Genomic DNA, 112,869 nt, shown 5'->3' on the forward strand with positions numbered 1-112,869 from the left:
GCGTCGCGGGCCGCCGCTCCGCGAGCCCGCCGAAGTAGTGCGAGCTCGCCATGGTCACGGTCCCGCTCGCCTCCCCGTACGTCAGGCTGCGTGCGCGATGGCACCCGCGTGGCCCATGGTCTTGCCCTCGGGGGCGGTGAAGCCCGCGACGTAGCCGACGACCGGCTTCTTGACGTTCTTCGCGATGAAGTCCGCCGCACGCTCCTCGGCGTCGCCGCCGATCTCGCCGATCATGACGATCAGGTCGGTGTCGGGGTCCGCCTCGAACGCCTCCAGGGCGTCGATGTGCGTGGTGCCGATGACCGGGTCGCCACCGATGCCGACGGCCGAGGAGAAGCCGAGGTCACGGAGCTCGTACATCATCTGGTAGGTCAGCGTGCCGGACTTGGACACGAGACCGATGCGGCCGGGCTTGGTGATGTCGCCCGGGATGATGCCGGCGTTGGACTGGCCGGGGGTGATCAGACCCGGGCAGTTCGGGCCGATGATCCGCGTCTTGTTGCCCTTGGAGGTCGCGTACGACCAGAAGGCGGCGGAGTCGTGCACCGCGATGCCCTCGGTGATGACGACGGCCAGCGGGATCTCGGCGTCGATGGCCTCGACGACGGCGGCCTTGGCGAAGGCCGGCGGGACGAAGAGGACGGAGACGTTGGCGCCCGTCTTCTCCATCGCCTCGGCGACGGAGCCGAAGACCGGGACCTCGGTGCCGTCGAAGTCGACGGTGGTGCCGGCCTTGCGCGGGTTCACGCCGCCGACGATGTTGGTGCCGTCAGCCAGCATCAGCTTGGTGTGCTTCATGCCCGTGGCACCGGTCATGCCCTGGACGATGACCTTGCTGTCCTTGTTGAGGAAGATAGCCATGTGAGTCTGTGACCTCTGCCCTTACTTCGCAGCCGCGAGCTCGGCGGCCTTGTCGGCCGCGCCGTCCATGGTGTCCACGCGCTGGACCAGCGGGTGGTTGGCGTCCGAGAGGATCTTGCGACCCAGCTCGGCGTTGTTGCCGTCGAGACGGACGACGAGCGGCTTGGTGACCGCCTCGCCCTTCTCCTCCAGCAGGGCCAGCGCCTGGACGATGCCGTTGGCGACCTCGTCGCACGCGGTGATGCCACCGAAGACGTTGACGAAGACGGACTTGACGTCCGGGTCGCCGAGGATGATCTCGAGACCGTTGGCCATGACAGCGGCGGAGGCGCCACCGCCGATGTCCAGGAAGTTGGCGGGCTTGACGCCGCCGTGGTTCTCGCCGGCGTAGGCGACGACGTCGAGGGTGCTCATGACGAGACCCGCGCCGTTGCCGATGATGCCGACCTCACCGTCGAGCTTGACGTAGTTGAGGTTCTTCGCCTTGGCGGCGGCCTCGAGCGGGTTCGCGGCCGCGTGGTCCACGAACTCCTCGTGGCCCGGCTGGCGGAACTCGGCGTTCTCGTCGAGCGAGACCTTGCCGTCGAGCGCGATGACGTCGCCGGAGGCGACCTTCGCGAGCGGGTTGACCTCGACGAGGAGCGCGTCCTCGGCGATGAAGGTCGCCCACAGGGTCACGAGGACCTCGGCCACCTTCTCGGCGACCTCGGCCGGGAACTGCGCCAGGGCGACGATCTCGCGGGCCTTCTCGATGGTCACGCCCTCGTTGGCGTTCACCGGGACCTTGGCGAGCTTCTCGGGGGTCTCCTCCGCGACCTGCTCGATGTCCATGCCGCCCGCGACCGAGGCCATGGCCAGGAAGGTGCGGTTGGTGCGGTCGAGGAGGTACGAGACGTAGTACTCCTCGAGGATCTCGGGGGCCGTCTCGGCGATCATCACCTTGTGGACCGTGTGGCCCTTGATGTCCATGCCGAGGATGTCCGTCGCCCGGGCGACGGCCTCGTCCGGGGTGGCCGCCAGCTTCACGCCGCCGGCCTTGCCGCGGCCGCCGACCTTCACCTGCGCCTTGACGACCGACTTGCCGCCCAGCCGCTCGGTGGCCTCGCGAGCCGCCTCAGGCGTGTCGATGACTTCACCGGCCAGCACCGGTACACCGTGCTTGGCGAAGAGGTCCCTCGCCTGGTACTCGAACAGGTCCACGCGCGTCCGTCCCTTGTCTTTTTTAAAGATTCGCAGTGATTCGCGGTTGTCTGCTATCTGCGTGGGCGTGCCGCGGAGGGCAACGTGACGGCGCTGTCACAAGGAAGGCGCACACGGTGACCGTGGACGCGGCATGTCCGTCCCGCAGGTTATCCCCGTGGGACGTAGGTCCCTAAATCGCAGATCACACCTGAGCGGTGATACCTGTCACAGATCCCCTCACGGTTGAGCTGGAACTTCGTGTGATCTGCCGATTCCCCCGTGATCCACGCGCGGCCGGTCATGGCACCGGCAGGGGCCGCTTCTCCAGGGCCGCGGCCATCACCTCCGGGAACAGGTCGGGGGTGCAGGCGAAGGCGGGCGCACCCAGCGCCGCGAGGGCGGCGGCGTGCTCGCGGTCATAGGCCGGGGCGCCCTCGTCGGACAGGGCCAGAAGGGTGACGAACTCGACGCCCGCCGCCTTCATCGCGGCGACCCGTCCCTGCATTTCGTTGCGTATGCCGCCCTCGTAGAGATCACTGATCAGGACGACGACGGTGTCGGCGGGACGGGTGACCTTCGACTGGCAGTAGGCGAGGGCGCAGTTGATGTCGGTGCCGCCGCCGAGCTGGGTGCCGAACAGGACGTCGACCGGATCGTCGAGCTGGTCGGTGAGGTCCACGACGGCGGTGTCGAAGACGACGAGCCGGGTCGTGATCGAGCGCATCGAGGCCAGCACCGCCCCGAACACGGAGGCGTAGACGACGGACGCGGCCATCGAACCCGACTGGTCGATGCAGAGGATCACCTCCTTCTTCACCGACTGGGCCGCCCGGCCGTACCCGATCAGCCTTTCGGGGACGACGGTGCGGTACTCGGGCAGGTAGTTCTTGAGGTTGGCCCGGATCGTGCGGTTCCAGTCGATGTCGTGGTGGCGGGGGCGACTGGTCCGGGCGGAGCGGTCGAGGGCGCCGGTGAGCGTCGCCCGCGTCCGCGCCGCGAGCTTCTTCTCCAGCTGCTCGACGACCTTGCGGACCACGGCGCGGGCCGTCTCCTTCGTCGTGTCGGGCATCGCCTTGTTCAGGGAGAGCAAGGTGCCGACCAGGTGCACGTCGGGCTCGACGGCCTCCAGCATCTCCGGTTCCAGCAGCAGGGCGGACAGGCCGAGCCGCTCGATCGCGTCGCGCTGCATGACCTGGACCACCGGGCTGGGGAAGTACGTACGGATGTCCCCGAGCCAGCGGGCCACGTGCGGCGCGGACCCGCCGAGCCCGGCCGACCGCGCCCCAGACGCCTTGCGGGAGGCCCCCGCCCGGCCCTGCCCGTCTCCGTCGTACAGCGCACCGAGCGCGGCATCCATGGCCGCGTCCCGCCCGCCGAGGGCACACCCGGTCCCGTCACCCTCACCCCCACCGAGCACCATCCGCCACCGCCGCAGCCGCTCGCCCCCCTCGGCTCCCACGGTCATGTCCGTAACGCTCATCTCCCTGTCCCCCTCCACTCGTCGTGTCGTCCCTCGTCCAGCCCCGCCGTGCCGTCCCAGCCCCACCGGGCTCAACCCAGCCCCACGGGCTCAACCCACCCCCGCCAACGTTCGAGGCGCGGGGGTCCGGGGGCAGCGCCCCCCGGCAACGGCGCCGCACCCTCAGGCCACCGCCACCCCGTCGGCAGGCACCCCGGCGAGGAGCATCCGGACCAGGTCCACCACCGCGTCGGCCCGGACCGGATCCAGGTCCGGGCCGAAGCCCGCGGGGGCCGAGCCCACCCCCACCGCGCCGCCGACACCGCCGGGACCGCGACGGACCAGCTCGCCCAGGGTCCGCTTGACCCCCGGCTCGTACGCCCCGAACGTCCGCCGCAGCAGCGGCAGTACGTCGGTGAACGCACGCTCCGGCACCCCCGTCAGCCAGGTGTCGATCAGACCCAGCAACTGGTCGTCGTGGACCAGCAGCGTGCCCCCGCCCGAACTCCCGCCGGCGAAGCCCTCGATCCAGCCCGCCGCGTCGGCCGGAGCCGCCGCCGGGGACAGGGCGAGCCCCATCAGCCGGGCCGTCTCCCCGGCCGGGAGCCGTCCGTCGTCGAGCAGCAGCCGGGCCGCGCGGCCGCGGATCAGGCCCGGTACGGTCTCCCGGCCGGCCAGCGTGCGCAGCACCGCGGACCAGCGCTCGCGCAGTCCCTCGTCCGCGTCCGCCAGCAGCCCGACCGCGCCGTGCACCCCGTCCACATGGCCCCGCAGCTCCGCCGCCGCGTCGGCGTCCAGCCCGGCCGTGCAGGCAGGCGGCAGCGCCACGCATATCCGTTCCGCGAGCCCGGCCGCGACCGTGCCGAGGGCCGCCGCGTCGGTGCCCCGGACGTCCCCGTACCGCAGCGAACGGGCCAGCGCGGGCAGGGCCTTGGCCAGGCGCGCCACATCGGTGTCCAGCGCCGCCCGGTCGGCGAGGGCCCGCAGCACGGCGGGCAGGGCCTCGGACAGTCCGGCCAGCAGGCACCGCTCGGCCAGTGCCGTGACCTCGCCCAGCTCCTCGGCCGCGGCCGCATCGGCCTCGGCCTTGGCGGTGGCCGCCGCCGGGACGGTGGTTCCCCAGATCCCGGCCTCGGCCACCCGCACCGACAGCTCTGGCTGCCAGCAGAGCCGCCAGGTCTCCCTGAAGGTGCCGGTCGCGCCCCGGGAGGCGGCGGGTATGCCCCAGTCGATGCCGAGCAGCCGCAGCCGGTGCAGCAGCAGGGACTTCGCCGCGTCGGTGTCCTTGCGCAGGTCGAGCTCCAGCTCGCGGTCCTGCGCCTCGGGTCTGAGCCGCAGGGAGCGCTGGCGCCGCGTCAGGTCGCGCTGCAGAGGTACGACGGGCGCCGTGTCCGGGACCTCGCCGAGCACGTCCCCGACGACGAGGCGGTCCTCGATCAGCGCGAGCGGTATGCCGGAGCCGTCGCACATCACCGCCCGGACCGCTTCCAGTGTCTCGGTCAGCCCCGGCAACGGCCGCCCCCGCATCGCGGCCAGGGTCTGCGCCAGCCGGACCGCCTCGATGACGTGGGCGGAGGACACCTGCCGGTCCTCCTCCCGCAGCAGCCCCGCGACCTTGGTCAGCCACCGTTCCACGGGCCGGTCCCGGGCGGCGAAGAGGTGCGCGTACCAGCCGGGCGAGGCGATGCCCGCTCCGTACCCGCCGGCCCGGGCCAGCCTGCGGTGGGTCCAGGGCACCCAGGTGGTCTCCACCTTCACCTTGGGCAGGCCGGTGAGGAGCGCCTTGTCGGCGGCCGCGGTGGTCTTCGCGCGCAGCGCCGGGACGTGCCAGGCCCCGCACACCACGGCGTACGCGTCGCCGAACTCCCGGCGGGCGGCCCGCATCCGCTGCCGCATGTACGCCTCGCGCACGAGGTCGCGCCCGTGGCCGCCGTCCCCGTACGCCTCGCGCAGGGCGACCATGGCCTCCCCGAGCGCCTCGAACGCGGCCAGCGGATCCCGGACGGCCCCGGACCCCCGGTGCTCGACCACGTCCTCCCACCAGCGCTCGGGGTCGTCGTACCCGGCGGTCTCGGCCAGCACCCCCAAGGGATCCGGCCTGGCGGCGTCCGGCTCCTCGTCCTCCTCACGGGCGGCCAGCGAGTGCGCGGCGGGGAGGTCCATGAACCGCACCGGTACGCCGGCCTCCTGCGCCCAGCGGATCGCGACCCACTCCGGGGAGAACTCGGCGAGCGGCCAGAACGCGGCCCGGCCCGGGTCGTCCGCGGCGTGCGCGAGCAGTGCCACGGGCGGCCGCATCCCGGGGTCGGCGGCGAGGCCGAGCAGCGCGTCCCCCTCGGGCGGCCCCTCGATGAGCACGGCGGGTGGCCCGGCCGCGTCGAGTGCGGCCCGCACGGCGCGGGCCGAGCCGGGTCCGTGGTGCCGCACGCCCAGCAGCAGCGGGCTCATTCCGTCACCTCCCGGCAGGCGCGGTAGAAGTCCTTCCAGCCGTCCCGCTCGCGGACCACGGCCTCCAGGTACTCCTGCCAGACGACCTTGTCGGCGGCCGGGTCCCGGACGACGGCGCCGAGGATCCCGGCGGCCACGTCGGAGGGGCGCAGCACGCCGTCCCCGAAGTGGGCGGCCAGGGCCAGGCCGCCGGTGACGACGGAGATGGCCTCGGCCGTGGACAGGGTGCCGCTGGGCGACTTCACCTTCGTCCGGCCGTCGTCGGTGACTCCGTCGCGCAGCTCGCGGAAGACGGTGACGACGCGGCGGATCTCTTCCAGGCCTTCGGGCGCGGCCGGCAGGTCGAGGGAGCGTCCCATCTGGTCGACGCGGCGGGCGACGATGTCGACCTCGGCGTCGGCGGTGGCGGGCAGCGGCAGGACGACGGTGTTGAAGCGCCGGCGCAGCGCGCTGGAGAGCTCGTTGACCCCGCGGTCTCGGTCGTTGGCGGTGGCGATGAGGTTGAAGCCGCGCACGGCCTGCACCTCTTCGCCGAGTTCCGGTATCGGGAGGGTCTTCTCGGACAGGACGGTGATGAGGGTGTCCTGGACGTCGGCGGGGATGCGGGTGAGTTCCTCGACGCGGGCGGTCATGCCCTCGGCCATGGCCCGCATGACGGGGCTGGGGACGAGGGCCTCGCGGCTGGGGCCGTGGGCGAGGAGGCGGGCGTAGTTCCATCCGTAGCGGATGGCCTCCTCGGGGGTTCCGGCCGTGCCCTGGACGAGGAGGGTGGAGTCTGCGCTGACGGCGGCGGCGAGGTGTTCGGAGACCCAGGTCTTGGCGGTGCCGGGGACGCCGAGGAGGAGCAGGGCGCGGTCGGTGGCCAGGGTGGTGACGGCCACTTCGACGATGCGGCGCGGCCCGACGTATTTGGGCGTGATGACCGTGCCGTCGGCGAGCGTGCCGCCTTGCAGGTACGTGGCCACGGCCCAGGGGGAGAGCTTCCAGCGGGCCGGGCGGGGCCGGTCGTCGGCGGCTGCGAGGGCTTTCAGTTCGTGTGCGAAGGCATCTTCGGCGTGCGGGCGCAGCGCCTCGGCGCGCCGGGTGTCCTCGGGCGTGGTCATGGTCCCCCTCCAATGCTCGGCAGCCGCTCCCGACTGCTGCATCCACGGTGCACCACCCCACTGACAACGAGCCCTGTTCGAGGCGTTGTTGCAGGTCAGAGCAATTGTCAGTGGGGGTCCGTACGGTGGTTCACATGACTGAGCAGGGGGTCCGCTGGACGGCGGAACAGGTACTGGCTCTGGCTCCTGACGATGCCTCACGCAAGGCGGGCGGCAGACTCGGCGGGGCGGGTCCGTGGTCGCAGATCGGAGGTTCCGCTTCCGGTTCGCTGTGGGGGTTGTGCAAGGGCAGCGGCAGTACGCCGTACCGGACGGTCGTGGATCTGGCGGGGCCGGCGTACAAGTGCTCCTGCCCGAGTCGTAAGTTCCCGTGCAAGCACGCGCTGGGCCTGCTCCTGCTCTGGTCGGCGGAGGGGGTGGGCGAGCCGGGCGAGGCGCCGGACTGGGCCGCGGAGTGGCTGGCCGACCGGGCGGCGAAGGCCGCGCGCCCGGCCGCCTCGGCGGGCAGGCCGGCGGATGAGGAGGGTGCCCGGCGGCGGGCCGGGCGACGGGCGGCACGGATCGGGGCGGGCGTCGCCGAGCTGGAACAGCGGCTGACCGATCTGCTGCGCGGCGGTCTCGCCGGGCAGGAACAGTCGGGCTACGCGGGGTGGGAGGAGACGGCAGCCCGGATGGTCGACGCGCAGGCGCCCGGACTGGCGGGACGCGTACGGGAGTTGGGGACGATACCCAGTTGCGGCCCCGGCTGGCCCGCCCGGATGCTTGAGGAGGCGGCGCTGGTGCACCTGCTGGACCGGGCCTGGCTGGGGGTGGCCGCGTTGCCGGAACAGCTGGCGGCAACCGTGCGCAGCCGGGTGGGACTGCCGGCCTCCGGGGAGGGGGAGGCCGTACGGGACCGCTGGCTCGTGCTGGCCCAGTACGACTCGGTGTCGCCGGACGGCCGGCTCACCACCCGCCGGATGTGGCTGCGCGGGCTGGGGAGCGGGCGGCCGGCCCTGGTGCTGGACTTCGGGCCGCCCGGGCGGCCACCGGGGCTGGCACTGCCGGTGGGGCTGGTGCTGGAGGCGGAAGTCCGCTTCCGGCCCGGGTCGGCGGGGCTGCGTGCGGATCTCGGGGAGAGGTCCTCGGCGGCCGTGCCGTGCGCGGAGGTTCCGGCGGGGGTGGACACGGGGGCCGCCCTGGAGGCGTACGGGGCTGCGCTGCGGGAGGACCCGTGGCTGGAGTCCTGGCCGGTGGTGCTGGGCCCGGTGATCCCGATACCGGGAGAGCTCGGCTGGCAGCTGGCGGACACGGAGGGCACCTCCGCCCTGCCGGTGGCCCTCACCGGGGCCGGGAGCCGTTCCCGCCCGGCTCTGTGGCAGCTGGCCGCGTTGTCGGGCGGGGGCCCGGTGACGGTGTTCGGGGAGTGCGGCCACCGCGGCTTCACCCCCCTGACGGCCTGGCAGCCAGGCTCACCCGAGCCGGTGCCGCTCGCCTGAACAAGGGGCGGCAACACAGGGGAAAACGCTGGGGGCCTGGGGGGATTTATGCCGTCGCGGAAGCGACGGGCAGGACACGGCGGCGCGGGGGCGTCGGCGTGAAGTGACGAGAAGCCGGGGGGCTTTGCCATGAACGACAACCACGCCAGCTAGAGCCGAAGCGGATGTGACGGCACACCGACAGCTCCGGTCCCGCGGAGGGGGCGGGACCGGAGCGCATTACTCGCAGAGGGCAGAGGGAGGGGTTCGATGGGCAAGGGCGACGAGGGGTACTGGGACTGGGAGGAGCTGGTCGGCGCCGCGCTGCTGGGCACCGACCGGCGCCGGGGCGGGGGCCCGGCCGGTTCGCCGGAGGCCCTGCTGGACGCGGCGGCCGTGCACACCGTGCGGCGCCGGGCCGGGCTGCGGCCGGCCGAGGCGGGCCCGCGCCCGCAGCCCGCGCCGCGGGACCCGCGCCCGGCACCGCCCGCGGCGGCCCGGCAGCGGCTCGCGCAGCTGCTGGCCGACCGGACCGCCGCGGGCGGTGCCGGGCGGCGCGGTGCGGCCCCGGATCTGACGGAGCTGCTGCCCCAGTGGCTGGCCGCGGCCGGGCGGCACGGCTACCGCTCACCGGCCGCGCTCGTGCCGGCGCTGCTGGATGCGGCCCGGGCCCGTACGGATCTGCGGGCACCGGCGCTGGCGCTGGCCGGGGCGCGGGGGCTGTGGCTGGCACGGCTGAATCCGGACTGGCGGTTCGCCCTGCGCGGCGGGGCCGGAGGGGCCGGGGAGCTGCCGGACGTGACGGACCCGGCCGGGGTGGAACGGCTGTGGCAGGAGGGGCTGTTCGCGGAGCGGGTGGCACTGCTGAGTGCCGTACGGGCCCACGAGGCGGCGGCCGCGCCGAGGCTGCTGGAGACGACCTGGGCCACGGAGCGGGCCGAGGACCGGCTGATGTTCCTCGACTCGCTGCGGGCGGGGCTGTCGCCGCAGGACGAGCCGTTCCTGGAGGCGGCCCTGGGCGACCGCAGCCGCAATGTCCGCGCGACGGCGGCCGAGCTGCTGTCGGCGCTGCCGGGTTCGGCGCTTGCCGGGCGGATGGCGGAGCGCGCCCTGGCCTGCGTGGGTCCGGAGGGGGTGACCCCGCCGGCCGAGTGCGATGCGGGGATGCTGCGGGACGGGGTGGTCAAGCGGCCGCCCGCCGGGCGTGGGGAACGGGCCTGGTGGCTCGGCCAGTTGGTGGAGGCGGCCCCGCTGTCCTGCTGGCGGGAGCGGTTCGGCGGGCTCGGCCCGGCGGAGATCGTGGCGCTGCCGGTGGCCGGGGGCGAGGAGTGGCGGGAGGAGCTGCACGCGGCGTGGTGCCGGGCGGCGGTGCGCCAGCGTGACGCGGGGTGGTCGCGGGCCCTGCTCGGCGCGGCGTCCGCGCCGCCCGCTGCGGGACCGGGGACGGCGTCGCTGGCGGAGCGGGCGAAGTTGCTGGAGACCCTGCCGGATGCGGAACGGGCTGACTGGGTCGCGGAGTTCATACGGGCGCATGGGCTCTCGGAGGCGTTCCAGCTGCTCGGGGTGTGCGTGGTGCCGTGGGCGGGGGCGCTGGGGCGGGCCGTGGTGGACGCGCTGGATTCCGCGCGGGAGGCGGGCAGCTATCCGTGGAGCTTCAGTGGGGTGATGGGGCTGGCGGAGCGCTGCCTCGATCCTGCGGAGGCGGGGCGGCTGGAGGTGCTGATCGCGGCGGCGGCGGTGCCGGAGGACGGCGGATCTGGTGCCGTCGCGTACTGGGCGGAGGCGTTTCAGCGGTTGGTGGCCACCCTTCGGCTGCGCGAAGCCATGCTGTCGGAGCTGGCCCCGGCCTGACCCCTGCCGGGGGGTGCGGGTTGCCGCTGCGCGGAGCTGGTCCCCGCCCCGCCCCTTCTCCGTTTCCCGGGGGCTCCGCCCCGGATCCCCACCCGGCGCTCCGCCCCCGGACCCCGCGCCTCAATCGCCGACAGGGCTCATGGAGCCGGGGCACGCCCCAGGCCCCCAGGGCATCAAGCATCGGCGCGGCCTAAAGACCCTGGGGCTCCGCCCCAGACCCCACGCCTCGATCGTCGGCGAGGCTGAATGGTCCCCGCGCGAGTGGGTTTCGCCGCGCGAGGCTGGACGGTGCCCCGGTGAGGCCGGCGTGCGTTGCGGGCAATCCTGCACGTGCCTGACGGACGGCGTCCGTCACATCGAGCCTCGCCGGCGTCTGAGGTGCGGGGGACCCCGAGGCAGCGCCCCGGCGACGGGGCCGTACCGGCCTCGCTACTGGCGGACGTTGCCGCGGACCCAGTCCACGATGGCTGTCGTCGTCGCGCCCGGGGTGAAGATCTCCGCCACGCCCTTTTCCTTCAGGGGGGCGATGTCGTCCTCCGGGATGATGCCGCCGCCGAAGACCTTGATGTCCTCCGCGTCGCGCTCCTTGAGGAGCTCCAGCACGCGCACGAAGAGCGTGTTGTGGGCGCCGGAGAGGATCGAGAGGCCGATGGCGTCGGCGTCCTCCTGGATGGCGGTGTCCACGATCTGCTCGGGGGTCTGGTGGAGGCCGGTGTAGATGACCTCCATGCCCGCGTCACGCAGCGCACGCGCGATCACCTTCGCGCCGCGGTCGTGGCCGTCGAGACCCGGCTTGGCCACCACCACACGGATCGGACCGGTCACACCCATCGCACTGCCTCCCGAGTGAACGAACGTTAAGTACAGCATCGCGCACGCCGCCGTTTCACGGTCAACCAGGAGGGGGAAATCACACGTGGGACGGCATTGCGCCACCGCGCCGACAGCCGCACGGCACGGTGGCGCGACCGCCGCAGTCCCAGGAGGCTCAGGGGAGGCCGTCGATGGGGCTGTCCATACCCGTGTCCATACCCGTATCCGGCGCCGCGCTGCGGGCCGGAGCGCTCGAGGTGGTCGTGCTGGGCGGGCACCTCCTCCTGTATCCCACCGGAGTGTGCCAGGAGAAGGTCGGCGCCGGGTCACTGACGACACCTTCTTCCGCGACACGCCCGCCCGCGCTCCTCCTCCACGGGTTCACCGACAACCGCTCCGTCTTCGTCCTGCTGCGCCGCGCCCTCGGGGCGGGCGGTCGGCGCCACGTGGAGGCGTACAACTACTCGCCCTTCACCCGCGATCTGCGCGTGACCGCCCGGCACCTGGCCCGGCGCGTCGAGGAGCTGTGCGAGCGCACCGGGCAGGAGCGGGTGGACCTGGTCGGCCACAGCCTGGGCGGGCTGGTCGCCCGGTACTACGTCCAGCGACTCGGCGGCGACGCCCGCGTCCGGACGCTCGTCACGCTCGGCACCCCGCACTCCGGCACGCTGGTCGCCCCCTTCATGGACGCCCACCCGCTGGTGCGGCAGATGCGCCCCCACTCCGAGGTGCTGGCCGAGCTGGCCGCGCCCTCGCCCGGCTGCGCGACCCGATGTGTGGCGTTCTGGAGCGAGTTCGACTCGCTGATGACCCCGGTCGGTACGGCCCGCATCGAGCATCCGGATCTACGCGTGGAGAACGTCCTGGTCACCGGCATCGGGCACCTCGCCCTGCCCGCGCATCCCACCGTGATCGCGGCGGTAAGGCGCGCCCTCGACGGGCCCGGCCTGGCCTTGGCGGAGGGCCCGGAGGCCACGTCCGTCGCATAGACGCGCCACGACGAAGAGTCGAACGAATTTCGAACTCAAGGCCAAGGGTGCGTCTTTGTGCGACCGAAAGACGGCCGAATGCCCGGTTCCCGGGATATGGAAACCCTCCGAAGATTGTCGTTGCGAGTAACCGCCGGGTACAGTCACGCCACTGCTCTCCTCCAAGGAACCCCGCGTTCCCTGGCCACCCAGGCCCCCAATGCCGAGGCGAAAGAGAAGTTGGTGAACGACCGCCCCTCGCCGGGCCAGTACCCGGATCCCGGGTATGACGGCCTTGCCACCACCACTTTCGCTGGTGACTCGACCTACGTTTCCTACGAAACGCAGGGCCAGGGGGTCAACTACGCGGCATACGGCTCTTATGAGACCGGCGCGTACGACACCACCGCGTGGACCTCGCAGGACCCCTACCTGTCCACGATCCCGGCCCAGGGCGTCCCCGCGGACGGCACCGGGCAGTGGGACGCGAACGCCTGGAGCACGCCGACCACGCCGAGCGCGGACTACTCGGGCTACACCGAGTACCAGCAGCCGCAGGCCTCCTTCGGCTACGACACCTCCGCCGAGCAGACCGGCCACTGGGCGATGCCGGGCTACGGCACCCTCACCGGTACCGAGACGGGGGCGTACGACGCCACCGCCTGGAACACCGTCACGGAGACGCAGACCCAGGCCCAGCCGCAGCCCGACTCCGGCTACGCGTACGGCTACGAGTACCAGCAGCCCGCGCAGCAGCCGGAGCAGGGGAACGCGCAGGAGTACACGTACGAAGCGGCCGGGACTCCCGAGGCGCCCTACAACGAGACCGCGGTCTTCGAGGTCGTCACCGGCGAAGCACCCGAGACACCCGAAGCGCCCGAGATGCACGACATCCACGGGACACACGAAGTGCACGGGACACACGAGGCGCACGAGGCGCACGAGGTGCACGAGGTGCACGAGGTGCACGAGGTGCACGACCTCCCCACCCAGGCCGTGCCCGTGACCTCCGTGCCGCGCGCCGCGCGCCGGACCGCCGCCAAGGGCAACGCGAAGAGCGGCGCGAAGGCCGGCAACAGCCGTCGCCGCACCCCGGCGAAGCGTTCCGCCTTGTTGACCGTGGCCGTGCCCTCCGCCTGCGTGATGGGCGTCGCCGGTGTCGCGGCCGCCTCCGTCGGCGGCCTCACCGGCACGGAGAAGCCCGCCGAGGACACCACCACGATGGCCGCGCCCGACCCGGCGTCCGTCAAGCCCGTCGCGGCGAACACCAAGCTCGACACCCAACTGGCGGCGCTCAGCGCCGACGCGGGCGACTTCGCGGACCGCGCGAGCCGCACGCAGGAACGAATCGACCTGCGTCAGCGCCAGGAGGACGAGAAGAAGAAGAAGGCGGAGGAGGCCGCGGCCAAGGAGGCGGCGCGCCCCAAGTTCGCGATCCCCGTCGCGCAGAACGGCCTCAGCGCCAGCTTCGGCCAGGCCGGCGGCATGTGGATGTCCGTGCACACGGGCATCGACTTCCCGGTCTCGTACGGCACCCCGGTCATGGCCGCCACCGACGGCACCGTGCGCACCCAGTGGAACAGCGCCTACGGGAACATGGCCATCGTGACCTCGCCCGACGGCACCGAGACCTGGTACTGCCACCTCAGCAGCACCAAGATCCGGTCCGGCAAGGTCAAGGCGGGCGACGTCATCGCCTACTCGGGCAACTCCGGCAACTCCACCGGACCGCACCTCCACTTCGAGGTACGGCCGGGCGGCGGGTCCGCGATCGACCCCCTGCCGTGGCTCCGCAGCCACGACCTGGACCCGACCTAAGACCCCGAGCTCCGGAGCCCCGACCCCCTGAGCGGGGTCAGAGCTTCTGCACCGGTGCGTAACGCAGCAGCAGCCGCTTCGGCTTGTCGTCCCCGAAGTCGATGGTGGCCTGCGCGTCCGCGCCCGCTCCCTTGACCTCCATGACGGTGCCGAGGCCGAACTGGTCGTGCGTGACGCGGTCCCCGACCACCAGGGCGATGACCGGCTTGTCGGCGGCCCGGCGTGTCGCGAACCCGGACGGGCCCGACTTCGTACGCGACGAGGACAGGAACGACTCCGGCGAGGTACCGAACGAGGCCTTGCCGCCGCCCGATCCCGAAGAGCCGTAGCCCGACCCCGACCGCATCGGTCCGGCCGGCTTCTGGGCCGCTCCCGTCCGCTTCCACTGCAGGTATTCGGCCGGGATCTCCTCCAGGAACCGCGACGGCGGGTTGTACGAGGGAGTTCCCCACGCACTGCGCATCGAGGACCGGGTCAGGTACAGCCGCTCGCGGGCGCGCGTGATGCCGACGTACGCGAGGCGGCGCTCCTCCTCCAGTTCCTTGGTCTGGCCCAGCGACCGCATGTGCGGGAAGACCCCGTCCTCCATGCCGGTCAGGAAGACCACGGGGAACTCCAGGCCCTTGGCGGTGTGCAGGGTCATGAGCGTGATGACGCCGCTGCCGTCGGTGTCCTCGTCCGGGATCTGGTCGGAGTCGGCGACGAGCGCGACCTGCTCCAGGAACTCGGCGAGCGTGCCGGGGCCGGGAGCCGGGGCGCCGGTCTCGGCCGCCTCGGTGGTCGCCGCCTCGCGCGCCTGCTCGAACTCCAGCGCCACCGCCGCCAGTTCCTGGAGGTTCTCGATCCGCGTCTCGTCCTGCGGGTCGGTCGACGCCTGGAGCTCGGCGAGGTAGCCCGTACGCTCCAGCACCGCCTCCAGCACCACCGCCGGGCCCGCGCCCGAGTCGACGATCGTACGGAGCTCCTCCATCAGCACGTTGAACCGCTTCACCGCGTTGGTGGAGCGCGCGGCCATGCCGAAGGCTTCGTCCACGCGCCGCAGCGCCTGCGGGAAGGTGATCTTCTCGCGCATCGCGAGGGCGTCGATCATCGCCTCGGCGCGCTCGCCGATGCCGCGCTTGGGCACGTTCAGGATGCGGCGGAGCGGGACGTTGTCCTCGGGGTTCGCGAGGACGCGCAGGTACGCGAGGACGTCGCGGACCTCTTTGCGCTCGTAGAAGCGGACGCCGCCGACGACCTTGTAGGGCAGCCCGACCCGGATGAAGATCTCCTCGAAGACACGGGACTGCGCGTTGGTCCGGTAGAAGATCGCGACGTCGCCGGCCTTGGCGTCCCCGGCGTCCGTCAGACGGTCGATCTCGTCGGCGATGAACTGCGCCTCGTCGTGCTCGGTGTCCGCGACGTAGCCGGTGATCACGGCGCCGCTGCCGGCCTGGGTCCACAGGTTCTTCGCGCGGCGGTTCTCGTTGCGCTCGATGACCGCGTTGGCGGCGGAGAGGATCGTCTGCGTGGAGCGGTAGTTCTGCTCCAGCAGGATCGTCGTCGCGTCCTTGTAGTCCTCCTCGAACTGGAGGATGTTGCGGATGGTCGCGCCGCGGAAGGCGTAGATCGACTGGTCGGCGTCACCCACCACGCACAGCTCGGCGGGCGACAGGTCCGGGTAGCCGGTGCCGACCAGTTCGCGCACGAGCGTGTACTGGGCGTGGTTGGTGTCCTGGTACTCGTCCACCAGGACGTGCCGGAAGCGGCGCCGGTAGTGCTCGGCGACGTCCGGGAAGGCCTGGAGCAGGTGGACGGTGGTCATGATGATGTCGTCGAAGTCCAGCGCGTTGGCCTCGCGCAGCCGCCCCTGGTACATCGCGTACGCCTGGGCCAGGGTCTTCTCGAATCCGTCCGCAGCCTGGTCGGCGAAGGCTTCCTCGTCGATCAGTTCGTTCTTCAGGTTCGAGATCTTGGCGTTGAAGGCCTTGGGCGGGAACTTCTTCGGGTCCAGGTCCAGGTCGCGGCAGACGAGCGCCATCAGGCGCTTCGAGTCGGCCGCGTCGTAGATCGAGAACGAGGAGGTGAAGCCGAGCCGCTTGGATTCGCGGCGCAGGATGCGGACGCACGCGCTGTGGAAGGTGGAGACCCACATGGCGTTCGCGCGCGGGCCGACCAGGCCCTCGACGCGCTCCTTCATCTCTCCGGCGGCCTTGTTGGTGAAGGTGATCGCCAGGATCTGGCCGGGGTGGACGTTCCGCGCGGACAGCAGGTGCCCGATGCGGTGGGTCAGCACCCGCGTCTTGCCGGAGCCGGCGCCGGCCACGATCAGCAGCGGCGAGCCCGCGTGCACCACGGCCGCGCGCTGCTGCTCATTCAGCCCGTCCAGGAGCGCCGCCGGGTCGATGACGGGCCTGGGGGCCCCGTCCCGGTAGTACGCGTCCCCGCTCATGGGCACGTCGAACCGGCCCCCGAAGAGATCGTCCGCTCCCGCTTCCGGGGCGGCGTGGTCCTCGGGCGGCGGGGGGACCTCGTCGGAGGGGGTGAGGTCCGCCAGGAAACTGTCGTCAAAGAGGCTGCTCATCGCATTCCGAGTCTAGGGGGCGGGACCGACAGCCGGTTCCGCACCCGGAAAATCCGTCCCCAGTACGACGCCCAGCAGGCCGGGGAAGCGGAGTTCCAGGTCCTGGCGACGCAGCGCGAGGTAGAGCTTGCGGCCCTGCGGGCGCTGGCAGATCACGCCGCTCTCGCGCAGCGTCCGCAGATGGTGCGTGACGCTCGACCTGGGCAGGTCCGGCACCACCTCGCCGCAGAACGCCTCCTCGCCGGAGGCGAGCTTGCGGACGATCTCCAGCCGGACCGGATGCCCGAGCGCGGCGAGGACCTCGGCCAGTTCGAGGCGGTCGGCGGCGGGGTGGGTGAGCTCAGCAGCGGCGGCCATGGATCCCACTGTACGCAGATCTCGTACGGACATTGCCAGACCGTACGAAGAACTCGTACAGTCTAGGTCGTACGAGTTCTTCGTACGGTCATCCGGCCGTCTCCACGTGAGGACCCCCATGCCCGCGACCATCACCACCCCGCTCGACGACGCCTCGCTCGCCGCCTCCCTCGACGGCTGCTTCACCAGCCACCACGCCGAGGTCAACGGCACCCGCCTGCACTATGTGGAGGGCGGCAGCGGCGAGCCGCTCGTCCTCCTCGGCGGCTGGCCGCAGACCTGGTGGCAGTGGAACAAGGTGCTGCCCGCCCTGGCCCGCCGCTACCGGGTGATCGCCGTGGACCTGCGCGGCATGGGCGGCTCCGCCAAGCCGGAGGGCGGCTACGACAAGAAGACGATGGCTGCCGACATCCTGGCCCTGCTCACCCACCTCGGTCTGGAGCGGGCCCACATCGCGGGCCACGACATCGGCGCGATGGTGGCCTACGCCCTCGCCGCCAACCACCCCGAGGCCACCGGCCGCATCGCGCTCCTCGACGTCTCGCACCCCGAGCAGTCCTGGACCCGGATGCCCCTGATCCCCCAGCCCGGGACGTACCACCTGTGGTGGTTCGCCTTCAACCAGGTGCACGGCCTCCCCGAGCAGCTCCTCGCCGGCCGCTACCACCTCCTGCTGGACTGGCTGTTCGGCGCCGGGGCCGCCGACCCCGCGTCCGTCGATGCCCGTTCCCGCGCCGTGTACGCCCGCGCCTACGACACCCCGGAGGCGATCCGGGCCGGCAACGGCTGGTACCGCGCCTTCGCCCAGGACATCACGGACCTCGCCGGGTACGCCCCGGTGACCGTCCCCCTGCTCGCCCTCGGCGGCGAGCACAGCAACTACGACGTCCTCGTCGAGGCCGTCCCCGCCCTCGGCACCGACACCCGGGTCGTCCGCGTCGACGACAGCGGGCACTACCTCCCGGAGGAGCAGCCGGAGACCGTCGTCGCCGAACTGGTCGCGTTCTTCGGGTGACCCCTGCCCCTCCGAACGGGAGGGTAGACGGGGAGCGCGGGCCCCTCCCCTTCTACGCTCCGGCCCGCCCGGAGGACGCCGACGGCCGCCCCGTACGCTCGACGCATGACCGTCCTGATCAATGTCTTCGTCGGCCTGCACATCATCGGGATCGCCTCGCTCCTCGGCGGCTTCCTGACCCAGATGAAGGCGATGGGCGCGGGCACCGCCCGCTTCGTGCCCGCCATGCTGCACGGCGCGCTGACCATGCTCGTCACCGGCGTGCTCCTGGTCGGCTTCAACGAGATGGACGGCACCGCCGTCAACAACATCAAGATCGGCGTGAAGCTCGCGATCCTCTTCGTGGTCCTCGCCCTCGTCTACGTCAAGCGTGACGAGGAGCGGGTGGAGAAGGCCCTGTTCGGCGCGGTCGGCGGACTGACCGTGGTCAATATCTTCATCGCCACCCTCTGGCACTGATCCGCTTCGGTCCAAGGCGGCCATCCCCGGTCGCATCAGACCACTTACGGTCATCCCGACATCCGCCCGTTACCTGCGGGTCTAGCGTCCTCCTCCAAGCACCGACCGAGGAAGGACGTGAGGCCCTCGTGGCCAGTCATCGAAAGCCCAGGCAGCGCCCGCTTTCCGGCGGCACCGTACGGACCGCCGCCACCACCCTCGCCCTCGCGGGCGCTGCCACCGCCACCGCCTTCGAAGGCACCTCCCAGGCCGACCCGCAGCTCACCGCCGCGCAGGTCGAGTCGGAGGTGGAACGGCTCTACGAGGAGGCGGAGGCGGCGACCGAGCGGTACAACGGGGCGAAGCAGAAGGCCGACGAGGCCGAGCACGCGCTGGCGGGCCTGCGTGACGAGACCGCCCGCAAGACCGACCAGCTCAACGCCGCCCGCGGCGCGCTCGGTTCGCTCGCGGCCGGTCAGTACCGCAGCGGGGGGACCCTGGGCACCGCGGTGAAACTCGCGACGGCCGACAACCCGCAGGAATACCTCTCCCAGGCCTCCTTCATCACCCGCGCCGGGGACCGCAACGCCGTCGGGATCAGCACCGTGCGCCGCAAGCTCGACGAGGTCGGCAAGCTGCGGGAGCAGGCCGCCGGGCGGCTCGCCGAGCTCCGCGCACAGCGGGACGAGCTCGCCGGCCGCAAGGCCGAGATCGAGGGCAAGCTCGCCACCGCCAAGCAGCTGCTGGCCAGGCTCACCGCCGAGCAGCGGGCCGCGTACGAGGCCCGTACGGTCGGCGCCTCCCCCGTCGCCCGCCCGCAGTCCGCGCCGGCCCCGGCGCCGGTCGACGGCTCGCGCGCGGCCCGCGCCGTGGCCTTCGCGCACGGCGCGATCGGCAAGCCGTACGTGTGGGGCGCGACGGGTCCGGGGTCGTTCGACTGCTCGGGCCTGACCCAGGCGGCCTGGCGCTCGGCCGGGGTCTCCCTGCCCCGCACCACCTACACCCAGATCAACGCCGGACAGCGCGTCTCCCGCGACCAGCTGGCCCCCGGTGACCTGGTGTTCTTCTACTCCGGGGTCACGCACGTCGGCATGTACATCGGCAACGGCCAGATGATCCACGCCCCGCGACCCGGTTCGACGGTCCGGATGGCCCCGATCGACTCGATGCCCTGGGCCGGCGCCTCCCGCCCGGCGTAGCCACTCGCCGAAGCGCTGGAGCAGTTCAGGAGCCAGTGATCGCACTCCTCCGGAGCCGGCGGCGCCGCCGGGGTACAGGCTTTCACCAGCCCGAAGACCAGGATCCCGATGAGCACCAGGATCCCGGCGGAGATCAATCCGCGCCGGCGCCCCGGCAAGGACGGTGTGCGCCCCGGCAAGGAAGGTGTGCGCCTCGGTACGGGGCGTCCGGTCGTTGACGGCTGTGCTCCGGGCCGGGGCGGAATCTGGGTTCCGGTGAGAGCCGATCGCAGGGGGAACGCCCGCCCGGACTGGACCGTGAAGCCCTCCTCGTCACCGAGGAACCGGCCGTAGACACTCAGCGCCGTCGCACGACAGGCGTTCAGATCGCCCTGGTGCGTTTCGGCGATCCCACCGTCCACGCTGACGAATCCGTACATCAACTGGAGAGGGCGGCCGTACTCGTCCCGCGGTGGCGGGTGCACGGGTGCGGCTCCCGGCTCTGCGATGTCGACTGCGGTGACCTGGTGCGTCGCGTGCACGACCGTCAGAGGACGTCCGGCCCGGGTGACCACCTGCATGACCTGTGCCCGGTCCTCCACCCTGCTCGGCACCACCGAATCGTCCAGCACTCCGTAATCGCCATCGGCGACCAGGAAGTCGGGGGCGAGCAGCGTCCGATAGCCGCTGTACCGCCCGCGGGCGACGAGGAACGGCCACGCCTGTGAGCGGCCGTCCATGTCAGGACAACCTGGAGTGCGGCAACTGGTCTTCCAGGACCGCCACTTTCCGGCGCATGTCCTCGAGGACCCGGCGCCGCGCGTCGCGGAACTGTTGATGGCTCTGCTCGGCCTGACTCAGTTCCCGGTCGAGACGCATCTGAGACTCCGTGCGCTCCCCGCCCACGGAGTCGAGGAGCATGCTCAGCACGGCGTTCCCCGACACCACTGCCCCCGAAGGACCGAATGCGGCGAGCATGGCCTTGCCGGCCGCCCGGCCGGCGAAGGTGGCCAGCGAGGCGACCGCCTCCATCGGGGCCATCTGGTTGCGCCGGCGGACCTCGGCGTGGAAAGCCGTACGGGCGTCCTCGTCGAGTCGGCGCTCCACCTGGTCGAACAGGTCGGGAACCACGGCCGACAATGGAACGTCGACGCGCGTGGGATGCACCTTCCCCGCGGGCATTTTGACGACCCTCCCGGTGGAGTCGACGGTCGCGAATCCCGGGCCCACCGCACTGACGGGGATGAGGCGGACGGCCCGGGTGTTGCCGTGGATCTTCACCAACGACCGGAAGTGATCGTTCGAGGTCAACAGGTCCTGCACGAGCTCCAAGCGGACCCTCTCGTCGGGGTGCAGATCAGCGAGCAGGTCCCACTTGGTGATGACGAAGCTGACGGGACACTCCGCCTCGATCATGATCGGCACCAGCGCGTTGAGGGTCTGCTCGAGACGGACCTGTCCCCGGGGGGAACCGTCCAGGTGCTGCCGCACGTTGTTGCCGTCGATGATTCCGATCATCGCGTCGGCCTGCCGGATGTTGTTGTACAGCTCTTCCTGCACCGTCGATCCGGGCGCCTGGGGCTCCGTCAGGAGTTCCCCCGCATATTCCAGGTACTTCAGATGGAGCATGGGCCGTGGCCGAACGCCCTCGGCGATCTGGGTCTTCACCGTGAACGTGAAGTGCCGCGTCTCCCCCTTCGCCGTTCCGGGTGGCCAGCCGGCCTCCACCGCCGTATCCGCCATCTGGCTGTACCACTGATTGAGGTGCAGCACGTCTTCCGGCGAGGCCTTGAGGAAATAGCTCTGGCCTGCCGGCGACTTGAGCCGGTGGTACATGCTGGCCAGCAGCAGCGTCTTGCCCGAGCCCTGCAGTCCCAGGGCCACGACCTGGAACGTCGGAGTGGCCTCCTCGATTTCCAGCTCCGGGCGGGAGTCCCTGGGGTTGTTCCACCCTCTGAACGCCCTGCGGACCAGGACCAGGATGACGATCACAACGATGATCACTATGACGACACCCACTGTGGCTCTCCGTCCCGGCAGCCGGAGTTGTCGGCCGCCGCATCAACGGGAAGTGGGACCGCCGGGCGCACATGAACGGGCCTGGAGCTGGGGGGTGGGAGAGGGGCAGGGACAGCGCCCGAAGGCCTCGTGTTCCCAAGGTTTCACGTCCCCAAGGGACACCGCTCTCACTTCCATCGTCCCCGATCACCGCCGCCCCGGCCAGTCGGGGCGGCGGTCAAAAGCCGGTAGACCTTGACCTACGGGGCCTTGACCACGGAGCTGAGCCAGCCGAAGGTCTGCGGCAGTTGCTTCGACCACGATTCGAGGTTGTGGCCGCCGACCACCTTCTCCGCGTGCACCACCGTCGGGGCCTTCGCCAGTCCCTTGAGGTCCATGCCGGACAGATAGCCGTCCTGCTCCGCCCCCGACATCCACAGCGCGACCGCCGGCGGCGTGGGCGCGGCCTTGAGCACGTTCTTCAGGTTGTGGGTGGTGCGCAGCTGCGGATCCTGGGCGACCAGCGAGGAGGGCTCCTGGCCCGGGTCGTTGTACCCGGACAGGGAGACGGCCGCGCTGTAGCGGTCGGGGTGGGCGATCGCCAGCTTGGCGGCGCAGTACGCGCCGGCCGAGTACCCGGCCACCCCCCACGTGCGGGCCTCGTCCGAGACGCGGAAGTTGTCGGTGACCATCTTGCGGACGTCGACGCTGAACCAGCTGTCGGCGTTGACCTTGCCCGGGAGGTTGGCGCAACCGGTGTCGGCGTTGCCGAGCAGCATGGCGCGCGGCGAGACCAGGATGAACGGCTGTACCTTGCCGCTCTTCATCAGCGGCTCCAGCACCTCGTGCGCCTTGAGCCCCTGGAACCAGGACTTGCCCGTCCCCGGTATGCCCGGGATCAGCTCGACCACCGGGAACTTCTTGTCCTTGAAGGCCGGGTCGTCGTACTGCGGCGGCAGCCACACCATGACGTCGCCCTTGACCCCGGAGACCTTGCCGTCTAGCTCGGTCTTCTGGACGCGGCCGCCGAGACCTTCGACCGGCTGGAAGGCCTGCTTGACCTTCGGCTCGGCCTTGACCTCCGAGGCCTTCTTCCCGCCGAGCCCGTCCGGCCCGAGGTCGGGGGCGGCGGTGACGTACTTCCCGGTGCCGAACAGATCGCCCCAGGAGGCGTAGAAGTTCATGTCCCGGTTGAGTGCGATGAACACCACCGCGATGGCGGTGACCTGGGCGAACACCACCATCAGGGCGCGGGTTGCCACGCGTACGGCGGCAGGCCCGCGCACCTTGCTCCACACGGCCAGCGGCAGGACGACGGCGATCACGGTCAGCACGACCGCCGTCACGAACAGGGGAGTCCCCGTCAAGCTCATCACGGCAACGTAGAGGGCCGCACGGCCCGACCCGGTTGCCCGGGGGGCCTGCGGCATGAATCACACCGCTGCCTGCCGCACGGTCACACCAGGCGGCGTGCGGTGGCCCAGCGGGTCAGTTCGTGCCGGTTCGACAGCTGGAGCTTCCTGAGCACCGCCGAGACGTGCGACTCCACGGTCTTCACCGAGATGAAGAGCTGCTTGGCGATCTCCTTGTACGCGTACCCGCGCGCGATCAGCCGCAGCACCTCGCGCTCGCGCTGGGTCAGGCGGTCCAGGTCCTCGTCCACCGGCGGCGCGTCCGTCGAGGCGAAGGCGTCGAGCACGAAGCCCGCCAGCCGCGGCGAGAACACCGCGTCCCCGTCCTGCACCCGGAAGACCGAGTCCACCAGGTCGGCGCCGGTGATGGTCTTGGTGACGTAGCCGCGCGCGCCGCCCCGGATGACCCCGATGACGTCCTCCGCCGCGTCGGACACCGACAGGGCCAGGAACCGCACCGGGTTCTCGGCCGCCGTCATCAGCGGGGCGCAGCGCCGCAGCACCTCGACCCCGCCGCCGCCGGGCAGGTGCACGTCCAGCAGGACGACCTCGGGCCGGGTGGCCGTGATGACGGTGACGGCCTGGTCGACGTCGGCGGCCTCGCCGACGACCTCGACGCCGGTCCGCGCGGTCTCGCCGATCTCGGCCTGTACGCCGGTGCGGAACATCCGGTGGTCGTCGACGAGCACCACCCGTACGCGCCGGGCCCCGGTCCCGTTCTCAGTCGTCCCAGCTGCCTCGGTCATGCTGTGTTCGCCGCCCTCTCCATCTCCAGCTCGACTTCCGTGCCGCCGTCGGGCGCGGACCGCAACCGTGCGGTCCCGCCGTTGCGCTGCATCCGGCCGATGATCGATTCTCGTACGCCCATGCGGTCGTCCGGTACCGCGTCGATGTCGAAGCCCGGTCCCCGGTCCCGTACGGACACGAAGACCGTCTGTCCCTCCACCTCCGCGTACACCTGCACGGGCCCGCCCTCGCCACCGTACTTGGCGGCGTTGACCATTGCCTCGCGCGCGGCCTGGACCTGCGCCGCCAGCCGCTCGTCGAGGGGGCAGTCGCCGACGAGCACGACCTCGATGGGGACGCCGTGGTGGTCCTCCACCTCGGCGGCGGTCTTCTTCACGGCCTCCGCCAGGGTGGCCGGCTCCTCGGCCTCGTCCTTGCCGGTGCCCTCGGGCTTGTACAGCCAGTTCCGCAGCTCGCGCTCCTGGGCCCGCGCGAGCCGGCGTACCTCTCCGACGTCCTCGGCGTTGCGCTGGATCAGGGTCAGGGTGTGCAGGACGGAGTCGTGCACGTGGGCGGCGACCTCGGCGCGCTCCTGGGCACGGATGCGCATCAGGCGCTCCTCGGAGAGGTCCTGGGTCATCCGGATGAGCCAGGGTCCGGCGAGCAGGGCGACGCCGACGAGGACGGCGAGGGTGGCGGTCAGGACGTTGCCGAGCTGCGCCGCGGAGCCGCGTACGACGATGAAGACGGTGAGGCCCACGCCGACCAGTACGACACCCGCGAGCGCCCGGGCGACGGGGAGGAGACGCCCGTGCCGGGCGGCGGCCTCGTTCCAGTGGGCACGCCGGGAGTTGTCGGCCTGCCGCCATACGAGGACCACCCCGGCCCCGACCAGCAGCGTCGGCCACACGTACCGGCCGGAGGCGCCGCCGACCTGGACCCGGGAGATGAAGATGCCCGCGCCGACGCACAGGGCGATCAGCGCGGTGATCTGTCCCCGGTCGGGTTTGCGCAGGCGGCGGGTGCCGTCGGGCAGGCTCTCGAAGTAGGAGCGGTGTCCGGCGCGGCCGCCGACGCCCAGCGGTACGAACACCCAGAAGGCGGCGTACAGCAGCACGCCGAGGCCGTCCCCCCACATGAACAGGCCGAGGAAGGCCAGCCGGACCCAGATCACCGGAAGCCCGAGGTGCCCGGCGAGACCCCGCGCGACACCGCCGAGCATCCGGCCGTCGGCGCTGCGGTAGAGCTTGCGCTGCGGGACGTCCTGACTCGACGAGGGTTCCGGTGCGTGCGGGGTACGGGGGGCGGCGGCTACGGGCATGTCACCGATGGTCACACGCGCGGGGGCGGCCGGGCATCAGGGCTGCCCCCCAATTCCGGCCGGGGGATATCAGGGTTGTGCCAGGGTCGGGCCGGATGCCACGCGGCGCGGGAGCCCGTCACCATAGACCCATGACCGAAGTACACGACGCCCCGCCCGGGGGTCCCCCCGGACGAAGTCCGGGGGAGGAGCCCGGGGCACCCCAGTCCCCCGACGCCCGGCCTCCCCTGCGCCGCAGCAAGCGCGACAAGGTCCTCGCGGGCGTGTGCGGAGGGCTGGGCCGGTACTTCGACCTGGACCCGGTGGTCTTCCGGATCGTCCTCGGTGTCCTCGCGGTCACCGGCGGCGTCGGACTGATCTTCTACGGCTTCGCGTGGCTGCTGCTGCCCCTGGAGGGCGAGGACGACAGCGAGGCGAAGAAGATGCTGACGGGCCGGGTCGAGGGCGCCACCCTCGCGGCGGTGTTCGCCGCCCTGGTGGGCTGCGCCCTGTTCCTGTCGATGATCGACAACGGCGTCCTCGCGGTCTTCTCGGTGCTGGTCATCCTGGCGCTGGGCGGCGCCTCGTACTGGTCGCAGCGGCGGCGCCTCACCCGGCCCCCGGAGGCGCAGGCCCCCGCCGCGCACTCGCCCGCTCCGCCGGAGACGAAGGCCCCGCCCGCCCCGGGCAGCCCGTCGTGGTGGCGGGACCCGCTGGTCAAGGACGGCACCACCGGCCCGGTCGGCGGCACGGGGTACCTGTGGGGACCGGACGACGCCGCCGACGCGGTGCGGGTCGCCGGTGCGCCGAAGGCGGCCGCGAAGGCGCCGGCCGTCCCGGCCCGTCCGCGCGGCGGGATCGGCGGCCGGGTCTTCGTGCTGGCGCTGCTCGCCGGGACCGTCGGTACCGCGGTCACCTGGCAGGGCCATCCGCTGGCCGAGGCCCTGCAGACCGGGTTCGCCGCCGCGCTGGTCGTCTTCGGCCTGGGGCTGGCGGTCAGCTCCCTGCTCGGGCGCACCGGCTTCGGCACCGTCGTGCTGGCCCTGCTGACCTCGGGGCTGCTCGCGGTGGCGGCCGTACTGCCCCGGGAGATCGGCACGGATTGGCAGGAGGTCGAGTGGCGTCCGGCCGCGGCGGCCGACGTACGGCCCGTGTACGAGGCGGACACCGGGTTCGCCACCCTCGACCTCAGCCGCCTGGACGTGCCGAAGGGCACCACCCTGGCCGTCGCGGCCTCCCTCGACGCGGGGCGGCTCAAGGTGATCGTGCCCCGGGAGGTGACGGCCGAGGCCGACGTGACGATCGAGCTGGGCGACATCCGGATGCCCGGGGACACCAGCGAGGACGTACGCGTCCGCGGCGGCGGCGAGCACCAGCGGGAGACCCTGCCGCCCCCCGCCGGCACCGAGGCCGGCGGGACGATCGAGCTGCACCTGAACGCGGGTGTGGGACAGGTGGAGGTGGCCCGTGCGGCGTCATGAGTTCCAGCCGGGACGGCTGATCGCGGGCCTGGCCATGCTGGTGGCGGGCGTGTTGTACCTGCTCGACAGCGGCGGCGAGGCCGACGTGCCCTGGTTCGTCGTGGTCCCCATCGCACTGGGCGGGCTCTCGCTCGCGTCGCTCGTGGGGATGGTGACCTACGCCGTACGGCGGGACCGGCGCGGCCAGCTCGATCGGACAACGGAGTCCAGGGACAGGTAGGGCGCCCCGGCGAGGATCAGCGGGGTCCAGGCCATCAGGTAGATGAGGTCGTTGCCGTAGTAGTACGGGGTCACCGCCCATGAGACCGTGAGCCACAGGCTGAGCGAGATCAGCGCTCCGCCGACGGCCGCGATCCGGGTCAGCAGGCCGGCCAGCACCCCGAGGCCCACCAGGATCTCCCCGATGGCCAGGGCCACCGCGAAGCCGACGGGCGACTTCAGCGCCAGGTCCACCAGGGCGGGAACGGCGGAGGTGTCGCGCACCCCGCGCATCAGCTCGCCGATGGAGCCCGCGCCGGAGGCGGAGAGGAACGCGGAGTCGGTCAGCTTGTCCAGACCCGCGTAGACGAAGGTCACGCCGAGGAAGATCCGCAGGGGCAGCAGTGCGTGCCGGGCCGCCGATTCCTTCAACGAGGAAGACTTCGGCGGGAGGATGCGAGAGACATCAGTTCGGGTCACGCGTCATGTGTACCCCGATCACTCGGCCACGTCGACGGTGCAGCGGTTGGATTCCACTCCCGCGGCGGTCACCACCTGGATCTCGACGCGCCCCGGTTCCACTTCCGCCGGGACCGGCACGGTCAGCACGGCATCGGAGGGGTTGGTGAACCCACCCGCCACCGGGACCAACGGCACGTGCACGTGGACCGCCCCGATCCGCACCACCAGCCGGGCCAGCATCTCCGGAGTCTGCGCCCCGGGCGGCACGAAGCCCACGCCCCGGATCTCGATGTCGTCCCCGGGGCGGACGGCGGCGTCCAGGTCCCCGGGTTCCCGTCTGCGGACCACGGACAGCACCAGCGGGCGGGTGCCCTCCGCGTACTTGGCCGCCAGGTACACGGCAGCCGACAGGGCCACCAGCAGGGCCAGCGCCCAGGGCAGCTGCGGGAGCCGGTCCGGGAAGCGGGCCAGCGACGCCGCCGCGTAGGCCAGCACCACCGTCGAGACGAGCACGTACTGCGCGTCCGGGAAGCTGCCGCGCCCCGCGTCGTCCGTCACCAGGTCCACGCCGCGCGGCCGGTCGGCGGGCAGCTTCTGCAGCCGCTGGCCCATGATCCGTACGGCGACCACCCGGCGCACCAGCACGGCCACGACCGAGGTCAGTGAGACCACCGCCAGCAACGGCAGGGCACGGTCCAGGGCCAGCCCCGCGTACAGGGCCTGCCGCTCCGGTCCGGGCGAGGAGGCCGCCAGCCGCAGCGCGGGCAGCAGCGCGGCGAACGCCGTCAGCACCACCCAGGCGCTGGGCACGGTCTTGGACGTGGACAGCCGGTTGTCCTCGCCTACGAGCGGGGCGAGGAGTCCGCCGCGCACCGACTGGGCGCGGGCCGCGACGGTGAGCAGCCCGGCCAGCGCGAGGGCCGTCAGCAGTCCGGCGGTGCGGGCCGTGGACCAGCCGGTGCCGAGCGCGGTGCCGACCTGGACGAGGAGCAGGACCCCGGCGGCGATCCACACGGCGAGCACGGCCCGCCGCGAGAGCAGGTACAGCCAGGAGTTCCCGGCCTCCCGGCCGCGGTCGGCGACGGTGCGGGCCGACAGGGTCAGCTCGTCGGAGACCCACTGGCGGGAGGCTCCGAGAGAATGGGCCACGGCGGCCGGCACTCCCTGACCCGCGGCGAACTCGTCGCGCTTCTCCAGGAACGCGGCGACGGCGCGGCGGTGCCCTTCTCGCGCGCAGTCCTCGCAGGTGCAGGCGGCGGTATGGGTACTTCGGGAGATCTCTTGGAGAGCCACGTGCGTGCCGCCTCTCTGAACTACGGTGCAATGCCAGCGAATTGTGCACCACTGCGGCAGTGTTCCGGATTGCGCACGATGTCAGAGCAGGTGATTAACGGTTCATGATGTTGACGCCACCGTCTGCCACAGCGGTTGGTAGCTCACCCAGGCCGCCAGATCGCCGCCGAAACGCTCGCGTGCGGTCACGGCACTGTGGTGATCGATGAGCACCGGCTTTCCGGCCGCCCGTGCGATCAGCTGGACCTGCGCCGCCCGCTCCGCCACGAGGAACCACCAGGCGGCCGCGTCCACCGAAGCGCCGACCGTCAGCAGCCCCTGGTTGCGCAGGATGAGCGCCTTGTACGGGCCGAGCGCGCGGCCGATCCGCGCGCCGTCCTCGGCGCCGGAGTACTCGTCGAGGAGCGCATGGTCCTCGTAGAAGGCGCAGGCCTCGTGGGTCACGGGGGCGAGCAGTTCACCGAGGCAGGCGAGGGCACGGCCGTACGGGGCCGGCGTACGCACGACGGCCACGGCCTCGGGGCGCGCCCGGTGCACGGCGGCGTGCACGGCGAAGGCCAGCTGGTTGACCCGCCGCTCCCCCTGGAGCACCCGCCCGTCCCCGTCGACCAGCAGCAGGTCCTCGGCGCCCAGACCGGCGAAGGCCCGGCCGAAGGGGTTCACCCAGTAGCAGTCCTCGAACTCCGGGTCCCGCGCGGTGACGTGCCCGGCGACCCCGTCCTCGTACCCGAGGCGCGCGAACAGCCGCAGGGCTCCGGCGAGCCGCTCCTTGCGGTAGTCGCGCGCTTCCCGGACGGTGTCGTGCACGGGGGGCAGGTCCAGGTGCAGCCGGTCCACCGGCACCGGGGCGGGCTGCGCGCCCGGCCTCCCCGTCTCGTCGGCCATCGCTCGCTCTCCCTTCGTTCGGCTCCGCCGTCGTCGGCGCAAGGTACTTGCCGCCGCGTGAGGAGAACAGGGCCGCGCACGCGCGAAACGACGGCGCCGCCGCTCAGCCTGGCTGAGCGGCGGCGCCGTCGTGCGGGGCAGGGCCCCTTACTCCCACTCGATGGTGCCCGGGGGCTTGCTCGTGCAGTCCAGGACCACACGGTTCACGTCCGCCACCTCGTTGGTGATGCGGGTGGAGATCTTCGCGAGCACCTCGTAGGGCATGCGCGTCCAGTCCGCGGTCATCGCGTCCTCGGAGGAGACGGGGCGCAGCACGATCGGGTGGCCGTAGGTACGGCCGTCGCCCTGGACGCCGACGCTGCGGACGTCCGCGAGCAGGACGACCGGGCACTGCCAGATCTCGCGGTCCAGGCCGGCCGCGGTGAGCTCGTGGCGGGCGATGGCGTCGGCCTCGCGGAGCAGGTCCAGGCGCTCCTTGGTGACCTCGCCGACGATGCGGATGCCCAGGCCGGGGCCGGGGAAGGGCTGGCGCTGGACGATCTCGTCCGGCAGGCCGAGCTCCTGGCCGACCATCCGGACCTCGTCCTTGAACAGCTGGCGCAGCGGCTCGACGAGCTCGAACTCGATGTCGTCGGGGAGGCCGCCCACGTTGTGGTGGGACTTGATGTTCGCGGTGCCGGTGCCGCCGCCGGACTCGACGACGTCCGGGTACAGGGTGCCCTGGACCAGGAAGGCCACTGCCGGGCCGTCCTCCTGGAGGATCTCCAGCTGGGCCTGCTCGAAGACGCGGATGAACTCGCGGCCGATGATCTTGCGCTTGGTCTCCGGGTCGGACACCCCGGCCAGCGCGGTCAGGAAGCGCTCCTGCGCGTCGACGACCTTCAGCTGCACGCCGGTGGCGGCGACGAAGTCCTTCTCGACCTGCTCGGTCTCGCCCTTGCGCATCAGGCCGTGGTCGACGTACACGCAGGTCAGCTGCGAGCCGATGGCCTTCTGCACGAGCGCCGCGGCCACAGCCGAGTCCACGCCGCCGGAGAGGCCGCAGATGGCGCGCTTGTCGCCGACCTGCTCGCGGATGGCCGCGATCTGCTCCTCGACGATGTTGCCGGTGGTCCAGGTGGGGGCCAGGCCGGCGCCGCGGTAGAGGAAGTGCTCCAGGATCTGCTGGCCGTGCGTGGAGTGCATGACCTCGGGGTGGTACTGGACCCCGTACAGCTTCTTGTCGTCGTTCTCGAAGGCCGCGACCGGGACGACGTTCGTCGACGCGGTGACGGTGAAGCCCTCGGGGGCGGCGGAGCAGGCGTCACCGTGGGACATCCACACCGACTGGTGCTCGGGGGTGCCCTCGAAGAGGGTGGAGCCGGCCTTGGAGACGGCCAGCGGGGTGCGGCCGTACTCACGGGCGCCGGTGTTGTCGACCTGGCCGCCGAGGGTGGTCGCCATCAGCTGGAAGCCGTAGCACATGCCGAAGACGGGGACGCCGGCCTCGAACAGGGAACGGTCGAGCTGCGGGGCGCCCTCCTCGTAGACGGAGGACGGGCCGCCGGAGAGGATGATCGCCTTGGGGTTCTTGGCCAGCATCTCGTCGACGGGCATCGAGCTCGGCACGATCTCGCTGTAGACCCGTGCCTCGCGGACGCGGCGGGCGATGAGCTGGGCGTACTGGGCGCCGAAGTCGACGACGAGAACCGTGTCCGGGGCGCTGTCGTGGGCGGCGGAGGGTGCTTCTGGCACGGGGCGGCCTTCCGGCGGAAGAGGTGGCTGTTTTGTCGATTCTAACGGGGGACGTCCACCCCTCTTCGTCTCACCATCCGAACCGGCTTTGGCCGGGAGGGGGACGGAAGGCAATAATCCCTTCCATGCGCAAGCAGCTGAGCTTCCTCTTTACCTATGGCACCGGCCGGTCCGGTCGCCATGGGTCCTCGTGATGCTCGCTTGAGCCGCTGACTTCCCAGAGCGCCCCGGTCCGACAGGACCCGGGGCGCTCTGGCGTTTCCGCTCCTGTCGGCACAACCCGCAGGAGACAAGAAATGACCACCATCACCACCACCCCCGAGCAGCTGATCGCCGACTCCCGTGCGCGCATCGACTCCCTCGACGACCGGATCATCGGCCTGATCCAGGAGCGCATGGCCGTCTCGACGGTCATCCAGGAGGCCCGGATCACCTCCGGCGGCCGCAGGGTGCACCTGTCGCGCGAGATGGAGGTGCTCTCACACTGGAGCGACGCCCTCGGAAAGCCCGGCACCGCCTTGGCCATGACCCTGCTGGAGCTGTGCCGGGGCCGCGTCTGACGGGTGTTCGTCACTCGTCCGGACCGTGACCGCCTCAGGAGCCCTTCGTTGGTGAGGATGTCCGCGTCAGCCAGGCGCGGGACCGCAACACCACGCGTGGCTCCCCCGGAGCGATGAGACGCACGCCCCGTGGAGCGTGCGTCGTGGGACCTCGCTCCCTCGCGTGACCGGACGGCAGGGGACAGCAGCCCGGTCACCCCGTAAAGGGCGGCCGGCCCAGGGGACGCCCCGGGCCGGCCGTTCCGCGTTCCCGTTCCGCGTTCCCGTTCCGCCCGCACGCCCCTCGGGTCCCTCGCGTAGCACATGCACACTTCGCTGTGTGATCGACACCACAGCCCAGGATGCGGGATTCCGGTACAACCATCCGTACCGACTGCCTGTCACTCATGTACCGCGGTGGGTACCGCGCTCGGAGGGGGAGCGCGGTACCGACCCGGTCGTCAGGCCGGGTCCGCGGCCTTGGGCGGGATCTCCGGGACCGCCAGGAACGGCAGCCGCAGCGCGCCGAAGGCCTCCTCCGGAACCGCCGGACGGACCGGTTCCACCGCCGCGAGGCGCACGTAACCCGCTCCCTGCTCCGGCCGCGTGTCCTGCTCGCCCTTGTTCGGCCAGTAAGACATCGCCCGCTCGGCCTGCGCCGTGATCGTCAGCGACGGGTTGACCCCCAGGTTCGCGGAGACCGCCGAACCGTCCACGACCGAGATCCCCGGGTGCCCGTAGAGCCGGTGGTACGGGTCCAGCACGCCCTCCCCAGCCGACGCGCCGATCGCGCAGCCGCCGAGGAAGTGCGCGGTCAGCGGGGTCCCCATCAGCTCGCCGACGTTGCTGCCGGGAAAGCCGTTGATCTCCTCGGCGAGCAGGGTCGCGGCCCGGGTCGCCTCCGCGATCTGGACCGGGTTCGGGGCGCCGTGTCCCTGGCGGGCGGTCAGCAGGCCCTTGCCGATCCCGCCGGGCTTGCGGTAGGTCGTCAGGGAGTTGTCCAGCGACTGCATGACCAGGCCGATGATGGTCCGCTCTGACCAGCGCCGGTTGGAGAGCGAGCGGACCAGCTGCAGGGGGTGGCGGGCGGTGCGGGCGAACCAGGCGCGGACCCGGTGCTGGGCGTAGGGCACCTGGAGGACGGTCATGAACCCCATGGCGTTGGAGCCCTTGCCGTAGCGGACGGGCTCGATGTGGGTGTCGGCGTTGGGGTGCACCGAGGAGGTGATCGCCACGCCCTTGGTGAAGTCGGCCCGCCGGTCGGCGCCGTGCCGTTTGCGGTAGCGGCGGTCGTCGGTCTGCGCGCCGACCAGGCCCTCCGAGTTGGTCCGGGTCAGATCCCCGAGCCGGTCCGAGACCCTCGGCAGCTCCCCCAGGTCCTTCATCGTGTGCAGCAGGGTCTGGGTGCCGTACGTGCCCGCCGCGACGACCACGTACCGGGCGCGCAGCACCTTGGCGTTGCGGGAGCGCCGGCCGTCGGTGGGGACCGTACGGACGCGGTAGCCGCCCTCGGGGTGTTCGGAGAGCGCGGTGACCGTGGTCAGGGGGTGGATGACGGCGCCCGCGCGCTCGGCGAGGTGCAGGTAGTTCTCGTTCAGGGTGTTCTTCGCGCCGTGCCGGCAGCCGGTCATGCACTCGCCGCACTCGGTGCAGGCCTTGCGGGCGGGCCCGGCGCCGCCGAAGTACGGGTCCGGGACCTCCTGGCCGGGGCGGGCCTCGGGGCCGCCCTCGGCGTCCGCGCCGTCGCCGAAGAAGACGCCGACCGGGGCCATGTGGAAGGAGTCCGCCACGCCCATCTTCTCGGCGGCCGCCTTGAGGTGGACGTCGGAGGGGGTCATGGTCGGGTTGAGGCGCACGCCGAGCATCCGCTTGGCCTGGTCGTAGTACGGCGTGAGCTCCTCGCGCCAGTCGGTGATGGACGCCCACTGCCGGTCCTCGAAGAAGGCGGCGGGCGGCACGTACAGGGTGTTGGCGTAGTTGAGCGAGCCGCCGCCCACGCCGGCGCCCGCGAGCACCATCACGTTGCCGAGCAGGTGGATCCGCTGGATGCCGTACAGCCCGAGGGCCGGGGCCCACAGGTAGTTCCGCAGGTCCCAGCTGTTCTTGGGCAGGCTCTCGCGGGTGAAGCGGCGGCCGGCCTCCAGGACGCCGACCCGGTAGCCCTTCTCGGTCAGGCGCAGGGCCGAGACCGAGCCCCCGAAGCCCGATCCGATGACGATGACGTCGTAGTCGTATGCGGCGTCGGATGCGTCGTCGTGCGACACGGATACCCCTTAGCGCAGTCGGAGGGCCTTCATGATCTTGAGGCTGCGGGTCATGAACGCCGCGTACTTCTCGTCGTCCATGCCCAGCGAAGGCGCCATCGGGAGCAGCCGCTGGTGGGCGACGGTCTGGGCCTCGGTGTACTTGAGGATGCCCTCGGAGCCGTGGCGGCGGCCGAGGCCGGAGTCCTTCATACCGCCCATGGGCGCCCGGGCGCTGCCGTAGGCGGGGGCGTAGCCCTCGTTGATGTTGACGGTGCCGGTGCGAAGGCGGGCGGCGACGGCGTGGCCGCGGCGGGAGTCCTTGGTCCAGACGCTGGAGTTCAGGCCGTAGGCGGTGGCGTTGGCGTCCTCGATCGCCTGGTCCTCGTCGGTGAAGCGGTAGACCGAGACGACCGGGCCGAAGGTCTCCTCGCCGCACACCGCCATGGGCGCCTCGACGCCGTCGAGGATGGTGGGCTCGTAGAAGAGGGGGCCGATGTCGGGGCGGGCGGTGCCGCCGGCGACGAGGGTGGCGCCCTTGGCGACGGCCTCGTCCACGTGCCGCTGTACGGTCTCCAGCTGGCGCTCGCCGACCAACGAGCCCATGTCGGCGCCGTAGGCGAGGGAACTGCCGAGGCGCATCGCCTTGGTGCGGGCGGCGAAGCGGGCCACGAACTCGTCGGCGATCGAGGCGTGCACGTAGAGCCGCTCGATGGAGATGCACAGCTGGCCCGCGGAGGAGAAGCAGGCGCGGACGGCGCCCGCGGCGGCCTTCTCGACGTCGGCGTCGTGCAGCACCAGCATGGCGTTCTTGCCGCCGAGTTCGAGGGAGACGCCGACGAGGCGGGCGGCCGCCCCCTGGGCGACCTCCCGGCCGGTACGGGTGGAGCCGGTGAAGGAGACGTAGTCGGCGTGCCGGACCACCTCGGGGCCGACGACCGGCCCCTCGCCGAGGACGATCTGGAAGACCTCGGCGGGCAGGCCCGCCTCGATCAGCAGGTCGCGGGCCCACAGGGCCGTCAGCGCGGTCTCGGTGTCGGGCTTCATGACGAGGGCGTTGCCCGCCACGAAGGCGGGCAGGGCGTCGCCGACCGACAGTTCGAGCGGGTAGTTCCAGGGCGCTATCTGGCCGACGACCCCGCGCGGCTGGCGCAGCTCGGTGACCTTGGTGAGGGTGGGCATGGCGCCCGTGTGGCCCTTGGGGCGCAGGTACGAGGGGGCCTTGCGGCCGTAGTGGCGGGCCGCGATGGCGACGGCCTGGACCTCCTCGTGGGCGTGCAGGCGAGCCTTGCCGGTCTCCAGCTGTATGAGGTCGAGGACCTCGGCCTGCCGGGCCAGGACCAGGTCGTGGAAGCGCAGCAGGACCGCGGCCCGCTTGCGTACGGGGACGGCCGCCCAGGCGGGCTGGGCGGCGCGGGCCCGGTCGAAGGCCTCGGCGACGTCCTCGGGGGTGGCTTCGGGGAGTTCGGCCAGCCGGTCCCCGGTGAAGGGGGTGTGGTTGGCGGTGCGGCCGGAGCCGATCACTCCGCGGGTGAGGCGGGCGACCAGGTCGGGCGTCACCACGTCGGCGGCGGTGCGGGCGCCGGCCGGGGCCGGGGCGACCGGGTTGGTGGGTTCCGGTGCGGTGCGGAGGGGGGCCGGGGCCTGCGAGTCCGTCATGGCGGTGAGCGTATTGCGCCCGGAAGGCTTTGGATACCCGTCGGTAACCGGATTTTGCCATTTCCGCCAGTGATCGCTGGCAGGATGACGGAATCAGGGCTTCGCGGCAGGCGGCTCCCAGCCGCTGAGCACGATGTCGAAGTGCTGCTGGGTCGTGGCCCAGTCGGCGGCCGGGCTCGACATGTAGACGGCGTACTCCGTGCCGTCCGGGGCGATGTACATCTGCTCCTTGGCCCGGCGCGGACCGGGGTGGTTCTGCTTCTCCGTCCAGCTGAAGTCCCAGAGCGCGGCCCGGGTGCTGTCCCGGAAGGTGTTCTGGTTCAGCCACTGCTTCTTGTAGTCCGTCCGCTTCTGCACCTGCTTCTCAAGGTCGAGCAGGTGCGCGAGCGGGTTCACGTAGTCCGGGGTGGAGTCGACGGCGATCCGGATGAAGTGGTTCCCGTTGTCCGGGGTGTAGTCGATCTGGTCGCCGTTCATCTGGCGCGTCCAGCCGTCCGGGACGAAGAGGGTGAAGCCGGTGGGGTCGACGACCTCGGTGTACCCGGCCGGCGGCCGCTGGTCGGGGGCGCTCGCGGTCTTGTCCGCGTCGTCGCCCTTTTCGCCGGTGTACTTCAGCACCGCGAAGACACCGCCCCCGCCCAGCAGCGCCGCCACCAGGGCGACGGCCGCGGCGCGCTTGACCCAGCCCGACGACGGAGCCTCGGCGGGAGCGGGGACCGGCCCGGCGGGCCCGCCAGGCCCTCCCTGTCCGCCCGAGTCCGGCAGTGGGGCCGTCGCCGCGAGGTCCACGACCGGGGCCGGGTGGGCCGGCGCCTCGGGCCGCTCCTGCGCGGGGGCGAGTTCCTCCGAGGTCACCGCGCGCGTCGGCACGTACGCCTGCGCGGCCTTCGGCGCCCGGCCCTCCATCGCCTCCAGCAGCATCCGCTCGGCCTCCGGGGCCGTGGGCCGCTCCTGCGGATCCTTGCGCAGCAATGCCGTGATGACCGGCCCCAGCGCCCCGGCCTGGCGCAGCGCCGGCGGTTCGTCGTTCACCACGGCCTGGAGGCTGGAGATGGGCGAGGTGCGGCGGAAGGGCGAACGGGCCTCCACCGCCGTGTACAGGGTGGCGCCCAGCGACCACAGGTCGGAGGCCGTGCCCGGCGTCCCGCCGGTGACCCGCTCGGGGGCCAGGTAGTCGATGGAGCCGACGATCTCACCGGTGCGCGTGATGGAGGAATCCCCCTCGATCGCGGCGATCCCGAAGTCCGTGAGCAGCACCCGGCCGTCCTTGGCCAGCAGCACGTTGCCCGGCTTCACGTCCCGGTGCAGTACGCCGACCGCGTGCGCGGCCCGCAGCGCGCCCAGCACGTGCAACCCGATCCTGGCCGCCTCGCGGGGCTCGATCCGCCCGGCCGCCTTAGCCGCGTCCGCGAGGGAGGGGCCGTCGATGTACTCCATGACGATCCAAGGCCGGTCGTCGTGCTCCAGCACGTCGTGGACGACGACGACCGCCGGGTGCTGGATCCGGGCCGCGGCCCGGGCCTCCTTCTGCGTCCGGGCGTGCATGACGTCCCGGTCGGCCTGGGCCACGTACAGACCCGCCGTCAGTTCCTTGACGGCGACGGTCCTGTGGAGCAGCTCGTCATGCGCGCGCCACACCTTGCCCATGCCGCCGCGGCCGATCGGCTCGACGAGCCGATACCGGCCCGCCAGCACGGCGCCCCCACCTGTCTGCTGTTCCACGAAACCCCGCCGCTCTCTGCACTTCAGGCCAGATTACGGAGCCCACGGGGGCTGCCGGAACCGCCCGGCCGCCGAAAGGCGGCACTGTGACGCAATCGCCGCACTGACCGTCCGTCAGGCTGCCTTCAGCCGCCCGACTTGTAACTCGCCGTGGCCTTGTCGAAGACTTCGGTGACCTTGCCCTGCTCGTCCTCCGGACCGGTCACCATGACGACGTGGTAGCTGCCGCCGAGCGCGACGACGAAGTTGCGGGCGAAGACGTTGCGGCCGGTTCCGTCGATCCACGTGTAGCGGCCGGTGGCGCGCAGTTGCTGCCCGACCTTGGTGGACTTGACGTCGCCGACGGTGGACCAGGTGGAGGTGCGGTACGGGGTCAGCTCCTGCTCCTTGTCCTTCTGGTACGCCGCCGGGTCCGGGTTGCCCTCGACCTTGTCCCGGCCGGGGACGACGGTCAGGGTGAACTGCCCCCCGGTGTAGCGCACCTGACCCGCCTCGTTGATGCCGCGGCGCTCCCAGCCGTCGGGGACCGCGATCTCGAAGTGCTCCGGGTCCTGCTGCGTGGTGTAGCCGGCCGGGGCGGGAACCGGCGCGGCCGTCGGGGCGGTCGGGGGCGGCGTGGTGGTCTGGGGCGCGGGCTTGGACTCGGGGGTGCCGCTGGGCACGTGGGACGGGCTCTGCTTGGGCGGTGTCTGCGCGCCGGTGCCCGGTTCCCGGGGATCGGCGGACCGGGGCATGAACAGCATCGCGTACGCCACGGCTCCGGCGAGCAGGACCAGGATGCCGACGAGCAGGGTCCGGCCCAGGGAACGGGGCTTGCGGGGGGCCGCGGGGTTGCGGTGCCGCCCGTGGAGCTCGCCGCGGCGGCGGACGACGGGCAGCCTCGCGGGATCGGGCTCCGGCATCGGGAGCATGGCGAAGCCGGCCTCGGGCTCGGGGGCGGACCGTACGAGCGAGCGCAGCCAGCCGCGGAGCTCCTCGAAGTCGGGGCGCTCGGTCGGGTCCTGACGCAGCAGCGACTCCACGACCGGGCGGAGCGCGCCGCACTCCTCCGCGAAGGCGGGGGGCTCGGCACAGACCATTTCGACGAGCTCGACGACGCTGTCCTCGGGATACGGGGCGTGCCCCTGCACGGCCCGGTACAGCAGCGCGCCGAGCGCCCAGAGGTCGGTGGCGGGGCCGACGGGGGGTGCCAGCTGCCAGTGCCCGTGCACGGGGCCGGCCTGTTCGGGAGCCCACCGCTCGGTGACGGCTCCGACGACGGCCATCCGCGTCTGGCGCGCCCGCTCGGCGTCCAGCCCGCTCCGGGGGCCTGCCCAGCCGGTGCCCGCCCCGGTGCCGACGCCGGCACCGGTGCCCGCCCCGGTGCCCGTGCCGGTGCCGGAGCCCGTGCCGGTGCCGGAACCCGGCTGCGGCTGCGGCTGCGGCTGCGGTCGGGCCGGTGCGGTGTCGGCCTGGCGGTAGCCCCGCGGCAGCGCGAGCTGGGCGGGCAGCGCGGGGTGCTGCGGCCCCGGCTCCGGCTCCGGCTCGGGCTCCCGGTCGGGCACGGCCTCCGGCGTGGGCTCGGCCCGGTCGGGTGGGGAAAGGGCCGGGCGGCGGGGGGTGGCGCCGTGCCAGGCGGTGACACCGGTCTCCGGGCCGCCGTACGGGTACGAGTACCCCTGCGGGAGGGTAGACCCCTGCGGCCTCGGCTCCGGCACGACCACGGGCTCGGCCTTGCGCTGCTCGCCGACCTCGGCGGCGGCGGCCCGCGCCCCTGCCCGGTACGCGGCGATGGCCCCGGCCCGCGCGGCGGCATTGAGCTCGGGCCGCTCCTGCGGACGTGCGGGGGTGATGTGGTCGTTGTACCGCGGCCCGGTGTCGTACCCGGGAGCCACGAGCGGCGCGTAACCGGCCTCGGGCACGGGCTGCGGCCCGGGCTCGTGGCCCGCCGGGGCGTCCGGACGGCCCCATCCCGCGTCCATGCGGGAGCCGACGGACCCCGCACCCGGGACGGCCGCACGGACGGACCCGTCGCCCCTTCCGGTCTCCCGGCCCGCCGGGCGGCCCGGGCCTCCCCACCCCGCGTCACCGCCGGAGACCCCGGTGTCGGCGGTGCCCGGGACGGGGTCGTACCCGCAGAGGGCCTCCTCCGCCGCTCCGGCCGCGAGGCCGGTCAGCACGACCCGCCCGTCGTCGCAGACCAGCACCGTCCGCACGGTGATGTTCCGGTGGGTCCAGCCGTGCGCGTGCAGCACCCGCAGCGCGGTCAGCACGTCCGAGGCCACCTCGGCCGCCCGGTAGGGGCTCAGCGGTTCATCGGCTATCAACGCCGCCAGCGGCCTGGCAGGGACCAGTTCGCTCACTATCCACAGCGACCCGTCCTCGGCGAACACGTCGAAGACCTGGTCCAGCCGGGGGTGGTCGGGGATGGAGGCCGCGGCCTGCGCCGCCTCGATCGCGCGGCGCACTGCCGGCAGATCGCCCGCGGCGCGGCGCCCCGCCGCCGGGACGGCCCGCTGCCCGTCCAGCAGTTCGGCGTCCACGACCTCCGGCAACGGCACCTGCCGCACCAGGACTTCCTGCCCGCTGCGGGTGTCGAAGGCCCGGGTCTCGACCAGTTCGTACTCGTCCGTCGGCGGGAGCGGCAGACGGTAACGGTGAGCCAGGATCCGGCCCGCGTAGTCCTCCACATCGCCTCCCCCGAGTGCGGCGGGGTCCCCGTGGCCCCGCTGCCACGATACGTCGCGCGGGCCGCCCGCGTCCCGAGGTCAGCCGAGCATCTGGAAGGTCTCGAACGCGGTGCTGCGCATCTGCGTGCACTCGGGGCCGTCCCACTGGTCCGCAGGGCAGCTGATCATGATGGCGTAGCCGTGCGTCGCGTCCGCCCTGAAGCCGCGGTTGAGAACCCGGACCTTCATGCCGCCCTGCTCTCGCTCGAACTCCCAGTCCGCGACGGTCGGGTAGTTCCGGTACGTCGTCGTGTTGATGCCGATCAGTCGGTAGTTCTTGCTGCTGTTCGCGGTGGACGGAGCCAGGCTCAGCCAGGCGGAACGCGCGTCGTCACCGGGTTTGGCGTTGTAGTCGACCTGGATCCGCGGGAAGCCGCCGTCGCGGCTGTATATCCCGCCGGAGTTCTCGCCCGCCGTGCCCGTACGGTGGAAGCCCGCGGGCATGGCCATGGAGAAGTGGAAGCCCAGATCCGTCAGCACGGCGTATCCCTCGGGGAGTGCGCCGCCCGCTCCCCCGGGCTGTGCGCCTTGGCCCTGGACCTGGCCGGCGGACGGGGTCTGCTGTCCCTGTCCCTGCCCCTGACCCTGGCCGCCGGGGGTGGCGTTGCCGTTGGCCCCGCCCTGCTCGCCGGGCTTCGCCGAGGGCTGGGGAGCCGACGGGGTGGCGCCCGGGGACTGGTCGGCCGACGCGGAGGGGGTGGTCTTGCCGCCCTTGCCCTCGTCCTTGTGGCCGTCCGTGTCGTCGCCGCTGACGGCGTAGGCGATGAGCGAGCCGACCGCCGCGATGACGACCAGCACTGCGGCTATCGCGAGCGCGATGGTGCGGCGCGGCATGACGTCGGTGAGCGGGGCCGCCACCGGGCCGGTCCTGGCCGTGGGCCTGGGCTCGGACGCCGGCGCCTCCGCGGCCGTGGCCGCCGTGGTGGCGGAGGCGACCGCCGCCGCCTTGCGGGCCGACTTCAGCGCGGCGCGGGCGCGTTCGCGCTGCTCGCGCTCCCGCCGCTCGCGTTCCTTCTTCGCCGCCTTCTCGGCGGCCTTCTCGGCGGCGACCTTGTCCGCGGCCGCCTTGGCGTCCGCCAGCGAGATCTGCCGGGTCTCTTCGGCAGCCGGGGCCGCCACGGGAGCCGGAGCGGGCTCGGGGGCGTTGACGACGGCGGTGAGCATCGCCCGCGCCCGGACGTCGTCGAGGCGGTGGGCCGGGTCCTTGGCGAGCAGGCCGTAGATGACCTCGGTCAGCGGGCCGGCGTTCTTGGGCGGCTCGACCGGCTCGGTCATCACCGCGGTGAGGGTGGCGAGGGCGGAGCCCTTGTCGTACGGCGGCACGCCCTCGACGGCGGCGTACAGCAGGCCTCCGAGCGACCACATGTCGGCGGGCGGCCCGGGCTTGTAACCGCGGGCGCGCTCCGGGGAGATGTAGGAGGGTGCGCCGACGAGCATGCCGGTGGAGGTGACGGAGGGGTCGCCCTCGACCTGCGCGATGCCGAAGTCGGTGAGGACGACGCGGCCGGTGGCGGCGATGAGCACGTTGGACGGCTTGACGTCCCGGTGCAGGATGCCCTGGCCGTGCGCGGCGCGCAGGACGTCGAGCACCGCGAGGCCGACCTCGGCGGCGCGGTGCGGGGTGAGGGGGCCGTTCTCCCGGATGAACTCGGCGAGCGAGGGGCCCTCGATGAGCTCCATGACGATCCAGGGGCGGGCGTCCTCGTCGACGACGTCGAAGACGGTGACCGCGCCTCCGCTCCGGATCCGGGCGATGGCCTTGGCCTCGCGGAGGGTGCGGGTGATGAGGCGGCGCTTCTCGTCCTCGTCGACCCCGCTGCCGAAGCGGAGTTCCTTGACGGCGACGATCCGGCCGAGGGTCTCGTCCTCCGCCCGCCAGACGGTACCCATGCCGCCCTTGCCGAGCACGGCGCCCAGCCGGTACCTGCCCGCGAGCAGCCGGCCCTTGTCCTGGCCGTCCCCCGCCGACTTGGCGGCCTCGGCCCTGGCCTTGACCTCGGCGGCGACGGCATCGGCCTTCTCCACCACGGGATTGACGGGCTTCGCCGGGTCGGCCCCGGCCGCCGCGGGCTTCGCATCCGCCGGCTCCGCCACAGGAGCGGGCACGGCCTCGTCGGCCTTGGGCTTCGCAGTGGGCGCGGCCCCGGCCTTGATGCCCTCAGCCTTGATGCCCCCGGCCTTGGCCCCCTCGGCCTTCGCCGCGGGCTTCGCGTCCTCGGCCTTCGCCGCGGGCTTCGCGTCCTCGGCCTTGGGCTTCGCAGCGGGCTTCGCGCCCTTGGTCCCGGCCTTGGACGCACCGGCGTCAGTCACCGGCTTCGCGTCCTCGGGCTCCGCCGCGGGAGCAGGTTCGGCCTGGCCGGCCTCGGACTCCGCCGCAGACGCAGCCCCAGCCCCAGCCGCAGCCGCAGCCCCAGCCGCAGGCTTGGCATCCTCCGGCTTCGCCGCAGGCGTGGCGGCGGCCACCGGCTTCGCGTCCTCGGGCTCACCCTTCGTCAACCCCGGCTTCGCAGCCTCAGGCTTCGCGCCCTCAACAGGCGCGGCCTCGGCCGACTCAGCCGGAGCCGCAACCCCCACATCGTCGGGCTTCGCCGCAGGCGTCCCGTGCTCCGGCTTCGACATGCGTCCCCTCTGCGATCGTGCCGCCCGCTCCGGCGGCCCCGGCAGCTGCCGGGGTCCGCGGTAACCCGCCCCGGCAGATCCCTCATTGTTCCTCACTCCGCAACGGACGGGCGCCCCGGGTCCGCGGTTCCCCCTTCCGCATCCCGGAGTTACAACGGAACGATGTCGGGTGCCCCCAGCCGCGCCGCGTCCGCCGTCTGGTCGTCGGGCTGGCGCTGCGACTCCCGCTCCGCCTGGACCCTCTTCTCGTAGTGCTCCACTTCCTTCTCGATCTGCTGCTTGTCCCACCCCAGCACCGGCGCCATCAACTCCGCGCACTCGCGCGCCGACCGCGTCCCCCGGTCGAAGGTCTCGATCGAGATCCGCGTCCGCCGCGTCAGCACGTCGTCCAGGTGCCGCGCCCCCTCGTGCGAGGCGGCGTACACGATCTCGGCCCGCAGGTAGTCTTCCGCCCCGGCCACCGGCTCCCCCAGCCCCGGGTCGGCGGCGATCAGGTCCAGCAACTCCTCCGTCAGCGATCCGTACCGGTTCAACAGGTGCTCCACCCGCACCACATGAAGACCCGTCCGGGCCGCGGTCCTCGCCCGCGCGTTCCACAGCGCCCGGTACCCCTCCGCGCCCACCAGCGGCACGTCCTCCGTCACGCACTCGGCGACCCGCTGGTCCAGCCCGTGCACCGCCTCGTCGACCGCGTCCTTCGCCATGACCCGGTACGTCGTGTACTTGCCGCCCGCGACCACCACCAGCCCCGGCACCGGGTGCGCCACCGTGTGCTCGCGCGACAGCTTGCTCGTCGCGTCCGACTCCCCGGCCAGCAACGGCCGCAGTCCCGCGTACACGCCTTGTACGTCGTCACGCGTCAGGGGTACCGACAGCACCGAGTTCACGTGCTCCAGCAGGTAGTCGATGTCCGCGCTCGACGCCGCCGGGTGCGCCTTGTCCAGGTCCCAGTCGGTGTCCGTGGTCCCCACGATCCAGTGCCGGCCCCAGGGGATGACGAACAGCACCGACTTCTCCGTCCGCAGGATCAGCCCGGTGCTCGAATGGATCCGGTCCTTCGGTACGACCAGGTGGATGCCCTTCGACGCCCGCACGTGGAACTGCCCGCGCTCCCCGATCAGCGCCTGGGTGTCGTCCGTCCATACCCCCGTCGCGTTCACGACCTGCTTCGCGCGGATCTCGTACTCCCCGCCGCCCTCGACGTCACGCACCCGCGCTCCGACCACCCGTTCGCCCTCGCGCAGGAAGCCGATCACCCTCGCCCGGTTGGCGCAGTGCGCCCCGTACGCCGCGGCCGTCCGCACCAGCGTGGCCACGTACCGCGCGTCGTCCATCTGGGCGTCGTAGTACTGCAGGGCTCCCACCAGCGCGTCCTTGCGCAACGCCGGCGCCACCCGCAGGGCTCGCTTGCGCGACAGGTGCCGGTGCACCGGCAGCCCCCGCCCGTGCCCGCTGGAGACCGACATCGCGTCGTAGAGCGCGACGCCCGAGCCCGCGTACAGCCGCTCCCAGCCCTTGTGCTGCAAGGGGTAGAGGAACGGCACCGGTTTCACGAGGTGCGGCGCGAGGCGCTCCAGCAGCAGGCCGCGCTCCTTCAGCGCCTCCCGTACGAGGGCGAAGTCGAGCATCTCCAGATACCGCAGGCCGCCGTGGATGAGCTTGCTCGACCTGCTCGACGTGCCGGACGCCCAGTCGCGCGCCTCGACCAGCCCGGTCGACAGACCTCTGGTCGCCGCGTCGAGCGCGGTGCCGGCGCCGACCACGCCCGCGCCCACGACCAGTACGTCCAGCTCCCGCTCGGCCATCCGGGCGAGGGCCTCGGCCCGCTGCGCCGGTCCCAGTGTCGCTGTCCTCACGGCTGCCTCCCGTTGGTGCGGGTGTTCCCCGCGTCGTGCGGGTGATCCCGCTCACATGCCCCGTTTCATGATTCTGACCGCCCGCACCCACATCAGCCACCGCCTGTGGACAACACAACGGCGACCTCCACCCCAGAATGCGACATATCTTTCATATATACGCCTAGTCTGACATTGCGCCAGCTCCCTCCGGGCTTTGCCCGTCCACAGGACTTGCGCGCGCATCCCCCTTATGTCAGGGAAGGGACGGCACCCCCATGCCCGCAGACCTCGCCGTCATCGGACTCGGCCATCTCGGCCTCCCCCTCGCCCAGGCGGCCGTCGCCGCCGGGATCGAGACGGTCGGCTACGACAGCGGTCCGGTCACGGACTCCACCCTCACCGCCGCCGAGATCCGCCGCATGTCGGCGGCCGGCTTCCGGGTCACCACCAACCCCGCCGAGCTCGGCCGGGTCCGCACCGCCGTCATCTGCGCGCCCACCCAGCTCGGCGCCGATCGCGCACTGGACCTGTCCGCCGTCGGCGAGGCCGGGCACGCCCTCGCCGCCCGGCTGCGCCCCCACACCACCGTGATCCTCGAATCCGCCGTCCACCCGGGCGTCACCGAGGACTACCTCCGCCCGATCCTCGAAGAGGGCTCCGGACTCCGGGCGGGCCGCGACTTCCATCTGGCCTACTCCCCCAGCCGCCTCGACCCGGGCAACCGCACGCACTGCATCGCCAACACCCCTAAGGTGATCGGCGGCCTCACCCCCGCCTGCACGGAGTCCGCGCACGCCTTCTACGCGCGTCTCGCCGAGAAGGTCGTCCGCGCCCGCGGCCTGCGCGAGGCCGAGACCGTACAGCTCCTGGAGACCAACTACCGGCACGTGAACATCGCCCTCATGAACGAGATGGCGGTGCTCTGCCACGACCTCGGCGTCGACCTGTGGGACGTCATCCGCTGCGCCGAGACCAAGCCGTACGGCTTCCAGGCGTTCCGCCCCGGCCCCGGGGTCGGCGGCCACGGAGTTCCCCTCGACCCGAACTACCTCCCCCACACCACCCGCACCCCCGGCCACCCCCTGCGCATGATCGGCCTGGCACAGGAGATCAACAACCGGATGCCGCAGTACGTCATCCAGCGGTCCGCCACCCTGCTGAACGAACACGGCAAATCCGCCCGCGGCGCCCGCGTCCTCCTCCTGGGCGTCACCTACAAACCGGACCTCGCCGACCAGGAGGGCTCCCCGGCCCGCGAGATCGCCAGCCGTCTCCTCGACCTGGGGGCGCTCGTCAGCTACCACGACCCGTTCATCGCGGGCTGGCGGGTCCGGGACCAGCCGGTTCCCCGTGCCGAATCGTTGTACGAGGCCGCCGCCAACGCGGACCTGACGATCCTGCTCCAGCACCACCGCACGTACGACCTGCAAGGCCTCGCGGTGAAGGCCCAGTTGCTCCTGGACACCCGTGGCGCCAGCCCCGCGGGCGCCGCCCACCGCCTCTGACCGCCCGGGAAATCCCCCTCACGGATGTCATGGCCGCCTGCTAGCCTGCGGCGTCACTTATCTCGCACATACGTCCCCCTGGACACGTGTGCCCCACGCATCCCTTGGGGGGGATCACCCATGAGCCAGAACATCCAGCCGCCCGCGCCCGACTCCTTCACCGCGGCGCCGGCCGCTCCGGCCCCGGCCCGCACCGGCAACATCGGTCTCGGCATCGTCGCCGCCGTCGTCGCGGCCCTGGTCGCGGCCGGTGCCTACGGCGCCATCATGAACGCCATCGACCGCGAGATCGGCTACGCCGCGGCCGGCGTCGGCCTCCTCGTCGGCCTCGCCGCCGGCAAGCTCGGCGGCCGCAACCCGGTCCTGCCGGTGGTCGCCGCGGCGCTCTCGCTCGGCGCCGTCTACCTCGGCCAGCTCTTCTTCATCGCCCTCGTGCTCGCCGACTACGGCAACGTCGGCGTGTTCGAGGTCCTCGACAAGGCCGGCGTCGGCGGCCTCGCCGACATCTGGAAGGAAGGCGCGGACTTCAAGACCTATCTCTTCATCGCGCTCGGCGGCTTCGTCGCCTTCGGCGCGGCCAAGAAGGTCAGCGACTGACCCGGCCCCACCTCGCACACGCCGGAGGGCCGGCACCCCTAGCGGGGTGCCGGCCCTCCGGCGTACGTACGGGAAAGAGCCGGTCAGCGGCTGTGCTGCGAGTCCGCGACCGTGACCTCGACCCGCTGGAACTCCTTGAGCTCGCTGTAGCCGGTGGTGGCCATCGAGCGGCGCAGCGCGCCGAAGATGTTCATCGAGCCGTCCGGGGTGTGCGAAGGACCGGTGAGGATCTCCTCGGTGGTGCCGACGGTGCCCAGGTCGACCTTCTTGCCGCGGGGCACGTCCTCGTGGACGGCCTCCATGCCCCAGTGGTTGCCCTTGCCGGGCGCGTCCGTGGCACGGGCGAGCGGGGAGCCCATCATCACGGCGTCCGCGCCGCAGGCGACGGCCTTCGGGATGTCGCCGGACCAGCCCACGCCGCCGTCGGCGATCACGTGCACGTAGCGGCCGCCGGACTCGTCCATGTAGTCGCGGCGGGCCGCGGCCACGTCCGCGACGGCGGTCGCCATCGGGACCTGGATGCCGAGCACGTTGCGCGTGGTGTGCGCGGCGCCGCCGCCGAAGCCGACCAGGACACCCGCGGCGCCGGTGCGCATCAGGTGCAGGGCCGCGGTGTAGGTGGCGCAGCCGCCCACGATGACCGGGACGTCGAGCTCGTAGATGAACTGCTTGAGGTTCAGCGGCTCGGCGGCGCCGGAGACGTGCTCCGCCGACACGGTGGTGCCGCGGATCACGAAGATGTCCACGCCCGCGTCCACGACGGCCTTGGAGAACTCGGCGGTGCGCTGCGGGGAGAGCGCGGCGGCGGTGACGACGCCCGAGTCGCGCACCTCCTTGATGCGCTGCCGGATCAGGTCCGCCTGGATCGGCGCGGAGTAGATCTCCTGGAGACGGCGGGTCGCGGACTCCTCGTCCAGCTCCGTGATCTCGTCGAGCAGCGGCTGCGGGTCCTCGTAGCGGGTCCACAGGCCTTCGAGGTTCAGCACGCCGAGGCCGCCGAGCTCGCCGATGCGGATCGCGGTCTGCGGGGAGACGACCGAGTCCATGGGGGCGGCCAGGAAGGGGAGCTCGAAGCGGTACGCGTCGATCTGCCAGGCGATCGAGACCTCCTTCGGGTCCCGGGTACGCCGGCTCGGGACGATGGCGATGTCGTCGAACGCGTACGCCCTGCGGCCGCGCTTGCCGCGCCCGATCTCGATCTCAGTCACGTGTGGTGGCCTTTCCTCTGGGTCTGCCCGTCCAGTATCCCCGAACGCCGGAGAGTCGCGTTCCCATGACCGCTGTACGGACGGCACGGCGGGCACGGCGAAGGGGCGGGCCCGACGGGCCCGCCCCTTCCACGGTCACTCTGTTCAGCCCTTGCGGCTGTAGTTCGGTGCTTCGACCGTCATCTGGATGTCGTGCGGGTGGCTCTCCTTGAGGCCCGCCGAGGTGATCCGGACGAAACGGCCCCGGTCCTGCAGCTCGGGGACCGTGCGGCCGCCGACGTAGAACATCGACTGACGCAGGCCGCCGACGAGCTGGTGCACGACCGCGGAGAGCGGGCCGCGGTAGGGAACCTGGCCCTCGATGCCCTCGGGGATGAGCTTGTCGTCGCCGCCCACGCCCTCCTGGAAGTAGCGGTCCTTGGAGAAGGAGCGCTGGTCGCCGCGGGACTGCATCGCGCCGAGCGAGCCCATGCCGCGGTACGACTTGAACTGCTTGCCGTTGATGAAGAGCAGCTCGCCCGGGGACTCCTCGCAGCCCGCGAGCAGCGAGCCGAGCATCACCGTGTCGGCGCCCGCGACCAGGGCCTTCGCGATGTCGCCGGAGTACTGGAGGCCGCCGTCGCCGATGACGGGGACGCCCGCGGCCTTGGCGGCCAGCGAGGCCTCGTAGATCGCGGTGACCTGCGGGACGCCGATGCCGGCGACCACGCGGGTGGTGCAGATGGAGCCCGGGCCGACACCGACCTTGATGCCGTCGCAGCCGGCGTCGATCAGCGCCTGGGCGCCGTCGCGGGTGGCGACGTTGCCGCCGATGACGTCCACGCCCGAGTTCGACTTGATCTTGGCGACCATGTCGCCGACGAGACGGGAGTGGCCGTGCGCGGTGTCGACGACGATGAAGTCGGCGCCCGCCTCGATCAGGGCCTGGGCGCGGTCGTACGCGTCACCGGCGACACCGACGGCCGCGCCGACGAGCAGCCGGCCCTCCCTGTCCTTGGCGGCGTTCGGGTACTTCTCGGCCTTGACGAAGTCCTTGACCGTGATGAGGCCCTTGAGGATGCCCGCGTCGTCGACCAGCGGAAGCTTCTCGATCTTGTGGCGGCGCAGCAGCTCCATGGCGTCCACGCCGGAGATGCCGACCTTGCCCGTGACCAGCGGCATCGGGGTCATGACCTCGCGCACCTGGCGGCTGCGGTCCGACTCGAAGGCCATGTCGCGGTTGGTGACGATGCCGAGCAGCTTGCCCGCCGCGTCCGTGACCGGGACGCCGGAGATGCGGAACTTCGCGCAGAGCTGGTCGGCCTCGCCGAGGGTCGCGTCCGGGTGCACCGTGATCGGGTCGGTGACCATGCCGGACTCGGAGCGCTTGACCAGGTCGACCTGGTTGGCCTGGTCGGCGATCGACAGGTTGCGGTGCAGTACGCCGACGCCGCCCTGGCGGGCCATCGCGATGGCCATGCGGGCCTCGGTGACCTTGTCCATCGCAGCGGACAGCAGTGGAACGTTCACGCGCACGTTCCGGGAGATGAGGGAAGAGGTGTCGATCGCATCAGGCGACATGTCCGACGCGCCCGGCAGCAGCAGCACGTCGTCGTAGGTCAGTCCGAGCGTGGCGAATTTGTCGGGCACTCCGTCGGCGGTCATGACACCTTCCCAAATGGTCTTGCTCAGCGCGGATGTCCATGCTAACGGGATCCCGACGCGTCTCATTCCACGACCAAGGTCAAGCAGAAGTTTCGTAGTTTCCTACGGAGATCCCTTCTGGGATTTCCCGCGGGACACCTGGCGGCATTCCCGCAGGGAGTCCTACTGCTCGGCGAGCGCGCGGAGCCGGCTGAGCGCCCGGTGCTGGGCGACGCGCACCGCCCCGGGGGACATGCCGAGCATCTGCCCGGTCTCCTCGGCGGTCAGCCCGACGGCCACCCGCAGTACGAGGAGCTCGCGCTGGTTCTCCGGAAGGTTGGCCAGCAACTTCTTGGCCCAGGCCGCGTCACTGCTGAGCAGTGCCCGCTCCTCCGGACCCAGCGAGTCGTCGGGCCGCTCCGGCATCTCGTCCGAGGGCACGGCCGTGCTGCCCGGGTGCCGCATGGCGGCCCGCTGCAGGTCGGCGACCTTGTGCGCGGCGATCGCGAAGACGAAGGCCTCGAAGGGCCGCCCGGTGTCCCGGTAGCGCGGCAGGGCCATCAGGACGGCGACGCAGACTTCCTGCGCCAGGTCCTCCACGAAATGGCGGGCGTCACCCGGGAGCCGCGAGAGCCGGGTGCGGCAGTAGCGGATGGCGAGCGGGTGGACGAACGCGAGCAGGTCGTGCGTGGCCTGCTCGTCGCCCTCCACGGCTCGGCGTACGAGCGCGCTGACACCCCCGGCACTACCGCCTTTGGCGGCGCCGGTGGGGCCTGTGGCCGCGGGTGACCCCAGGGCCTCGTCGTCACGCATCAATCCATGGTGCCTTGACGCCGGAGCATCCGTGGCACCACGGCCGGTTTCGTGCATCGAAGCGTTATGAGCGGGTGCGCCGGAACTCATGATTGCGCCCTCCCCTCCCGCTCGGCCGAATGGTCCCCAAGGACGGGGACCCCACATCTCCAAGAATGCGGCACACCCTCAAGGATGCGGCATCGCGCACGAAGCGACACGTCCCCCGGATTGTGCCCCGCCAATCCCCGGGTGCGCACCGGGTACGGCGGGACACGGACCGGACCGCGACCCGTGGGTCAGCGGACCAGGCCCCAGCGGAAACCGAGCGCCACGGCGTGCGCCCGGTCCGAGGCGCCGAGCTTCTTGAACAGCCTGCGGGCGTGCGTCTTGACCGTGTCCTCGGAGAGGAAGAGCTCGCGCCCGATCTCCGCGTTGGACCGGCCGTGGCTCATGCCTTCCAGCACCTGGATCTCACGGGCGGTGAGGGTGGGCGCCGCGCCCATCTCGGCCGAGCGGAGCCGGCGCGGGGCCAGCCGCCAGGTCGGGTCGGCGAGGGCCTGGGTGACCGTGGCCCGCAGTTCGGCGCGCGAGGCGTCCTTGTGCAGATAGCCCCGGGCGCCGGCGGCGACCGCGAGGGCCACGCCGTCCAGGTCCTCGGCGACCGTCAGCATGATGATGCGGGCGCCGGGGTCGGCCGAGAGCAGCCGGCGGACCGTCTCCACACCGCCGAGACCGGGCATCCGTACATCCATCAGAATCAGGTCGGAGCGGTCGGCACCCCAGCGGCGGAGGACTTCCTCGCCGTTGGCAGCCGTCGTCACACGCTCGACGCCGGGCACGGTGGCAACCGCGCGACGGAGCGCCTCTCGGGCAAGCGGGGAGTCGTCGCAGACGAGGACGGATGTCATGACCGCCCTCCGCAGCTGCTGATGCGCGTCACCTTGAGCCTCCAGGCTGGTACGTATCGTCACCTGTGCGGTCGATGCTCCCGGACACCTGTCCGAGAACTTATTGGTTCAACCGCCTTCGCACTCTCAACGATGGTCACTCGAAAGAGTTACGGGTCGGACGGACACCTTCAGCACTCTACGTGAGGATGCGATCACGGCGGTGGAGGCACGAGCCGCTCGTCCTCCATCTGGAGCTATGCCCTATTTGGCGGCTTTCCTTCCGTTTGGCACGTGTCTGAGGCTAGATTCCCAATGAGTCATATTTACATCTACTCCGACAGTAGGTGTGGAGACATGGACCGTATCCGCCTCAGTATCGGCACCAAGAGGACTACCAATGGCAGATTTCTCCCGCCTCCCCGGACCGAACGCCGACCTCTGGGACTGGCAGCTGCTCGCCGCCTGCCGCGGGGTCGACAGCTCCCTCTTCTTCCACCCGGAAGGCGAGCGGGGCGCGGCCAGGAGCGCGCGCGAGGCCTCGGCTAAAGAGGTCTGCATGCGATGCCCGGTTCGTTCGGAATGCGCCGCGCACGCACTCGCCGTCCGCGAGCCCTACGGGGTGTGGGGAGGCCTCACCGAGGACGAGCGCGAGGAACTGATGGGCCGCGCCCGGCATCGCCTGATCCCCGCATCCAGCACGATCGGACCGATCCCGCCGCACTGATACGAGTACAAACGTCCGAAGGAACGTTGCTGCGGTGTCCGCGAGATTCTCGGACCGCCGCCGTGCCCGGGCGTGTCGCAGTCCTGCGTGGAACGTCACGCGTTCGGCCGTACCCGACGCATGAGTACGGTCAGCGCGTGGCGGCCCGCTCCAGCTCGTCCAGGGTCGCGGCCACCGCCGGGACCCTGGCCAGGTCGGGCAGGGTCAGCGCCACGACCTCCCGCTCGACGGCCGGCTCCACGGCCACCGTGCTCACGCCCTTCGCCCGTACGGACTCCACCGCGAGCTCCGGCACCACCGCGACGCCCAGCCCGGCGCCGACCAGGCCGACCACCGCCGGATAGTCGTCGGTCGCGAAGTCGATCCGCGGGGTGAAGCCCGCGTTCTCGCACACCTCCACCAGATGGCGGCGGCAGCGCGGACAGCCCGCGATCCAGGGCTCGTCGGCCAGCTCCGCCATGCCCACGCGCTCCGCCCCGGCCAGCCGGTGCCCGTCGGGGACCAGCCCGACGAGGCGGTCGGTCAGCAGCGGGCGCACGACGAGGTCCTCCCACTCCGCGACGGAACCCGCCGATCCGCCGTACCGGAAGGCCAGCGCCAGGTCGCAGTCCCCCTCGCGCAGCATCTCCACCGAGCGCGGCGGTTCGGCCTCGACCAGGGAGACGCGGGTGCCCGGGTGCTCGGCGCGCATCGCGGCGAGCGCGGTGGGCACCAGCGTGGAGCTGCCGCTGGGGAAGGACACCAGCCGGACCCGGCCCGCGCGCAGCCCGGCGATGGCCGCGACCTCCTCCTCGGCCGCGGTCAGCCCGGCCAGGATGCCCGAGGCGTGCCGGACCAGGGCCTCACCGGCCTGGGTCAGCCGCATCTCGCGGCCGGTGCGGATGAGCAGCGGGGTGCCGGCCGACTGCTCCAGCGCCTTCATCTGCTGGGAGACGGCCGGCTGGGTGCAGCCGAGCTCGCGGGCGGCGGCGGAGAAGGAGCCGGTCCCGGCGACAGCGCGCAGAACCCGGAGATGTCGTGCCTCGATCACCTTTCGAGCATAAGCCCTGCTTTGACCGTCGCGCGAATACCGTCGTGACACTTTGGGGCACGCTCGGTTAGCGTGTGGGCATGGGTCCCATGCATCTGATCTCCGTCAACGTCGGCCGCGCCGAGGCCGTCGACTACACCGACGCGGAGGGCGGGGTGACGGGCCACGGCAAGCGCCCGGTCCCCGGACCGGTCCGCGTCTTCGCCCCGGGCCCCAGGGCAACCGGCCTCGGCAGCGGCCTGGAGGGCGACGCCGTGTGCGACCGCCGCCACCACGGTGGCGACCACCAGGCCGTCTACGCATACGCGCGCGAGGACCTGGACCTCTGGGAGGCCGAGCTGGGCCGCGAGCTGCCCGGCGGGATCTTCGGCGAGAACTTCACCACCTCCGGCATCGACCTGAACGGCGCGCGTCTCGGCGACCGCTGGCGGGTCGGCGCGGACCTGGTCCTCGAAGTCGCCTCGGCCCGCATCCCGTGCCGGACCTTCCAGGGGGCCCTCGGCGAGAGCGCCTGGGTCAGGCGGTTCACCCAGGCGGCGCGGCCGGGCGCGTACCTGCGGGTGATCGAGGAGGGGTCGGCCTCCCCCGGCGACGCCATCGAGGTCATCCACCGCGCGGACCACGAGGTGACGGTGGAGTTCTGGTTCCGCGCGTTCACGACGGAGCGCGCCCTGCTGCCGCGCACCCTGGCGGCGGGTACCGCGATGGAGCCGGAGGGCCACGAGACCGTGCGCCGGTACGTGGAGAAGTACGGGGCCGGAGCCGGGGCGAGGTAGAACCGACACCCGGGGCGGCTAGGTTGCGCCTATGACGACTGCGTTGATTACGGGATCCACGGCGGGCATCGGCGCCGCCTTCGCCCGGCGGCTCGCCGCCCAGGGCCACAACCTGGTGCTGGTGGCGCGCGACACCAAGCGGCTGGGAGAGCAGGCCACCGAGCTGCACGACCGGCACGGCATCGAGGCCGAGGTGCTGGCCGCCGACCTGTCCGCCGAGGAGGGCATCGCGGCGGTCGAGGAGCGCCTCGGCGACCGCACCCACCCGGTCGACCTGCTGGTCAACAACGCCGGCTTCGGCAACAAGGGCCGCTACCTCGAGGTCTCCATGGCCGACGAGCTCACCATGCTGAAGGTGCACGTCGAGGCGGTCCTGCGGCTGACCTCGGCGGCCGCCGGATCGATGCGCTCGCGCGGCCGCGGCGGCGTGATCAACGTGGCCTCGGTGGCCGCCTTCGTACCGCGCGGCACGTACGGGGCGAGCAAGGCCTGGGTCGTGCAGTTCACCCAGGGCGCGGCGAAGGACATGGCGGGATCCGGGGTTCGGATGATGGCGCTCTGCCCCGGCTTCGTCCGGACGGAGTTCCACCAGCGTGCGGGCATGGGCACGGACAACATCCCCGGCTGGATGTGGCTCGACGCCGACAAGCTCGTGGCCGCGGCGCTGGCCGACCTGGCGCGGGGGAAGACGGTGTCGATCCCGGACCCGCGGTACAAGGCGCTGATGGGCGTGGTGAAGCTGACGCCGCGCGGGCTGCTGGGCGGCGTGTCCTCGCGTACGGGCCGCAAGTACGGTCCCCAGTAGCCGCCCGCGTACTCACCGGTAGACCGGCCAACTCGGCGAAATCTCCCTAAAATAGACATGCCCCATCGAGCCCGGGAGACCGCCATGACATTCGTACAGATAATCGATTACAAGACCAGTCGGCAGGATGACCTCAACCAGCTGCTCGACCAGTACGTCTCGCAGAGCCAGGGCAAGCGCACCGTCACCCACAGCATCGTGGGCAGGGACCGCGAGAACGAGAACCACTACGTGGACGTGGTCGAATTCCCCTCGTACGAAGAGGCCATGAAGAACTCTCACCTCCCGGAGACGGACAGGATGTTCCAGGAGATGATGGCCCTCTGTGACGGGATGCCCAGCTTCACCAACCTGGACGTCGTCCGGGACGAGAACCTCAACAAGATGCTCGCGGACCGGATGTTCGACGAGCTGGCCATGACGGGCGACCGTTCCGTCGCCGAGGAGATCTTCGCCTCCGACTACGCCGACCACGACATGGTCAAGGCCGACCCCGACGCCCAGGGGATCGACGCCCTGATGGCGGACCTGAACATGTGGCGGTCCGCTTTCGAGATGTCCTTCACCAAGAACCAGCAAATCGCCGAAGGCGACTTCGTCACCACCCTGTGGACCTGGAACGCGACGCACACGGGTGAGTTCATGGGCCTCGCGCCGACCGGCAAGAAGGTCACCGCTACCGGCTCGACGACGTTCCGCTGCAAGGACGGCATGATCGCCGAGGGCTGGTGGCACTACGACATCATGAGCGTGATGCGGCAGCTGGGCATCATGGAGGGCATGTCGGCCTGACCGCACTCCTCACGACCAAAGGGAAGGCCCCCGTCCCACCGTACGAAACGGTGGGACGGGGGCCTTCCCGCATGCGGCAGCAGCGTCAGTGGCTGTGGCCGTGACCGTGGCTGTGGCCCGCGTCGCCCTCTTCCTCGGCCGGCTTCTCGACGACCAGGGTCTCGGTCGTGAGCAGCAGGGAGGCGATGGAAGCGGCGTTCTCCAGCGCGGAGCGGGTGACCTTCACCGGGTCGATGACGCCGGCCTTGACCAGGTCGCCGTACTCGCCGGTGGCGGCGTTGAAGCCCTGGCCCTTGTCGAGCTCGGCGACCTTCGAGGTGATGACGTAACCCTCGAGACCGGCGTTCTCGGCGATCCAGCGCAGCGGCTCGACGGCGGCGCGGCGCACGACCGCGACACCGGTGGCCTCGTCGCCGGCCAGGCCGAGGTTGCCCTCCAGGACCTTGACGGCGTGGACGAGCGCGGAGCCACCGCCGGAGACGATGCCCTCCTCGACCGCGGCGCGGGTCGCCGAGATGGCGTCCTCGAGACGGTGCTTCTTCTCCTTGAGCTCCACCTCGGTGGCGGCGCCGACCTTGATGACGCAGACGCCGCCGGCGAGCTTCGCCAGGCGCTCCTGCAGCTTCTCGCGGTCCCAGTCGGAGTCCGTGGACTCGATCTCGGCCTTGATCTGGTTGACACGGCCGACGACTTCCTCGTGGCTGCCGCCACCGTCGACGATGGTCGTGTCGTCCTTGGAGATCGTGACGCGGCGGGCGGTGCCCAGTACGTCCAGACCGGCCTGGTCGAGCTTGAGGCCGACCTCCTCGGCGATGACAGTGGCACCGGTGAGGGTGGCCATGTCCTGGAGCATCGCCTTGCGACGGTCACCGAAGCCGGGAGCCTTGACGGCGACCGCGTTGAAGGTGCCGCGGATCTTGTTGACGACGAGGGTGGAGAGCGCCTCGCCCTCGACGTCCTCGGCGATGATCAGCAGCGGCTTGGAGGCGCCGGCCTGGATGACCTTCTCCAGCAGCGGCAGGAGGTCCTGGATGGAGGAGATCTTGCCCTGGTTGATCAGGATGTACGGGTCGTCGAGGACGGCCTCCATACGCTCCTGGTCGGAGACCATGTACGGCGAGAGGTAGCCCTTGTCGAAGGCCATGCCCTCGGTGAACTCCAGCTCCAGGCCGAAGGTGTTGGACTCCTCGACGGTGATGACACCGTCCTTGCCGACCTTGTCCATCGCCTCGGCGATGAGCTCGCCGACCTGCTGGTCCTGCGCGGAGAGCGCGGCCACGGCGGCGATGTCGGACTTGTCCTCAATCGGACGGGCGGTCGCGAGGAGCTCCTCGGAGACGGCCTTGACCGCAGCGTCGATGCCCTTCTTCAGGGCGGCCGGGGACGCGCCCGCGGCGACGTTGCGCAGACCCTCGCGGACCAGCGCCTGGGCCAGCACGGTGGCGGTGGTGGTGCCGTCACCCGCGATGTCGTTGGTCTTGGTCGCCACCTCCTTCACGAGCTGGGCACCCAGGTTCTCGTACGGGTCGTCCAGCTCGACCTCGCGAGCGATGGTGACACCGTCGTTGGTGATGGTGGGCGCGCCGAACTTCTTGTCGATGACGACGTTGCGGCCCTTGGGGCCGATCGTCACCTTGACCGTGTCGGCAAGCTTGTTGACGCCGCGCTCGAGGGCGCGACGGGCGTCCTCGTCGAACTTCAGGATCTTCGGCATGGGAGCGGTTCAGTCCTCTCGTTGCGATCCTCGGCCGCTCACCGCGACCTCCACCGCCTAGAACGAACTACGCCCCTCGTCGCCCGGCATCAGCAGGGTGACCAGGGGCGCAGCTCAAATCAAAACTGGAAGCGAATTACTTCTCGACGATCGCGAGCACGTCGCGAGCCGAGAGGACGAGGTACTCCTCGCCGCTGTACTTCACTTCGGTGCCGCCGTACTTGCTGTACAGCACGATGTCGCCGACGCTGACGTCCAGCGGGAGACGCTGGCCGTCCTCGAACCGGCCCGGGCCCACGGCGAGGACGACGCCCTCCTGGGGCTTCTCCTTCGCGGTGTCCGGGATGACCAGGCCGGAGGCCGTGGTCTGCTCGGCGTCGAGCGGCTGGACCACAATGCGGTCCTCGAGCGGCTTGATGGCAACCTTGGAGCTGGCGGTCGTCACGATCCGACCTCCCCCTTCGGAGATCCGGGGTTAACTGTCTGAGGTGGCGACCAGGTCGATCCGTCGTCGCGGGTGCCGGACCTGCCTGTCGCTGTGTTGGCACTCACCAGGGGCGAGTGCCAGGTGCGAGACTATTCCGGCGATTAGCACTCGGTCAAGCGGAGTGCCAATTTTCGCCGCCGGGCGTTGCGCGGATCAGGCCGCGGAGCCCGGGAGACCGGGGTCGGCGCCCGTCCGGATCATCAGCCGAACAGGTGCTTTGCGCCGGGTATGTGACGCTTGGGGGCCCGCGCATCCTCGTGATCGAAGCGGCCGCGGCCGACCCGGTGAAGCCGATCGGGCTGATCGGCGCCGCGGAGCAGGACGTGGTGACCGAGGAGGTCTGGGACCTGCTGTCGTTCGCGCGGCAGGCGAAGAACCCCTCCGGCGGAAAAGTGCGGTGCACGGCACTCCCCCTCGAACGCTCCGCAAGGAACCATGGGGAGGGCATCAACGTCGTAGACGATATGAAGATAAAGCGCCTCATTGCCGAGCAGATCGGGCCCAAGGCCCCTGCGAGCCCGAGCACACCGGGCGCCGCTTCCTCCTCACCGGACGCGGCCCCGCCGCCGTCCTCACCGCCGCCCTCCCCCGCGCCCGCGGACGGTGGCGGCATCCCGTGCGTGGACTGAAACCCCTGACGTCGGCGGGCGCGCGCCGCCGCACCGAGGCGCTGCTCCTGGTCTTCGTCGTCGCGATCGCCGTCTTCGGCCACGCCGCAGCGGGCCTCGCGATGAACGACGAGCTGCCGCCCAACCTCGCCGGCTTCACGATCAGCATGACGCTGCTGTCGCTGGTGGGTCACCTGGGCGTGCGCCGCTTCGCCGCCTACGCGGATCCGCTGATCTTCCCCCTGGCCATGCTGCTGACCGGGCTGGGGCTGGTGCTGCTGCACCGGCTCGACCAGGGGTACATCGAGCGGTACAACTCGGAGGCCAACGCGCCGGAGCAGCTGATGTGGACGGTGGTCGGGGTCGCCGCCTGCATCCTGGTGCTGGCGCTGCTGCGCGACCACCGGCTGCTGCAGCGCTTCATCTACATCACGATGGCGCTGGCGCTGGTGCTGCTGATCGCACCGGCGTTCTTCGGCGCCGACACCTACGGCGCGAAGCGCTGGATCAAACTCTTCGGCTTCTCACTGCAGCCCGGCGAGTTCGTGAAGATCATGATCGCGGTCTTCTTCGCGGGGTACCTCGTCATCCACCGCGACTCGCTGGCCCTGACCGGCCGCAAGTTCCTGGGCATGCGGCTGCCCCCGATGCGCCAGCTCGGCCCCATCGTGACGGTGTGGATCGTGTCGATGCTGGTGCTGGTCTTCGAGCGCGACCTCGGCACCTCGCTGATCTTCTTCGGCGTGTTCGTGGTGATGCTCTACGTCGCCACCGAGCGCACCAGCTGGATCGTGTGCGGGGTGCTCATGGCCGCGGCGGGCGCCTTCGTCGTGGGCTCGACGGAACCGCACGTCAAGGCGCGGGTGGCGGCCTGGCTGGAGCCGCTGTCCTACTACTGGGAGAACCGGCCTCCCGGGGTCACGTCGGACCAGTCGGCGCAGGCCCTGTTCAGCTTCGGCACCGGCGGGATCTCGGGCACGGGCCTCGGCCTGGGCCACCCCGAGCTGATCGCGTTCGCCGGCCGCAGCGACTTCATCCTCACCACGGTGGGTGAGGAACTCGGCCTGGCCGGGGTCATGGCCGTACTGATCCTGTACGCCCTCCTCGTGCAGCGGGGGCTCCGGATGGCACTCGGCGCCCGCGACCCCTTCGGCAAGCTCCTCGCCGTGGGCCTCGCCTCGGCGCTGGCCCTGCAGGTCTTCGTGGTCGCGGGCGGCGTGACGGGCCTGATCCCCCTGACGGGCAAGGCGCTGCCGTTCCTGGCCAAGGGCGGCTCGTCCCTGCTGGCCAACTGGATCATGATCGCCCTGCTGCTGCGCATCAGCGACAGCGCGGAACGCCAACGCGAGGCGGACGCCCGCGGGCCGGCGGAAACGACTATCACGCCGGTGGTGTCGAGCACGGGGTAGGAGCGGGTGACTCCGGGGCTCCGGGCTCCGGGCGCTCTTACAGGTAGTCCTCCAGCCGCCCTATCCGGTACCCCTGTTCCTGGATCCGCTGGAGCATCCGTGTCGTCATCTGGGTCTCCGACGTGCCCTTGAGCTCGGACGGACCGCGGAAGTGGGCCAGGATGATGTCGCCCGGCTTGAGGGCGGAGCCCTCGGCGTACTGGAAGTTGTTGATCTGCATCGAGACGCGCCACAGGACCAGGGACGAGACTCCGCACTCCGAGGCGGCCCGGAGGGTGTCGTCGTTGTAGTTCCCGAAAGGCGGGCGGAAGAGCGGCGGGCGGTGGCCGAAGCGCTTCTCCAGGCGTTCCTGCTGGCCGCATATCTCGTGCTTCTGCGCCGCGTAGGACAGGGTCCGCAGGTTCGGGTGCGTCAGCGTGTGGTTGTTCACCGTGCTCACCGAGCCGTTGTCGCGGAGCTTCTCGAAGTGCCCGTAGTCCGAAGAGGCCACATTGTCCGTCAGGAACATGCTGATCGGCAGCTTCAGATCGGCCGCCATCTTCAGGAACTCGGGATCCTTCTCCGCGCCGTCGTCGAAGGTCAGGAAGACGACCTTCTCCCCGGCCGGGACGGGTATTCGGTCGACCACCGGGACCTTGCCCGGGGCCGCCTTCGGTATCGCGGGCTTCTGGGCCGGCTTCGGGGCGTACTCCAGGGGACCCTTCAGGCCCCACTTCCTGTACGCCTCGTCCGAGGCCCCGCCCGCCCCGCCCGTCGGCGACGGCGCGGGAGGCGACTCGGACGCGCCGGGTACGGCCGGTGTCTCCTGCGTCGCCTTCGTCCTCGGCCCCAGCCGTTCGGTGGTGTCCGCGCTGTCCCCGCACCCCGTCAGGGACAGCGCGAGCGCGCCGGCCGCCAGCGTTCCGGCTACCAACCGGCGCGCGTGCTTCACAGATAGTCCTCCAGGCGAGCCACGGCGTACCCCTTGTCCGTGACGGTCTTCATGACATGACGGATCATGTCAGGCATCGTGCCCTTCCAGTCCTCCTTGCCCCGGAAATGCGTGAGGATGATGTCGCCGGGGTGCAGATCGCGGTCCCACTCCCGGTAGTCCATCCGGTTCGGGAAGGCCTCGGCGTTCCACAGCGGGACCGCCTTGATGCCGCAGGACTTCGCCGCGCGCAGCGTGTCCTGGTTGTAGTTGCCGTACGGCGGCCGGAAGAGGGTCGGCCGCTTGCCGAACTGCTTCTGGATCGTGTCCTGCTGGCCGCAGATCTCCTCGCGCTGCTGCTCGTACGACAGGCCCGGCATGTAGCGGTGGTTGAGCGTGTGGTTGTTCAGGGTGACGCCGGTGGCCTGCATCGCCTTGAAGTACGGGTAGTTGTCGCGAACGATGTAGTCGCTGAGGAAGGCCGTGTACGGGATCTTCAGCTCCTGCATCATCTTCAGGAACTCGGGATCCTTCTCCGCGCCGTCGTCGATCGTCAGGAAGACGACCTTGTCCTCCGTCGGGACGGTGGTGAAGACGTGCGGGTACTCCTCCTGGTCCTCGACCTCGAAGCCGTCGCGGGTGGTGATCTCGGGCTTCTTCTTGGGCGCCGCCGGGGCCGTCAGCGGCGTCTTGGCCAGCTTCCACCTCTTCGCCGCGGCGATGCGCGCCTGCTGGGCCGCCTTGGCCTTCTCGGCGGCACTGAGCGCGCCGGCCGCGCCGGCCTCCGCACCCTTGGCGGCCTTCGTCTTCTCGGCCTTCCCCGGTGCGCCGGACTCCCCGGAGCCGCACGCCGTGCCGAGGGCGGCTACGAGCAGGGCGGCCACGGCCACCCCGAACCGGCCGCGCGGACCCGCCGCGTACCGGTGACCGTGTTGCCTCTTATCTTCCTTTTGTCGTACTAGCTGCATAGCTGCGCATCCTGGCACCCGACACGCAGGCTTCCCGGACGACACCGCGAGCGGAATCCGACCTTCCATCGACTGGCCCACACCGGCCGGCCCGGTCGCCGACAATGGACCCGTGACCCCCGAAGACTTCGCCGCCCTCCTCACTCCCGAGGGGCACGCCCTCCTCGACTCGCTCCGCGACCACGACCCGGCGCAGGAGCTGGCCGTCGCCACCCGGCTGCGCCGCGAGCACCCCGCCGAGCTGGTCTCCGCCGCGCTCGGGCAGGCCCGGCTGCGGCAGCGCGCGGTGGCGAAGTTCGGCGCCGAGGACGCCTTCCGGATGTACTTCACCCCCGGCGGCGGCGAGATGGCCACCCGGGCGTCGGTGGCCTCGTACCGCGCCGAGCGGCTCGCCGACCTCGGCGTCCGCAGCCTCGCCGACCTGTGCTGCGGCATCGGCGGGGACGCCCTCGCCCTCGCGCGGCTCGGCATCCGGGTGCTCGCCGTCGACCACGACCCGCTGACCGTGGCCGTCGCGCGGGCCAACGCCGAGGCGCTGGGGCTGGCGGACCTGATCGAGGTCCGGGAGGCGGACGTGACGGGCGTGGACGTGTCCTCGTACGACGCCGTCTTCATCGACCCGGCCCGGCGCGGGGGACGCGGCCGGATCTTCGACCCGGAGTCGTACTCGCCGCCGCTGTCGTGGGCCGTGGAGACGGCCCGTACGGCGAAGTACGCCGCCATCAAGATTGCTCCGGGGATCCCGCACGAGGCGGTCCCTGCCGAGGCCGAGGCCGAGTGGATCTCCGACCAGGGGGACGTCAAGGAGGCCGTGCTCTGGTTCGGCACCGCGCCCGGCACCGTACGCGCCACCCTGCTGCCCGGGCCGCGCGCCCTGCACACCACCGACCCGCTGCCCGACCCGGAGGCCGGGCCGGTCGGCCGCTGGCTGTACGAGCCCGACGGCGCCGTCATCCGCGCGCATCTCGTCGCCGAGGTCGCCGAGCAGTTGGACGGCCGGCTGATCGACCCGACCATCGCCTACATCACCGCCGACGAGCTGCGCGCGACGCCGTACGCGACGGCGTACGAGATCACCGACGTGCTGCCCTTCGGCCTGAAGAAGCTGAAGGCCCTGCTGCGCGAACGCGGGGTCGGCATCCTGACCGTGAAGAAGCGCGGCTCCGCGATCGAGCCCGAGGAGCTGCGCAAGAAGGTCAAGCCGCAGGGGCCGAACTCGGCGACGGTCTTCCTGACCCGGGTGGCGGGCGCCCCGTCGATGCTGATCGGCGCACCGGCGAAGGCGGCTCCTACGGCGTAGGCCCGCCGAAGACCCGCATGGCCCAGCGGTAGTGCGCGCCCGCCTTGCAGAGTCCCAGCAGTCCCGTGATCCACAGGATCATGCCGAGGCCCATGTAGTACGCGATCTCGCCGTACTTCCCGTCGACCACCGGGACCGATACCGCGGTCCCGAAGGTCAGGAACAGTCCCGCCACGGCCATCGCGAAGGAGGCGAGCAGCCAGACCAGGCTCAGGCCCGGCGCGCGCACCCGGGAGTCGGCGGCCGGATCCCGGTCCGACTCCACCCACGCGTACAGCAGCCTGCGCACCTGGCGGTCCCGCCGGGCGCCCCACGCGAACCAGAACCCGGCCGGGAGCAGCACACCGGTGCCGAGCACCGCGAAGACGACGCCGAGACCGTACGAGACCACGTCGCCCTCCTCGAAGGCCATCAGGCCCATGGCGACGAAGGTCCAGCCGAGAGCGAAGACGGCCGAGACGGCCCAGAGCAGCAACAGACGGCCGATGCCCAGGCTCCGGCGGCCCAACTCCCGCAGGATGCGCGCGCGGTCGGCCCGTACGGCGCTCTCGTCCAGCCAGGCGCGCACGTGCGCGGGGGGCGGTGGAGGCGGGAGATCACGGCGAGGCATGCACATGACCATAGCCTCACCGCGCCCCGGCCCGGGAGCCGGACCGGGCCGGTCAGCCGCCGGTGACCTCCACCGACTCGAAGCGCCAGCGGTGCACTGCCCGCGCGATCAAGTCGGCTGCGGGCTCGGGGAGTTCGGGCAGATCAGCCGCCACCCCCTCGGCCGCCTCCCACCAGGTGACCACGAGGACCCGGTCCTGCGGGGCGCGGAACACCTCGCGGCGCACCGGCTCCCGGGCGAGGACCTGCGAACGGGCCCACTCCAGCAGTTCGTTGCCCCGGCCGTCGGCGGCCCGGGCCTCCCACATCAGCGCGACGGTGCTCATGAGTACAGGTTGTCCTTGCTCAACTCGTGCACGTGGTCGTGGTCGTGGCCGTGGCTGTGCCCGTGGTCGTGCCCGTGGGCGTCAGCGGTGCCCGGCACGTGCGGGTCCGTCACAGGCAGCGAGGAGTCCGCCGACAGGTCCCAGTCCGAGGCCCGCCGGTTCCGCTTGACCATCTCCGCGCCCAGCGCCGCCACCATCGCGCCGTTGTCGGTGCACAGCTTCGGCCGCGGAACCCGCAGGATGATGCCCGCGTCGTCGCACCGCTCCTGCGCCAGCGAGCGCAGCCGCGAATTGGCGGCCACACCGCCGCCGATCATCAGGTGGTCGACGCCCTCGTCCTTGCACGCCCGGATCGCCTTGCGTGTCAGCACGTCCACCACGGCCTCCTGGAAGGACGCCGCCACATCGCGCACCGGCACCTCCTCGCCCGCGTTCCGCTTCGCCTCGATCCAGCGGGCGACCGCCGTCTTCAGCCCGGAGAAGGAGAAGTCGTACGCGGGGTCGCGCGAGCCCGTCAGACCGCGCGGGAAGTTGATCGCCTTCGGGTCGCCCTCGCGCGCGAGCCGGTCGATGACCGGACCGCCGGGGAAGCCCAGCTGGAGCACCCGCGCGATCTTGTCGAAGGCCTCGCCCGCGGCGTCGTCGATGGTCGCGCCGAGCGGCCGTACGTCGGAGGTGATGTCGGGGGCCAGCAGCAGCGAGGAGTGCCCGCCGGACACCAGGAGCGCCATCGTCGGCTCCGGCAGCGGACCGTGCTCCAGCTGGTCCACGCAGATGTGCGAGGCCAGGTGGTTGACCCCGTACAGCGGCTTGCCCAGGGCGTACGCGTAGGCCTTGGCGGCCGAGGTGCCCACCAGGAGCGCCCCCGCGAGGCCGGGCCCCGCCGTGACCGCGATGCCGTCGAGGTCGCGGGCGCTGACCCCGGCCTCCTTCAGGGCGCGCTCGATGGTGGGGACCATCGCCTCCAGGTGGGCGCGCGACGCCACCTCGGGCACGACCCCGCCGAAGCGCGCGTGCTCGTCGACGCTCGACGCGATCGCGTCCGCGAGGAGGGTGGTGCCGCGGACGATGCCGACGCCGGTCTCGTCGCAGGAGGTCTCGATGCCGAGGACGAGAGGTTCGTCAGCCATTGCTCTCACTGCTCTCAGTTCGTGCTTGTGCGGGGTCGGTCAGTCGCATGACGAGCGCGTCGACGTTGCCGGGCTGGTAGTAGCCGCGCCGGAAGCCGATGGGCTCGAAGCCGAAGCGCTCGTAGAGCTTCTGGGCGCGGGTGTTGTCCACCCGTACCTCCAGCAGCACCTCGGCGCACTCGAAGGCGGTGGCCGCGCGCAGCAGGTCGGTCAGGAGCCGGGCGCCGAGCCCGGTCCCCCACTGGTCGCGGGCGGCCGCGATGGTCTGTACGTCGGCCAGGTCGCCGGCGGCGGCCAGCCCGGCGTAGCCCACCAGCCGGCCGGTCCCCGCGGTGCGGCCGCTGTCGGGAAACGCCTCGGCCACCACGTAGCGGCGGGTGGCCCGCGGGCCGCGGGCGTGGGCGAGCTCGGACCAGAACATGCCGGCGGACCAGGCGTCCTCGGGGAACAGCTCGTGCTCCAGCTCCAGCACCGGCTCGATGTCCCACCAGCGCATCTCGCGGAGTACGACGTCAGGGGCGGCCGTCACTGCGGGGTGACCACCTTGTAGTTCTTGGGCACCTGCGCGTCGGGCCGACGCAGGTAGAGGGGGGTCGGCGGAAGGAACTCCCCCCCGACCGCGAGCCGTTCCGCGGCGAGGGAGGCCAGCGCGGCGGCCGACTGGTGCTCGGGTCCGCGCGCGTCCGGGAACACCTCCGGGTACAGCAGCGCGCCCTGGCCCACCGCCGGGAGGCCCGCGACCTGCTCGGCGATGTCGGCGGGCCGGTCCACGGCCGGCTCTCCGACCCGGGTCCGCGGGTCCTCGTAGCGCGCCCAGTAGACCTCCTTGCGCCGCGCGTCGGTGGCGACGGTGAAGGGGCCCTCGATCCCGGCGGCCCCCGCGGCGTAGGCGAGGCCGTCGAGGGTGCACAGGCCGTGCACGGGCACGCCCAGCACGGAGGCGAAGGTGGAGGCGGTGACGAGGCCGACGCGCAGACCGGTGTAGGGGCCGGGGCCGACGCCGACGACGATGCCGGTGACGGCTTCGAGCTTCAGCCCGGCCTCGGCGAGGACTTTGTCGACGGAGGGCAGGAGCAGCTCCCCGTGGCGGCGGGCGTCGACCTGGTTCGACTCGGCGAGGACGGACTCGCCGTCGTGCAGGGCGACGGTGACGGCGGGCGTGGCGGTATCTACAGCGAGCAAGAGCACGCGAACAGCCTACGACTCCGGAACCCCAAGGGTTTGCGGGCGGTTGCGGAGCGGGCCTGCTGCTACCTTTCGACCAGGTGTCCAGGCAGCGCGGAGAGGTGGAGCAAGGTGTCACGCAGCAGCTCGGGAATCGTGGCCGGGCTCACCGCCGCGGCAGTGGCCGCGGTCGGCTTCCTCGGCTACCAGGCATCCGCGACGGCGCCCGCACGCCCCCCGAAGGCGGCCGCGCAGGCCCCGGCCCCCGCCCCGAGCCAGTCCGCCGCCAAGCAGGATCCGGCGAAGCCGGTGCCCGTGCCGGAGGGATCGGGCACCGGGGTGCGCGTCGTGTACTCGGTGGGTCAGAAGCGCGTGTGGCTGGTGGGCGACGCCGGTCAGCAGCCGAAGTCGTTCACGGTGATGCCGAGCACGGTGCACCCGAAGGCGGGCAGCTACCAGGTCGGCTCGCGCTCGGGCGCGGTCACCGGCTCGGACGGGGTGCCGATCGAGCACGTCGTGCGGTTCGCCACCGTCGAGGGGGTGGCGGTCGGCTTCAGCGCCCGCGCGGACGGCGCCACACCGGAGCCCGACCCGAACAAGAAGACCGGCGGCATCCGCATGACGAAGGCCGACGGAGACGCGATGTGGGCCTTCGCGACGATCAACTCGAAGGTCGTCGTCGTTCCCTGAGGGCGCCGTTTCACCCGTAAGAGCGCAGACCCGTACGAGCGCAGCGCCCGTCCGCTCAGGCCGCTTCGGATTCCGGAGCGGCCTGTTCGCGTTCGCCGCCGTCCGGCCCGCCCGCGTCCGCCGGCAGGTGTTCGCGCGCGGGCGGCGTCGAGACGGCGGTGGCGGCCAGGCCGGCGGCGAGCAGCGCCCGCATCGACACGGCGGACGGGCGGGGTTCGCACTGCGCTCCTGATGGTGCCGACATGGCTGCCTCCTGGGCCCCGGCACGCCGAACTTAGGCATGCCTAAGAAACTCTCGGTACCATGTCATCACGCGCGCCGCCGCGGGCGCAATATCTTGCCGACGAGTTGTCGGTACGTTTACTCCGAGAGGGCGCCTGCCAGCGCGTCCAGCCCGGCCCCGCCGGCCCAGCGCGCCCCGACCCCGCGGACGGACACCTGCCGTACGTCGTCCAGGACCTCCTCGTGGCCGACCGCCCGGGCGATCACCACGTGCAGCCGGTCGTCGGAGAGCTCCTCCACCTTGCCGTCGCCCCACTCCACGACCACGACGGACTCGGGCAGCGAGACGTCGAGGTCCAGGTCCTCCATCTCGTCCAGCCCGCCGCCCAGCCGGTACGCGTCCACGTGCACCAGCGCCGGTCCGCCGCCCAGCGGGGGATGTACGCGGGCGATCACGAAGGTCGGCGAGGTCACGGCCCCGCGCACGCCCAGGCCCTCGCCGAGCCCGCGGGTCAGCGTGGTCTTGCCCGCACCCAGCTCGCCTGTGAGCAGGACGAGGTCGCCCGGGCGCAGCAGGCCGGCGAGCCTGCGGCCCAGGTCGCGCATCGCGTCCGGGGAGTCGACGGTGATCCGGGCCTCGGCCCCGGCGCCGGCGCCTGCCTCAGGCCCCGGTGCCTGGCTGCGCTGTGCTTCCAGCGGTACTTCTTCCATGCCCGCCAACGTTAGTCGGTGCGGCGCCCGGCACCGCGCCCGTGCGCGCCAGCAGCTCGGTCAGCAGCCGCGTCACCGTCTCCGGGTACTCCAGCATCATCAGGTGTCCGGCGGACTCCAGGACCACCAGCTCGGCGCTCGGCAGCGCCTCCTTGATGGCCAGGCTGTGCCCGGCCGGGGTGATCATGTCCTTGTCCCCGGCGATGACGGTGACGGGGATGTCCGCGAACCGCTGGAGCGCGGCGGTCTTGTCGTGGGTCTGGAAGACCGGGTAGAACTCGGCGACCACGTCGATCGGGGTGGCCTCGATGAGCCGTTCCGCGAAGCGCGCGACGGCCGGGTCCACGTCCCGGGAACCGAACGAATACATCTTGATCATGCCGGCGAAGAGGTCGGCGGTGGCCCTGCGGCCCTTCTCCACCAGCTCCACCTGCGAGCCGAGCGCCTTGAGCACGCCCGGCAGGATGCGGCGCACGGCACCGAGTCCCACGGAGGGCAGCCCGTACGTCACCTCGTCGAGGCGGCCGCTGGAGGTGCCGACCAGGGCGACGCCGACGACGCGGTCGCGTACGAGGTCGGGGAACTGCTCCGCGAATCCCATGATGGTCATACCGCCCATCGAGTGACCCACGAGGATCAGCGGGCCCTCCGGCGCGGCGGCGTCGACGACGGCCTTCAGGTCGCGGCCGAGCTGCTCGATGGTCACCGGATCGCCGTCCGCCTGGGCCAGGCCGCGGGCGCTGCGGCCGTGGCTGCGCTGGTCCCAGTAGACCGAGCGGGCCACCCCGCGCAGGGCGGCGCGCTGGAAGTGCCAGGAGTCCTGGCCGAGGCAGTAGCCGTGGCAGAAGACGACCGTGGCCTGCGGGGCGGGCTTGCGGCGCAGTCGCGACCGCGGCCGCTTGTTCTCCTCGGGGAGCTCGTCGACCTCGTAATAGAGCTCGGTGGCGTCCTCTGCCTGGCAGGTCCCCTGCGTCCCGCGCAGGGACCCGTAGTCGCCCGCGGCGTCGAGGGCGAGGCGCGCCTTCATGCGTATGCCGCGCCCGACGGTGATCCGTTCGACCGCGACACCGGCAGCCGCGCCCGCGGCTATCACGCCGATGGCGGCCCCGGCCCAGCCGGCCTTGCGCCAGTTCTCGCTCACGCCGCCGCCCTCACTCCGTCTCAGGCGCCCAGGTACACCCGGGGCACGCGCCCTCCGATACGGGTGACGATCTCATACGCGATCGTGTCGGACGCTTGAGCCCAGTCCTCGGCGGTGGGCTCGCCGCGCTCCGCGTCCCCGAAGATGACGGCCACGTCGCCCGCCGCGGCCGTGTCGCCGTCCAGGTCGACCACGAACTGGTCCATGGCCACGCGCCCGGCCACATGGCGGATCCTGCCGCCGACGAGTACCGGACCGCGCCCGGAGGCGTGCCGCGGGATGCCGTCCGCGTAACCGGCCGGGACCAGCGCGAGGGTGGTCTCGGCGTCGGTGACGTAGTGGTGCCCGTAGCTCACGCCGTGCCCGGCCGGGACGGTCTTGACCAGCGCGAGGGAGGCCTTGAGGGCCATTGCGGGCCGCAGGCCCAGCTCGGCCGGGGTGCCGAGCTCGGGCGCGGGCGAGACCCCGTAGACGGCCAGGCCGGGGCGGACCAGGTCGAAGTGGGACTCGGGAAGGGTGAGGGTGGCGGGCGAGTTGGCCATGTGCCGCACCTCGGGCTCGACGCCCTCCTTCTCGGCGTAGGCGAGCATGTCGCGGAAGGCGGTGAGCTGGAGCTGGATGGACGGATGCCCGGGCTCGTCGGCGCAGGCGAAGTGCGACCAGAGGCCGGTGACCCGGACGGTGCCCTCGGCCTGGGCGGCGACGGCCGCCCCCACGAGCTCCGCCCAGTCGGCGGGCTGGCAGCCGTTGCGGCCGAGTCCGGTGTCGGCCTTGAGCTGGATCCTGGCGGGCCGGCCCGCCGCCCTGGCGGCTTCCCGTACCTCGTCCAGGGCCCACATCCCGCTGACCGAGACGTCGAGGTCGGCCTCGACGGCTTCCCGCCAGGGCCCGCCGGGGGTCCACAGCCAGCACATGATCCGGCCTTCGACGCCGGCGGCGCGCAGCGCGAGCGCCTCGTCGGGCGTGGCGGTACCGAGCCAGGTGGCGCCGGCCTCCTGGGCGGCCTTGGCGCAGGCCAGGGCCCCGTGCCCGTAGGCGTCCGCCTTGACGACGGCCATCAGCTCGGACCGGGGCGCCCGCTCGCGCAGCGCGCGCACGTTCCCCCGCACGGCGTCAAGGTCGATCTCGGCGTACACACGCATCGGTGTCTCGTTCATCCCCCACAGTCTCTCAGAACCCCCACCTGCCCCTGGTCGGGGCGCTCCACGGGTCCCCGGGCTCCGCCCGGACCGCCGCCCCAAACGCCGGCGCGGCTCACCGACCGGGGCTCCGCCCCCTGCCCCGCGCCTCAACCGCCGGCGGGGCTGGATTTCGCCTCGGCCGCACCCGCACCCGCGACCCGTCGGATTGACCTGCCCTCCGGGCACTCCGCTTCGCGGCCCGGGGCGAGGCCCCGACCTCCAGCAGCCGGACACATGCCAGCCCCGCCGGCGTCTGAGGCGCGCGGGGCACGGGGCGGAACCCCGACCTTCGGCCCTGCCGGGCACATCCCAGCCCCGCCGGGCACATCCCAGCCCCGCCGGCGCTTGAGGCGCGGGGCGCGGGGCGGAGCCCCGGTCTGTCAGCCCCGCCGCACACCCCAGCCCCGTCGGCGCTTGAGGCGCGGGTCGGGGCCGGCGGGTCCCGGCAGCGGCGCTGCCGGGACCCGGCGGCCCCGTCACGGCCGGCGGGCGTCGCGCCACGCGGCGGGGAGGGCGGCGGCCACGTCCTGGGCCAGCAGGGGCCCGCCGGCGAGCCTGGCCGCCAGGCCGTGGAGGTACGCCGCCACCGAGCCGGCGTCCGGCCCCGACAGTCCGGTCGCCAGCAGGGCACCGGCCAGCCCGGACAGCACGTCCCCGCTCCCGGCCGTGGCCAGCCACGGAGTCCCGGTCGGGTTCACCCGGACGGGCGAACCCCCGGAGGCGACCAGCGTCGTCGAGCCCTTCAGCAGCACCGCCGCCCCGTACCGGCCGGAAAGCCGCCGGGCCGCGTCCAGCCGCCCCGCCTCCACCGACTCCCGTGAGACCCCCAGCAGCGCCGCCGCCTCCCCCGCGTGCGGGGTCAGCAGGGTCGGTGCCGTCCGGGCCCGCAGCACCTCGGCGTCCAGCCCGCGCAGCCCGTCCGCGTCGACCAGTACCGGCACGTCCTGCGCCAGCAGATCCGCGACCTCCCCGCCGCGCCCCTCCCCCAGCCCCGGCCCGACCACCCACGCCTGCACCCGGCCCCGCCCGATCAGCGTCTCGGGAAAGCGCGCGAGCACGGCCTCCGCCGCCGGCCCCACGTACCGCACCGCGCCCGCGCCGCCGCGCAGGGCGCCCGCCACGGCCAGCACGGCCGCGCCCGGGTACTGGAGGGACCCGGCGGCGATCCCGACCACGCCCCGCCGGTACTTGTCGCTCGACGCCGTCGGCACCGGCAGCAGCCCCGCCACGTCCGCGTGCTGCAGGGCCTCCACGGCGGGCCCGGACAGCTCCAGCCCGATGTCCACCAGGTGCACCACACCCGCCCGCGAGGCGCCGGGATCGATCAGCAGCCCGGGCTTGTACGCCCCGAAGGTCACCGTCACATCGGCCGTGACGGCCGGCCCCGCCACCTCCCCGGTGTCCGCGTCGACCCCGCTCGGCAGGTCCACGGCGACCACGGGGACTCCTCGCGGGATCCGCTCCACCAGCGCGGCGGCCGCCGGCCGCAGCCCGCCCCGCCCGCCGATCCCGAGCAGCCCGTCCACCACGAGGTCCGCCCGCTGCGGGACGTCCGGCTCGATCCGCCCGCCGGCGGCCCGCAGCGCGGCGAGCCCGCCCGCGTGCATCCGCTCGGGGTCCATCGGCACCGCCGTGACCCGGGCCCCGCGCCGGGCGAGGCGCGCCCCGGCGTGGAGCGCGTCGCCGCCGTTGTCGCCGGGCCCGACGAGCAGGACGACCCGCCCGCCGTAGACCCTCGGCAACAGCCCCGCGCAGACGGCGGCCAGGCCGGCCGCGGCCCGCTGCATCAGGGCGCCCTCGGGCAGCCGGGCCATCAGCTCGCGCTCGGCTGCCCGTACGGTCTCCACGCTGTAAGCAGTACGCATGGCACCAGCCTGCCCGACGAGGGCGCCTATCCCTCGGCGATGACCACGGCGGAGGCCACACCGGCGTCGTGGCTCAGCGAGATGTGCCAGGACTTCACGCCGAGCTCCAGCGCGCGCGCCTCGACCGTCCCGGACACCCGCAGCCGCGGCTGCCCCGAGTCCTCGACATACACCTCGGCGTCGGTCCACAGCAGCCCGGCGGGCGCGCCGAGCGCCTTGGCCAGCGCTTCCTTGGCCGCGAACCGGGCGGCGAGGGAGGCGGTCCCGCGCCGCTCACCGCTCGGCAGCGTCAACTCGGCGTCGAGGAACAGCCGCTGCGCCAGGTTCGGCGTCCGCTCCAGCGCCTCGCCGAACCGCCCGATCTCCGCGACGTCGATCCCCACGCCGATAATCACAACGACAACCCCGCCTACTCCACCGTCACGGACTTAGCGAGGTTACGCGGCTGGTCCACCTCGTTCCCCCGCGCCGTCGCCAACTCACACGCGAACACCTGCAGCGGCACCGTCGCCACCAGCGGCTGGAGCAGCGTCGGCGTGGCCGGGATCCGGATCAGGTGGTCGGCGTACGGGACGACCGCCTCGTCACCCTCCTCCGCGATCACGATGGTCCGCGCCCCGCGCGCCCTGATCTCCTGGATGTTCGACACGATCTTGTCGTGGAGCACCGACCGCCCGCGCGGCGACGGGACGACCACCACCACCGGCAGGTCCTCCTCGATCAGCGCGATCGGCCCGTGCTTGAGCTCGCCCGCCGCGAAGCCCTCGGCGTGCATGTACGCCAGCTCCTTGAGCTTGAGCGCGCCCTCCAGCGCCACCGGGTACCCCACGTGGCGCCCGAGGAACAGCACGGTGTTCTTGTCGGCGAGGGACCGCGCGAGCGCGCGTACCGGCTCCATCGTCTCCAGTACGGTGTCCACCGCCGCGGCGATGTCCGACAGCTCGCGGATCACCGCCTCGATCTCGTCGCCCCACTTCGTGCCCCGTACCTGCCCGAGGTACAGCGCGACGAGGTAGCAGGCCACCAGCTGCGTCAGGAACGCCTTGGTCGAGGCGACGGCCACCTCGGGCCCGGCGTGCGTGTACAGCACGGCATCGGACTCGCGCGGGATCGTCGAGCCGTTCGTGTTGCAGATGGCCAGCACCTTGGCGCCCTGCTCGCGCGCGTGCCGCAGCGCCATCAGGGTGTCCATGGTCTCGCCGGACTGCGAGATCGCGATCACCAGCGTCCGCTGGTCCAGGATCGGGTCGCGATAGCGGAACTCGCTCGCCAGCTCCGTCTCGCACGGGATGCGGGTCCAGTGCTCGATGGCCAGCTTCGCGATCATGGCCGCGTGGTACGCCGTACCGCACGCCACGATCACGACCTTGTCGACCTCCCTGAGCACCGAGACGGGGATGCGCACCTCGTCCAGGGTCAGCGAGCCGCTCGCGTCGATCCTGCCCAGGAGGGTGTCGGCGACGGCCTTCGGCTGCTCGGCGATCTCCTTGAGCATGAAGTAGTCATACCCCCCCTTCTCGGCCGCCGAGGCGTCCCAGTCCACGTGGTACGCCCGCACGGGCGCGGGCGAACCGCCGAAGTCGGTCACCGTGACCCCGTCGCGGCGGAGTTCGACGACCTGGTCCTGCCCCAGCTCGATCGCGGACCGGGTGTGGGCGATGAACGCGGCCACGTCCGAGGCGAGGAAGTTCTCTCCCTCTCCAACGCCCACCACCAGGGGCGAGTTCCGGCGCGCGCCGACCACCACGTCCGGCTCGTCGGCGTGCACCGCGACGAGCGTGAAGGCACCTTCCAGCCGCCGGCACACGTGCCGCATCGCCGCCGCCAGGTCCCCGGTCACCGCGAACTGCTCGGCGAGCAGGTGCGCCACCACCTCGGTGTCCGTCTCGGACTCCAGCCGGTGCCCGCGCTCGGCCAGTTCGGCGCGCAGCGCGGCGAAGTTCTCGATGATGCCGTTGTGCACGACGGCCACCCGCCCGGAGTTGTCCAGGTGGGGATGGGCGTTGACGTCGGTGGGGCCCCCGTGGGTGGCCCACCGGGTGTGCCCGAGCCCGGTGCACCCGGTCGGCGGCGGGTTGCCGACCAGCTCTTTCTCCAGATTGACGAGCTTCCCGGCCTTCTTCACGGAGGTCAGGCCCCCGTCGGAGAGCACGGCGACGCCCGCCGAGTCGTAGCCGCGGTATTCCAGCCGCTTGAGTCCGGCGATGACGACATCGAGCGCCGACTGCGCTCCCACGTAACCCACAATTCCGCACATAGGCCGCAGCGTACGCCGAAGTTGGCCGCCTGCCCCGTACCTGAACAAGACGAAAACCCCGCCCCGGCGAATGCGCCGGAGCGGGGTTGACGCCTCGCCGGTTAGGGCTCAGCCGAGCTTCTTGATCTGCGCGTCGACGACGGCCTTCGGCTGCTCGGCGGTGCCGGCCAGGCTCAGGGCCGAGAAGGTGGCGAGGGTGTTGCCCTTGCGGACGACCACGAGCTCCATGGTCATCACGTCGCCGTCCGCGTCACCCGTCACGGTGTACGCGACGGCCTCGTCGCCCGCGGTGACGGCAGCGCCCGGGGCCACCTTCGTGATCTTGAGGGAGTCGCCGCCCTGGCCACCGGTGTAACCACCGGCGCAGGCCGTGCCCGCGGTCTTCACCGCAGCGAAGGCCTCCTCCGCGCCCTTGCCCTCGTACGAGGCGAGGGTGACCGAGGTGGCGGTGGCGCCCAGGGCGCCCATGGCGGCCTTGGCCTTCTCCTCGGGGCTGGCGTTCGCGGCGGGCTCCTTGCCCTTGGCGACGGCCTTGGTCCGGGCCGTGCCCGCGGCGGTGCCGACCGGGTTCATGGACTGCGACGAGACCAGCGGCTGGCACTGCTGCTTGTCGCTCTTGGCACCGGCCGCGGCAGCCGCCTCAGCGGCGGTGGCCTCCTTGACGACGTGGTCCGGAAGGTCGGCCTGGACCACGATCACACCGGCCAGCTCGGCGTTCGTCTTCGCCTTGGCGGCCGGGGCGGCCGGGGCCGACGAGGACGCGGGGGCCGACGGCTTGGCGTCGGCCTTGGTGTCGGCCTTGTCGCTGCCACAGGCGGTGGCCAGCAGGGCCAGGGACACCGCGGACGCGGTCAGGACGGTACGACGGACAAGAGCGGTGCGCACGAAAGGTCTCCCCCATGGAACTCAACGGATTCAGGGCAGCGCGAAAGGGTTTCTCGGAGCTGCGGTGATCCACAATGTACGGGCCTTTCGATCACCCGATCAGGATTTTTCGCGTCCGGTCACGGATCGTGACCAGGGCGAGACCCGACTGTTCCGAATCGAGACCGCACCCGCCACAACCCGGGGCCGGCCCGGTCCCGGCCCCCGCCCCCTCCGCACGTGACCGACCACACCACCCACAACAGCTCCCGAGCCCCGACAATGGCGGTGTGATCACTTCGCCGCCACGAAGCAGCACGCCGGACAGCGCAACGGAGCGCAACGGCCGGGACGGGCACCCCACGCGCCCCGCCCACCGCCGGGGCCCCGAGCCCTCGCCGTACGTCGACCTCACCCGTGCCGAGTGGAGCGCCCTGCGCGAGCGGACCCCGCTGCCCCTCACGGCCGACGAGGTCGAGCGGCTCCGCGGCCTCGGCGACGTCATCGACCTCGACGAGGTCCGCGACGTCTACCTGCCGCTGTCCCGCCTCCTGAACCTGTACGTCGGCGCCACCAGCAACCTCCGGGGCACCCTCAACACCTTCCTCGGCGACGCGGGCAACGGCCACGGCGCCCAGCAGGGCACCCCCTTCGTCATAGGGGTCGCCGGCTCGGTCGCCGTCGGCAAGTCCACCGTGGCCCGCCTGCTCCAGGCCCTCCTCGCCCGCTGGCCCGAGCACCCGCGCGTGGAGCTCGTCACCACCGACGGGTTCCTCTACCCGATGAAGGAGCTCCAGCGGCGCGGCCTCACCTCCCGCAAGGGCTTCCCCGAGTCCTACGACCGCCGCGCGCTCACCCGCTTCGTCGCCGACATCAAGGCCGGCAAGGACGAGGTCCGGGCCCCGGTCTACTCGCACCTGATCTACGACATCGTGCCGGGCGAGGAACTCGTGGTACGCCGCCCGGACATCCTCATCGTCGAGGGCCTCAACGTCCTCCAGCCGGCCCTGCCCGGCAAGGACGGCCGGACCCGCGTCGGCCTCGCCGACTACTTCGACTTCAGCGTGTACGTGGACGCGCGCCCCGAGGACATCGAGCGCTGGTACCTGGGCCGCTTCCGGAAGCTGCGCGAGACCGCCTTCCAGAATCCTTTCTCCTACTTCCGCAAGTACACCCAGGTCTCCGAGGAGGAGGCCATGGAGTACGCGCAGACGATGTGGCGGACCGTCAACAAGCCCAACCTGCTGGAGAACGTGGCCCCCACCCGCGGCCGCGCCACGCTGGTCGTGCGCAAGGGACCGGACCACAAGGTGCAGAAGCTGAGCCTGCGCAAGCTCTGAGAGGTTTTCCGCGCGGACAGCCCTTAGGGTGCGGGCATGCTGCATCTACGGATGATCACGCCGCCCGACCGGACGGAGGCGGTGGTGGAGATCGTCGAGCGGACGGTCGGCACCACCCACCTGGCCGTACTGAAGGGTGCGGCGCGGGTGCCGCCGGGCGACCTCGTCCTGTGTGACGTCGCCCGCGAGGCCGGGGACGAACTGCTCCACGAGCTCCAGGCGCTGGGCATCGACGAGGACGGCTCGATCGCCGTCGAGGACATCGACCTGTCCCTGTCGAAGCGGGCCGACGAGGCCGAGGAGGAGGCCCCGGGCGAGGCAGCCGACGCGGTGCTGTGGGAGCAGCTGACCGATGCCACCCACGAGGAGTCCACCCTCAGCATCACGTACAGCGCCTTCATGATCCTCGCGACCATGATCGCTGCCTGCGGCGTGATGCTGGACAACGCGATCCTGATCGTGGGCGCGATGGCGGTCGGCCCCGAGTTCGGCCCCCTCGCCGGGGTGTGCGTCGGGGTCGTGCAGCGCGAGCGGCGGCTCGCCCTGCGCTCCATGGCCGCGCTGCTGATCGGCTTCGCGGCGGCGATCGTCGCCACCACCGTCTTCAGTCTCGGCATGGACGCGATCGGGCAGTTCCACGCGGGAATGCTGGACACGCCCCGCCCCAACACGGGCTTCATCTGGCAGCCGGACCCGTTCTCGTTCGTGGTCTCGCTGCTGGCCGGCATGGCCGGGGTGCTCTCGCTGACCTCCGCGAAGTCCGGGGCGCTGGTCGGCGTGGCCATCTCGGTGACCACCGTCCCGGCCGGCGCGAACGCCGCCGTGGCCCTCAGCTACGGGCAGTTCTCCCAGATGTGGGGGTCGATGGAGCAGCTGCTGCTGAACCTGGGCGGGATCATGCTCGCGGGTGTCCTGACCCTGTACGGGCAGAAGGCGCTGTGGCGGACCCAGCGCGGCCGCTGGGTCCGCCGGCCGAAGACCTGAGGCGCGGCGCCTCCGGCCGAAGACCCGAGGCGCGGCCCCGGCCGCCCCGCACGCCCCGGCCCGCGCACGAAACGCGTCGGCCCCGCCTCCGGAGTCCCGGAGGCGGGGCCGACGCGTACGCCGGACGCGGGAACGGTCTAGCCGAGCGCCGACTTCACGACGTCCGCGAGCCGACCGGCCACCGCGCGGGCCTGCTCGATGTCCGCGGCCTCCACCATCACCCGTACGAGGGGCTCCGTACCCGACGGACGCAGCAGCACCCGACCGGTCGTGCCCAGCTCGCGCTCGGCGTCGGCCACCGCCGCCGCCAGCTCCCCGGAGGTCCCGACCCGGGACTTGTCCACGTCGGGAACGTTGACCAGCACCTGCGGCAGCCGCTGCATGACGCCGGCCAGCTCCGCCAGGGACTTGCCGGTGGCCGCGACCCGAGCCGCCAGCAGCAAGCCGGTCAGCGTGCCGTCACCGGTCGTCGCGTGGTCGAGGATGATCACGTGGCCGGACTGCTCGCCGCCCAGCGCGTAGCCGTGCTCCTTCATGGACTCCAGCACGTACCGGTCGCCGACCCCGGTCTGCACGACCTGGATGCCCTCGCCCTCCATGGCCAGCTTGAAGCCCAGGTTGGACATCACGGTGCCGACCACGGTGTTCTCGCGCAGCTGCCCCGCCTCGCGCATGGCCAGCGCCAGCACCGCGAGGATCTGGTCGCCGTCGACCTCCGCGCCGGTGCCGTCCACGGCCAGGCAGCGGTCCGCGTCACCGTCGTGCGCGATGCCGAAGTCGGCGCCGTGCTCGACCACGGCCGCCTTGAGCAGGCCGAGGTGGGTGGAGCCGCAGCCGTCGTTGATGTTCAGGCCGTCGGGCTCGGCGCCGATCGTGACGATCTCCGCGCCGGCCCGGGCGAAGGCCTCGGGCGACACGTACGCGGCCGCACCGTGCGCCTCGTCCAGGACGACCTTCAGGCCGTCGAGGCGGTTGGGGAGGACCCCGATCAGGTGGGCGACGTACTTCTCGAAGCCCTCGGTGTAGTCGGAGACGCGGCCGACGCCGGAGCCGGTGGGCCGGTCCCAGGGGGCGCCGGTGCGGTGCTCCTCGTAGACGGACTCGATGCGGTCCTCCAGCTCGTCGGCGAGCTTGTGGCCGCCGCGCGCGAAGAACTTGACGCCGTTGTCGGGCATGGCGTTGTGGCTGGCGGAGAGCATCACGCCGAGGTCGGCACCCAGCGCACCGGTGAGATACGCCACCGCCGGGGTGGGCAGCACACCGACGCGCAGGACGTCCACGCCCGCGCTCGCGAGGCCGGCCACGACCGCCGCCTCGAGGAATTCGCCGGAGGCGCGGGGATCCCGGCCGACCACGGCGGTCGCCCGGTGACCCGCGAAGGTACCCGCCTCGGCCAGTACGTGGGCTGCCGCCACGGAGAGGCCGAGCGCGAGCTCCGCCGTCAGATCCGCGTTGGCAACGCCGCGTACACCGTCCGTCCCGAAGAGTCGTCCCACTGTTGTCCTCCCGAGTTTCAGCTTCGCTTGTGACCGCTTGTGACAGGTATTTGCCGCTTGTGGCGGTAAACGAACCGCCCCGGCAGCACAGAGAGTGCTGCCGGGGCGGTTTCGTTGCAGAACAGCAGGCGCAGATTAACGCTTGCTGTACTGCGGAGCCTTACGGGCCTTCTTGAGACCGGCCTTCTTGCGCTCGACCGCACGGTCGTCGCGGGAGAGGAAGCCGGCCTTCTTCAGCGCCGGGCGGTTGTTGTCCACGTCCGCCTCGTTCAGCGCACGGGCCACGCCGAGGCGCAGGGCGCCGGCCTGGCCGGAGACGCCGCCACCCGCGATGCGGGCGATGATGTCGTAGCGGTTGTCCAGCTCGAGGAGCTTGAACGGCTCGTTGACTTCCTGCTGGTGCACCTTGTTGGGGAAGTAGTCCTCAAGGGTGCGACCGTTGATCTTCCACTTGCCGGTGCCCGGAACGATCCGGACGCGGGCGATGGCGTTCTTGCGACGGCCCAGGCCGGCGGCCGGCTGGGGGTCGCCGAAGCGACCGGCAAGGGACTCGGAGGTGTAGTCGCCCTCGACGACGACCTCAGACTCGCTGGTGTACTCCTCGACGTTGCCCTCGAACTCGTCGACGGGGGTCGTCTCGGCGGTGGTCTCGGCCACGATGCTCCTCAGAATTTTCTACGTCTTAGGGGGTGGCCGGAACTACTGCGCGACCTGGGTGATCTCGAACGGCACCGGCTGCTGCGCAGCGTGGGGGTGCTGGTCGCCCGAGTAGACCTTCAGCTTCGAGAGCATCTGACGGCCCAGGGTGTTCTTGGGGAGCATGCCCTTGATGGCCTTCTCGACGGCCTTCTCCGGGTTGTTCGCCAGGAGGTCGTCGTAACGCACAGAGCGGAGACCACCCGGGTAGCCGGAGTGGCGGTACGCCATCTTCTGCGACGCCTTGTTGCCGGACAGGTGAACCTTGTCGGCGTTGACGATGATGACGAAGTCGCCCATGTCCATGTGGGGGGCGTAAGTCGGCTTGTGCTTACCCCGCAGGAGGGCAGCGGCCTGGGTCGCCAGACGGCCGAGGACAACGTCCTGGGCGTCGATGACGAGCCACTGGCGCGAGATGTCGCCGGGCTTGGGGCTGAACGTACGCACGCGTATGCCTTCGCTTCTTCAGTGGTGGTATCCCAAGGGCGCTAGCCCCATGGGAAGGTCCTGACAGGGTCACCACGGACGATCACGACAGCCCTCGTTCACAATCGGGGACGCAACCCGTGTGAACTGCTGGTCATCGGTCCGGTGGACCGGCGCAAGGCCTTTCACGTGAGAATGAGAAAGCCAATACGCATAACAAACCAGCAGGATACCCAAGCAGACCCGTACGGGTCAAAACGCGGTCCGCGATGCCGATTCTGCTGACGTCGCGGCGCACTCCGGTTCGGTCCTGGGTGGGGACCCCGCAGTTGTTACGGGCTCCAGAATAACCCGACCGGAGCGCAGCGCACGACGCGCCAGCAGAATCGCGAGCCCGCACAGGGTGGCGCAGTCCTTGAACGCGCGCCGCTTGCGCTCCAGCTCCGACGGCCACGGAATCCCCGCCACCTGCGGCCCCAGGGCCGCCCAGAACCAGGGCGAGCGGGGCATCGAGCCCGGCCGCACAGCCGAGGCCAGCAGCAGCGGCAGCACCACCAGCAGGTAGTGGTCGAAGGACGGCCGCGACACCAGGAATGCGGCGAGCATCACCATGCAGGCCGTCTCCACCAGCCGCAGCTCGCCGTCGTCGGCCTCGTCCTCCGCACGCCGCCACCGCGTCCAGGCGGCCCACAGCCCGGCCCCGGCCCCCACGAAGGCGACCAGCACCGCCAACGGCGCCGGCACCCCCAGCCGCGGCAGCACCGCGATCGGCGAGGCGTCCCACGGCAGCGCGTACGAGTCCTGCCCCTGGAGCAGGAACGGCAGGGTCTTGGTGAAGAACAGCGACGGGCTCGGCATCAGCAGCGCGCCGGCCAGCGACAACCCCAGCGGCACCAGCACGGCCACGGCCAGCCCCCGCCACCTCCGGGCCAGCAGGAAGACCAGCCCCATCGGCACCAGCATCGGCTTGCAGGCGATCGCCAGCCCCACCACCAGCCCGGACGCGCCCCAGTGGCGCCGGTGCGCGAGCAGCAGTGCCACCGGAAGCGCGGCCGCCGAGATGGCCGTCCAGTTGCCGATCAGCACGAGGTTCACGTACGGCTTGTAGGCGAGGGCCAGGACCGGGAAGCCGACCACCGCGAAGCGCGAGCGCAGCGGCACCGAGAACAGCCGCAGCGCCCCCAGCCAGCCCACGCCCAGCAGCGCGGACATCCCGACCGGCAGGGTCCACCTCAGCACCGTCTGCGGCAGCAGCGCCTCGGGTACCGCCATCAGCACGGCACTGGGCAGGTACAGGAAGCGCTTGTCCTCGTACGGGGACCCGCCCGCCAGCAGCGCTTCCGCGGCCTTGACCACGAAGGCGTTGTCCGAGCCCCAGTTGTCCCGCAGGCTCGTGGAGACGGCGATACCCAGGAGCACGGCGAGCGAGAGCAGCTGCCAGGGCCGTGAGGCGGGCCGCAGCAGCCAGTCGATCAGCCGGTTGCCGGAGGTCTGGGTCTCCCACTTCATGAGCCAGATGCTAGGCCGCAGCCCCACGGCGACTTCCCCTCACTCCGGCAGGGGTGGTCTCCCCCTAGCGCTTGCGTTCGACTCTACGTTCGTCCCAAACGGGTTCCTGAGTCTCCCGCACAACACCGTCCGAACCGAAGACCAGGTAACGGTCAAAAGTCCGCGCGAACCAGCGATCGTGTGTGACACACAGCACAGTTCCCTCGTACGCCTCCAGACCGTCCTGCAGCGCCTCCGCGGATTCCAGGTCCAGGTTGTCCGTCGGCTCGTCCAGCAGCAGCGCCGTGGTCCCCGCCAGCTCCAGCAGCAGGATCTGGAAACGCGCCTGCTGGCCGCCCGAGAGCTTCTCGAAGGGCTGATCGCCCTGGCGCTCCAGCTCGTAGCGGCGCAGGGCACCCATCGCCTGGCCCAGGGGCTTGGCCGCCTCCGTCCACAGGATGTCGACGAGGGTGCGGCCGAACAGCTCCGGGTGCGCGTGCGTCTGTGCGAAGTGGCCGGGAACCACCCGTGCGCCCAGCTTCCAGGCGCCCGTGTGCTTGACGTCCTCGCCCGCCAGCAGCCGCAGGAAGTGCGACTTGCCCGAGCCGTTCGAGCCGAGCACCGCGACCCGCTCCCCGTAGAAGACCTCCAGGGAGAACGGCTTCATCAGCCCCGTGAGCTCCAGGTTCTCCACGGTCAGGGCCCGCACGCCGGTCCGGCCGCCCTTGAGCCGCATCTTGATGTCCTGCTCGCGCGGCGGCTCCGGCGGCGGTCCGGCCTCCTCGAACTTCTGGAAGCGGGTCTGCATCGCCCGGTAGCGCGAGGCCATGTCAGGGCTGGAGGCGGCCTGATTGCGCAGCCGCAGCACCAGGGCCTTCAGCCGGGCGTGCTCCTCGTCCCAGCGACGCTTGAGCTCCTCGAAGCGCGCGAAGCGCTCCTTGCGGGCCTCGTGGTACGTCGCGAAGCCCGAGCCGTGCAGCCACACGTCGCTGCCCGTCGGGCTCGCCTCCAAGCTGATGATCTTCTCGGCGGCCTGGGTGAGCAGTTCCCGGTCGTGGCTGACGAAGAGCACCGTCTTGCGGGTGGCCTTCAGCTGCTCCTCCAGCCACCGCTTCCCCGGGACGTCGAGGTAGTTGTCCGGCTCGTCGAGCAGCAGCACCTCGTCCGGGCCGCGCAGCAGCGCCTCCAGCACGAGCCGCTTCTGCTCACCGCCCGAGAGGGTGCGCACCTCGCGGAACTGAGCGGTGTCGTACGGGATCGCCAGCGCGGCCATCGTGCAGACGTCCCACAGGGTCTCCGCCTCGTAGCCCTGGACGTCCGCCCAGTCGCTGAGCGCCTGCGCGTACGCCATCTGCGCGGCCTCGTCGTCGACCGTGAGGATCAGCTGCTCCGCGCGGTCCACGGCCTTCGCGGCCTCCCGGATCCGCGGCTGGGACACCGAGACCAGCAGGTCCCGTACGGTCGTCTCGTCCCGCACGGAGCCCACGAACTGCGACATCACGCCGAGCCCGCCGCTCACGGTGACCCCGCCGCCGTGCGGCTGGAGCTCGCCGGAGACCAGCTTCAGCAGGGTGGTCTTGCCGGCCCCGTTCGCCCCCACCAGGGCGACCACCGAGCCCTCCCCCACGCGGAAGGAGACGTCGGGGAGCAGGACCCGCCCGTCGGGAAGGTAGTACTCCAGGTGGCTGGCGTCGAGATGTCCCATGCCGGGCATTGTCCAGGCCGGGGGCGGATCCGCCCAAACGGATTAGCAGCAGCCCGCGCCGGGGAGGGTCCGAACGTTCCGGGCTTCCTTGCTGCGCGCGGCCAGCAGCTCGTCCGCCGGGTAGCCGACCTCCTCCAGGGTCAGCCCGTGCGGCTTGACCACGTGCACCGAGGAGTCCCGTACGGCCGCCTCCAGCACCTTGCCGGGCCAGTCGGTCGGCCGGTGGCCGTCGCCGACGTGCAGCAGGGCACCCACCAGCGAGCGGACCATGTTGTGGCAGAAGGCGTCCGCGCGGACGGTCGCGGTGATGATGCCGTCCTCGCCGCGCTCCCAGCTGAGCTGCTGGAGCGTACGGATGGTCGTGGCGCCCTCGCGCTTCTTGCAGTACGCGGCGAAGTCGTGCTCGCCGAGCAGCGGGGCGGCGGCCTCGTTCATGGCGTCCACGTCCAGGGGCCACTGGTGCCACAGCACGTGGCCGCGGCGCAGCGGGTCGACGCCCCCCTGGTGGTCGCCGACGCGGTAGGCGTAGCGCCGCCAGATGGCCGAGAAGCGCGCGTTGAAGCCCTCGGGGGCCTCGGCGACCTTCCATACCCGTACGTCGTGCGGCAGCCGGCCCGCGAGCCGGCGCAGCAGCTTGTCGTGGTGCTCGGCCCACACCTCCTCGGCCAGGTCGAACTGGGCGACCTGCCCGCGCGCGTGCACGCCCGCGTCCGTACGCCCGGCGACGGTCAGCTCGACGGGCTCCGACAGCCGCATCACGGTCTGCAGGGCCGACTCCAGCTCGCCCTGGACGGTCCGCAGCACGCGCTGCTTCGCCCAGCCGGAGAAGTCCTTGCCGTCGTAGCTCAGGTCCAGCCGCACCCGGACGTGCCCGGGCTCCACCTCGTCACTCACGTGACCGATCCTCTCAGCTGCGTCTTTCGAACGAACGCCAAACGGGCCCGCCCCGGAAGGGGGCGGGCCCGTTCAGAGCCGTTCAGCGTGATCCCGGTAGGGATCAGGCCTCCTTGGTCTCCTCGGCGGCGGGAGCCTCGGCGGCCTCCGCCTCCTTGACCGCGCGCTTGGTGGCGGCCTCGGCCTCACCGGTGGCCTGCTGGGCGACCGTAAGGGCCTCGACCAGCTCGATCACGGCCATCGGGGCGTTGTCGCCACGACGGTTGCCGATCTTGGTGATGCGCGTGTAACCACCGGGGCGGTTCTCGTAGCGCGGGGCGATCTCGGTGAACAGCGTGTGCACGATGCTCTTGTCCGTGATCGTCTGCAGCACCAGGCGACGGTTGTGGATGTCGCCCTTCTTGGCCTTGGTGACCAGACGCTCGGCGTAGGGACGCAGGCGGCGGGCCTTGGCCTCGGTGGTGGTGATGCGGCCGTGCTCGAAGAGCGCCTTCGCGAGGTTCGCGAGGAGGTGCTTCTCGTGCGCGGCGCTGCCGCCCAGACGGGCACCCTTTGCGGGACGCGGCATGGTGTTACTCCTTCATATCTGCACCGGCCGTGTCAGGTACCGGTGTCAGTTCCCCCGAGGCGGATGCCGCGGGAAAGTTTCACCAGGGCCCTCCGGGCCCGGGTCGATCAACCCCCGCCGGCGGCCCTGGCAAGGACCTCAGCCGCCGGCTGCGGGGAAAATCAGTACTGCTCGGTCTCGACGAAACCGGCGTCCGCGTCGTCGTCGGCGCCGAAGGCGTCGGCGGCGGCGGTCGGGTCGAATCCGGGCGGGCTGTCCTTGAGGGCCAGGCCCATGCCGGCCAGCTTCGCCTTGACCTCGTCGATCGACTTCGCACCGAAGTTGCGGATGTCGAGCAGGTCGGCCTCGGAACGCGCCACGAGCTCACCCACGGAGTGGATGCCCTCGCGCTTGAGGCAGTTGTACGAGCGGACCGTGAGCTCGAGCTCCTCGATCGGCAGCGCCAGGTCGGCGGCCAGGGCGGCGTCCGTCGGGGACGGGCCCATGTCGATGCCCTCGGCGTCGATGTTGAGCTCGCGCGCCAGACCGAACAGCTCGACCAGGGTCTTACCGGCGGACGCCATGGCGTCACGCGGGCGCATGGCCTGCTTGGTCTCGACGTCGACGATCAGCTTGTCGAAGTCGGTGCGCTGCTCGACTCGGGTCGCCTCGACCTTGTAGGTGACCTTGAGGACCGGGCTGTAGATGGAGTCGACCGGGATACGGCCGATCTCCTGGCCCAGCTGCTTGTTCTGGACGGCGGAGACGTAGCCGCGACCGCGCTCGACGGTCAGCTCCATCTCCAGCTTGCCCTTGCCGTTGAGCGTGGCGAGGACCAGGTCCGGGTTGTGCACCTCGACACCGGCCGGGGGCGCGATGTCGGCAGCGGTGACCAGGCCGGGACCCTGCTTGCGCAGGTACATCACGACCGGCTCGTCGTGCTCCGAGGAGACGACCAGCTGCTTGATGTTGAGGATGATGTCGGTGACGTCTTCCTTGACACCCGGCACGGTGGTGAACTCGTGCAGGACGCCGTCCACGCGGATGCTGGTGACAGCGGCACCCGGGATCGAGGACAGGAGCGTACGGCGCAGGGAGTTGCCGAGGGTGTAGCCGAAGCCCGGCTCCAGCGGCTCGATCACGAACCGCGAGCGGTACTCGTCGACGACCTCTTCGGTCAGCGAAGGACGCTGAGCGATAAGCATGTCTGTGTTCCTTCAGTCGTGGACGCCCACTATTTGACGCCCGACGGGATGCCGTACCGGGGTACGGCTACTACAAGGGTACGGGCGGTACGTCCCCCGAAGGGTTCGTACCGCCCGGACACTCAAGAACGCACAAGTGCGTCCGCTGCGTCAGACGCGGCGGCGCTTCGGCGGGCGGCAGCCGTTGTGCGGGGTGGGGGTGACGTCCTGGATCGAGCCGACCTCGAGACCGGTGGCCTGGAGGGAGCGGATCGCGGTCTCGCGGCCGGAGCCCGGACCCTTGACGAAGACGTCAACCTTGCGCATGCCGTGCTCCTGCGCGCGGCGGGCGGCCGACTCGGCGGCCATCTGCGCGGCGAAGGGGGTGGACTTGCGCGAGCCCTTGAAGCCGACGTGGCCGGCGGAGGCCCAGGAGATCACGTTGCCCGAGGGGTCGGTGATCGAAACGATGGTGTTGTTGAACGTGCTCTTGATGTGGGCGTGCCCGTGAGCGACGTTCTTCTTTTCCTTGCGGCGCACCTTCTTGGCAGCGCCCTGACGACCCTTGGGGGGCATCTAAATCTCCTACGGGAGGTGGTCGGTCCTACAGCGCAAGACCGCTGAACAGGACTACTTCTTGCCCGGCTTCTTCTTACCGGCGATCGCGCGACGCGGGCCCTTGCGGGTACGCGCGTTCGTGCTGGTGCGCTGACCGTGCACCGGCAGGCCACGACGGTGGCGGATGCCCTGGTAGCACTGGATCTCGATCTTGCGGCGAATGTCGCCCTGGATCTCGCGGCGGAGGTCACCCTCGGTACGGAGGTTGGCGTCCACGTACTCGCGGATCTTGACGAGGTCCTCTTCGGCCAGGTCACGAACGCGGGTGTTCGGGTTCACGCCGGTGGAGGCGAGGATCTCCTTGGACCGGGTGCGCCCGATACCGAAGACGTAGGTGAGTGCGATCTCCACACGCTTTTCGCGCGGGATGTCAACACCGGAAACGCGTGCCACAAATGGCTCCTGTGTGTTCGGGGGTCTTCCGCAGAACCACTCCCGACCGCCGACCACCCTTGGTGGGTGGTGGTACGTCCGGGTCCCCGGCCCCCGCCGGAGGTACCGCCGGCCCCGTACAGGGCTGGGCGGATTCTGCGTATGTACGTTTTCTTACGTCGCGCGAAGAACTGCGGAAGGCAGGTCGGTCGGCGTGCGTCAGCCCTGGCGCTGCTTGTGGCGCAGGTTGTCGCAGATGACCATGACCCGGCCGTGACGGCGGATCACCTTGCACTTGTCGCAGATCTTCTTGACGCTCGGCTTGACCTTCATGTGGGTGAGGTTCTCCGGGTCAGTGCCACCACCCGCGCCGGGACAAGACGCCCAGACGGGAGTGAAGACAAGATCTACTTGTATCGGTAGACGATCCGGCCACGCGTCAGGTCGTACGGAGACAGCTCCACGACAACCCGGTCATCAGGGAGGATGCGGATGTAGTGCATGCGCATCTTGCCGCTGATGTGCGCGAGGACCTTGTGACCGTTCTGCAGTTCCACCTTGAACATCGCGTTCGGGAGGGACTCGATCACGGTGCCCTCGATTTCGATGGCACCTTGCTTCTTGGCCACGCTTCGCCTTTCGAATCGGCTACCTTGATCGGCCTCGCGCGCCATGCAGGGCATGGAAGTGCACGAGAGCCGACGAGTCAGTCTACGTCAGGGCACCCAGAAAGACGAATCCGGAAAGTTTGCCCCAGATTGTAGATCATTACGCCAGGGGGTCCGGCGCCGTGGTGACCCCGTACTCCGCCAGCTTGGCCTTGCCGCAGTCCGGGCTGGTGAGAACGATCGGCCCGTCCTCGGTCAGCGCGATGGAGTGCTCCCAGTGCGAGGACCAGGTGCCGTCCGTCGTGATGACCGTCCAGTCGTCCGCCAGGACCTCGGTCTGGGCCGTGCCCAGGGAGACCATCGGCTCGATCGCCAGGCACACGCCCGGGACAAGCTTGATCCCCTTGCCCCGCTTGCGCGAGACGTAGTTCAGCAAATGGGGGTCCATGTGCATCTCGGACCCGATGCCGTGGCCGCCGTAGTCCTCGATGATCCCGAACTTGCCGAGGCTGTGCTCACCGGTGGACGGGCGCGGCTGACGCTTGATGTACGTCTCGATCGCCTTCGAGATGTCCACGAGGCGGTTGCCGAGCTTCATGGCGGCGATTCCGGCCCACATGGACTCCTCGGTCACCCGGGAGAGCTCCAGGAGCTCAGGGGCGTGCCCGGTGCCCACGAAGGCCGTATAGGCCGCGTCCCCGTGCCAGCCGTCGACGATGGCGCCGGCGTCGATCGAGATGATGTCGCCGTCCTTGAGGACCGTCTTGTCGTCCGGGATGCCGTGGACGACGACCTCGTTCACCGAGGTGCAGATGGTCGCGGGGAAACCGCCGTAGCCGAGGAAGTTCGACTTGGCCCCGGCGTCCGCGATGACCTTGCGGGCCACCATGTCCAGATCCCGTGTCGTGGCGCCGGGTACGGCCGCCTCACGGGTCGCCGCGTGGATCGCGGCGACGACCAGCCCTGCCTCACGCATCTTCGCGATCTGCTCGGGGGTCTTGATCTGCACCATGACGTGCCTTCCCTCTTTTGCGGCTGAACCGCCGCCGCTCTCGCGGAGGTGGTTACTCTCCGCTGTGATTGCTCAATTATTGGCTGAAGTACCACGAACCCGCGTCACGCAGACGGCCGCGATGCCCTGGGGACACCGCGGCCGTACCTGCACAACAAGGGGTGACTACTTCTGCAGCGCTTCCATCGCGCGCTTCGTGACGTCCGCGACCTCACCGAGGGCGGGGATGGTCACGAGCAGGCCCTGGGCCTTGTAGTAGTCGATGATCGGCTCGGTCTGCGTGTGGTAGACCTCCAGCCGGTTGCGGACCGTGTCCTCCGAGTCGTCACCGCGCTGGTACAGCTCGCCGCCGCAGGTGTCGCAGACACCTGCGGTCTTCGGCGGGGCGTACGTGACGTGGAAGACGTGCGCGGAGTCGTTCCGGCAGATACGGCGCCCGGCGATCCGCTTGACGACCTCGTCCTCCTCGACCTCCAGGTCGAGGACGGCGTCGAGCTTCATGCCCGCGGCCTGGAGCATCTCGTCGAGCGCCTCGGCCTGGGAGACGTTGCGCGGGAAGCCGTCGAGCAGGAAGCCGTTCACCGCGTCGGGCTGCTCCATGCGGTCCTTGGCCATGCCGATGGTGATCTCGTCGGGGACGAGGTCACCGGCATCCATGAACGCCTTGGCGCGCAAGCCGAGCTCGGTGTTCTGGCTGATGTTGGCCCGGAACAGGTCGCCCGTGGAGATGTGCGGGATCGACAGGTTCTTGGCAAGGAACGCGGCCTGCGTTCCCTTGCCCGCACCGGGCGGTCCAACGAGGACGATTCGCATCAGCGGAGGAACCCTTCGTAATTACGCTGCTGGAGCTGGCTCTCGATCTGCTTCACGGTTTCCAGACCCACACCCACGATGATCAGGATGCTCGTCCCGCCGAACGGGAAGTTCTGGTTCGCTCCGAAGCCCGCCAACGCCATCGTCGGCACAAGAGCGATGAGACCCAGGTACAGCGACCCCGGCCAAGTGATCCGGTTGAGCACGTAGCTCAAGTACTCGGCGGTAGGTCGACCGGCACGAATACCCGGGATGAACCCACCATACTTCTTCATGTTGTCTGCAACTTCCTCGGGGTTGAACGAAATCGCCACGTAGAAGAACGCGAAGAAGACGATCAAGAGGAAGTAGGTCGCGATGTAGTACGGGTGGTCGCCCTTGACGAAGTGCTTCTGGATCCAGGTGGCCCAGCCGGCGGTGGAGCCGCTGAACTGGACGATCAGCGCCGGGATGTACAGCAGCGACGAGGCGAAGATGACGGGGATGACACCCGCCTGGTTCACCTTGAGCGGGATGTACGTCGAGGTACCGCCGTAAGCACGGCGGCCGATCATGCGCTTCGCGTACTGGACCGGGATCCGGCGCTGAGCCTGCTCGACGAAGACCACCAGGGCGACCATCGCGAGGCCGACGAGGATGACGACACCGAACTCGACCCAGCCGTCGGCGATCTTGCCCTGGAGCTTGATCTGCCAGAGGGCGCCGATGAAGCCGGCGGCGATCGAGATGAACATGAGGATCGACATGCCGTTGCCGATGCCGCGGTCGGTCACGAGCTCACCGAGCCACATGACGACGCAGGTACCGGCGGTCATGGTGACCACCATGACGATCGTGGTGAAGATCGACCGGTCCGGAACGATCTGGCTGGCGACCTGGCAGCCCTGGAACAGGGCACCAGTGCGGGCGGTGGCGACGAGGCCGGTGCCCTGCAGGATCGCGAGTGCGACCGTCAGATAGCGCGTGTACTGAGTGATCTTCGCCGTGCCGGACTGTCCCTCTTTTTTGAGGTTCTCCAGCTTCGGGATGACCACGGTCAGCAGCTGCAGAATGATGCTCGCCGTGATGTACGGCATGATGCCGAGCGCAAAGATCGTGATCTGCAGCAGCGCGCCGCCGCTGAACATGTTGACGAGGCCGAACAGCCCGTTGCTGCTGCCTGCCTGGTCGACACAGATCTGAACGTTCTTGTAGCTCACGCCGGGTACCGGGATGTGGGACCCGAGCCGGTACAGCACGATGATGCCGAGCGTGAAGAGCAGCTTCTTGCGCAGGTCGGGCGTCTTGAACGCCCGGGCGAACGCGGTGAGCACGGTGCCTCCTGCGACCCCCGCGCTACTGCGTCAGAGGTGACGGTCTGAGGGATCGACGAATACGACAAAGCAAAGGTGCACGCCACCTTACCGGCGAGTGTGCCTCCCGTGGAACGACCGACCGGGGATGCCCCATATGTGAGGCATCCCCGGTCGGGTTTCGAGCTATTTAGTCACTTGATTCGTCTTAGACGAGCTCGGTGACCGTGCCGCCGGCAGCGGCAATCTTCTCCTTGGCGGAGGCGGAGACGGCGTCAACCGAAACCTGCAGCGCCACGGAGAGCTCGCCCTGGCCCAGGACCTTGACGAGGCTGTTCTTGCGCACCGCGCCCTTGGCGACCAGGTCGGCCACCGTGACCTCTCCACCCTCGGGGTAGAGAGCGCCGAGCTTGTCCAGGTTGACGACCTGGAACTCGGTGCGGAACGGGTTCTTGAAGCCCTTGAGCTTCGGCAGGCGCATGTGGAGGGGCATCTGCCCACCCTCGAAGCGCTGCGGGATCTGGTAGCGGGCCTTCTGGCCCTTCGTACCACGACCGGCCGTCTTACCCTTCGACGCCTCACCACGACCGACACGGGTCTTCGCGGTCTTGGCGCCGGGGGCGGGACGGAGGTTGTGGGCCTTCAGCGGGCTGTTCTCAGCCATGTTAGTCAACCTCCTCAACCGTCACGAGGTGGCGGACGGTGTGAACCATTCCGCGGAACTCGGGGCGGTCCTCCTTGACGACCACGTCGTTCAGGCGCTTGAGCCCGAGCGAACGCAGAGTGTCGCGGTGGTTCTGCTTGCTGCCGATGTACGACTTCGTCTGCGTGATCTTGAGGCGAGCCATTACGCAGCACCCGCCCCGGCACGTGCACGAAGCAGGGCCGCGGGAGCGACGTCCTCGAGGGGCAGACCACGGCGAGCCGCGATCTCCTCGGGACGCTGCAGGCCCTTGAGGGCCGCCACGGTCGCGTGCACGATGTTGATCGCGTTGGACGAGCCGAGCGACTTCGACAGGATGTCGTGAACGCCGGCGCACTCCAGAACGGCGCGCACCGGGCCACCGGCGATAACACCGGTACCGGGGGAAGCCGGCTTCAGCAGCACGACGCCCGCAGCACGCTCGCCCGTGATCGGGTGAGGGATGGTGCCCTGGATGCGCGGAACCTTGAAGAAGTTCTTCTTGGCTTCCTCGACACCCTTGGCGATGGCCGCGGGAACTTCCTTGGCCTTGCCGTAACCGACACCTACAGTGCCGTCACCGTCGCCCACCACGACCAGCGCGGTGAAGCTGAAGCGGCGACCACCCTTGACAACCTTGGCGACGCGGTTGATCGCGACAACGCGCTCAACGTAAGCGGTCTTCTCGGCGGCAGGGCCACCGTCGCGACCCTTCCGGTCCCGCCGCTCGCCGCCACCGGCACCGCTTCCGCGGCGCTGGGGTCCAGCCATTGGATTACCTCTCTCTGTTACGTCCGTGAGTCCCGGAACCGGGGCTTAGAACTTCAGCCCGGCTTCGCGGGCGGCGTCAGCCAGAGCGGCAATGCGCCCGGCGTATCGGTTGCCACCGCGGTCGAACACGACGGTCTCGACACCCGCAGCCTTGGCACGCTCGGCGACGAGCGCGCCGACAGCCTGGGCCTGGGCGCTCTTGTCGCCTTCGCCACCGCGGATCGAAACGTCCAGGGTCGACGCGGACGCCAGGGTGTGACCCTGGAGGTCGTCGATGACCTGAGCAACGATGTTGCGGTTGGAACGCGTCACGACGAGGCGCGGACGCTCCGCCGTACCCGAGACGTTCTTGCGGATGCGGATGTGGCGGCGAGCCTTGGCAGCGCGCTTGTACGCGTCGCCCTTGGCGATCTTCACACCGTATGCCATGGCTACTTACCAGCCTTTCCGACCTTGCGGCGGATGACTTCGCCGGCGTACTTGACACCCTTGGCCTTGTACGGGTCGGGCTTCCGCAGCTTGCGGATGTTGGCGGCGACCTCGCCGACCTTCTGCTTGTCGATGCCCTCGACCGAGAACTTGGTCGGCGACTCGACCTTGAAGGAGATGCCCTCGGGCGCCTCCACCAGGATCGGGTGGCTGTAGCCGAGCTGGAACTCCAGGTTGGAGCCCTTCGCGGCCACGCGGTAACCGACACCGCTGATCTCGAGAGCCTTGACGTATCCCGTGGTCACACCGGTGATCATGTTCGCCACCAGCGTGCGGGACAGGCCGTGCAGGGCCTTGTTCTGACGCTCGTCGTTCGGGCGGGTGACGTTCAGAACGCCGTCCTCGTCCTTGACGACTGCGATGGGCGCCTTAACGGTGTGCGCGAGGGAACCCTTGGGGCCCTTCACCGCGACCGTCTGGCCATCGATGGTGACGTCCACACCGGCGGGAACCTGGATGGGGAGCTTGCCGATTCGCGACATTGCTTTTCCTCCGTTCCCGACTACCAGACGTAGGCGAGGACTTCCCCACCTACGCCCTTCTTGCCTGCCTGCTGACCGGTCAGGAGACCGTGGGACGTGGAGATGATCGCCACGCCCAGGCCGCCGAGGACCTTCGGCAGGTTGGTGGACTTCGCGTACACGCGCAGACCGGGCTTCGAGATCCGCTTGATGCCCGCGATGGAGCGCTCACGGTTCGGCCCGAACTTCAGCTCGAGGACGAGGTTCTTGCCGACCTCGGCGTCCTCGACCTTCCAGCCGGTGATGAAACCCTCCTGCTTGAGGATCTCCGCGATGTGCGACTTGATCTTGCTGTGCGGCATCACGACGGTGTCGTGGTACGCCGAGTTAGCGTTACGCAGACGCGTGAGCATGTCTGCGATCGGGTCAGTCATGGTCATGAAGTGGCCTTCGGCCTCTCTCGCCGGGGTTTCCTGTATGCGCCATCCCTCTCCCCACTCAGTGGCGGGACGGGTGCGGTGCGGGGACCTACGGCGTAGTAAGTCGTTATGGGCGGCGGACGCCCAACCACACAAGCCTAAGGCATGCGGGGCCGGACGGCCGCCGTCCAGATGCTTACCGAGAGTGCCTGGAAGTTCCCAAGTCCTTACGGACGAGAGGGAATTACCAGGAGCTCTTGGTCACGCCCGGCAGCTCGCCACGGTGAGCCATCTCACGAAGGCAGACGCGGCACAGGCCGAACTTGCGGTACACGGAGTGGGGGCGACCGCAGCGCTGGCAGCGGGTGTACGCACGCACACCGAACTTGGGCTTGCGGGCAGCCTTCGCGATGAGAGCCTTCTTCGCCATCTCGCTTACGCCTCCTTGAAGGGGAAGCCGAGGTGACGAAGGAGGGCGCGGCCCTCGTCGTCGTTGGTCGCCGTGGTGACCACGGTGATGTCCATACCCCGGGTACGGTCGATCTTGTCCTGGTCGATCTCGTGGAACATGACCTGCTCCGTGAGACCGAAGGTGTAGTTGCCACGGCCGTCGAACTGCTTCGGCGACAGACCACGGAAGTCACGGATACGCGGCAGCGCGAGCGACAGCGTACGGTCCAGGAACTCCCACATGCGGTCACCGCGGAGGGTGACGTGGCAGCCGATCGGCTGACCCTCACGCAGCTTGAACTGCGCGATGGACTTGCGGGCCTTCGTGACGGCCGGCTTCTGACCGGTGATCGTCGTCAGGTCCTTGATGGCGCCGTCGATCAGCTTGGAGTCGCGGGCGGCGTCGCCCACACCCATGTTGACCACGATCTTCACGAGGCCGGGGATCTGCATGACGTTCTCGTAGGAGAACTCCTCACGCAGCTTGCCCGCGATGTCCTCGCGGTACTTCGTCTTGAGACGCGGAGTGGTAGCCATCAGATGTCCTCACCCGTCCGCTTGGCAACGCGGATCTTGTTGCCCTCGTCGTCGAAGCGGAAACCGACGCGGGTAACGACCTTCTGGCCGTCCTTCTCCACAACCAGCTGAACGTTGCTGACGTGGATCGGCGCCTCGGTGATCACGATGCCACCGGTCTGCGAGCCACCAGCGGTCTGGCCGGCCTTGGTGTGCTTCTTGACCCGGTTGACACCCTCGACGAGGACGCGGTTCTCAGCGGGGAAGGCGACGATGACCTTGCCCTGCTTGCCCTTGTCCTTACCGGTGATGACCTGAACCAGGTCGCCCTTCTTGATCTTCATGCTTACAGCACCTCCGGCGCGAGCGAGATGATCTTCATGAACTTCTTCTCGCGCAGCTCACGGCCCACCGGGCCGAAGATACGGGTGCCGCGAGGGTCGCCGTCGTTCTTCAGAATGACGGCGGCGTTCTCGTCGAAGCGGATGTACGAGCCGTCCTGGCGGCGACGCTCCTTGACGGTGCGAACGATGACCGCCTTGACGACGTCACCCTTCTTCACGTTGCCACCGGGGATCGCGTCCTTGACGGTGGCGACGATGACGTCACCGATGCCCGCGTAGCGGCGACCGGAACCACCGAGAACACGGATGCAAAGGATCTCCTTTGCACCAGTGTTGTCGGCGATACGCAGTCGCGACTCCTGCTGGATCACGTGTATCTCCTGTTTGTCTGCCGGTTCCCGGCGGGGGCTTCACTCCGAGGAGCGAGGCCCCCACCGAGCCTGGCGGAACGAATCCGGGGGAAACCCCCCGGACGAATTACTTGGCCTTCTCGAGGATCTCGACGATGCGCCAGCGCTTGCTCGCCGACAGCGGACGCGTCTCCATGATGAGGACGCGGTCGCCGACACCGGCAGCGTTCTGCTCGTCGTGAGCCTTGAGCTTGTTCGTACGGCGGATGACCTTGCCGTACAGGGCGTGCTTGACGCGGTCCTCGACGGCGACGACGACGGTCTTGTCCATCTTGTCGCTGACGACCAGACCCTCACGGGTCTTGCGGAAACCGCGCTCGGTCTTCTCAGTCACGTTGTTCTCGCTCATCAGGCGCTCTCCACCGTCTCGATACCGAGCTCACGCTCGTGCATCAGGGTGTAGATGCGAGCGATGTCCTTACGGACGGACTTGAGCCGGCCGTTGTTCTCCAGCTGACCCGTGGCCGCCTGGAAGCGGAGCTTGAACAGCTCCTCCTTGGCCTCGCGCAGCTTGCCAACGAGCTCCTCGTTGCCGAGCTCACGCAGCTCGGACGCCTTGGTTCCCGTCGCCATCACGACTCACCTGCCTCGCGCCGAACAATCCGGCACTTCATCGGAAGCTTGTGAGCAGCGCGGGTGAGCGCCTCACGAGCAATCTTCTCGTTCGGGTAGGACAGCTCGAACATGACCCGACCCGGGTGCACGTTGGCGATCCACCACTCGGGAGAACCCTTACCGGAACCCATGCGGGTCTCGGCCGGCTTCTTCGTCAGCGGGCGGTCCGGGTAGATGTTGATCCAGACCTTGCCGCCACGCTTGATGTGGCGGGTCATCGCGATACGAGCCGCCTCGATCTGGCGGTTCGTCACGTACGCCGGGGTCAGCGCCTGGATGCCGTACTCACCGAACGTGACCTCAGTGCCACCCTTCGCCATACCGCTGCGCTTGGGGTGGTGCTGCTTGCGGTGCTTGACCCTACGAGGGATCAGCATGTCGGTCAGGCCTCCGTTCCGGTGCTCTCGGCCGGAGCGGCGGCGGGAGCGTCGGCCTTGGGGGCCTCGGCACCAGCAGCCTGCTGCGGCTTGCGGCCACCACGGCCGCCGCGCTCGCCACCACGGCCACCACGGCCGGCGGGACGGTCGCCTGCGCCCTGCGCGCCACGGGCCGGGCGGTTACCCGCACGGGCCGCAGCGTTCTCGGCGCGAACCTCGGCGATGTTCTTGACGTCGCCCTTGTAGATCCAGACCTTCACACCGATACGGCCGAAGGTGGTCTTGGCCTCGAAGAAGCCGTAGTCCACGTTCGCGCGCAGCGTGTGCAGCGGCACACGACCCTCGCGGTAGAACTCGGAGCGGGACATCTCGGCGCCGCCGAGACGGCCGCCACACTGGATCTTGATGCCCTTGGCGCCGGCCTTCATCGTGCCCTGCATGCTCTTACGCATGGCACGACGGAAGGAGACGCGGGAGGAGAGCTGCTCGGCAACGGCCTGGGCAACCAGCTGAGCGTCGACCTCGGGGTTCTTGACCTCGAGGATGTTCAGCTGGACCTGCTTGCCCGTGAGCTTCTCGAGGTCACCGCGGATGCGGTCGGCCTCGGCGCCACGGCGGCCGATGACGATGCCCGGACGAGCGGTGTGGATGTCCACACGCACGCGGTCACGGGTGCGCTCGATCTCAACCTTCGAGATGCCGGCGCGCTCCATGCCGGACGTCATCATCCGACGGATGGCGACGTCTTCCTTGACGTAGTCCTTGTACAGCTTGTCGGCGTACCAACGCGACTTGAAGTCGGTGGTGATGCCGAGCCGGAACCCGTGCGGGTTTACCTTCTGGCCCATTACCGGGAACCTTCCTTGCTGCTGACGACCACGGTGATGTGGCTGGTCCGCTTGCGGATCCGGTAGGCACGGCCCTGCGCACGCGGACGGAACCGCTTCAGGGTCGGGCCCTCGTCCACGAACGCCTCGCTGATGACCAGCGTGGAGGCGTCCGGGTGGTTGTAGTTGTGTGCGGCATTGGCAATGGCGCTGTCCAGCACCTTGCCAACCGGCACGCTCGCGGCCTGCGGGGCGAAACGCAGGACCGCCTGAGCCTCCGTGGCATCCATGCCACGGATAAGGTCCACCACTCGGCGGGCCTTCATGGGCGTGACGCGGATGTACCGCGCCTGGGCCCTGGCTTCCATGGTTGTCCCTTCGGTGTAAGTCATAGTCGTAACCACCCCGCCTTTAGCGGCGCTTCGACTTCCGGTCGTCCTTGACGTGGCCGCGGAAGGTGCGAGTCGGCGAGAACTCGCCGAGCTTGTGGCCGACCATCGACTCGGTGACGAACACCGGGACGTGGGTCTTGCCGTTGTGCACCGCGATGGTGTGACCCAGCATGCTGGGGATGATCATCGAGCGACGGGACCAGGTCTTGATGACGTTCTTGGTGCCGGCTTCGTTCTGGACGTCCACCTTCTTTACGAGGTGGTCGTCGACGAAGGGCCCCTTCTTGAGACTGCGCGGCATCTAAACCCGCTCCTAGCGCTTCTTGTTCGTCTTGCGGCGGCGGACGATGTACTTGCTCGAAGCCTTCTTCGGCGAGCGAGTACGACCCTCCTTCTGACCCCACGGGGAGACCGGGTGGCGACCACCACTGGTCTTGCCCTCACCACCACCGTGCGGGTGGTCAACCGGGTTCATCGCGACACCGCGGACGGACGGGCGAACGCCCTTCCAGCGCATGCGGCCGGCCTTGCCCCAGTTGATGTTCGACTGCTCGGCGTTGCCGACCTCGCCGACGGTGGCGCGGCAGCGCGCGTCGACCAGGCGGATCTCACCGGAAGGCATACGAAGGTGGGCCATCGTGCCCTCCTTCGCCAGCAGCTGCACGGAGGCACCCGCGGAACGGGCGAACTTGGCGCCACCACCGGGACGGAGCTCGATCGCGTGGATCGTGGTACCGACCGGGATGTTACGGAGGGCCAGGTTGTTGCCGGGCTTGATGTCGGCCGTGGGGCCGTTCTCAATCCGGTCGCCCTGCTTCAGAGCCTTCGGCGCGATGATGTAGCGCTTCTCGCCGTCCGCGTAGTGCAGGAGCGCGATGCGCGCGGTGCGGTTGGGGTCGTACTCGATGTGCGCGACCTTGGCCGGCACGCCGTCCTTGTCGTGACGACGGAAGTCGATCACGCGGTAGGCGCGCTTGTGTCCACCACCCTGGTGGCGAACGGTGATCCGACCGGTGTTGTTACGGCCGCCCTTGCTGTGCAGGGGGCGAACCAGCGACTTCTCCGGCGTGGACCGCGTGATCTCGACAAAGTCGGCGACGCTGGAGCCACGACGGCCCGGGGTCGTCGGCTTGTACTTGCGGATACCCATTTCTCAGTCCTCGTCCGATTCCGGACGACTAGACCTCCGTTAGGAGGCCTGGCCGCCGAAGATGTCGATACGGTTGCCCTCGGCAAGGGTCACGATGGCGCGCTTGGTGTTCGCACGCTTGCCGAAACCGGTCTTGGTGCGCTTGCGCTTACCCTGACGGTTGATCGTGTTGACCCCGGTGACCTTGACCGAGAAGACCGCTTCCACGGCCTGCTTGATCTGGGTCTTGTTGGCGCCGGGCGCGACGATGAACGTGTACTTGTTCTCGTCCAGCAGCGCGTAGCTCTTCTCCGAGACAACCGGCTTGATCAGCAGGTCGCGCGGGTCAGTGAAGGTCTTGCTGGTAACGGTCGCCTCAGACATCAGGCGTCGCTCCCTTCGGTCTCATCGGCCTTGGGGCCAGACACGAAGGACTCGAAAGCGGCCTGGGTGAAGACCACGTCGTCAGAGACGATCACGTCGTACGTGTTCAGCTGGCCCGGCTCCAGGATGTGAACCTGGGGCAGGTTGCGGGCGGACAGCCACGCGGCCTCGTCGGCGCGCTCGACGACCAGGAGCACGTTCTTGCGCTCCGAGATCTTGCCGAACAGCGTCTTGGCGGCCTTCGTGGAGGCGGCACCCTCGACCACGCCGGTGACGACGTGGATGCGGGAGTGACGCGCACGGTCCGAGAGGGCACCGCGGAGCGCGGCGGCCTTCATCTTCTTCGGGGTCCGCTGGGAGTAGTCACGCGGCTGCGGGCCGTGGACGACGCCACCGCCGACGAACTGCGGAGCGCGGGTCGAACCCTGGCGAGCGCGGCCGGTGCCCTTCTGGCGGTACGGCTTGCGGCCACCACCACGGACTTCGCCACGACGCTTGGTCTTGTGCGTGCCCTGACGGGCAGCAGCCAGCTGAGCGACAACGACCTGGTGGATCAGCGGAACGCTGGTCTTCGCGTCGAAGATCTCCGCGGGGAGCTCGACGGTACCGGCCTTGTCGCCTGCCGGCGAAAGGATGTCAATGGTGCTCATTACCTCAAGCCCCCTTGGCCGCGGTACGGACCAGGACGAGGCCGCCGTTCGGACCGGGGACCGCACCCTTGATAAGGAGCAGACCCTTCTCCGCGTCAACCGCGTGGATGGTCAGGTTCTGGGTGGTGACACGCTCGTTACCCATGCGACCGGCCATGCGCATGCCCTTGAAGACACGCCCAGGGGTGGCGCAGCCACCGATCGAACCGGGGGAGCGGTGCTTGCGCTGCACACCGTGACCGGCGCCGAGGCCCCGGAAGTTGTGCCGCTTCATGACACCGGCGAAGCCCTTGCCCTTGCTGTTGCCCGTGACGTCAACCTTGACGCCGGACTCGAACACCTCAGCAGTGATCTCCTGGCCGAGCGTGTACTCGCTGGCGTCGGAGGTGCGGAGCTCCACCAGGTGGCGGCGGGGGGTCACGTCGGCCTTGGCGAAGTGGCCCTTGAGGGGCTTGTTCACCTTGCGCGGGTCGATCTCGCCGAAGGCGATCTGGACCGACTCGTAGCCGTCGATGTCGTTCGTACGGACCTGGGTAACGACGCAGGGTCCGGCCTTGACCACGGTCACCGGGACGACACGGTTGTTCTCGTCCCAGACCTGGGTCATGCCGAGCTTCTCGCCCAGGACGCCCTTGATCTGCTTTGCCATCTTCTCGACGCCTCTCAGAGCTTGATCTCGATGTCAACGCCGGCCGGAAGGTCCAGGCGCATCAGCGAGTCAACGGTCTTGGGGGTCGGGTCGAGGATGTCGATCAGGCGCTTGTGCGTGCGCATCTCGAAGTGCTCGCGCGAGTCCTTGTACTTGTGCGGCGACTTGATGACGCAGTACACGTTCTTCTCAGTGGGCAGCGGCACCGGGCCCGCGACCGACGCACCAGTGCGGGTCACCGTCTCGACGATCTTCTTCGCCGAGGAGTCGATGACCTCGTGGTCGTAGGCCTTGAGCCGGATGCGGATCTTCTGTCCCGCCATGGCTACTCCGTAGTCCTGTCTGTATGTGGAACGCTCTGGCCCTCGATCGGCTGCGGAACGGATCCCGCGGCCTCTCCTCCGACCCACGCGGTCGGGCGTGTCGCACTCCCTCTACAGAAAATTCCCATACGGAAATTCCCTCGTCCAAGGGGGTGCGGTCCCTGAGACCGCGTTTCGGGGGAGAAACACCCACCGAGCGCCTGGTGGGCACCGTGCTGACACTTCCCAGAAGATTCCCGTACGTCCGTCCCCATTGCTGCCCCGAAAGGCAGATTAAGGACGACGAGTACTGTGGGACTCGCTTCCGGTCCTCCCGGCGGGAGGCGTGCAACATCGGCACTCAACCGAGCAACTTGAGTAGTCTGCCATACGAGGCACGTACCTGGCTAATCGGGCCGAAGAGAATACCCCGCCACGCTGAGTGGTCAAACTGCCGCACCCGTATCGCCCGGCGGGGCGTCTCCCCCGGTCAGACGCGGGACGCGACCCCGCAGCCCTCCTGACCGCCCTGCTCGATGTCCTTGCTCCGGTCGTACGGGTCCTGCGGCGTCCCCGACGGCGTCACACCGGTCGGGCTGTCGCTGAAGATCGGGTGCAGGTAGCCGTCGTACACGAAGCATTCCGAGTTCACGATGTCGTACCGGTACGGGCCGATCTGCATCGCGCCGGCCTTGATCCGCCACTTGCGCGGGTCGGCGAAGGTGAACTCCATCTGGCGCCGCACGATGGTGCGGCTGACCTCGTCCGCCCCGGCCCTCGCCTGGATCAGCGGGTAGACGAACGTGTAGTCGACGAGGACGTTGACCTGGCCGTCCTGCTCCCCCGGCTCGACCGTCATCCGGCCCCGGACCTTCACGACGTCACCGGCGAGCCGGACCCGCGCGGGATCGGCGCGGGTGAAGAACTGGAGCGGGTCCGAGTCCTTCGCCGGGCGGGCCAGCGCCTGCTCCAGGAGGTCCACCACCTGCTTCTGGCCCGGGTCGATCATGTCCAGCGCGGCCGCGGGCCGCTCCCCGCGCAGCGTCGCCGGGTCCAGATTGGCCAGCACCAGGAACTGCTTCGCCTTGCCCAGTCCCTCGGCGACCTGCGCCTGGCTCAGTCCGCCCACGGCCGTGGCCTGCGGGACCTCGATGCCGGCGGCGCCATCGGCCCACTGGGCGGCCGGGGAGCCGCGGAAGGGTTCCTTCAGGGTCGCCCGGTCGGGGTCCACCGACGGCGGCGGGGCGGTCGGGCGTACCGATTCCGCGGCCAGGGGCGGCGCGGTCGCGGCGTCGCGCCGGGCCTCCGCCCTGCCCGTGACCCGGTCGATCAGCAGCTCGGGGCGTACGGCGATCAGCGCGATGCCGGCGATGAAGACGATGGCCGCGGCGGCCTTGAGCCGCCGCCCGACCACCCTCTCCCGCCGTACGGGGGCGGTGCGCCAACCCGGCGGTTCCGGCTGGTTCCGCAGCCGCTCGGTGACCATCCGCGCCCGCGCGGACGGTTCCCTCGGGGCGTCCCCGGCCCCCGCGGCGGCTTGCTCCATGAACCGGGCCCACTCCTCGTCGGAGACGCCCGGTCTGTCGTTGACGTTGTCGTTGTCGTTGTTCCTCATGCCCACCCCTGGTAACGGCAAAGAGGCCCCGCACCATCCGGCGCGGAGCCTCTCACCTGTGGATATGCGTGCTACATCACTTGCTGAAATACCCGGTGATGTCCGCGATCAGGTCCACGGTGCCCTGGTTGTTGTAGAAGCTGACCTTCCCGTCCACCACCGGAACGATCACCAGGTTCGGGATCGTGAGACCGGGGGTGAAGTTCAGGTTCGACGCGCTCGTACGCGTCGTACCGCTCGGGAAGACCGAGACGAAGCTCGGCTCCGTCGGGTTCGTCGCCGTCACGTTCAGCACGACCGCCTTGACCCCGGTGGCCGGGATCCCCTCGATGCCCGCCACCGGCAGGGTGACCGAGGTGCCGCCGGCGACCTTCGCCTGCGGGACGCCCAGGCCCTCACGGGTGTCCATCAGCCGCTTCGGGCCGATGTTGGTGTGCGTCGAGCCCGCGGTGCTGTCCGAGAAGTAGCCGGTGACGTCCGCGATCAGGTCGACGGTGCCCTGGTTGTTGTAGAAGCTGACCTTCCCGTCCACCACCGGGACGACCACCAGGTTGGGGATCGTCTGGCCCGGGGTGAAGTTCAGGTTCGACGCGCTCGTACGGGTCGTACCGCTCGGGTACACCGACACGAAGCTCGGCTCCGTCGGGTTCGTCGCCGTCACGTTCAGCACGACCGCCTTGACCCCGGTGGCCGGGATCTCACCGACGCCGGCGACCGGGAGGGTGACCGAGGTGCCCCCGGCGACCTTCGCCTTCGCGACGCCCAGGCCCTCGCGGGTGTCCATCAGGCGCGTCGGGCCGTAGTTGGTGTGGGTGGCGCCCGCACCGCTCGACGTGAAGTAGCCGGTGACGTCCGCGATCAGGTCGACGGTGCCCTGGTTGTTGTAGAAGCTGACCTTCCCGTCCACGACCGGGACGACCACCAGGTTGGGGATCGTCTGGCCCGGGGTGAAGTTCAGGTTCGACGCGCTGGAGCGGGTCGTTCCGTTCGGGTACACCGACACGAAGCTCGGCTGCGTCGGGTTCGTCGCCGTCACGTTCAGTACGACGGCGGTCACGCCGCTCGCGGGGATCCCGCTGTTGCCCGCCACCGGCAGGGTGACCGAGGTGCCGCCGGCCACCTTCGCCTGCGGGACGCCCTGGCCCACCCGTGTGTCCATCAGGCGCGTGGGGGTGACCGGGACGAACTTGACGTCCTTGACCTCCGCCACGACGGTGACCGGGAGGCTGGTGGCCACCTTGCCGTTCGTGGTGGTCGCCTCGATCTGGAGCTGGTGGCTGCCGAGGGCCAGCGTCGTGGACGCCGTACGGGCGGTGCCCGCGGTGTTCGCGACCGGCTTGCCGTCGACCAGCAGCTCGAACTTGGTCACCAGGGCGCTCGCCGTGCTGGTCTCCCAGCTGAGCGACACCGGACCGGGGGTCTCGATCGGGGTACCCGGCTTGGGCGCCACCCCGTTCACGGAGGTGATGTTCAGCTTCGCCGCGGGGCCGGACTTACGGATGGTGTCCAGCTGCGGGTAGAGCGAGTTGCCCGGGCACTGGGTGTTGAAGCCGTCCCGGTGACCCGACAGCGTCTTGAACGTGTACGTCTGGCCCTTGGTGAACTCGGTGCCGAAGAAGTTCTTCTGCGTGTCGCCCGCGGTCAGCGTCGTCGTGCCGTTCATGTCGCCGTCGTACTGGCCCAGCTTGTACCCGGCGATCTTCGAGATGGATTCGAGGGCGGCGGCCGAGGCCCCGGCGGTCGTGTAGTCGCCCAGGACGGCGATGCCCGCCGACTCGGCGTTCCAGCCGTAGGTGTGCGCGCCGTAGACGGGCTGGTCGGCGCCGCCCTGACGGCCCTCGAAGACCGTGCCGCACTTGTCGACCAGGAAGTTGTAGCCGAGGTCGCGCCAGCCGTTGGACTGCACGTGGTAGACGTGCAGGCTGCGGACGATGGCCGCGGACTCGGAGCACTCGTACGGCGCGGTGGCCGCCGTGTGGTGGACGAAGACCGCCCTGACCTTGCCCCCGGGGAGGTATATCGGGCCCTCGTTGTTCAGGCTCTCGTCCGCACCCCACGCGACGCGCGAGACCACGTCGGGCTTCGGCGCCGTGGAGGCGGGCCCGGGGGTCGTCGGCGGCGTGGTGGGCGGGTCGCCGTCCGCCGTCGGGAGGGCGAAGGCCACCGGGGCGGCGCCCAGGTTGGCGTCCTTCTTCTTGCCGGCCGGGGCGGCGCCCGGGTCCACGAGGTTGAGCTCCAGGCCGGCGGGGAGCGCGGCGGCGTTGCCGCCCACGCGCACCTCGGCGCCGTCGGACGGGCCGACCCAGACGGGCTCGGTCGCGCCACGGAGCCCCGGGCGCTTGCCGTCGAGGCCCGCCTTGACCGCTTCCAGGGTGATCCACTTGGACCACTCACCGGTCTCCGCGTCCCGGGTACGGGCCTCGATGGTCCCCTTCACCTCGGCGGCCGGATCCGTCCAGGAGACACCCAGGAGGCCGAAGGGCTTGGTGTCCTGCTGTGAGAGGACGGCCTTGCCGGCCCCCTGCGACTTCAGCGCGAGCTTGTGCACCTTGCCCGCGACGGGGCCGTTCGCCTTGCCCGAAGCGCGGTAGCGTGCCCCTGCGTTGTCATCCAGGGAGTCCGTGCCGAAACCGTTGGCCGCCCCCTGGAATCCGAGTACTGCGACGACCCCGAGCGCGGCTGCAAGAGCAGTACCGCGCACACGCCCTATCTTCAAGTTGTCCCCAACCCCTTTGGCGAACACACCAGGTGACAGCACTGGTTGACCGGGATACTACTGGCTGCCGGTGACAGCCGATCGGGGTGGGACGCCAATATCCGATTCAGCCGCGTTCGTACGGGTGCGCTATTCCACCGACTTGTCCTTGAAGGGCGCCTTGCGGCCGCAGACGGCGGGCCAGTCCTTGGCCACGATGTTCGCGCACCAGATCTCGCCGTCGTCCTTGAACTGCTTCCAGAGCTTCACGTCGAGGTCGTCGCAGTTCTTGACCGGCGAGTAGCGCGGGCACTGTCCGTTCGGCTTCTTGATCACGTGCGCACGCCAGGCGTCGAGGCCCATGGTGTTGTCCGACTCGGGCGCCGGCATGTAGCGGTTGGCCGACCAGGACGCCCCCATCGTGGCGAACAGGGCGACCGCGCACACCATGCCGGCCGAGAGCTGGCGCACCGCCCGGCGCGGGACGACCCGTGCCGCCGGGTCGGCGCCGGCCGGGCGCAGGGTGCGCTCGGCCCAGCCGGAACCCCGCTGAACGGCCATCATCATTCCCAGCACGGCCAGGATCATCAGGCAGTACATGATGATCCACGTGGTCCGGGGGAAGAGCTGCACCGCCTTGTCGTGCGCCATGTTCGACGCGAACCAGAAGCGGGCCAGCCAGGCACCCGCCAGGACCGCCGCCGCGGTGCGGACCATGATGTTCCGCAGGCCCAGGCCGACTCCGAGGCCCACACCGAAGAGCAGCAGCAGCGCGAAGCCGCTCTGGCCCGCCATCTCGCCGGAGACCGGCCAGTCCTGGTAGGTGAGGGTTCCCGTCCGGTCGGAGGTCCAGCCCAGGACGTACCCCGGGTCCACGTACACGCCGAGGTAGGCGTAACGGTCCGGGGTCTGCGCGCCGAGCCGCACCATCTGGTACAGCAGCGGGGCGCCGATCACTCCGGCCGTGACCAGGACGGCCGCGACGAACGCGGCGGCCCGCTTCACCGTGGGGGCGCCGGCCCGCCACGGGAAGAGGAAGAGGAAGAGCAGAGCCGCACCGGGAGCGGCCCAGACGTACCAGCCCGAGTACCAGAGGAAGAGCACGCCGAAGATCAGGCCGAGTGCGGTGCCGCGCAGCACCAGGGACTTCAGGGAACTGCTGCCCGCCTTGCGCAGCTGCAGCAGGCAGTAGCCGAGGAGCGGCAGCAGCACGACCATCACCACGTGGCTGTACGGGCGGATCGGGTCGAGGAAGAGCACCGCAGCCGGGACGGCGATCAGCAGGGCCCAGAACGGGCGGAGCAGCAGTCGCCACGCCAGGTAGGCCATCGGGCCGAACAGGGCGCTGAAGAAGATCTGCATGTCGTGCAGGGCGAAGCCCGCCTGGCCGAGGCCGTCGTAACGGACCTTCGCCCAGAGGGCCATCAGCGCGGGGAACGCGGGAGGGTAGATGCCCGACATGCCCTCGCCCGACAGGAACGAGTTGGCCATCTCCACCAGGACGCTCGGGTCGCCCTCCTGGCCGCCGAGCGGATGGGGCGTCCCGCGCAGCGCGACGATCACGCCGCCCGCCACCACGCCGGTGGCCAGACCGGCCAGCGCCGCGCAGACCAGGCGCTTGACCAGCTGGTGGCGCCACGGCCGGCCGCGGTAGGCGGTGTAGAGGAGGAGAGCGAGCAGCGGCAGCCCGAGCAGGGCCGCGTACTGCTGCATCTTGGCGAGGCCGCTGACCTGGCCGATGCGGTTGAGCGGATTGACGCCGATGCGCGTGCACAGCAGCGTGTAGCCGAGGGCCGCCACGAGACTGACCACGACCTCGGCCAGCGGGAGCACCCAGCGCCGGGACAGCCACGCACGGTTCCGCGAAACGGACGAGAGGCTTTCGCCTTCCGCTTTCCCGGAGGAGTGGTGCTCCGAGCCGGCCTGTCCGACCGCCTCGGGGGCCAGGTGTGTCATCTCAGTCCGTTTCGTGGTGTGCGGATCGGCTCAGTTCTGGCCGGAGGTGAAGGCGTGCTTCGCCAGGGTGCGGGCGCCCTCCCGCTGCCCGCGGCGCAGGGCGCCGGGGAGCATGGTGAGCGCGTGCAGGCGGGATGCGCTGTGGAAGCGGGCCGCGCGGGCCGCCTTGGGCCAGCCGCGGGCGTCCATGCGGGCGGCGACCGCGGCGAAGTACCGCGCGGCCTCGGTGAAGCGGGTGCCCGAGAAGGCCTGCACCGACGACTCGCTGACGGCGTGCCGGCGGTACTGGAAGACCGTGGCCGAGTTGTCGATCACCATCTCCTCGCCGCCCTCCAGCAGGTCGACCACCAGGGCCAGGTCCTGGATCACCGAGTAGTCGTCGCGGAAGTTCACCTTGCGCAGTGCCTCGCCGCGCCAGGCGATGGAGGGGAAGTACAGCCAGTTGCCGCGCAGCACGCTGGCGGCCAGCTCCTCGCCGGCCATCAGCCGGCGGCCCTTCACCTGCGGCGCGTACAGCCGCTTCTTGGTGTTGTCCGCGAGGCCGCCCTGCATCACGCGGCCTTCGCCGTCGATGACCTCGACGCCGGGCTGGACCATGCCGACGCCCGGGTGGGCGCCGATGATCGAGCGGACGGTCTCCAGGTAGTGCGGGTGCAGGAGGTCGTCGCAGCCCATGATGACCACGTAGTCGGCCTCGGAGCGCTCCACGCACTTCTGGAAGTTCTTGGTGATGCCGAGGTTCCGCTCGTTGCGGGTGTAGTGGACCCGCTCGTCATCGAGCTGCTCGAACCAGCCGGGTACGTCCGGCTCTTTGCCGTCATCGATGACGACGAGCCGGAAGTCCGGGTCCGTCTGGGCCAGGACGCTGCGCACCGCGTCCTGCATCAGCTGCACGTCCCCGTAGTAGGGGAGCATGAAGTCGAACGTCGCCATGGAGCGTCAGGCCTTCACGGAATCGGAGTCGGCATCGGCATCGGCATCCGCAACATCGGCGCCGGCGGCCGCCGGTGCGGCGGGCGCGTCCGGGCCGAGGCGCTCGTCGTTGTGCCGGAGGCCCTCGTTGATGGCCACCGTCCGCGCCAGGTCGGTGATCTTCTTCTCCAGCGACCGGAAGCGCAGGAAGGTGTTGAGGGTGAGGAAGCCCATCGCGAGCACCATCACGTAGAGCACCAGGTCGGTGCCTCGGCCGACGCCGAGCTGCTGGGCGACCCAGGTGACGTCCGTCGGGCGGAGCACCGCGTACACGTTGACGACGACGAACACCGAGAAGGCTATGCGCTTCCAGGCCCGGTTCTTGGCCTGGCTCCAGGTCCGGATGAACATCAGTGCCATGGACACCGAACCGAGGATCAGCAGCAGCTGGATCCAGAAGTACTTCATCGACGCCCACGCTCCCGCAGCGAAATGTCAAAAAGGATGTTGACGCCGTTGATCAGGGACTGACCCTTGGCGCGTGAGTAATCGGTGTAGAGGATGTCCACCGGAACCTCGGTGACCCGCAGTCCGGAGCCGGCCAGGAAACCGACGAGCTCGGATGCGTGGGCCATGCCGTTCATGGTGATGTTCAGCTGCTCGGCGGCCTTGCGGCTCAGCACGCGCAGGCCGTTGTGCGAGTCCGTGAGCTTGAGCTTGCGGGCGGTGGGGCTGACCGCGGCGGCCGTACGCAGCACCACCTGCTTGATCCACGGCACCTGGCCGTTCTGCTCGATGAAGCGGGAGCCGAGCACGACGTCGGCCTCGCCGCCGCGCAGCACCGCGACCATCGTCTCCACGTCCTTGGTCTGGTGCTGGCCGTCGGCGTCGAAGGTGGCGAAGTACTGTGCGCCGGGCTGGGCGAGCGCGTAGGTGAGACCGGTCTGCAGCGCCGCGCCCTGGCCGAGGTTGACGGGGTGGCGCACCAGGTGGGCGCCGGTCGTCGCGATGTGCTTGGCCGAGTCGTCCGTGCTGCCGTCGTCGACGACGACGATGTTGGGGAACGTCTTGCGGGCCCCCTCCACCACGTCGGCGATCACCTGGCCCTCGTTATAGGCCGGTATGACCAGCCAGACATCGTCGTATTGGGACACGGTAGCTCCAGCGGAACGGGGCACAAACGAGTGCTCGGTGATCGGTGTGACGTCGTGGGCCTGCATGGTCATTTCCCGACCGCGCCCACGCCCGGGCTGCTTGTGTCGGCCATCTGCCCGGACCCTTCGGTGGTCGGCGCAGCCGCTCCGGGGAAGCTCAGCCTCAGAGCCGCCAGCATAGCGAGCACGGTGACGAGAGAACCCAGCGCGTAGGCAACGATCACGCGCAGGGCCACATCGCCCGGTATCAAGGTGATGCCCACCAGGACCGCGGTACCGACGGCCCAGCAGAGCAGCTGCAGGTTGTGCCGCTTGAATACCATGAGCGCCTGTCCGAGCACCATCGCGAACATGTACGCCACGGTGCCCGCGGACATCAGGAAGAAGTCGAGGCTGCCCAGTACCGGTTCGGCCTTGAACAGCACCTCGATCAGCCAGGGTCCCAGCGCGGTGGCGGGTACGCCGCCGAGCAGCCCGAGCACTCCGACGACCACACCGATCCGGCGCAGCATCGCCCAGAAAGCCGCCCGGTCGCCGGCGGTGAAGGCGGCCGTGAGGCCGCTCAGCAGCGAGGCCTGCAGCGAGCCGAAGACGAAGAGCGGCACCCGGGCCAGGACCAGCGCGCTGAGCAGGGCCCCGATCAGGGCGCCGTCCGTGGGGGCCAGCACCTTGGTGCTCATCACCGCGGCATTGACGACCAGCTGGGACAGCAGGGTCGCGCACACCAGCAGGCCGAGTCCGCTGTACAGGTCCCGCCAGGCGATCGGTTCGCCGGGTCCGACGGCGCGCAGCAGCGCCGGCAGGGTGACGAGGGTCGCCGCGACCGGTGCGAGGGCCAGTACCAGGCTGAAGGCGAGCGCGGAGTGCAGCCCCAGTACGGCGCAGCCCGCCGCGAGCACGATCCGCAGGCCGCCGTCGACGGCGAGCTGGGTGCCGTACGCGCCGAACCGGCCGAGGCCCGCGAGCACGCCACGGGTGAGGTAGCAGACGGCCATTCCCGTGAAGGCGCCGCCGAGCGCGGCCACGAGACCCCGGTCACCCTGGAACAGCAGGTCCGCGATCGGTCCCGCCCCGAGGCCCAGTACCAGCAGGGTCGCGCCGAGGATCCCGGCGGTGAGCACGGTGGCCCGGCGGAGCACCGGGGCGGTGCCCTGGCCCAGCACCACGCGGGCCGAGACGATCCGGGTGAGTTCCTGCTCGATGGGGAAGAAGACGCCGATGCCGATGGACATCACGATCGTCCACAGCACCGAGACGTTCGCCATGGCCATGCCCCGATCGGCCAGGCTGTGACCGGCCACGCCCAGGTGGACGTAGGAGGCCGCGCCGAGCACGACGGTGCCGCCGGCCACCGCGACGGTGCCCGGCGGCAGCGCCGCGGTCAGCTTCTTCAGCAGGGTTTTCATCCCGTACGGCCGTCCCGGGCCGCTTCGGCCAGTGCCGTGAAGGCCGGGGCGGCGAGCGCCTCGGCCAGCTGTTCGCGCCAGTCGGCGAGCGGGGCCATTCCCGCCTCGGCCCAGCGGTCGTGCGCGAGCACGCTGAAGGCGGGGCGGACGGCGGGGCGGACGAACGCCTCGGAGGTCGTCGGCCGGATCCGCTCGGGGTCGAGCCCGCTCAGCCGGTACGTCTCGCGGGCGAGCCCCATCCAGGTGGTCCGGCCGCTCGCGGTGCCGTGGTAGATCCCGCCCATGGCCCAGCCCTTCAGCGCGGCCAGGCCCAGCTCGACCAGGTGGCGGGCCAGCGCGTAGGACCAGGTGGGCTGGCCGTGCTGGTCGTCGACCACGTCGAGGGTGTCACGCTGGGCGGCCAGCTTCAGCATGGTGGCGACGAAGTTCGGCCCGTGCTCGCCGTACAGCCAGGCGGTGCGGACCACGTAGCCGTCCTGCGGCAGCAGTTCGGCCACGGCCTGCTCGCCGACCAGTTTGGAGCGGCCGTACGCGTTCACGGGCCCGGTGGCGGTGTCCTCGCCGTACGGCTCCGAGGCGTCGCCGGGCAGCACGTAGTCGGTGGAGACGTGGAGCAGGCGCACATGGGCGGCGGCGCACGCCTCGGCGAGGACGCGCACGCCGGTGCCGTTGACGGCGGTGGCGGCTTCCTCGGCGGTCTCGGCGCCGTCCACGTCGGTCCAGGCGGCGCAGTTCACGACCACGGTGGCGCCCTCGACCGCGGCCCGGACGGCGGCCGGGTCGGTGATGTCGAGGTCGGCGCGGCGCAGGCCCACGGCCTCGATCCCGGAGGCCTTCAGGACGGTCAGGACGTCCTGGCCGAGCATCCCGGCGGCGCCGGTGACGAGCCAGCGCCCGGCTCGCGGGTTGGTCCTCACTTCTGCAGTGCCGCCTTCGCCTTCAGCGGCTCCCACCAGGCGCGGTTCTCGCGGTACCAGTCGATGGTGGCCTTGATGCCGTCCTCGAAGGTGACCTGCGGCGCGTAGCCGAGCTCGGCGCCGATCTTGCTGATGTCGATCGAGTAGCGGAGGTCGTGGCCCTTGCGGTCCTCGACCTGCTCGACCATGTCCCAGCCGAGGCCCGCGGCCTCCAGCAGCACGCCGGTGAGCTCCTTGTTGGTGAGCTCGGTGCCGCCGCCGATGTTGTAGACCTCGCCGGCGCGGCCCTTGCGCATGGCCAGGTCGATGCCGCGGCAGTGGTCGGAGACGTGCAGCCAGTCGCGCACGTTGCCGCCGTTGCCGTACAGCGGGACCTTCTTGCCGTCCATCAGGTTGGAGACGAACAGCGGGATGACCTTCTCCGGGAACTGGTAGTGCCCGTAGTTGTTGGAGCAGCGGGTGACCACCACGTCCATGCCGTGGGTGCGGTGGTAGGCCAGCGCCAGCAGGTCGGACGACGCCTTGGAGGCGGAGTACGGGGAGTTGGGCACCAACGGCCACTCCTCCGTCCAGGAGCCCTCGCTGATCGAGCCGTAGACCTCGTCCGTGGAGATGTGGACGAAGCGGCCGACGCGGTGCTTGCGGGCGGAGTCCAGCAGGACCTGCGTACCCACCACGTTGGTCATCACGAAGGGGCCCGCGCCGGCGATGGAGCGGTCCACGTGGGACTCGGCGGCGAAGTGCACGACGACGTCGTGACCGGGCATCACCTGGTCGACGGCCTCGGCGTCGCAGATGTCGCCCTTGACGAAGGTGTAGCCGGGGTGGTCCGCGACCGGAGCGAGGTTGGCCTCGACGCCCGAATAGGTCAGCTTGTCGAAGACAGTGATCTGCGCCGTGGCATCTGCACCGAGCTGCTGGCGGACGAATTCTGAACCGATGAAGCCGGCGCCGCCGGTCACGAGGATGCGCATAATACGAAGAGTCTAGCGGCCTGCCGAACGTCACATTCCCTTGGCTCGGCTCCCCCGCACCCTCTCGCATAGGGTTCACCCATGCGTGGAATCCTTTTGGCCGGTGGCACCGGATCGCGACTCTGGCCGTTGACCCGGGCAGTCTCGAAGCAGCTGCTGCCCGTCTTCGACAAGCCGATGATCTATTACCCCCTCTCCACCCTGGTGATGGCGGGTATCAGCGAAATTCTGATCATCACCACCCCCGAGGACCGCGACCAGTTCGAGCGACTGCTCGGCGACGGTTCGCAGTTCGGCCTGCGGCTGGAGTACGCCGTCCAGGAGCGCCCCGAGGGCATCGCCCAGGCGTTCGTCCTCGGCGCCGATTTCATCGGTGACGAGTCCGTCGCACTGATCCTCGGCGACAACATCTTCCACGGCAGCGGCCTCGGCACCCGGCTCGCCCAGCACACCGACTCCAAGGGCGGCCGGGTCTTCGCGTACCCGGTGGCGGACCCGACGGCGTACGGCGTCGTGGAGTTCGACGAGAACGGCCAGGCCATCTCCATCGAGGAGAAGCCGGTCAAGCCCAAGTCCCGCTACGCGGTGCCGGGCCTGTACTTCTACGACAACCGGGTCGTCGAGATCGCCCGCGGCCTGAAGCCCAGCGCCCGCGGCGAACTGGAGATCACCGCGGTGAACGACGCGTACCTGCAGGCCGGCGAGCTGAACGTCACCATCCTCGACCGCGGTACCGCATGGCTGGACACCGGAACCTTCGTCTCGATGGTGCAGGCCTCCGAGTTCGTCCGTGTCATCGAGGAGCGCCAGGGCTTCAAGATCGGCTGCATCGAGGAGGCGGCCTGGCGGGCCGGCCTGATCGGTTCCGCGCAGCTGCGCGAGCTGGCCCAGCCGCTCACCAAGAGCGGTTACGGCGACTACCTGCTGGCGCTGCTCGACGAGGAGGACGCACGGTGAAGTTCCGTGAACTCTCCATAGAGGGCGCCTTCGAGGTCACCCCGCAGCTGCACGGTGACCCGCGCGGCCTGTTCACCGAGTGGTACCGCTTCGACCGGCTGGCCGAGGTGGTCGGCCACCCGTTGAACCTGGCGCAGGCGAACCTCTCGGTCTCCTCCGCGGGCGTGGTCCGCGGCATCCACTTCGCCGATGTGCCGCGCGGCCAGGCCAAGTACGTGACCTGTGTGCGCGGCGCCGTGCTCGACGTCATCGTGGACCTGCGGGTCGGCTCCCCCACGTTCGGCAAGTGGGAGGGCGTCCGCCTGGACGATG

The 112,869-nt window shown here is 70.7% G+C and carries 112 protein-coding genes and 2 pseudogenes (1 of these 114 only partly in view); 24 read left to right on the top strand and 90 right to left on the bottom strand.

Translation table 11 applies throughout. The features are described 5' to 3' along the window. The 6 genes and pseudogenes from AB0D48_RS13715 to AB0D48_RS13740 form a co-directional block, all read right to left on the bottom strand. Positions 1–94, bottom strand: a pseudogene (locus AB0D48_RS13715) (DUF3000 domain-containing protein); the annotation flags it as partial. Positions 95–96: 2 nt separating this feature from the next. After that, positions 97–861 (bottom strand): annotated as a pseudogene (gene sucD, locus AB0D48_RS13720) (succinate--CoA ligase subunit alpha); the annotation flags it as partial. Between the two features lie 21 nt (positions 862–882). Then, on the bottom strand, positions 883–2,061 hold the full coding sequence (gene sucC, locus AB0D48_RS13725; RefSeq protein WP_030290619.1) for an ADP-forming succinate--CoA ligase subunit beta: 1,179 nt from the start codon (positions 2,059–2,061) through the stop codon (positions 883–885). 280 nt (positions 2,062–2,341) lie between these two features. Continuing rightward, complete coding sequence (locus tag AB0D48_RS13730) at positions 2,342–3,523, bottom strand: VWA domain-containing protein (RefSeq protein ID WP_362394984.1); 1,182 nt, start codon at positions 3,521–3,523, stop codon at positions 2,342–2,344. Between the two features lie 162 nt (positions 3,524–3,685). After that, a complete protein-coding gene (locus tag AB0D48_RS13735; RefSeq protein WP_362394987.1) occupies positions 3,686–5,950 on the bottom strand; it encodes a DUF5682 family protein in 2,265 nt (754 codons plus the stop codon). Further along, complete coding sequence (locus AB0D48_RS13740; protein WP_362394989.1) at positions 5,947–7,053, bottom strand: AAA family ATPase; 1,107 nt, start codon at positions 7,051–7,053, stop codon at positions 5,947–5,949. The genes AB0D48_RS13735 and AB0D48_RS13740 overlap by 4 nt, the downstream gene beginning before the upstream one ends. 134 nt (positions 7,054–7,187) lie before the next feature. On the opposite strand from AB0D48_RS13740, the gene AB0D48_RS13745 reads away from it, so the two are divergent. Continuing rightward, positions 7,188–8,531: an SWIM zinc finger family protein gene (locus AB0D48_RS13745; protein WP_362394992.1), complete on the top strand. Its 1,344-nt coding sequence runs from the start codon at positions 7,188–7,190 to the stop codon at positions 8,529–8,531. A gap of 249 nt (positions 8,532–8,780) precedes the next feature. Further along, positions 8,781–10,361, top strand: a complete 1,581-nt coding sequence (locus AB0D48_RS13750; protein ID WP_362394995.1) for a DUF5691 domain-containing protein — start codon at positions 8,781–8,783, stop codon at positions 10,359–10,361. 429 nt (positions 10,362–10,790) lie between these two features. Here the strand turns inward: AB0D48_RS13750 and AB0D48_RS13755 are convergent, their stop codons facing one another. After that, a complete protein-coding gene (locus tag AB0D48_RS13755) occupies positions 10,791–11,192 on the bottom strand; it encodes a cobalamin B12-binding domain-containing protein (protein WP_362394998.1) in 402 nt (133 codons plus the stop codon). 173 nt (positions 11,193–11,365) lie between these two features. Here AB0D48_RS13755 and AB0D48_RS13760 point away from each other — a divergent pair, with 173 nt between their 5' ends. After that, a complete protein-coding gene (locus AB0D48_RS13760) occupies positions 11,366–12,163 on the top strand; it encodes an alpha/beta fold hydrolase (RefSeq protein WP_362395001.1) in 798 nt (265 codons plus the stop codon). 78 nt (positions 12,164–12,241) lie between these two features. After that, a complete protein-coding gene (locus tag AB0D48_RS13765) occupies positions 12,242–13,960 on the top strand; it encodes a peptidoglycan DD-metalloendopeptidase family protein (RefSeq protein ID WP_362395004.1) in 1,719 nt (572 codons plus the stop codon). Between the two features lie 37 nt (positions 13,961–13,997). Here AB0D48_RS13765 and pcrA read toward each other — a convergent pair whose 3' ends face one another. After that, complete coding sequence (gene pcrA / locus AB0D48_RS13770; protein ID WP_362395007.1) at positions 13,998–16,523, bottom strand: DNA helicase PcrA; 2,526 nt, start codon at positions 16,521–16,523, stop codon at positions 13,998–14,000. 12 nt (positions 16,524–16,535) lie between these two features. Continuing rightward, positions 16,536–16,880 carry a helix-turn-helix domain-containing protein gene (locus AB0D48_RS13775; protein ID WP_362395010.1) on the bottom strand — a complete coding sequence of 115 codons (345 nt, stop codon included), beginning with the start codon at positions 16,878–16,880 and terminating at the stop codon, positions 16,536–16,538. A 118-nt stretch (positions 16,881–16,998) separates the two neighbouring features. Here AB0D48_RS13775 and AB0D48_RS13780 point away from each other — a divergent pair, with 118 nt between their 5' ends. The 3 genes from AB0D48_RS13780 (at position 16,999) to AB0D48_RS13790 (ending at position 19,532) form a co-directional block, all read left to right on the top strand. Beyond that, positions 16,999–17,895: an alpha/beta hydrolase gene (locus AB0D48_RS13780; protein ID WP_362395013.1), complete on the top strand. Its 897-nt coding sequence runs from the start codon at positions 16,999–17,001 to the stop codon at positions 17,893–17,895. 105 nt (positions 17,896–18,000) lie between these two features. Further along, a complete protein-coding gene (locus tag AB0D48_RS13785) occupies positions 18,001–18,354 on the top strand; it encodes a hypothetical protein (RefSeq protein ID WP_362395016.1) in 354 nt (117 codons plus the stop codon). A 128-nt stretch (positions 18,355–18,482) separates the two neighbouring features. Next, positions 18,483–19,532, top strand: coding sequence for an NlpC/P60 family protein (locus AB0D48_RS13790; protein ID WP_362395019.1), 1,050 nt, complete (start codon positions 18,483–18,485; stop codon positions 19,530–19,532). A 720-nt stretch (positions 19,533–20,252) separates the two neighbouring features. Here AB0D48_RS13790 and AB0D48_RS13795 read toward each other — a convergent pair. The 4 genes from AB0D48_RS13795 to AB0D48_RS13810 form a co-directional block, all read right to left on the bottom strand. Further along, positions 20,253–21,530 (bottom strand): hypothetical protein, encoded by a 1,278-nt coding sequence (locus AB0D48_RS13795; protein WP_362395021.1) that lies wholly within the window; start codon positions 21,528–21,530, stop codon positions 20,253–20,255. A 239-nt stretch (positions 21,531–21,769) separates the two neighbouring features. Then, on the bottom strand, positions 21,770–22,882 hold the full coding sequence (locus AB0D48_RS13800; RefSeq protein ID WP_362395024.1) for an alpha/beta hydrolase-fold protein: 1,113 nt from the start codon (positions 22,880–22,882) through the stop codon (positions 21,770–21,772). A gap of 83 nt (positions 22,883–22,965) precedes the next feature. Next, complete coding sequence (locus AB0D48_RS13805; protein WP_362395027.1) at positions 22,966–23,667, bottom strand: response regulator transcription factor; 702 nt, start codon at positions 23,665–23,667, stop codon at positions 22,966–22,968. Continuing rightward, positions 23,664–24,968, bottom strand: coding sequence for a PspC domain-containing protein (locus tag AB0D48_RS13810; protein ID WP_362395030.1), 1,305 nt, complete (start codon positions 24,966–24,968; stop codon positions 23,664–23,666). Before AB0D48_RS13810 ends, AB0D48_RS13805 begins: the two co-directional genes overlap by 4 nt. Before the next feature lie 131 nt (positions 24,969–25,099). Between AB0D48_RS13810 and AB0D48_RS13815 the strand changes: the two genes are divergently transcribed. After that, on the top strand, positions 25,100–26,428 hold the full coding sequence (locus AB0D48_RS13815) for a PspC domain-containing protein (RefSeq protein WP_362395033.1): 1,329 nt from the start codon (positions 25,100–25,102) through the stop codon (positions 26,426–26,428). Next, entirely contained in the window at positions 26,415–26,648 is a 234-nt protein-coding gene (locus tag AB0D48_RS13820) for a hypothetical protein (RefSeq protein ID WP_362395036.1), read from the top strand. The genes AB0D48_RS13815 and AB0D48_RS13820 overlap by 14 nt, the downstream gene beginning before the upstream one ends. Here the strand turns inward: AB0D48_RS13820 and AB0D48_RS13825 are convergent. From AB0D48_RS13825 to guaA, 4 genes are all read right to left on the bottom strand, one after another. Next, positions 26,585–27,106, bottom strand: a complete 522-nt coding sequence (locus tag AB0D48_RS13825) for a DoxX family protein (protein ID WP_362395039.1) — start codon at positions 27,104–27,106, stop codon at positions 26,585–26,587. The genes AB0D48_RS13820 and AB0D48_RS13825 overlap by 64 nt on opposite strands. Before the next feature lie 18 nt (positions 27,107–27,124). After that, a complete protein-coding gene (locus AB0D48_RS13830; RefSeq protein WP_362395042.1) occupies positions 27,125–28,381 on the bottom strand; it encodes a hypothetical protein in 1,257 nt (418 codons plus the stop codon). A gap of 102 nt (positions 28,382–28,483) precedes the next feature. Then, positions 28,484–29,266 carry a class II aldolase/adducin family protein gene (locus AB0D48_RS13835; protein ID WP_362395045.1) on the bottom strand — a complete coding sequence of 261 codons (783 nt, stop codon included), beginning with the start codon at positions 29,264–29,266 and terminating at the stop codon, positions 28,484–28,486. A 147-nt stretch (positions 29,267–29,413) separates the two neighbouring features. Then, positions 29,414–31,000: a glutamine-hydrolyzing GMP synthase gene (guaA, locus tag AB0D48_RS13840; protein WP_362395049.1), complete on the bottom strand. Its 1,587-nt coding sequence runs from the start codon at positions 30,998–31,000 to the stop codon at positions 29,414–29,416. 209 nt (positions 31,001–31,209) lie between these two features. Here guaA and AB0D48_RS13845 point away from each other — a divergent pair, with 209 nt between their 5' ends. Then, positions 31,210–31,560 carry a chorismate mutase gene (locus AB0D48_RS13845; protein ID WP_362395464.1) on the top strand — a complete coding sequence of 117 codons (351 nt, stop codon included), beginning with the start codon at positions 31,210–31,212 and terminating at the stop codon, positions 31,558–31,560. Between the two features lie 440 nt (positions 31,561–32,000). Here the strand turns inward: AB0D48_RS13845 and AB0D48_RS13850 are convergent, their stop codons facing one another. The 6 genes from AB0D48_RS13850 to AB0D48_RS13875 all read right to left on the bottom strand — a co-directional run bounded on the left by AB0D48_RS13850 (position 32,001) and on the right by AB0D48_RS13875 (position 44,346). Further along, positions 32,001–33,803: a GMC family oxidoreductase gene (locus tag AB0D48_RS13850; protein ID WP_362395052.1), complete on the bottom strand. Its 1,803-nt coding sequence runs from the start codon at positions 33,801–33,803 to the stop codon at positions 32,001–32,003. A gap of 9 nt (positions 33,804–33,812) precedes the next feature. After that, on the bottom strand, positions 33,813–35,441 hold the full coding sequence (locus AB0D48_RS13855; RefSeq protein WP_362395055.1) for a succinic semialdehyde dehydrogenase: 1,629 nt from the start codon (positions 35,439–35,441) through the stop codon (positions 33,813–33,815). A gap of 93 nt (positions 35,442–35,534) precedes the next feature. Continuing rightward, on the bottom strand, positions 35,535–37,163 hold the full coding sequence (locus AB0D48_RS13860) for a serine/threonine-protein kinase (RefSeq protein WP_362395058.1): 1,629 nt from the start codon (positions 37,161–37,163) through the stop codon (positions 35,535–35,537). Between the two features lie 125 nt (positions 37,164–37,288). Beyond that, the gene (locus AB0D48_RS13865; protein WP_362395061.1) at positions 37,289–39,832 is read right to left on the bottom strand and encodes a protein kinase; all 2,544 of its coding nucleotides are present in this window, start codon (positions 39,830–39,832) and stop codon (positions 37,289–37,291) included. Positions 39,833–39,910: 78 nt separating this feature from the next. Next, positions 39,911–42,181: a serine/threonine-protein kinase gene (locus AB0D48_RS13870; protein ID WP_362395064.1), complete on the bottom strand. Its 2,271-nt coding sequence runs from the start codon at positions 42,179–42,181 to the stop codon at positions 39,911–39,913. A 458-nt stretch (positions 42,182–42,639) separates the two neighbouring features. Further along, the gene (locus AB0D48_RS13875; protein WP_362395067.1) at positions 42,640–44,346 is read right to left on the bottom strand and encodes a glycerol-3-phosphate dehydrogenase/oxidase; all 1,707 of its coding nucleotides are present in this window, start codon (positions 44,344–44,346) and stop codon (positions 42,640–42,642) included. 257 nt (positions 44,347–44,603) lie between these two features. Between AB0D48_RS13875 and AB0D48_RS13880 the strand changes: the two genes are divergently transcribed. Beyond that, on the top strand, positions 44,604–45,833 hold the full coding sequence (locus AB0D48_RS13880; protein ID WP_362395070.1) for a nucleotide sugar dehydrogenase: 1,230 nt from the start codon (positions 44,604–44,606) through the stop codon (positions 45,831–45,833). 120 nt (positions 45,834–45,953) lie between these two features. Next, positions 45,954–46,430 carry a hypothetical protein gene (locus tag AB0D48_RS13885; RefSeq protein WP_362395073.1) on the top strand — a complete coding sequence of 159 codons (477 nt, stop codon included), beginning with the start codon at positions 45,954–45,956 and terminating at the stop codon, positions 46,428–46,430. An 83-nt stretch (positions 46,431–46,513) separates the two neighbouring features. Here AB0D48_RS13885 and AB0D48_RS13890 read toward each other — a convergent pair whose 3' ends face one another. The 4 genes from AB0D48_RS13890 to AB0D48_RS13905 all read right to left on the bottom strand — a co-directional run bounded on the left by AB0D48_RS13890 (position 46,514) and on the right by AB0D48_RS13905 (position 50,964). Then, entirely contained in the window at positions 46,514–47,638 is a 1,125-nt protein-coding gene (locus AB0D48_RS13890) for a GuaB3 family IMP dehydrogenase-related protein (RefSeq protein ID WP_266785469.1), read from the bottom strand. A gap of 144 nt (positions 47,639–47,782) precedes the next feature. Next, the gene (guaB, locus tag AB0D48_RS13895; protein WP_362395077.1) at positions 47,783–49,282 is read right to left on the bottom strand and encodes an IMP dehydrogenase; all 1,500 of its coding nucleotides are present in this window, start codon (positions 49,280–49,282) and stop codon (positions 47,783–47,785) included. Positions 49,283–49,444: 162 nt separating this feature from the next. After that, complete coding sequence (locus tag AB0D48_RS13900) at positions 49,445–50,074, bottom strand: sigma-70 family RNA polymerase sigma factor (RefSeq protein ID WP_030389108.1); 630 nt, start codon at positions 50,072–50,074, stop codon at positions 49,445–49,447. Between the two features lie 278 nt (positions 50,075–50,352). Continuing rightward, positions 50,353–50,964 (bottom strand): response regulator transcription factor, encoded by a 612-nt coding sequence (locus AB0D48_RS13905; RefSeq protein ID WP_003948568.1) that lies wholly within the window; start codon positions 50,962–50,964, stop codon positions 50,353–50,355. 379 nt (positions 50,965–51,343) lie between these two features. On the opposite strand from AB0D48_RS13905, the gene AB0D48_RS13910 reads away from it, so the two are divergent. Continuing rightward, positions 51,344–51,670, top strand: coding sequence for a WhiB family transcriptional regulator (locus AB0D48_RS13910; RefSeq protein WP_053786417.1), 327 nt, complete (start codon positions 51,344–51,346; stop codon positions 51,668–51,670). Between the two features lie 130 nt (positions 51,671–51,800). Here AB0D48_RS13910 and AB0D48_RS13915 read toward each other — a convergent pair whose 3' ends face one another. After that, positions 51,801–52,700, bottom strand: a complete 900-nt coding sequence (locus tag AB0D48_RS13915; RefSeq protein WP_362395082.1) for a LysR family transcriptional regulator — start codon at positions 52,698–52,700, stop codon at positions 51,801–51,803. Between the two features lie 89 nt (positions 52,701–52,789). Here AB0D48_RS13915 and AB0D48_RS13920 point away from each other — a divergent pair, with 89 nt between their 5' ends. The 3 genes from AB0D48_RS13920 (at position 52,790) to AB0D48_RS13930 (ending at position 55,073) form a co-directional block, all read left to right on the top strand. Next, complete coding sequence (locus tag AB0D48_RS13920; protein WP_362395467.1) at positions 52,790–53,476, top strand: MOSC domain-containing protein; 687 nt, start codon at positions 52,790–52,792, stop codon at positions 53,474–53,476. 31 nt (positions 53,477–53,507) lie between these two features. Continuing rightward, positions 53,508–54,281 carry an SDR family oxidoreductase gene (locus tag AB0D48_RS13925; RefSeq protein ID WP_362395084.1) on the top strand — a complete coding sequence of 258 codons (774 nt, stop codon included), beginning with the start codon at positions 53,508–53,510 and terminating at the stop codon, positions 54,279–54,281. A gap of 84 nt (positions 54,282–54,365) precedes the next feature. Further along, positions 54,366–55,073, top strand: a complete 708-nt coding sequence (locus AB0D48_RS13930) for an ester cyclase (protein WP_362395086.1) — start codon at positions 54,366–54,368, stop codon at positions 55,071–55,073. Between the two features lie 85 nt (positions 55,074–55,158). Here the strand turns inward: AB0D48_RS13930 and groL are convergent, their stop codons facing one another. Next, on the bottom strand, positions 55,159–56,787 hold the full coding sequence (gene groL / locus AB0D48_RS13935; RefSeq protein ID WP_362395089.1) for a chaperonin GroEL: 1,629 nt from the start codon (positions 56,785–56,787) through the stop codon (positions 55,159–55,161). A gap of 136 nt (positions 56,788–56,923) precedes the next feature. Next, a complete protein-coding gene (gene groES / locus AB0D48_RS13940) occupies positions 56,924–57,232 on the bottom strand; it encodes a co-chaperone GroES (RefSeq protein ID WP_030230757.1) in 309 nt (102 codons plus the stop codon). Between the two features lie 272 nt (positions 57,233–57,504). On the opposite strand from groES, the gene AB0D48_RS13945 reads away from it, so the two are divergent. Together AB0D48_RS13945 and AB0D48_RS13950 are read left to right on the top strand one after the other, a co-directional pair. Then, positions 57,505–57,903 (top strand): hypothetical protein, encoded by a 399-nt coding sequence (locus AB0D48_RS13945; protein WP_362395092.1) that lies wholly within the window; start codon positions 57,505–57,507, stop codon positions 57,901–57,903. Continuing rightward, entirely contained in the window at positions 57,891–59,291 is a 1,401-nt protein-coding gene (locus AB0D48_RS13950; protein WP_362395095.1) for an FtsW/RodA/SpoVE family cell cycle protein, read from the top strand. Before AB0D48_RS13945 ends, AB0D48_RS13950 begins: the two co-directional genes overlap by 13 nt. 37 nt (positions 59,292–59,328) lie before the next feature. On the opposite strand, the gene AB0D48_RS13955 is transcribed toward AB0D48_RS13950, so the two are convergent. Together AB0D48_RS13955 and AB0D48_RS13960 are read right to left on the bottom strand one after the other, a co-directional pair. Further along, positions 59,329–60,222, bottom strand: a complete 894-nt coding sequence (locus AB0D48_RS13955; RefSeq protein WP_362395097.1) for a polysaccharide deacetylase family protein — start codon at positions 60,220–60,222, stop codon at positions 59,329–59,331. Beyond that, a complete protein-coding gene (locus AB0D48_RS13960) occupies positions 60,219–61,091 on the bottom strand; it encodes a polysaccharide deacetylase family protein (protein ID WP_362395100.1) in 873 nt (290 codons plus the stop codon). The genes AB0D48_RS13955 and AB0D48_RS13960 overlap by 4 nt, the downstream gene beginning before the upstream one ends. A gap of 190 nt (positions 61,092–61,281) precedes the next feature. Here AB0D48_RS13960 and AB0D48_RS13965 point away from each other — a divergent pair, with 190 nt between their 5' ends. Then, positions 61,282–62,469 carry a methyltransferase domain-containing protein gene (locus AB0D48_RS13965; RefSeq protein WP_362395103.1) on the top strand — a complete coding sequence of 396 codons (1,188 nt, stop codon included), beginning with the start codon at positions 61,282–61,284 and terminating at the stop codon, positions 62,467–62,469. Here AB0D48_RS13965 and AB0D48_RS13970 read toward each other — a convergent pair. The 5 genes from AB0D48_RS13970 to tsaB are packed head-to-tail and all read right to left on the bottom strand — an operon-like array spanning position 62,459 to position 65,722. Next, positions 62,459–63,079: a hypothetical protein gene (locus AB0D48_RS13970; RefSeq protein ID WP_362395105.1), complete on the bottom strand. Its 621-nt coding sequence runs from the start codon at positions 63,077–63,079 to the stop codon at positions 62,459–62,461. The genes AB0D48_RS13965 and AB0D48_RS13970 overlap by 11 nt on opposite strands. 52 nt (positions 63,080–63,131) lie before the next feature. Beyond that, entirely contained in the window at positions 63,132–63,404 is a 273-nt protein-coding gene (locus tag AB0D48_RS13975) for a hypothetical protein (RefSeq protein ID WP_362395108.1), read from the bottom strand. Then, complete coding sequence (gene tsaD / locus AB0D48_RS13980) at positions 63,401–64,534, bottom strand: tRNA (adenosine(37)-N6)-threonylcarbamoyltransferase complex transferase subunit TsaD (RefSeq protein WP_362395111.1); 1,134 nt, start codon at positions 64,532–64,534, stop codon at positions 63,401–63,403. Before tsaD ends, AB0D48_RS13975 begins: the two co-directional genes overlap by 4 nt. Beyond that, on the bottom strand, positions 64,527–65,030 hold the full coding sequence (rimI, locus tag AB0D48_RS13985) for a ribosomal protein S18-alanine N-acetyltransferase (protein WP_362395470.1): 504 nt from the start codon (positions 65,028–65,030) through the stop codon (positions 64,527–64,529). Before rimI ends, tsaD begins: the two co-directional genes overlap by 8 nt. A gap of 29 nt (positions 65,031–65,059) precedes the next feature. After that, positions 65,060–65,722, bottom strand: a complete 663-nt coding sequence (gene tsaB, locus AB0D48_RS13990) for a tRNA (adenosine(37)-N6)-threonylcarbamoyltransferase complex dimerization subunit type 1 TsaB (RefSeq protein WP_362395114.1) — start codon at positions 65,720–65,722, stop codon at positions 65,060–65,062. Positions 65,723–65,830: 108 nt separating this feature from the next. On the opposite strand from tsaB, the gene AB0D48_RS13995 reads away from it, so the two are divergent. After that, on the top strand, positions 65,831–66,388 hold the full coding sequence (locus tag AB0D48_RS13995) for a hypothetical protein (protein ID WP_362395117.1): 558 nt from the start codon (positions 65,831–65,833) through the stop codon (positions 66,386–66,388). Positions 66,389–66,443: 55 nt separating this feature from the next. Here AB0D48_RS13995 and AB0D48_RS14000 read toward each other — a convergent pair whose 3' ends face one another. The 8 genes from AB0D48_RS14000 to AB0D48_RS14035 form a co-directional block, all read right to left on the bottom strand. Continuing rightward, on the bottom strand, positions 66,444–66,632 hold the full coding sequence (locus tag AB0D48_RS14000) for a hypothetical protein (protein ID WP_362395120.1): 189 nt from the start codon (positions 66,630–66,632) through the stop codon (positions 66,444–66,446). A 116-nt stretch (positions 66,633–66,748) separates the two neighbouring features. Beyond that, positions 66,749–67,321: a tRNA (adenosine(37)-N6)-threonylcarbamoyltransferase complex ATPase subunit type 1 TsaE gene (tsaE, locus tag AB0D48_RS14005; protein ID WP_362395123.1), complete on the bottom strand. Its 573-nt coding sequence runs from the start codon at positions 67,319–67,321 to the stop codon at positions 66,749–66,751. Then, a complete protein-coding gene (locus AB0D48_RS14010) occupies positions 67,272–68,462 on the bottom strand; it encodes an alpha/beta hydrolase (protein ID WP_362395126.1) in 1,191 nt (396 codons plus the stop codon). The genes tsaE and AB0D48_RS14010 overlap by 50 nt, the downstream gene beginning before the upstream one ends. Positions 68,463–68,482: 20 nt before the next feature. Beyond that, positions 68,483–69,619 (bottom strand): alanine racemase, encoded by a 1,137-nt coding sequence (gene alr, locus AB0D48_RS14015; RefSeq protein ID WP_362395128.1) that lies wholly within the window; start codon positions 69,617–69,619, stop codon positions 68,483–68,485. A 500-nt stretch (positions 69,620–70,119) separates the two neighbouring features. After that, entirely contained in the window at positions 70,120–71,508 is a 1,389-nt protein-coding gene (locus AB0D48_RS14020) for an NAD(P)H-hydrate dehydratase (RefSeq protein WP_362395131.1), read from the bottom strand. Between the two features lie 26 nt (positions 71,509–71,534). Beyond that, positions 71,535–71,903, bottom strand: a complete 369-nt coding sequence (locus AB0D48_RS14025) for a holo-ACP synthase (RefSeq protein WP_362395134.1) — start codon at positions 71,901–71,903, stop codon at positions 71,535–71,537. A 14-nt stretch (positions 71,904–71,917) separates the two neighbouring features. Further along, positions 71,918–73,765 (bottom strand): glutamine--fructose-6-phosphate transaminase (isomerizing), encoded by a 1,848-nt coding sequence (gene glmS / locus AB0D48_RS14030; RefSeq protein WP_362395137.1) that lies wholly within the window; start codon positions 73,763–73,765, stop codon positions 71,918–71,920. Between the two features lie 108 nt (positions 73,766–73,873). Beyond that, positions 73,874–74,650, bottom strand: coding sequence for a hypothetical protein (locus AB0D48_RS14035; protein ID WP_362395140.1), 777 nt, complete (start codon positions 74,648–74,650; stop codon positions 73,874–73,876). A 269-nt stretch (positions 74,651–74,919) separates the two neighbouring features. On the opposite strand from AB0D48_RS14035, the gene coaA reads away from it, so the two are divergent. Beyond that, positions 74,920–75,969: a type I pantothenate kinase gene (coaA, locus tag AB0D48_RS14040; RefSeq protein ID WP_362395142.1), complete on the top strand. Its 1,050-nt coding sequence runs from the start codon at positions 74,920–74,922 to the stop codon at positions 75,967–75,969. Positions 75,970–76,005: 36 nt separating this feature from the next. Next, positions 76,006–76,953 carry a DUF389 domain-containing protein gene (locus tag AB0D48_RS14045; RefSeq protein WP_362395145.1) on the top strand — a complete coding sequence of 316 codons (948 nt, stop codon included), beginning with the start codon at positions 76,006–76,008 and terminating at the stop codon, positions 76,951–76,953. Between the two features lie 137 nt (positions 76,954–77,090). On the opposite strand, the gene glmM is transcribed toward AB0D48_RS14045, so the two are convergent. The 45 genes from glmM to rfbB all read right to left on the bottom strand — a co-directional run bounded on the left by glmM (position 77,091) and on the right by rfbB (position 111,600). Next, complete coding sequence (glmM, locus tag AB0D48_RS14050) at positions 77,091–78,449, bottom strand: phosphoglucosamine mutase (RefSeq protein ID WP_362395147.1); 1,359 nt, start codon at positions 78,447–78,449, stop codon at positions 77,091–77,093. A 135-nt stretch (positions 78,450–78,584) separates the two neighbouring features. Further along, positions 78,585–79,106, bottom strand: a complete 522-nt coding sequence (gene rpsI, locus AB0D48_RS14055; protein ID WP_215143970.1) for a 30S ribosomal protein S9 — start codon at positions 79,104–79,106, stop codon at positions 78,585–78,587. A 42-nt stretch (positions 79,107–79,148) separates the two neighbouring features. Continuing rightward, on the bottom strand, positions 79,149–79,592 hold the full coding sequence (rplM, locus tag AB0D48_RS14060) for a 50S ribosomal protein L13 (RefSeq protein WP_008739660.1): 444 nt from the start codon (positions 79,590–79,592) through the stop codon (positions 79,149–79,151). A gap of 231 nt (positions 79,593–79,823) precedes the next feature. Then, complete coding sequence (locus tag AB0D48_RS14065; RefSeq protein ID WP_362395152.1) at positions 79,824–81,080, bottom strand: glycosyltransferase family 87 protein; 1,257 nt, start codon at positions 81,078–81,080, stop codon at positions 79,824–79,826. Positions 81,081–81,144: 64 nt separating this feature from the next. Next, positions 81,145–82,773, bottom strand: coding sequence for an ATP-binding cassette domain-containing protein (locus AB0D48_RS14070; RefSeq protein ID WP_362395155.1), 1,629 nt, complete (start codon positions 82,771–82,773; stop codon positions 81,145–81,147). A gap of 33 nt (positions 82,774–82,806) precedes the next feature. Next, on the bottom strand, positions 82,807–83,658 hold the full coding sequence (gene truA, locus AB0D48_RS14075) for a tRNA pseudouridine(38-40) synthase TruA (RefSeq protein WP_362395158.1): 852 nt from the start codon (positions 83,656–83,658) through the stop codon (positions 82,807–82,809). A 103-nt stretch (positions 83,659–83,761) separates the two neighbouring features. Continuing rightward, positions 83,762–84,226 carry a 50S ribosomal protein L17 gene (gene rplQ, locus AB0D48_RS14080; protein ID WP_215023458.1) on the bottom strand — a complete coding sequence of 155 codons (465 nt, stop codon included), beginning with the start codon at positions 84,224–84,226 and terminating at the stop codon, positions 83,762–83,764. Positions 84,227–84,387: 161 nt separating this feature from the next. Next, on the bottom strand, positions 84,388–85,410 hold the full coding sequence (locus AB0D48_RS14085) for a DNA-directed RNA polymerase subunit alpha (RefSeq protein WP_007265920.1): 1,023 nt from the start codon (positions 85,408–85,410) through the stop codon (positions 84,388–84,390). Positions 85,411–85,560: 150 nt separating this feature from the next. Beyond that, positions 85,561–85,965 carry a 30S ribosomal protein S11 gene (gene rpsK, locus AB0D48_RS14090; RefSeq protein WP_003956432.1) on the bottom strand — a complete coding sequence of 135 codons (405 nt, stop codon included), beginning with the start codon at positions 85,963–85,965 and terminating at the stop codon, positions 85,561–85,563. Positions 85,966–86,019: 54 nt separating this feature from the next. Continuing rightward, positions 86,020–86,400: a 30S ribosomal protein S13 gene (gene rpsM / locus AB0D48_RS14095; protein WP_007265919.1), complete on the bottom strand. Its 381-nt coding sequence runs from the start codon at positions 86,398–86,400 to the stop codon at positions 86,020–86,022. A gap of 198 nt (positions 86,401–86,598) precedes the next feature. Then, positions 86,599–86,712 carry a 50S ribosomal protein L36 gene (rpmJ, locus tag AB0D48_RS14100; protein WP_003956441.1) on the bottom strand — a complete coding sequence of 38 codons (114 nt, stop codon included), beginning with the start codon at positions 86,710–86,712 and terminating at the stop codon, positions 86,599–86,601. A gap of 74 nt (positions 86,713–86,786) precedes the next feature. Next, positions 86,787–87,008, bottom strand: coding sequence for a translation initiation factor IF-1 (gene infA, locus AB0D48_RS14105; protein WP_003956442.1), 222 nt, complete (start codon positions 87,006–87,008; stop codon positions 86,787–86,789). 139 nt (positions 87,009–87,147) lie between these two features. Further along, positions 87,148–87,999 carry a type I methionyl aminopeptidase gene (gene map, locus AB0D48_RS14110; RefSeq protein ID WP_360890998.1) on the bottom strand — a complete coding sequence of 284 codons (852 nt, stop codon included), beginning with the start codon at positions 87,997–87,999 and terminating at the stop codon, positions 87,148–87,150. Between the two features lie 165 nt (positions 88,000–88,164). Beyond that, positions 88,165–88,812 carry an adenylate kinase gene (locus tag AB0D48_RS14115; RefSeq protein WP_362395163.1) on the bottom strand — a complete coding sequence of 216 codons (648 nt, stop codon included), beginning with the start codon at positions 88,810–88,812 and terminating at the stop codon, positions 88,165–88,167. Then, positions 88,812–90,125 carry a preprotein translocase subunit SecY gene (secY, locus tag AB0D48_RS14120; protein WP_362395166.1) on the bottom strand — a complete coding sequence of 438 codons (1,314 nt, stop codon included), beginning with the start codon at positions 90,123–90,125 and terminating at the stop codon, positions 88,812–88,814. The genes AB0D48_RS14115 and secY overlap by 1 nt, the downstream gene beginning before the upstream one ends. Before the next feature lie 187 nt (positions 90,126–90,312). Further along, the gene (rplO, locus tag AB0D48_RS14125; protein ID WP_008739693.1) at positions 90,313–90,768 is read right to left on the bottom strand and encodes a 50S ribosomal protein L15; all 456 of its coding nucleotides are present in this window, start codon (positions 90,766–90,768) and stop codon (positions 90,313–90,315) included. A 1-nt stretch (position 90,769) separates the two neighbouring features. Beyond that, positions 90,770–90,952 (bottom strand): 50S ribosomal protein L30, encoded by a 183-nt coding sequence (gene rpmD, locus AB0D48_RS14130; protein WP_005313525.1) that lies wholly within the window; start codon positions 90,950–90,952, stop codon positions 90,770–90,772. Next, a complete protein-coding gene (gene rpsE, locus AB0D48_RS14135; protein WP_030298218.1) occupies positions 90,952–91,557 on the bottom strand; it encodes a 30S ribosomal protein S5 in 606 nt (201 codons plus the stop codon). Before rpsE ends, rpmD begins: the two co-directional genes overlap by 1 nt. Positions 91,558–91,602: 45 nt before the next feature. Beyond that, positions 91,603–91,986: a 50S ribosomal protein L18 gene (rplR, locus tag AB0D48_RS14140; protein WP_362395171.1), complete on the bottom strand. Its 384-nt coding sequence runs from the start codon at positions 91,984–91,986 to the stop codon at positions 91,603–91,605. Positions 91,987–91,988: 2 nt separating this feature from the next. Next, a complete protein-coding gene (gene rplF, locus AB0D48_RS14145) occupies positions 91,989–92,528 on the bottom strand; it encodes a 50S ribosomal protein L6 (RefSeq protein WP_362395173.1) in 540 nt (179 codons plus the stop codon). Positions 92,529–92,548: 20 nt separating this feature from the next. Continuing rightward, a complete protein-coding gene (gene rpsH, locus AB0D48_RS14150; RefSeq protein ID WP_007265911.1) occupies positions 92,549–92,947 on the bottom strand; it encodes a 30S ribosomal protein S8 in 399 nt (132 codons plus the stop codon). A 223-nt stretch (positions 92,948–93,170) separates the two neighbouring features. Beyond that, positions 93,171–93,356 carry a type Z 30S ribosomal protein S14 gene (locus AB0D48_RS14155; protein WP_003956452.1) on the bottom strand — a complete coding sequence of 62 codons (186 nt, stop codon included), beginning with the start codon at positions 93,354–93,356 and terminating at the stop codon, positions 93,171–93,173. A 5-nt stretch (positions 93,357–93,361) separates the two neighbouring features. After that, positions 93,362–93,913 (bottom strand): 50S ribosomal protein L5, encoded by a 552-nt coding sequence (gene rplE / locus AB0D48_RS14160; protein ID WP_030388859.1) that lies wholly within the window; start codon positions 93,911–93,913, stop codon positions 93,362–93,364. Continuing rightward, a complete protein-coding gene (gene rplX / locus AB0D48_RS14165; RefSeq protein WP_073912889.1) occupies positions 93,913–94,236 on the bottom strand; it encodes a 50S ribosomal protein L24 in 324 nt (107 codons plus the stop codon). The genes rplE and rplX overlap by 1 nt, the downstream gene beginning before the upstream one ends. A gap of 2 nt (positions 94,237–94,238) precedes the next feature. Beyond that, positions 94,239–94,607: a 50S ribosomal protein L14 gene (gene rplN / locus AB0D48_RS14170; protein WP_008739701.1), complete on the bottom strand. Its 369-nt coding sequence runs from the start codon at positions 94,605–94,607 to the stop codon at positions 94,239–94,241. A 106-nt stretch (positions 94,608–94,713) separates the two neighbouring features. Beyond that, positions 94,714–94,995 (bottom strand): 30S ribosomal protein S17, encoded by a 282-nt coding sequence (rpsQ, locus tag AB0D48_RS14175; protein WP_030008467.1) that lies wholly within the window; start codon positions 94,993–94,995, stop codon positions 94,714–94,716. Then, positions 94,995–95,219: a 50S ribosomal protein L29 gene (rpmC, locus tag AB0D48_RS14180; protein ID WP_008739703.1), complete on the bottom strand. Its 225-nt coding sequence runs from the start codon at positions 95,217–95,219 to the stop codon at positions 94,995–94,997. The genes rpsQ and rpmC overlap by 1 nt, the downstream gene beginning before the upstream one ends. Beyond that, positions 95,219–95,638, bottom strand: coding sequence for a 50S ribosomal protein L16 (gene rplP, locus AB0D48_RS14185; protein ID WP_008739704.1), 420 nt, complete (start codon positions 95,636–95,638; stop codon positions 95,219–95,221). The genes rpmC and rplP overlap by 1 nt, the downstream gene beginning before the upstream one ends. A gap of 5 nt (positions 95,639–95,643) precedes the next feature. Next, entirely contained in the window at positions 95,644–96,486 is an 843-nt protein-coding gene (gene rpsC / locus AB0D48_RS14190; RefSeq protein ID WP_069921523.1) for a 30S ribosomal protein S3, read from the bottom strand. Next, positions 96,486–96,833, bottom strand: a complete 348-nt coding sequence (gene rplV, locus AB0D48_RS14195) for a 50S ribosomal protein L22 (RefSeq protein WP_037792011.1) — start codon at positions 96,831–96,833, stop codon at positions 96,486–96,488. Before rplV ends, rpsC begins: the two co-directional genes overlap by 1 nt. A gap of 43 nt (positions 96,834–96,876) precedes the next feature. Beyond that, entirely contained in the window at positions 96,877–97,158 is a 282-nt protein-coding gene (gene rpsS / locus AB0D48_RS14200) for a 30S ribosomal protein S19 (protein ID WP_008739713.1), read from the bottom strand. 12 nt (positions 97,159–97,170) lie between these two features. After that, positions 97,171–98,007 carry a 50S ribosomal protein L2 gene (rplB, locus tag AB0D48_RS14205; RefSeq protein ID WP_008739715.1) on the bottom strand — a complete coding sequence of 279 codons (837 nt, stop codon included), beginning with the start codon at positions 98,005–98,007 and terminating at the stop codon, positions 97,171–97,173. Between the two features lie 39 nt (positions 98,008–98,046). After that, positions 98,047–98,370, bottom strand: a complete 324-nt coding sequence (rplW, locus tag AB0D48_RS14210) for a 50S ribosomal protein L23 (protein ID WP_007265901.1) — start codon at positions 98,368–98,370, stop codon at positions 98,047–98,049. Beyond that, complete coding sequence (gene rplD, locus AB0D48_RS14215) at positions 98,370–99,020, bottom strand: 50S ribosomal protein L4 (protein ID WP_327254486.1); 651 nt, start codon at positions 99,018–99,020, stop codon at positions 98,370–98,372. Before rplD ends, rplW begins: the two co-directional genes overlap by 1 nt. Before the next feature lie 4 nt (positions 99,021–99,024). After that, entirely contained in the window at positions 99,025–99,669 is a 645-nt protein-coding gene (gene rplC, locus AB0D48_RS14220) for a 50S ribosomal protein L3 (protein ID WP_007265899.1), read from the bottom strand. A 14-nt stretch (positions 99,670–99,683) separates the two neighbouring features. Further along, entirely contained in the window at positions 99,684–99,992 is a 309-nt protein-coding gene (gene rpsJ / locus AB0D48_RS14225; protein ID WP_003948644.1) for a 30S ribosomal protein S10, read from the bottom strand. Between the two features lie 469 nt (positions 99,993–100,461). After that, positions 100,462–101,586, bottom strand: coding sequence for a hypothetical protein (locus AB0D48_RS14230; RefSeq protein WP_362395181.1), 1,125 nt, complete (start codon positions 101,584–101,586; stop codon positions 100,462–100,464). Between the two features lie 76 nt (positions 101,587–101,662). Next, entirely contained in the window at positions 101,663–104,287 is a 2,625-nt protein-coding gene (locus AB0D48_RS14235) for an N-acetylmuramoyl-L-alanine amidase (RefSeq protein WP_362395184.1), read from the bottom strand. Between the two features lie 144 nt (positions 104,288–104,431). Next, positions 104,432–106,237, bottom strand: a complete 1,806-nt coding sequence (locus AB0D48_RS14240) for a hypothetical protein (protein WP_362395187.1) — start codon at positions 106,235–106,237, stop codon at positions 104,432–104,434. A gap of 30 nt (positions 106,238–106,267) precedes the next feature. Further along, positions 106,268–107,170, bottom strand: coding sequence for a glycosyltransferase family 2 protein (locus AB0D48_RS14245; RefSeq protein ID WP_362395190.1), 903 nt, complete (start codon positions 107,168–107,170; stop codon positions 106,268–106,270). A gap of 6 nt (positions 107,171–107,176) precedes the next feature. Beyond that, on the bottom strand, positions 107,177–107,617 hold the full coding sequence (locus AB0D48_RS14250; RefSeq protein ID WP_362395193.1) for a DUF2304 domain-containing protein: 441 nt from the start codon (positions 107,615–107,617) through the stop codon (positions 107,177–107,179). Continuing rightward, the gene (locus AB0D48_RS14255; RefSeq protein ID WP_362395196.1) at positions 107,614–108,303 is read right to left on the bottom strand and encodes a glycosyltransferase family 2 protein; all 690 of its coding nucleotides are present in this window, start codon (positions 108,301–108,303) and stop codon (positions 107,614–107,616) included. The genes AB0D48_RS14250 and AB0D48_RS14255 overlap by 4 nt, the downstream gene beginning before the upstream one ends. Before the next feature lie 68 nt (positions 108,304–108,371). Next, complete coding sequence (locus tag AB0D48_RS14260; RefSeq protein WP_362395199.1) at positions 108,372–109,709, bottom strand: hypothetical protein; 1,338 nt, start codon at positions 109,707–109,709, stop codon at positions 108,372–108,374. Then, a complete protein-coding gene (gene rfbD / locus AB0D48_RS14265) occupies positions 109,706–110,626 on the bottom strand; it encodes a dTDP-4-dehydrorhamnose reductase (RefSeq protein ID WP_362395202.1) in 921 nt (306 codons plus the stop codon). The genes AB0D48_RS14260 and rfbD overlap by 4 nt, the downstream gene beginning before the upstream one ends. Further along, positions 110,623–111,600, bottom strand: coding sequence for a dTDP-glucose 4,6-dehydratase (gene rfbB / locus AB0D48_RS14270; protein ID WP_362395205.1), 978 nt, complete (start codon positions 111,598–111,600; stop codon positions 110,623–110,625). Before rfbB ends, rfbD begins: the two co-directional genes overlap by 4 nt. Before the next feature lie 81 nt (positions 111,601–111,681). On the opposite strand from rfbB, the gene rfbA reads away from it, so the two are divergent. After that, positions 111,682–112,557 carry a glucose-1-phosphate thymidylyltransferase RfbA gene (gene rfbA, locus AB0D48_RS14275; RefSeq protein ID WP_362395208.1) on the top strand — a complete coding sequence of 292 codons (876 nt, stop codon included), beginning with the start codon at positions 111,682–111,684 and terminating at the stop codon, positions 112,555–112,557. Next, positions 112,554–112,869, top strand: the 5' portion of a protein-coding gene (gene rfbC, locus AB0D48_RS14280) for a dTDP-4-dehydrorhamnose 3,5-epimerase (protein WP_362395211.1). Its footprint extends 284 nt past the window's final position; only the first 316 of its 600 coding nucleotides appear in the window; the start codon lies at positions 112,554–112,556; the stop codon falls past the right edge of the window. The genes rfbA and rfbC overlap by 4 nt, the downstream gene beginning before the upstream one ends.

This window comes from Streptomyces sp. NPDC048269 (assembly GCF_040652395.1).
GTDB lineage: Bacteria > Actinomycetota > Actinomycetes > Streptomycetales > Streptomycetaceae > Streptomyces.

Bases quoted from the DNA above. Each gene is read 5' to 3' on its own strand.
- AB0D48_RS13730 (WP_362394984.1), bottom strand. From the start codon at position 3,523: ATGAGCGTTACGGACATGACCGTGGGAGCCGAGGGGGGCGAGCGGCTG.
- AB0D48_RS13735 (WP_362394987.1), bottom strand. From the start codon at position 5,950: ATGAGCCCGCTGCTGCTGGGCGTGCGGCACCACGGACCCGGCTCGGCC.
- AB0D48_RS13740 (WP_362394989.1), bottom strand. From the start codon at position 7,053: ATGACCACGCCCGAGGACACCCGGCGCGCCGAGGCGCTGCGCCCGCAC.
- AB0D48_RS13745 (WP_362394992.1), top strand. From the start codon at position 7,188: ATGACTGAGCAGGGGGTCCGCTGGACGGCGGAACAGGTACTGGCTCTG.
- AB0D48_RS13750 (WP_362394995.1), top strand. From the start codon at position 8,781: ATGGGCAAGGGCGACGAGGGGTACTGGGACTGGGAGGAGCTGGTCGGC.
- AB0D48_RS13755 (WP_362394998.1), bottom strand. From the start codon at position 11,192: ATGGGTGTGACCGGTCCGATCCGTGTGGTGGTGGCCAAGCCGGGTCTC.
- AB0D48_RS13760 (WP_362395001.1), top strand. From the start codon at position 11,366: ATGGGGCTGTCCATACCCGTGTCCATACCCGTATCCGGCGCCGCGCTG.
- AB0D48_RS13765 (WP_362395004.1), top strand. From the start codon at position 12,242: ATGCCCGGTTCCCGGGATATGGAAACCCTCCGAAGATTGTCGTTGCGA.
- pcrA (WP_362395007.1), bottom strand. From the start codon at position 16,523: ATGAGCAGCCTCTTTGACGACAGTTTCCTGGCGGACCTCACCCCCTCC.
- AB0D48_RS13775 (WP_362395010.1), bottom strand. From the start codon at position 16,880: ATGGCCGCCGCTGCTGAGCTCACCCACCCCGCCGCCGACCGCCTCGAA.
- AB0D48_RS13780 (WP_362395013.1), top strand. From the start codon at position 16,999: ATGCCCGCGACCATCACCACCCCGCTCGACGACGCCTCGCTCGCCGCC.
- AB0D48_RS13785 (WP_362395016.1), top strand. From the start codon at position 18,001: ATGACCGTCCTGATCAATGTCTTCGTCGGCCTGCACATCATCGGGATC.
- AB0D48_RS13800 (WP_362395024.1), bottom strand. From the start codon at position 22,882: ATGAGCTTGACGGGGACTCCCCTGTTCGTGACGGCGGTCGTGCTGACC.
- AB0D48_RS13805 (WP_362395027.1), bottom strand. From the start codon at position 23,667: ATGACCGAGGCAGCTGGGACGACTGAGAACGGGACCGGGGCCCGGCGC.
- AB0D48_RS13810 (WP_362395030.1), bottom strand. From the start codon at position 24,968: ATGCCCGTAGCCGCCGCCCCCCGTACCCCGCACGCACCGGAACCCTCG.
- AB0D48_RS13815 (WP_362395033.1), top strand. From the start codon at position 25,100: ATGACCGAAGTACACGACGCCCCGCCCGGGGGTCCCCCCGGACGAAGT.
- AB0D48_RS13835 (WP_362395045.1), bottom strand. From the start codon at position 29,266: ATGGCCGACGAGACGGGGAGGCCGGGCGCGCAGCCCGCCCCGGTGCCG.
- AB0D48_RS13855 (WP_362395055.1), bottom strand. From the start codon at position 35,441: ATGACGGACTCGCAGGCCCCGGCCCCCCTCCGCACCGCACCGGAACCC.
- AB0D48_RS13880 (WP_362395070.1), top strand. From the start codon at position 44,604: ATGCCCGCAGACCTCGCCGTCATCGGACTCGGCCATCTCGGCCTCCCC.
- AB0D48_RS13885 (WP_362395073.1), top strand. From the start codon at position 45,954: ATGAGCCAGAACATCCAGCCGCCCGCGCCCGACTCCTTCACCGCGGCG.
- guaB (WP_362395077.1), bottom strand. From the start codon at position 49,282: ATGACCGCCGACGGAGTGCCCGACAAATTCGCCACGCTCGGACTGACC.
- AB0D48_RS13900 (WP_030389108.1), bottom strand. From the start codon at position 50,074: ATGCGTGACGACGAGGCCCTGGGGTCACCCGCGGCCACAGGCCCCACC.
- AB0D48_RS13905 (WP_003948568.1), bottom strand. From the start codon at position 50,964: ATGACATCCGTCCTCGTCTGCGACGACTCCCCGCTTGCCCGAGAGGCG.
- AB0D48_RS13910 (WP_053786417.1), top strand. From the start codon at position 51,344: ATGGCAGATTTCTCCCGCCTCCCCGGACCGAACGCCGACCTCTGGGAC.
- AB0D48_RS13920 (WP_362395467.1), top strand. From the start codon at position 52,790: ATGCATCTGATCTCCGTCAACGTCGGCCGCGCCGAGGCCGTCGACTAC.
- AB0D48_RS13925 (WP_362395084.1), top strand. From the start codon at position 53,508: ATGACGACTGCGTTGATTACGGGATCCACGGCGGGCATCGGCGCCGCC.
- AB0D48_RS13930 (WP_362395086.1), top strand. From the start codon at position 54,366: ATGACATTCGTACAGATAATCGATTACAAGACCAGTCGGCAGGATGAC.
- groL (WP_362395089.1), bottom strand. From the start codon at position 56,787: ATGCCGAAGATCCTGAAGTTCGACGAGGACGCCCGTCGCGCCCTCGAG.
- AB0D48_RS13970 (WP_362395105.1), bottom strand. From the start codon at position 63,079: ATGCCTCGCCGTGATCTCCCGCCTCCACCGCCCCCCGCGCACGTGCGC.
- AB0D48_RS13975 (WP_362395108.1), bottom strand. From the start codon at position 63,404: ATGAGCACCGTCGCGCTGATGTGGGAGGCCCGGGCCGCCGACGGCCGG.
- tsaD (WP_362395111.1), bottom strand. From the start codon at position 64,534: ATGGCTGACGAACCTCTCGTCCTCGGCATCGAGACCTCCTGCGACGAG.
- rimI (WP_362395470.1), bottom strand. From the start codon at position 65,030: ATGCGCTGGTGGGACATCGAGCCGGTGCTGGAGCTGGAGCACGAGCTG.
- AB0D48_RS14000 (WP_362395120.1), bottom strand. From the start codon at position 66,632: ATGTCGGCACCATCAGGAGCGCAGTGCGAACCCCGCCCGTCCGCCGTG.
- tsaE (WP_362395123.1), bottom strand. From the start codon at position 67,321: ATGGAAGAAGTACCGCTGGAAGCACAGCGCAGCCAGGCACCGGGGCCT.
- alr (WP_362395128.1), bottom strand. From the start codon at position 69,619: ATGAACGAGACACCGATGCGTGTGTACGCCGAGATCGACCTTGACGCC.
- AB0D48_RS14020 (WP_362395131.1), bottom strand. From the start codon at position 71,508: ATGCGTACTGCTTACAGCGTGGAGACCGTACGGGCAGCCGAGCGCGAG.
- glmS (WP_362395137.1), bottom strand. From the start codon at position 73,765: ATGTGCGGAATTGTGGGTTACGTGGGAGCGCAGTCGGCGCTCGATGTC.
- AB0D48_RS14045 (WP_362395145.1), top strand. From the start codon at position 76,006: ATGCTGCATCTACGGATGATCACGCCGCCCGACCGGACGGAGGCGGTG.
- AB0D48_RS14065 (WP_362395152.1), bottom strand. From the start codon at position 81,080: ATGAAGTGGGAGACCCAGACCTCCGGCAACCGGCTGATCGACTGGCTG.
- AB0D48_RS14070 (WP_362395155.1), bottom strand. From the start codon at position 82,773: ATGCCCGGCATGGGACATCTCGACGCCAGCCACCTGGAGTACTACCTT.
- rplQ (WP_215023458.1), bottom strand. From the start codon at position 84,226: ATGCCGCGTCCCGCAAAGGGTGCCCGTCTGGGCGGCAGCGCCGCGCAC.
- AB0D48_RS14085 (WP_007265920.1), bottom strand. From the start codon at position 85,410: ATGCTTATCGCTCAGCGTCCTTCGCTGACCGAAGAGGTCGTCGACGAG.
- rpsK (WP_003956432.1), bottom strand. From the start codon at position 85,965: ATGCCCCCCAAGGGTCGTCAGGGCGCTGCCAAGAAGGTGCGCCGCAAG.
- rpmJ (WP_003956441.1), bottom strand. From the start codon at position 86,712: ATGAAGGTCAAGCCGAGCGTCAAGAAGATCTGCGACAAGTGCAAGGTG.
- map (WP_360890998.1), bottom strand. From the start codon at position 87,999: ATGGTGCAGATCAAGACCCCCGAGCAGATCGCGAAGATGCGTGAGGCA.
- AB0D48_RS14115 (WP_362395163.1), bottom strand. From the start codon at position 88,812: ATGCGAATCGTCCTCGTTGGACCGCCCGGTGCGGGCAAGGGAACGCAG.
- rplO (WP_008739693.1), bottom strand. From the start codon at position 90,768: ATGGCTGAGAACAGCCCGCTGAAGGCCCACAACCTCCGTCCCGCCCCC.
- rpmD (WP_005313525.1), bottom strand. From the start codon at position 90,952: ATGGCTCGCCTCAAGATCACGCAGACGAAGTCGTACATCGGCAGCAAG.
- rpsE (WP_030298218.1), bottom strand. From the start codon at position 91,557: ATGGCTGGACCCCAGCGCCGCGGAAGCGGTGCCGGTGGCGGCGAGCGG.
- rplR (WP_362395171.1), bottom strand. From the start codon at position 91,986: ATGGCATACGGTGTGAAGATCGCCAAGGGCGACGCGTACAAGCGCGCT.
- rplF (WP_362395173.1), bottom strand. From the start codon at position 92,528: ATGTCGCGAATCGGCAAGCTCCCCATCCAGGTTCCCGCCGGTGTGGAC.
- rpsH (WP_007265911.1), bottom strand. From the start codon at position 92,947: ATGACCATGACTGACCCGATCGCAGACATGCTCACGCGTCTGCGTAAC.
- AB0D48_RS14155 (WP_003956452.1), bottom strand. From the start codon at position 93,356: ATGGCGAAGAAGGCTCTCATCGCGAAGGCTGCCCGCAAGCCCAAGTTC.
- rplE (WP_030388859.1), bottom strand. From the start codon at position 93,913: ATGGCTACCACTCCGCGTCTCAAGACGAAGTACCGCGAGGACATCGCG.
- rplX (WP_073912889.1), bottom strand. From the start codon at position 94,236: ATGAAGATCAAGAAGGGCGACCTGGTTCAGGTCATCACCGGTAAGGAC.
- rpsQ (WP_030008467.1), bottom strand. From the start codon at position 94,995: ATGAGCGAGAACAACGTGACTGAGAAGACCGAGCGCGGTTTCCGCAAG.
- rpmC (WP_008739703.1), bottom strand. From the start codon at position 95,219: ATGGCGACGGGAACCAAGGCGTCCGAGCTGCGTGAGCTCGGCAACGAG.
- rplP (WP_008739704.1), bottom strand. From the start codon at position 95,638: ATGCTGATCCCTCGTAGGGTCAAGCACCGCAAGCAGCACCACCCCAAG.
- rpsC (WP_069921523.1), bottom strand. From the start codon at position 96,486: ATGGGCCAGAAGGTAAACCCGCACGGGTTCCGGCTCGGCATCACCACC.
- rplV (WP_037792011.1), bottom strand. From the start codon at position 96,833: ATGGAAGCCAGGGCCCAGGCGCGGTACATCCGCGTCACGCCCATGAAG.
- rpsS (WP_008739713.1), bottom strand. From the start codon at position 97,158: ATGCCGCGCAGTCTCAAGAAGGGGCCCTTCGTCGACGACCACCTCGTA.
- rplB (WP_008739715.1), bottom strand. From the start codon at position 98,007: ATGGGTATCCGCAAGTACAAGCCGACGACCCCGGGCCGTCGTGGCTCC.
- rplW (WP_007265901.1), bottom strand. From the start codon at position 98,370: ATGTCTGAGGCGACCGTTACCAGCAAGACCTTCACTGACCCGCGCGAC.
- rplD (WP_327254486.1), bottom strand. From the start codon at position 99,020: ATGAGCACCATTGACATCCTTTCGCCGGCAGGCGACAAGGCCGGTACC.
- rplC (WP_007265899.1), bottom strand. From the start codon at position 99,669: ATGGCAAAGCAGATCAAGGGCGTCCTGGGCGAGAAGCTCGGCATGACC.
- rpsJ (WP_003948644.1), bottom strand. From the start codon at position 99,992: ATGGCGGGACAGAAGATCCGCATCCGGCTCAAGGCCTACGACCACGAG.
- AB0D48_RS14230 (WP_362395181.1), bottom strand. From the start codon at position 101,586: ATGAGGAACAACGACAACGACAACGTCAACGACAGACCGGGCGTCTCC.
- AB0D48_RS14240 (WP_362395187.1), bottom strand. From the start codon at position 106,237: ATGACACACCTGGCCCCCGAGGCGGTCGGACAGGCCGGCTCGGAGCAC.
- AB0D48_RS14245 (WP_362395190.1), bottom strand. From the start codon at position 107,170: ATGGCGACGTTCGACTTCATGCTCCCCTACTACGGGGACGTGCAGCTG.
- AB0D48_RS14250 (WP_362395193.1), bottom strand. From the start codon at position 107,617: ATGAAGTACTTCTGGATCCAGCTGCTGCTGATCCTCGGTTCGGTGTCC.
- AB0D48_RS14260 (WP_362395199.1), bottom strand. From the start codon at position 109,709: ATGAAAACCCTGCTGAAGAAGCTGACCGCGGCGCTGCCGCCGGGCACC.
- rfbB (WP_362395205.1), bottom strand. From the start codon at position 111,600: ATGCGCATCCTCGTGACCGGCGGCGCCGGCTTCATCGGTTCAGAATTC.
- rfbA (WP_362395208.1), top strand. From the start codon at position 111,682: ATGCGTGGAATCCTTTTGGCCGGTGGCACCGGATCGCGACTCTGGCCG.